General features: G+C 53.1%; 88 protein-coding genes and 1 riboswitch (2 of these 89 running past the window's edge). Of the genes, 40 read left to right on the top strand and 48 right to left on the bottom strand.

The window, feature by feature from the left end:
- The 11 genes from FHS30_RS02940 to FHS30_RS02890 all read right to left on the bottom strand — a co-directional run.
- Positions 1-110, bottom strand: the beginning of a protein-coding gene (locus FHS30_RS02940; protein WP_183908136.1) for a GNAT family N-acetyltransferase. The gene continues 427 nt to the left of window position 1, outside the view; only the first 110 of its 537 coding nucleotides appear in the window; the start codon lies at positions 108-110; its stop codon lies beyond the left edge, outside the window.
- Positions 111-187: 77 nt separating this feature from the next.
- Complete coding sequence (locus tag FHS30_RS02935; protein ID WP_183908134.1) at positions 188-907, bottom strand: heparan-alpha-glucosaminide N-acetyltransferase; 720 nt, start codon at positions 905-907, stop codon at positions 188-190.
- A gap of 56 nt (positions 908-963) precedes the next feature.
- Positions 964-1,437, bottom strand: coding sequence for a YybH family protein (locus tag FHS30_RS02930; RefSeq protein ID WP_183908132.1), 474 nt, complete (start codon positions 1,435-1,437; stop codon positions 964-966).
- A gap of 57 nt (positions 1,438-1,494) precedes the next feature.
- Positions 1,495-2,352, bottom strand: a complete 858-nt coding sequence (locus FHS30_RS02925) for a CopD family protein (protein ID WP_183908130.1) — start codon at positions 2,350-2,352, stop codon at positions 1,495-1,497.
- A complete protein-coding gene (locus FHS30_RS02920; protein WP_183908128.1) occupies positions 2,352-2,738 on the bottom strand; it encodes a copper resistance CopC family protein in 387 nt (128 codons plus the stop codon). The genes FHS30_RS02925 and FHS30_RS02920 overlap by 1 nt, the downstream gene beginning before the upstream one ends.
- 2 nt (positions 2,739-2,740) lie before the next feature.
- On the bottom strand, positions 2,741-5,866 hold the full coding sequence (locus FHS30_RS02915) for an efflux RND transporter permease subunit (protein ID WP_183908126.1): 3,126 nt from the start codon (positions 5,864-5,866) through the stop codon (positions 2,741-2,743).
- Positions 5,863-7,614: an efflux RND transporter periplasmic adaptor subunit gene (locus tag FHS30_RS02910; protein ID WP_183908125.1), complete on the bottom strand. Its 1,752-nt coding sequence runs from the start codon at positions 7,612-7,614 to the stop codon at positions 5,863-5,865. The genes FHS30_RS02915 and FHS30_RS02910 overlap by 4 nt, the downstream gene beginning before the upstream one ends.
- Positions 7,615-7,695: 81 nt before the next feature.
- Entirely contained in the window at positions 7,696-8,085 is a 390-nt protein-coding gene (locus tag FHS30_RS02905) for a hypothetical protein (protein ID WP_183908123.1), read from the bottom strand.
- Between the two features lie 68 nt (positions 8,086-8,153).
- The gene (locus FHS30_RS17350; RefSeq protein ID WP_183908121.1) at positions 8,154-9,044 is read right to left on the bottom strand and encodes a 2OG-Fe(II) oxygenase; all 891 of its coding nucleotides are present in this window, start codon (positions 9,042-9,044) and stop codon (positions 8,154-8,156) included.
- A gap of 56 nt (positions 9,045-9,100) precedes the next feature.
- Positions 9,101-10,204 carry a phosphoribosylaminoimidazolesuccinocarboxamide synthase gene (locus FHS30_RS02895; RefSeq protein WP_183908119.1) on the bottom strand — a complete coding sequence of 368 codons (1,104 nt, stop codon included), beginning with the start codon at positions 10,202-10,204 and terminating at the stop codon, positions 9,101-9,103.
- Between the two features lie 100 nt (positions 10,205-10,304).
- A complete protein-coding gene (locus FHS30_RS02890; RefSeq protein ID WP_183908117.1) occupies positions 10,305-10,778 on the bottom strand; it encodes a hypothetical protein in 474 nt (157 codons plus the stop codon).
- A gap of 213 nt (positions 10,779-10,991) precedes the next feature.
- Here FHS30_RS02890 and FHS30_RS02885 point away from each other — a divergent pair, with 213 nt between their 5' ends.
- Positions 10,992-11,282, top strand: coding sequence for a hypothetical protein (locus FHS30_RS02885; RefSeq protein WP_183908115.1), 291 nt, complete (start codon positions 10,992-10,994; stop codon positions 11,280-11,282).
- Positions 11,283-11,344: 62 nt separating this feature from the next.
- Here FHS30_RS02885 and FHS30_RS02880 read toward each other — a convergent pair whose 3' ends face one another.
- Positions 11,345-11,977, bottom strand: a complete 633-nt coding sequence (locus tag FHS30_RS02880) for an outer membrane beta-barrel protein (protein WP_183908113.1) — start codon at positions 11,975-11,977, stop codon at positions 11,345-11,347.
- 164 nt (positions 11,978-12,141) lie between these two features.
- On the opposite strand from FHS30_RS02880, the gene FHS30_RS02875 reads away from it, so the two are divergent.
- Positions 12,142-12,462, top strand: a complete 321-nt coding sequence (locus FHS30_RS02875) for a MazG-like family protein (protein ID WP_183908111.1) — start codon at positions 12,142-12,144, stop codon at positions 12,460-12,462.
- A 117-nt stretch (positions 12,463-12,579) separates the two neighbouring features.
- On the top strand, positions 12,580-14,271 hold the full coding sequence (locus FHS30_RS02870; RefSeq protein WP_183908109.1) for a dipeptidyl-peptidase 3 family protein: 1,692 nt from the start codon (positions 12,580-12,582) through the stop codon (positions 14,269-14,271).
- Between the two features lie 71 nt (positions 14,272-14,342).
- Here the strand turns inward: FHS30_RS02870 and FHS30_RS02865 are convergent, their stop codons facing one another.
- The 3 genes from FHS30_RS02865 to gndA all read right to left on the bottom strand — a co-directional run bounded on the left by FHS30_RS02865 (position 14,343) and on the right by gndA (position 18,747).
- Positions 14,343-16,223 (bottom strand): DUF4382 domain-containing protein, encoded by a 1,881-nt coding sequence (locus FHS30_RS02865; protein ID WP_183908107.1) that lies wholly within the window; start codon positions 16,221-16,223, stop codon positions 14,343-14,345.
- Positions 16,224-16,310: 87 nt separating this feature from the next.
- Complete coding sequence (locus FHS30_RS02860) at positions 16,311-16,997, bottom strand: substrate-binding periplasmic protein (RefSeq protein ID WP_183908105.1); 687 nt, start codon at positions 16,995-16,997, stop codon at positions 16,311-16,313.
- A gap of 220 nt (positions 16,998-17,217) precedes the next feature.
- On the bottom strand, positions 17,218-18,747 hold the full coding sequence (gndA, locus tag FHS30_RS02855) for an NADP-dependent phosphogluconate dehydrogenase (RefSeq protein WP_183908103.1): 1,530 nt from the start codon (positions 18,745-18,747) through the stop codon (positions 17,218-17,220).
- 412 nt (positions 18,748-19,159) lie between these two features.
- On the opposite strand from gndA, the gene FHS30_RS02850 reads away from it, so the two are divergent.
- From FHS30_RS02850 to FHS30_RS02840, 3 genes are read left to right on the top strand one after another with little or no spacing between them, the layout of a single operon-like run.
- The gene (locus FHS30_RS02850) at positions 19,160-20,338 is read left to right on the top strand and encodes a thiamine pyrophosphate-dependent dehydrogenase E1 component subunit alpha (RefSeq protein WP_183908101.1); all 1,179 of its coding nucleotides are present in this window, start codon (positions 19,160-19,162) and stop codon (positions 20,336-20,338) included.
- Positions 20,339-20,340: 2 nt separating this feature from the next.
- Entirely contained in the window at positions 20,341-21,318 is a 978-nt protein-coding gene (locus FHS30_RS02845; RefSeq protein ID WP_183908099.1) for an alpha-ketoacid dehydrogenase subunit beta, read from the top strand.
- Between the two features lie 23 nt (positions 21,319-21,341).
- The gene (locus FHS30_RS02840) at positions 21,342-22,595 is read left to right on the top strand and encodes a 2-oxo acid dehydrogenase subunit E2 (RefSeq protein ID WP_183908097.1); all 1,254 of its coding nucleotides are present in this window, start codon (positions 21,342-21,344) and stop codon (positions 22,593-22,595) included.
- Between the two features lie 815 nt (positions 22,596-23,410).
- On the opposite strand, the gene FHS30_RS02835 is transcribed toward FHS30_RS02840, so the two are convergent.
- On the bottom strand, positions 23,411-25,201 hold the full coding sequence (locus FHS30_RS02835) for a hypothetical protein (RefSeq protein WP_183908095.1): 1,791 nt from the start codon (positions 25,199-25,201) through the stop codon (positions 23,411-23,413).
- An 880-nt stretch (positions 25,202-26,081) separates the two neighbouring features.
- Between FHS30_RS02835 and FHS30_RS02830 the strand changes: the two genes are divergently transcribed.
- Positions 26,082-26,975 carry a TolB-like translocation protein gene (locus FHS30_RS02830; RefSeq protein WP_221197123.1) on the top strand — a complete coding sequence of 298 codons (894 nt, stop codon included), beginning with the start codon at positions 26,082-26,084 and terminating at the stop codon, positions 26,973-26,975.
- Between the two features lie 278 nt (positions 26,976-27,253).
- Here the strand turns inward: FHS30_RS02830 and FHS30_RS02825 are convergent, their stop codons facing one another.
- Entirely contained in the window at positions 27,254-29,152 is a 1,899-nt protein-coding gene (locus tag FHS30_RS02825; protein WP_183908093.1) for a tetratricopeptide repeat-containing diguanylate cyclase, read from the bottom strand.
- Between the two features lie 1,181 nt (positions 29,153-30,333).
- Between FHS30_RS02825 and FHS30_RS02820 the strand changes: the two genes are divergently transcribed.
- The 4 genes from FHS30_RS02820 (at position 30,334) to FHS30_RS02805 (ending at position 33,891) form a co-directional block, all read left to right on the top strand.
- Positions 30,334-30,999 (top strand): DUF4386 family protein, encoded by a 666-nt coding sequence (locus tag FHS30_RS02820; RefSeq protein ID WP_183908091.1) that lies wholly within the window; start codon positions 30,334-30,336, stop codon positions 30,997-30,999.
- 138 nt (positions 31,000-31,137) lie between these two features.
- The gene (locus tag FHS30_RS02815) at positions 31,138-32,091 is read left to right on the top strand and encodes an NAD(P)-dependent alcohol dehydrogenase (RefSeq protein WP_183908089.1); all 954 of its coding nucleotides are present in this window, start codon (positions 31,138-31,140) and stop codon (positions 32,089-32,091) included.
- Positions 32,092-32,347: 256 nt separating this feature from the next.
- On the top strand, positions 32,348-33,298 hold the full coding sequence (locus FHS30_RS02810) for a hypothetical protein (protein WP_183908087.1): 951 nt from the start codon (positions 32,348-32,350) through the stop codon (positions 33,296-33,298).
- Positions 33,295-33,891 (top strand): hypothetical protein, encoded by a 597-nt coding sequence (locus FHS30_RS02805; protein ID WP_183908085.1) that lies wholly within the window; start codon positions 33,295-33,297, stop codon positions 33,889-33,891. Before FHS30_RS02810 ends, FHS30_RS02805 begins: the two co-directional genes overlap by 4 nt.
- A 71-nt stretch (positions 33,892-33,962) precedes the next feature.
- On the opposite strand, the gene FHS30_RS02800 is transcribed toward FHS30_RS02805, so the two are convergent.
- On the bottom strand, positions 33,963-34,787 hold the full coding sequence (locus FHS30_RS02800) for a DUF2306 domain-containing protein (RefSeq protein WP_183908083.1): 825 nt from the start codon (positions 34,785-34,787) through the stop codon (positions 33,963-33,965).
- Between the two features lie 172 nt (positions 34,788-34,959).
- On the opposite strand from FHS30_RS02800, the gene FHS30_RS02795 reads away from it, so the two are divergent.
- The 6 genes from FHS30_RS02795 to FHS30_RS02770 all read left to right on the top strand — a co-directional run bounded on the left by FHS30_RS02795 (position 34,960) and on the right by FHS30_RS02770 (position 42,339).
- Positions 34,960-36,210: a sensor histidine kinase gene (locus FHS30_RS02795; protein WP_183908081.1), complete on the top strand. Its 1,251-nt coding sequence runs from the start codon at positions 34,960-34,962 to the stop codon at positions 36,208-36,210.
- Positions 36,203-36,877 carry a response regulator gene (locus tag FHS30_RS02790; RefSeq protein ID WP_183908079.1) on the top strand — a complete coding sequence of 225 codons (675 nt, stop codon included), beginning with the start codon at positions 36,203-36,205 and terminating at the stop codon, positions 36,875-36,877. The genes FHS30_RS02795 and FHS30_RS02790 overlap by 8 nt, the downstream gene beginning before the upstream one ends.
- Positions 36,864-37,286: a hypothetical protein gene (locus FHS30_RS02785; protein WP_183908077.1), complete on the top strand. Its 423-nt coding sequence runs from the start codon at positions 36,864-36,866 to the stop codon at positions 37,284-37,286. Before FHS30_RS02790 ends, FHS30_RS02785 begins: the two co-directional genes overlap by 14 nt.
- A gap of 436 nt (positions 37,287-37,722) precedes the next feature.
- Entirely contained in the window at positions 37,723-38,439 is a 717-nt protein-coding gene (locus FHS30_RS02780) for a class I SAM-dependent methyltransferase (RefSeq protein WP_183908075.1), read from the top strand.
- Between the two features lie 446 nt (positions 38,440-38,885).
- Positions 38,886-41,012: a TonB-dependent siderophore receptor gene (locus tag FHS30_RS02775; RefSeq protein ID WP_183908074.1), complete on the top strand. Its 2,127-nt coding sequence runs from the start codon at positions 38,886-38,888 to the stop codon at positions 41,010-41,012.
- A 91-nt stretch (positions 41,013-41,103) separates the two neighbouring features.
- Positions 41,104-42,339, top strand: coding sequence for a PepSY domain-containing protein (locus FHS30_RS02770; RefSeq protein ID WP_221197122.1), 1,236 nt, complete (start codon positions 41,104-41,106; stop codon positions 42,337-42,339).
- 187 nt (positions 42,340-42,526) lie between these two features.
- Here FHS30_RS02770 and FHS30_RS02765 read toward each other — a convergent pair whose 3' ends face one another.
- Both FHS30_RS02765 and FHS30_RS02760 read right to left on the bottom strand, forming a co-directional pair.
- Positions 42,527-43,000 carry a YybH family protein gene (locus FHS30_RS02765; RefSeq protein WP_221197121.1) on the bottom strand — a complete coding sequence of 158 codons (474 nt, stop codon included), beginning with the start codon at positions 42,998-43,000 and terminating at the stop codon, positions 42,527-42,529.
- A 16-nt stretch (positions 43,001-43,016) separates the two neighbouring features.
- On the bottom strand, positions 43,017-43,961 hold the full coding sequence (locus FHS30_RS02760) for an amidohydrolase family protein (protein ID WP_183908072.1): 945 nt from the start codon (positions 43,959-43,961) through the stop codon (positions 43,017-43,019).
- Positions 43,962-44,884: 923 nt separating this feature from the next.
- On the opposite strand from FHS30_RS02760, the gene FHS30_RS02755 reads away from it, so the two are divergent.
- From FHS30_RS02755 to FHS30_RS02740, 4 genes are all read left to right on the top strand, one after another.
- Complete coding sequence (locus FHS30_RS02755; protein WP_183908069.1) at positions 44,885-46,405, top strand: alpha/beta hydrolase-fold protein; 1,521 nt, start codon at positions 44,885-44,887, stop codon at positions 46,403-46,405.
- A gap of 201 nt (positions 46,406-46,606) precedes the next feature.
- Positions 46,607-47,518: a sugar phosphate isomerase/epimerase family protein gene (locus FHS30_RS02750; protein WP_183908067.1), complete on the top strand. Its 912-nt coding sequence runs from the start codon at positions 46,607-46,609 to the stop codon at positions 47,516-47,518.
- 159 nt (positions 47,519-47,677) lie between these two features.
- The gene (locus tag FHS30_RS02745) at positions 47,678-47,959 is read left to right on the top strand and encodes a hypothetical protein (protein WP_183908065.1); all 282 of its coding nucleotides are present in this window, start codon (positions 47,678-47,680) and stop codon (positions 47,957-47,959) included.
- Between the two features lie 100 nt (positions 47,960-48,059).
- Positions 48,060-48,401 carry a YajD family HNH nuclease gene (locus FHS30_RS02740; protein ID WP_183908063.1) on the top strand — a complete coding sequence of 114 codons (342 nt, stop codon included), beginning with the start codon at positions 48,060-48,062 and terminating at the stop codon, positions 48,399-48,401.
- 158 nt (positions 48,402-48,559) lie between these two features.
- Here the strand turns inward: FHS30_RS02740 and FHS30_RS02735 are convergent, their stop codons facing one another.
- Positions 48,560-50,209, bottom strand: a complete 1,650-nt coding sequence (locus tag FHS30_RS02735; RefSeq protein ID WP_183908061.1) for a GGDEF domain-containing protein — start codon at positions 50,207-50,209, stop codon at positions 48,560-48,562.
- Between the two features lie 204 nt (positions 50,210-50,413).
- Between FHS30_RS02735 and FHS30_RS02730 the strand changes: the two genes are divergently transcribed.
- The 3 genes from FHS30_RS02730 to FHS30_RS02720 are packed head-to-tail and all read left to right on the top strand — an operon-like array spanning position 50,414 to position 51,676.
- Positions 50,414-50,758, top strand: coding sequence for a Fis family transcriptional regulator (locus FHS30_RS02730; RefSeq protein WP_183908059.1), 345 nt, complete (start codon positions 50,414-50,416; stop codon positions 50,756-50,758).
- Between the two features lie 49 nt (positions 50,759-50,807).
- Positions 50,808-51,320, top strand: a complete 513-nt coding sequence (locus tag FHS30_RS02725; RefSeq protein WP_183908057.1) for a metal-dependent hydrolase — start codon at positions 50,808-50,810, stop codon at positions 51,318-51,320.
- Entirely contained in the window at positions 51,317-51,676 is a 360-nt protein-coding gene (locus FHS30_RS02720; RefSeq protein ID WP_183908055.1) for a cupin domain-containing protein, read from the top strand. Before FHS30_RS02725 ends, FHS30_RS02720 begins: the two co-directional genes overlap by 4 nt.
- A gap of 118 nt (positions 51,677-51,794) precedes the next feature.
- Here the strand turns inward: FHS30_RS02720 and FHS30_RS02715 are convergent, their stop codons facing one another.
- The 5 genes from FHS30_RS02715 to FHS30_RS02695 are packed head-to-tail and all read right to left on the bottom strand — an operon-like array spanning position 51,795 to position 58,601.
- A complete protein-coding gene (locus tag FHS30_RS02715) occupies positions 51,795-53,027 on the bottom strand; it encodes a Zn-dependent hydrolase (RefSeq protein WP_183908053.1) in 1,233 nt (410 codons plus the stop codon).
- A 4-nt stretch (positions 53,028-53,031) separates the two neighbouring features.
- Positions 53,032-54,471: a dihydropyrimidinase gene (gene hydA, locus FHS30_RS02710; protein ID WP_183908051.1), complete on the bottom strand. Its 1,440-nt coding sequence runs from the start codon at positions 54,469-54,471 to the stop codon at positions 53,032-53,034.
- A 19-nt stretch (positions 54,472-54,490) separates the two neighbouring features.
- Complete coding sequence (locus FHS30_RS02705) at positions 54,491-55,942, bottom strand: NCS1 family nucleobase:cation symporter-1 (RefSeq protein ID WP_183908049.1); 1,452 nt, start codon at positions 55,940-55,942, stop codon at positions 54,491-54,493.
- Positions 55,943-55,973: 31 nt separating this feature from the next.
- Positions 55,974-57,251, bottom strand: a complete 1,278-nt coding sequence (gene preA, locus FHS30_RS02700; RefSeq protein WP_183908047.1) for an NAD-dependent dihydropyrimidine dehydrogenase subunit PreA — start codon at positions 57,249-57,251, stop codon at positions 55,974-55,976.
- A 3-nt stretch (positions 57,252-57,254) separates the two neighbouring features.
- The gene (locus FHS30_RS02695; protein WP_183908045.1) at positions 57,255-58,601 is read right to left on the bottom strand and encodes an NAD(P)-dependent oxidoreductase; all 1,347 of its coding nucleotides are present in this window, start codon (positions 58,599-58,601) and stop codon (positions 57,255-57,257) included.
- 435 nt (positions 58,602-59,036) lie between these two features.
- Positions 59,037-59,139: riboswitch (TPP riboswitch) on the top strand.
- Between the two features lie 73 nt (positions 59,140-59,212).
- Between FHS30_RS02695 and FHS30_RS02690 the strand changes: the two genes are divergently transcribed.
- The 4 genes from FHS30_RS02690 (at position 59,213) to FHS30_RS02675 (ending at position 63,223) form a co-directional block, all read left to right on the top strand.
- Positions 59,213-61,369 (top strand): TonB-dependent receptor, encoded by a 2,157-nt coding sequence (locus tag FHS30_RS02690; RefSeq protein ID WP_183908043.1) that lies wholly within the window; start codon positions 59,213-59,215, stop codon positions 61,367-61,369.
- Between the two features lie 64 nt (positions 61,370-61,433).
- The gene (locus tag FHS30_RS02685; RefSeq protein ID WP_183908041.1) at positions 61,434-61,694 is read left to right on the top strand and encodes a hypothetical protein; all 261 of its coding nucleotides are present in this window, start codon (positions 61,434-61,436) and stop codon (positions 61,692-61,694) included.
- Positions 61,695-61,697: 3 nt separating this feature from the next.
- Entirely contained in the window at positions 61,698-62,324 is a 627-nt protein-coding gene (gene pnuC / locus FHS30_RS02680; protein ID WP_183908039.1) for a nicotinamide riboside transporter PnuC, read from the top strand.
- A 5-nt stretch (positions 62,325-62,329) separates the two neighbouring features.
- Positions 62,330-63,223 (top strand): phosphotransferase, encoded by an 894-nt coding sequence (locus tag FHS30_RS02675; RefSeq protein WP_183908037.1) that lies wholly within the window; start codon positions 62,330-62,332, stop codon positions 63,221-63,223.
- Here the strand turns inward: FHS30_RS02675 and FHS30_RS02670 are convergent.
- From FHS30_RS02670 to FHS30_RS02600, 15 genes are all read right to left on the bottom strand, one after another.
- On the bottom strand, positions 63,220-63,642 hold the full coding sequence (locus FHS30_RS02670) for a hypothetical protein (protein ID WP_183908035.1): 423 nt from the start codon (positions 63,640-63,642) through the stop codon (positions 63,220-63,222). The genes FHS30_RS02675 and FHS30_RS02670 overlap by 4 nt on opposite strands.
- Positions 63,643-63,839: 197 nt before the next feature.
- Positions 63,840-64,217, bottom strand: a complete 378-nt coding sequence (locus tag FHS30_RS02665; protein WP_183908033.1) for a SpoIIAA family protein — start codon at positions 64,215-64,217, stop codon at positions 63,840-63,842.
- Positions 64,214-64,672, bottom strand: a complete 459-nt coding sequence (locus FHS30_RS02660) for a YaiI/YqxD family protein (RefSeq protein ID WP_183908031.1) — start codon at positions 64,670-64,672, stop codon at positions 64,214-64,216. Before FHS30_RS02660 ends, FHS30_RS02665 begins: the two co-directional genes overlap by 4 nt.
- Positions 64,673-64,675: 3 nt before the next feature.
- A complete protein-coding gene (locus FHS30_RS02655) occupies positions 64,676-65,152 on the bottom strand; it encodes a hypothetical protein (protein ID WP_183908029.1) in 477 nt (158 codons plus the stop codon).
- Positions 65,153-65,181: 29 nt separating this feature from the next.
- Positions 65,182-66,126, bottom strand: coding sequence for a pyridoxal-phosphate dependent enzyme (locus FHS30_RS02650; RefSeq protein ID WP_183908027.1), 945 nt, complete (start codon positions 66,124-66,126; stop codon positions 65,182-65,184).
- 48 nt (positions 66,127-66,174) lie between these two features.
- The gene (locus FHS30_RS02645) at positions 66,175-66,528 is read right to left on the bottom strand and encodes a DUF1428 domain-containing protein (RefSeq protein ID WP_183908026.1); all 354 of its coding nucleotides are present in this window, start codon (positions 66,526-66,528) and stop codon (positions 66,175-66,177) included.
- Between the two features lie 47 nt (positions 66,529-66,575).
- Positions 66,576-67,226 (bottom strand): DUF6962 family protein, encoded by a 651-nt coding sequence (locus FHS30_RS02640; protein WP_183908024.1) that lies wholly within the window; start codon positions 67,224-67,226, stop codon positions 66,576-66,578.
- Positions 67,219-68,019: a transporter substrate-binding domain-containing protein gene (locus tag FHS30_RS02635; RefSeq protein WP_183908022.1), complete on the bottom strand. Its 801-nt coding sequence runs from the start codon at positions 68,017-68,019 to the stop codon at positions 67,219-67,221. Before FHS30_RS02635 ends, FHS30_RS02640 begins: the two co-directional genes overlap by 8 nt.
- 396 nt (positions 68,020-68,415) lie before the next feature.
- Positions 68,416-69,909, bottom strand: a complete 1,494-nt coding sequence (locus FHS30_RS02630; protein ID WP_183908020.1) for a tryptophan 7-halogenase — start codon at positions 69,907-69,909, stop codon at positions 68,416-68,418.
- Between the two features lie 29 nt (positions 69,910-69,938).
- A complete protein-coding gene (locus FHS30_RS02625; RefSeq protein ID WP_183908018.1) occupies positions 69,939-70,955 on the bottom strand; it encodes a cupin-like domain-containing protein in 1,017 nt (338 codons plus the stop codon).
- Positions 70,956-70,958: 3 nt separating this feature from the next.
- Entirely contained in the window at positions 70,959-71,690 is a 732-nt protein-coding gene (locus FHS30_RS02620; protein ID WP_183908016.1) for a SapC family protein, read from the bottom strand.
- An 18-nt stretch (positions 71,691-71,708) separates the two neighbouring features.
- The gene (locus tag FHS30_RS02615) at positions 71,709-73,274 is read right to left on the bottom strand and encodes a tryptophan halogenase family protein (RefSeq protein WP_183908014.1); all 1,566 of its coding nucleotides are present in this window, start codon (positions 73,272-73,274) and stop codon (positions 71,709-71,711) included.
- 113 nt (positions 73,275-73,387) lie between these two features.
- Positions 73,388-76,357: a TonB-dependent receptor gene (locus FHS30_RS02610; protein WP_183908012.1), complete on the bottom strand. Its 2,970-nt coding sequence runs from the start codon at positions 76,355-76,357 to the stop codon at positions 73,388-73,390.
- A 410-nt stretch (positions 76,358-76,767) separates the two neighbouring features.
- Positions 76,768-77,772: a LacI family DNA-binding transcriptional regulator gene (locus tag FHS30_RS02605; RefSeq protein WP_183908010.1), complete on the bottom strand. Its 1,005-nt coding sequence runs from the start codon at positions 77,770-77,772 to the stop codon at positions 76,768-76,770.
- Between the two features lie 41 nt (positions 77,773-77,813).
- Entirely contained in the window at positions 77,814-79,142 is a 1,329-nt protein-coding gene (locus tag FHS30_RS02600; RefSeq protein ID WP_183908008.1) for a glycoside-pentoside-hexuronide (GPH):cation symporter, read from the bottom strand.
- A gap of 193 nt (positions 79,143-79,335) precedes the next feature.
- Here FHS30_RS02600 and FHS30_RS02595 point away from each other — a divergent pair, with 193 nt between their 5' ends.
- The 6 genes from FHS30_RS02595 (at position 79,336) to FHS30_RS02570 (ending at position 91,079) form a co-directional block, all read left to right on the top strand.
- Positions 79,336-80,790, top strand: a complete 1,455-nt coding sequence (locus FHS30_RS02595) for a GH1 family beta-glucosidase (RefSeq protein ID WP_343048899.1) — start codon at positions 79,336-79,338, stop codon at positions 80,788-80,790.
- Between the two features lie 531 nt (positions 80,791-81,321).
- Positions 81,322-83,802 (top strand): glycoside hydrolase family 3 protein, encoded by a 2,481-nt coding sequence (locus tag FHS30_RS02590; RefSeq protein WP_183908006.1) that lies wholly within the window; start codon positions 81,322-81,324, stop codon positions 83,800-83,802.
- A gap of 323 nt (positions 83,803-84,125) precedes the next feature.
- Positions 84,126-86,039, top strand: coding sequence for a family 16 glycosylhydrolase (locus tag FHS30_RS02585; RefSeq protein ID WP_183908004.1), 1,914 nt, complete (start codon positions 84,126-84,128; stop codon positions 86,037-86,039).
- A 118-nt stretch (positions 86,040-86,157) separates the two neighbouring features.
- Positions 86,158-87,294 (top strand): FIST signal transduction protein, encoded by a 1,137-nt coding sequence (locus FHS30_RS02580; RefSeq protein ID WP_183908002.1) that lies wholly within the window; start codon positions 86,158-86,160, stop codon positions 87,292-87,294.
- Positions 87,287-89,179 carry a putative bifunctional diguanylate cyclase/phosphodiesterase gene (locus FHS30_RS02575; protein WP_183908000.1) on the top strand — a complete coding sequence of 631 codons (1,893 nt, stop codon included), beginning with the start codon at positions 87,287-87,289 and terminating at the stop codon, positions 89,177-89,179. The genes FHS30_RS02580 and FHS30_RS02575 overlap by 8 nt, the downstream gene beginning before the upstream one ends.
- 67 nt (positions 89,180-89,246) lie before the next feature.
- Positions 89,247-91,079 (top strand): serine/threonine protein kinase, encoded by a 1,833-nt coding sequence (locus tag FHS30_RS02570; protein WP_183907998.1) that lies wholly within the window; start codon positions 89,247-89,249, stop codon positions 91,077-91,079.
- Here FHS30_RS02570 and FHS30_RS02565 read toward each other — a convergent pair.
- Together FHS30_RS02565 and FHS30_RS02560 are read right to left on the bottom strand one after the other, a co-directional pair.
- Positions 91,076-92,014: a diguanylate cyclase domain-containing protein gene (locus tag FHS30_RS02565; RefSeq protein WP_221197120.1), complete on the bottom strand. Its 939-nt coding sequence runs from the start codon at positions 92,012-92,014 to the stop codon at positions 91,076-91,078. The genes FHS30_RS02570 and FHS30_RS02565 overlap by 4 nt on opposite strands.
- Positions 91,999-97,233, bottom strand: coding sequence for a PAS domain S-box protein (locus tag FHS30_RS02560; protein ID WP_183907996.1), 5,235 nt, complete (start codon positions 97,231-97,233; stop codon positions 91,999-92,001). Before FHS30_RS02560 ends, FHS30_RS02565 begins: the two co-directional genes overlap by 16 nt.
- A gap of 144 nt (positions 97,234-97,377) precedes the next feature.
- On the opposite strand from FHS30_RS02560, the gene FHS30_RS02555 reads away from it, so the two are divergent.
- The 3 genes from FHS30_RS02555 to FHS30_RS02545 all read left to right on the top strand — a co-directional run bounded on the left by FHS30_RS02555 (position 97,378) and on the right by FHS30_RS02545 (position 105,194).
- The gene (locus FHS30_RS02555) at positions 97,378-97,710 is read left to right on the top strand and encodes a DUF2956 domain-containing protein (RefSeq protein WP_183907994.1); all 333 of its coding nucleotides are present in this window, start codon (positions 97,378-97,380) and stop codon (positions 97,708-97,710) included.
- A 101-nt stretch (positions 97,711-97,811) separates the two neighbouring features.
- Entirely contained in the window at positions 97,812-99,563 is a 1,752-nt protein-coding gene (locus tag FHS30_RS02550) for a hybrid sensor histidine kinase/response regulator (RefSeq protein WP_183907992.1), read from the top strand.
- Positions 99,564-99,617: 54 nt separating this feature from the next.
- The gene (locus FHS30_RS02545) at positions 99,618-105,194 is read left to right on the top strand and encodes an alpha/beta fold hydrolase (protein ID WP_183907990.1); all 5,577 of its coding nucleotides are present in this window, start codon (positions 99,618-99,620) and stop codon (positions 105,192-105,194) included.
- Between the two features lie 35 nt (positions 105,195-105,229).
- Here the strand turns inward: FHS30_RS02545 and FHS30_RS02540 are convergent, their stop codons facing one another.
- Both FHS30_RS02540 and FHS30_RS02535 read right to left on the bottom strand, forming a co-directional pair.
- Positions 105,230-105,760, bottom strand: coding sequence for a hypothetical protein (locus FHS30_RS02540; protein WP_183907988.1), 531 nt, complete (start codon positions 105,758-105,760; stop codon positions 105,230-105,232).
- Positions 105,714-106,274: a lipid-binding SYLF domain-containing protein gene (locus FHS30_RS02535; RefSeq protein ID WP_183907986.1), complete on the bottom strand. Its 561-nt coding sequence runs from the start codon at positions 106,272-106,274 to the stop codon at positions 105,714-105,716. Before FHS30_RS02535 ends, FHS30_RS02540 begins: the two co-directional genes overlap by 47 nt.
- A 131-nt stretch (positions 106,275-106,405) precedes the next feature.
- Here FHS30_RS02535 and FHS30_RS02530 point away from each other — a divergent pair, with 131 nt between their 5' ends.
- The gene (locus FHS30_RS02530; protein ID WP_183907984.1) at positions 106,406-110,374 is read left to right on the top strand and encodes an EAL domain-containing protein; all 3,969 of its coding nucleotides are present in this window, start codon (positions 106,406-106,408) and stop codon (positions 110,372-110,374) included.
- Positions 110,375-110,382: 8 nt separating this feature from the next.
- On the opposite strand, the gene FHS30_RS02525 is transcribed toward FHS30_RS02530, so the two are convergent.
- The 3 genes from FHS30_RS02525 to FHS30_RS02515 all read right to left on the bottom strand — a co-directional run bounded on the left by FHS30_RS02525 (position 110,383) and on the right by FHS30_RS02515 (position 113,666).
- Positions 110,383-111,021, bottom strand: coding sequence for a hypothetical protein (locus FHS30_RS02525; protein WP_183907982.1), 639 nt, complete (start codon positions 111,019-111,021; stop codon positions 110,383-110,385).
- Between the two features lie 157 nt (positions 111,022-111,178).
- Entirely contained in the window at positions 111,179-112,372 is a 1,194-nt protein-coding gene (locus FHS30_RS02520; RefSeq protein ID WP_183907980.1) for a GAF domain-containing sensor histidine kinase, read from the bottom strand.
- Between the two features lie 106 nt (positions 112,373-112,478).
- Entirely contained in the window at positions 112,479-113,666 is a 1,188-nt protein-coding gene (locus tag FHS30_RS02515) for an MFS transporter (RefSeq protein ID WP_183907978.1), read from the bottom strand.
- A 202-nt stretch (positions 113,667-113,868) separates the two neighbouring features.
- Between FHS30_RS02515 and FHS30_RS02510 the strand changes: the two genes are divergently transcribed.
- Both FHS30_RS02510 and feoB read left to right on the top strand, forming a co-directional pair.
- Positions 113,869-114,093 carry a FeoA domain-containing protein gene (locus tag FHS30_RS02510; protein ID WP_183907976.1) on the top strand — a complete coding sequence of 75 codons (225 nt, stop codon included), beginning with the start codon at positions 113,869-113,871 and terminating at the stop codon, positions 114,091-114,093.
- Positions 114,094-114,110: 17 nt separating this feature from the next.
- Positions 114,111-115,343, top strand: the 5' portion of a protein-coding gene (gene feoB / locus FHS30_RS02505) for a ferrous iron transport protein B (RefSeq protein WP_183907974.1). It continues 852 nt past the right edge of the window; 1,233 of the gene's 2,085 nt are visible here — the first part of the coding sequence; the start codon lies at positions 114,111-114,113; the stop codon falls past the right edge of the window.

The raw sequence follows: 115,343 nt of genomic DNA, 5'->3' as shown, positions 1-115,343 counted from the left end.
CCATTGATATATTTCATGACTTCCGGGTCTTGATCCAACTCAAACAGCAGTTCGGCATCATGTACACCCATGAGTGAATAACTGAGACGAAGTGAGTTCGGAATCTGCACGCCAATGCCTTAATAGGTTAGTTAATTACACGGGATTATGGGTGGTTAGCTCAACAGCCCAATGGCATTCAATACTGTCACAAAGACCCTATCCAATAAATACTGCCCACCAAAATTGGCTGATGGATCAAATATATAACCAGGCTGTGCTTGCCCGGCCAAACACACCAGCGAGGAATGCCAACATAGGATAGAGGGTCTGAGGTCAACCAACGGCTATGCGCGATAAAGATTCCAATCCACACCACGCCCAGCCACGGAATGAGCGGCACCCAGTCATTTGAGTTGATTGGCATTACGTTTGGCCAGGCGTTATGGGCATAGTGAAACGGCCAATAACTGGGCCACCAATCCAACCCGTGCCCTAACAGCATAATGAGTCCGGCCAACAGCGCAATTCTGGGCATGCGCATTAAAGGCAGCGCGAGCAGACTGGCAACTAGGATAAAGTGCAAAACACCAAAGTAGATCCAATTATTGGGAAATAACAGCAGTGACATTGTGGTGACGAGCAGTGCACCCACAAAAACCTTTGCTTCACGGCGCCAAAACTTCTGCCAGCGAATAGCCCTTACATGAGCATATACCAGACCGATCCCTACGCAGATAAAAAATAGCGTGAGAATGAGGTAGCGGAATTCGCGCCAACCCGGCCCGTTAGGAATATCCCATGATAGATAGTCAAAATATTTCAGGTCGTAAATAAAATGAAATATCACCATCAACACAATCGCTAGGGTGCGAGCAATATCTACAGTGACATTGCGTGCGCTGACGTGTGCTCCATACGGATCCATTTTACCCACGTTTGTATCCTTAGCTTTATGCTTTGTTCAAACCACCCCCACTGGGGTTACTTTCGAGACCAGTGGATATGCGAAATCTTCCAGCCCGATGTTGTCTTCACCAAGTGAAGCGTCTCAAACCCCAATGAGTCAATCGCTTTTTCTTTATAGGTGCCAGTGGTATGTGTGCGCCTACTAGACACTGCAGTGTCACCGTAGATATCTACCTTGTGCTCCAATATTTTCTGCTTCATTTGCTTCAAGAATTTCATATCTGACAGCATATGATGGGAGGCATATTGGTCGGCGGAGCGCTCAACGCCACCCTCAAAGATTAAAACGTCATCGGCCAGCAGTGCCCGTGCCGTCGCAACATCGCCCGCTACCAAGGCAGCATGAAATCGCGTCACCGTTTTAGCGGGTGCGCTATCGACTCCCACAAACAATGCGGTATCGACCGTGGATTTGTCTCCGTGACCATACACTGGCAGGAGCCAAGTGGCTGTAATCAACGCCACAAAAATTACACACAATGCTTTCATAATTCTTCCTCAGTTATTAACTTATGTAGCTCAAATGCCAACTGCTAAGAATATTTTTTAACCGTGATGGGCCGGTCCCACCACAGTGGTCATTAACGCCAACACAGCCAACAAAATCCAGCCGGCCAATGTCTCTATAGCAACAGTTACCCGAATCGCCTTGAGATCAATGGCCATTGCTTCGCCGGCTAAACGCGGCACGGCAACAAACTTATGCCACGCCCCCAGCGCAAGGAGCACTAGCGTTAGCGTGAGCTTGGTTGAGAGCAGTTGACCATAGCCGGTGCTAATCATTGCCTCAGGCGTGGCGATAACCGCTAACACCAAAATGACACCGACAATTAGCAGAAGTACGAGCGGCACGGTGGCCAGCTCACCAAAGCGTTTCAGCAAGCGAGCTTGTTTGACCGACGGCTGTTCGCGCACCAATAAATAAAACGGAAATAGGCACCCCAGCCACGCCAAACCAATCGCCACATGAACTAGCAACAGTGTGCGCAACCAAATTGGCTGTTCAACTAAATGACCGCCGAGCGCAAATGCCGCCACCAGCAGCACACTGGCGATGGCTAACAACAGCGCTCGAGATGTTGTGAACCACACGGCGTAAACAGCCAATAGACTTCCCGCCAACCGCAAGGCCGTGCTATCGCCCCAATGGGTTTGCCAGACAATAGATAACATCAACCTATCAAACATGCCGGACCAACCCGCTTCCGCCAGCGCTCCGGCTTGAATAGGCAGGATCAATACACAGGCCAAAAGCAGTACACCGCTGCACACGCGAAGCCATAGCAATAGCGCGCGCGACCAATGGCCACGCAATTGATGCAGCAACCATGCGCCCAATACTGAGGCTGTGCCCAGCAACAACAAAAATTTATTGAGCGCTGCGGCAATTAACCAACTGTCCATTATTCGGCTGCCGATTCACACAGATAGAAAAATGGAATATTGCCGCTCATTTTATGGCCATCGGCGCCCATGGCGATCCAGCGTAGAGTCCAATCGCCGCAAGTCAATGAAGGCATCGGCAATTCATATCGCGCCTCAGCGGCTGATGCGGGCGTCACCGACATCGCTGCGCGATCGCCGTTGGCGTCACTCAATGTCAAGCCCACTAAACGCACAGGGCCACTAAAGTGCAACACAATGGCTTCAGGTAGCGTCGCGTGAGTAGACTTTGCCGCTGGCACACTCTCTTTCAAACCCGTATGCGCGCTTGCGCCGGTTGATGCCAACAGCAACACAGTGCCCACTATTAAAAACTGCTGAGCAGAATTACGTAAAAAATTAAACATCACTAATCTCCAGAGGATAGGAATTTAAGTTGCTGCGAACGCCACAACAAATACACCACGGGCAGCACAAATAACGTCAATAGCACCGAGCTGACCATACCGCCCACCATGGGCGCCGCCAGACGGCTCATAATTTCCGAGCCGGTGCCCGCGCCATACATAATCGGCACAAGACCCGCGATGGTGGCCACAGCGGTCATCAACTTTGGTCGCAAGCGCAACACCGCACCGGCGATCACCGCGTCTCGCAAATTGGCCAGATTGGGTTGCTTATGCTCTGCGCGCATTTGTAACCACGCGTGATCTAAATACACCAACATAATCACGCCGGTTTCCACCGCCACGCCCGCGAGCGCAATCATGCCCACCCCCACGGCCACCGAAAAGTGAAAGCCCAACACGTGCATGAACCATACACTGCCCACTAAGGCGAGTGGCAAGGTGCCCATGATCATCGCCACCTGCGCGGCGTTTTTGAAACACAGATACAACAGAATCACGATGATCAACAAGGTAAAGGGTACTAAGTACTGCAACCGGGCTTTGGCTCGCTCCAAGTATTGGAACTGGCCTGCCCAGCTCAGTGAATAACCCGGCGGCAATGACAGTTGTTGACCGATCAATTTTTTTGCATCAGCGACATAAGTGCCCACATCAACACCGGCGGTATCGATAAACACCCAGCCGTTTAAGCGCGCATTCTCACTTTTAATACCACCTGCGCCCTCTTCCACTAAGATTTCGGCAACGTCACCCAGCGCTATGTGCTGCCCGGCCGGCGTCACTATCGGCAGCAATGCCAGCTGCTCTGGCGAATCGCGGTAGTGTTGCGGGTAGCGAATATTTACGGGGTAGCGCTCTTGCCCCTCCACGGTCTCTGTTACGTTCCGGCCTCCTACGGCGGTACCGATCACCTGCTGCACATCGCCAATATTTAAACCAAAGCGCGCGGCCTTTTCGCGATCGATGTCAATTTTAATGTAGCGCCCATTGGCCACGCGCTCTGCGTACACCGACGCCGTGCCCGGCACCTCGGCCAACAACATTTCCAATTGCGTACCTATGCCTTGAATCACTGCAAGGTCGGGCCCCGCCACTTTAATGCCCACCGGCGTTTTGATGCCGGTGGCCAACATGTCGATGCGGGTTTTAATGGGCATCACCCAGGCGTTGGTGACGCCCGGAAAACTCACCAAGCTATTGAGTTCCTGCTTAAGACCGTCGAGCGTCAAGCCGGGCCGCCACTGATCGCGGGGTTTTAGCTGAATAAACGTTTCGATCATGGTGAGCGGCGCGGGATCAGTGGCGGTATCGGCGCGACCCACTTTGCCGAATACCGTTTCCACTTCGGGCAGGGTTTTAATGAGCTTATCGGTTTGCTGCAATAATTCGCGCGCCTTGCCGATAGAAATGCCTTCGTAGGTGGTGGGCATATACATTAAATCGCCCTCATCCAATTCCGGCATAAATTCACTGCCCATGTGTTGCAAGGGCCATAGACTCGACACCACCAACAACAAAGCGGCTATCAAGGTGAGTTTTGGGAATTTCAATACCGCCGTCAACGCTGGCAGATAGACGGCACTGAAGCCTCGGTTGATGGGGTTTTCCGATTCGGTGCGCACGCGCCCGCGAATGAAGTAACCCATTAACACTGGCACCAAAGTGATGGCGAGTGCGGCGCTGGCAGCCATGGCATAGGTCTTGGTGAAGGCCAAGGGCGCGAACATGCGCCCTTCTTGGGCCTCCAATGTAAATACCGGAATAAAACTGACGGTAATAATCAACAAACTAAAAAACAATGCGGGCCCCACTTCCACCGCACTTTGGGTCACCAGTTGCCAGCGATTGTCTTTGGTGATGGGCGTGCGTTCCATGTGTTTGTGCATGTTTTCAATCATCACGATGGCGCCGTCAATCATGGCGCCAATAGCAATGGCTATGCCGCCGAGCGACATGATATTGGCGTTCAAGCCCTGCCAGTGCATGATGATGAACGCCACCAGAATACCCACCGGCAAACTGATCACCGCCACCAATGATGAACGCACATGGAACAAAAACAACACGCACACCAGCGCCACCATGGCCAACTCTTCGGCTAACTTGTGCCAAAGGTTTTCCACCGCGCGCTCAATCAGCGCAGAGCGATCGTACACCGTCACGATTTCTACGCCGTCCGGCAAACTCGGCGTGAGCATCGCCAAGCGCGCCTTCACGGTATCGATGGTCGTTTGTGCGTTTTCGCCAAAGCGCATGGCGACGATGCCACCCACCACTTCGCCTTCACCATCGAGTTCCGCCACGCCGCGGCGCATGTCGGGCCCCAGTTGTATCTCGGCGACATCGCGCAGCAATACCGGCGTGCCCTTGCTGTTGACGGTAAGGGGGATGGTTTCTAGGTCGGCAATGTTTTTGATATAGCCCGTGGCGCGTAGCATGTACTCCGCTTCCGCCATTTCGACCACACTGGCGCCAATTTCTTGATTGCCGCGCTCTATGGCCGCTTGCACCATAGCCAATGGAATCCCAAAGGCGCGCAGCTTTTGTGGATCAACTTGCACCTGATATTGGCGCACCATGCCGCCGACACTCGCCACTTCCGACACGCCCGGCAGCGATTGCAATTCGAACTTTAAAAACCAATCTTGCAGGCTGCGCAGCTGACTTAAATCGTGCTGACCGGTGCGGTCAACCAACGCGTAAATAAAGACCCAGCCCACACCCGTGGCATCCGGTCCCAGTTGTGGCGTTGCACCTTCAGGCAAGCGCGGTGCCACCTGGCTTAAATATTCCAATACCCGCGAGCGCGCCCAGTAGAGATCGGTTTTTTCATTGAAGATGACATACACATAACTGTCGCCAAAGAATGAAAAACCGCGCACGGTTTCCGCACCCGGCACCGACAACAACGCCGTGGTCAACGGGTAAGTCACTTGATCTTGAACCACCTGTGGCGATTGACCGGGGTAGGACGTCTTTACAATGACCTGCACGTCCGACAAATCCGGGATTGCGTCTACCGGTGTGTGTTTGACCGCGTATAGCCCTGCACCCACCAGCATCACCGTGGCCAACAACACTAAAAATCGGTTGCCCACAGACCATCGAATAATGGCGGCAATCATAGGCTACCTCCATGCTGACTGTGATCCATGGGCGCGGCGTCTTGGCGAGTGGTCGACAAAATTTCCACTAGGGTGAACTCACCCTCGACCACGCGAAAACGAAACCGAATTTTTTGGCCCACTTTAAGCACAGATAAATCAACCTCCTGCGCCAACAAGAAATCTAAAGTAGCCGCTGGGCGATTCCATTTGGCCACGGGGCCACGACTGATATTGGCAGTGCGGTTTTTACGATCCAGTTGATTGATCACGCCGTCGACCTCGGCAATATGTTGATCTGCTGATCGGTGCGCGGTGTTTTCTTTCATCATGGCATTGGCACCGCCCATAATGTGCGTGCCGGTAATTTCGAAACCATCGCCAGACTTACTAATTTCCATGTGCAGGCGGGTACCCGCCTGTAGCGGTTTGATATCAACGGAATCTGCCACCGAAAAATCCATGGTCATGGCCGGCCAATCCCACTCCTTCACCGGATCGTGGCTCGCTGTCACCGTGCGACTTTGACTATCAACGGCAACTATTTCACCGCCCACCCACACAGAGGCAACACCCGCCACGGGGCTCATGCGCAAAAAGTCAGAGCTTTTCGACGATTCGGAGTCCAGTAAAAATTGCGCAGAGGTCACCACCCGATCGCCGGCCGCTAAACCGTCTTTGATTTCGATAAATTGCGTGTCGACGCGTCCCAACTGCACGGCAATGGATTTAAAGCGACCCTCGCCCAAATCCAGTACTACGCGATTTTGGTCGCCGGTGCGAATCACCGCTTCGCGTGGCACAGTTAACGCGGCCTTACCGGCATCGCCCTCAATAACCAACTCGGCAAACATATTTGGTTTTAACAAACCGGCCTTGTTGTTAAAGCGAATCCGTACCGGCAGCGTGCGGGTGTCGGCATTGAGCGTGGGGTAGATGTAGGCCAACTCGCCACTGAATTGTTTGCCGGGTAGATGCGGCACTGTGATATGAACTTTCTGACCGGCGCGCAAAAAATTGACTTGGCGAGCAAACACATCGGCGGCAATCCACACCGTATCTACCGCACCAATGCTAAACAGGGTACTGCCCGGCTGCACGAAGAAACCTTCGCGGATAGACAGCGCCTCCACCACTCCACTTTGCGGGGCAAAGTAGGTAATGGTGTGGGTCACCTTGCGGCGCGCCACCAAATCTTCAATGTGTGTTTCCGCCACCTTCAGTGCGCGCAAACGATTTTTGGCTCCGGTGATTAAGCGCTCCTCACCGCGCTGCAACGCCAACAACAAATCTTCTTGGGCGTTGACCAACTCTGGCGAATACAGATCGTACAGGGGTTGACCTTTTTGTACGGGATCGCCTTCGGCTTTGACATACAACTTTTCAATCCAGCCCTCCACCCGGGGGTGCATATGCACCAACTTGTCTTCGTCGTACCCCACATAGCCCACCGTGGTAATGCGAGCACTCAATACCCGCGCTTCGGCCGTCGCAGTACGCACGCCCAAATTATTTTCCACCTCAGGACTGATACGCACAGTGCCAGGCGCATCCTCTGTGGCAGCTTCGTCGTACACGGGTATCAAATCCATTCCCATGGGCGACTTGCCCGGGCCATCGCGGCGGTAATTTGCATCCATAGGCGCCACCCAGTAGAGCGGTTGCTTTTCTGCGTTTGCGGCGGAGGTGTCAACCTGCTGCGAAGACCACAAGCCGACGACGACAGCGCCCAGAGCAATGCCCAGCGCGAGGGTAAAAAACGTTTTCATGGTTTGCCTCTAATCGATTGCCATTGCAATCACACACATTATTCGGGCCAGTGGCCAAATTTCAGACGGACTTAGAGTGTGTTAGGTGAGGCGGGGTGGGTGGTAGAGGTTGTCACCCACGTGTGCGGGCAGCAGTTCGAGCCATGCAAAGTCAGCGTGAACCTGAGTAAGCGGAAAAGTGATTGGCACCTGTTGCACCAAGCCAAAGGGGATCCCACATTGACTCATATCGCACCCTAAACTGTTATCGCAACAGGTGCTGGTCGATGTTACATCCTCTTGGGCCGCGTCTGGCATCGCGTGGTGGGCATGTGCATCAGTCATGGCGGCAGCCGCCATTCCCTGCATTACAGGCTCACCACCGTGAGATTGACCCTCGCCCATGGCGCAGGGCTGCACAGCCGCCATAAGCTGCGAGCCATAGGCCAGCAACAGGGCAAACATTACAACTTGGCGCAACCAACGTGGCATAGGTTCAAGTATCAATCGTTAGACGAGCGGCCATCATAGCCGGACTTACTAGCATCAGGCAAACAGCGCTACCCCCTTCTATCACTAGCGGGGGGTACAAACATAGGACTGGGCCCGCGGTCGCGAAACCATTTCGTAACAATGAACTTGGTACCCGCCTCCACCGGCATGCCCTGGTGCTGAGTGACTGGGTTGGGCGAGCCATCAGCTTGCAAATTATTCCACACCAACGCCGTTCCCGGCCTGGGGAAAAAGGACCGATTCAGATGGGTAAAATGGGTGGCGCCACCGGCGTCGGTGGCGTTCAGGTAGATCATGAAGGTCCAGCTGCGCTGGCCCCGGGCGCCGGCAAATTGCGCGTATTCCGGCGTGTTGGGCTGAAAATAATCGGTATGCGCTTTAAATTCTTGGCCCACTTCGTACTTTTGGCCTTGGGTGGCCTCGGCCCACGCTAGATTCAACCCGAGGGCATGCCCTATTTCGGCATCCAACGCTGCGACTCGCGCATCCTGCAATTGACCGAGATCGCAGGTCTGGCTGGTGCGAAAACCATAGTGCAGGTTGCCCGTGGTCACCGTGGACGGACGCAGCCAGACATCCATGAGCTCTACAATATCGGCGCAAGTTTCGGCATCTAAGAAGTCGGGAATTTCATACAGTTGCAATCGATCGTCGGTCACTGCGCGCCCGCCCAGTGCGTCTAAGTTGCGCAGTAGCGGCGGGTTTGCCAGCGCCTGATAGTCGATGCCCGCCATGGTGGGGGCATTACCTGCACCCGCTAGAGCACAGGCGACCTGATCTAAGCTAAAACCGTGACCGGCCAAAATGCGAGCTAATTCGCTGGGATCGCAACCGCGCGCCAAGTTGTGCTGCGTCCATTTGAGCCACTGCGCATCCACCACACTCTCCTCAAAGCCTCGCCTCGGAAGGCCTTTGCCTCTGGGAGTATAGTCACTCACCTAGGCGTCGCTGAGTGGGCGCATTGGCAATAAACGCCGCAGTAGGACATCAGCCGTTAATCGATCAACCCAAACTGGTCCTGCAGCACTTGGACGATTTCCGCCTTAGGGTTATCTGACAGGGCCACCGGCTGACCGGTGATTTTTTCCGCAATACCGGTATAGGTGCGCGAAATATCCATCAAGGCGTCGAGCGGTAATGCATTGTCACGCGCCAAAGCCTCACGCTCAGGCATGCGATCTTTGTTGAGCAGTATGTCGGGGTCTGGGAAGTGATTGAGTAGAAACTGCCGAAAACCCTCTTTAGAATTTTCCACAATTTTGCCTTCACCGTAGGCTTTGGCATCCCAAATACGCGATGAGTCAGGCGTGCCCACCTCATCCATATAGATGAGCTTTTCCTGACCATTACTGTCTGTGACATAGCCAAATTCAAACTTGGTATCCACAAAAATCTGATCATTGCGCTTTAGTGCGTCGCTAATCACGCCAAACCCTTGTTTAAGCAGGGTTTCATAGGCCGCGATGTCGGACTTGGCAGAAAAGCCGAAGGCCTTAAAATTGTGCTCAAGATCCTGGCGAGTGATATTGACGTCATCAGCCTCTGGCACGCCCGGAATGCCTTTCAAAATGCCTTTAGTAGACGGGGTAATGAGCAATTCCGGCAAGGCTTGGTCTTTCGCTAGGCCTTCTGGCAATTGAATACCGCAAAAATTCCGTTCTCCCTTGCTGTAGGCGCGCCACATAGATCCGGTAATGTATTGGCGGCAAATGGCTTCCACCATTACTGGCCGGGCCTTTTGCACAATCCACACCAAAGGGTGAGGGATATCTAAGATATGGCTATCGGCCAGTCCCTTGGATTTGAACAGGCGGAACCAATAGTTAGAAATAGCATTCAGTGCCGCGCCTTTGCCGGGCACGCCCTGCATATCGCCCTCGGCATGCCAAATGCAGTCAAATGCTGAAATCCGATCGCTAATGACCATGATCGCCAAGGGTGCATCGGGGGCCACGTCATAACCCTTTTGCGCGATGAGCCGCTGACTGTCCTCCGGGGTCAACCAATAGACTGAGCGCACCTTGCCACTGTGAACTGGCGTGTTGGTGCGGATCGGGAGGTCGTCGTTAACGGCTAATACCTGACGGGCTAGACTCATTGGATCATCCTATGCTGGCTGCGGCCAGACGGCTTTGCGGGGCTGGCAGAAAGGCCGCGATTTTACCAGACAAGTGCGTGTTTACCACTCGCGTAAAAATCTATTTCACCCGTTCTACGCGCACCATACCGCGGCGGCCTTCCAGAAAAAGTTGATTGGAGCTCAGTGCACCTTTTTCAATGCGAACTTGGTCGCCCACCTTATAGCGAAAGCGCGAAGCCTCTTTCTCCCGCCAAATATGGCCATTGGCCAAGGTCAGATAGCGGTATTTTCTAGCGTCCTCAGCCACTTGGGTAATAGTAGAGCGCAGTACTGGAGATTGTGCTTCTGCCTGTTGAGCCTCCGGTGAAGGGAAGGCTTGTTCAATGGCTGCCTCTTGGGGGGCTGCTTGCGGGTTCGACAATACAGTGTCGTAACACACTAATCGGGCCATGGCCGCGGTCACTTTTGTGCACTCGAGGGCTTTATCGAAACAGGCTACCTTTTCACCCACTTGCTCTGTGCCTGCACAATCCGCCGCTGTCGAGGGATGAATCACCATAAAAATCAAACACGTCAATATTTGTCTATACATACCACCTCCCTGATTTACGCGAAGGATAGAGGAGCCGTTTGAACATCTCAATACAATAAAAATTCAAAAACTCCTAGATTTTCGCTATAGCACTAAGAAACCGAGCATAGAAATTCAAAAATACATGCGAAAACGGTATTGGCCGAAGTAACGAGCCATCGCTATAGTCCTCTCCGTCAGTTACGAATCGTTACACATTTTCGGAGAGTTACCTTGAACAAAGTACTTGCTGTTTTATTTGCTACCGCCTTGCTATCTACCGCTGCACAAGCTTGCGTTAAGCCGAACGCGCCCGAACTGCCAGACCCAGCCAGCGCCGTGACTGCTCAAATGATCAAAGCGAAAAATGACGTCAAAGCTTACCTAGATGCCGCCAACGGCTACATTGATTGCGTCAAGGGTAGCGCCAGCCGCCACAACGCCATGGTTGATGAAATGGAAAAGGTAGCCGACACCTTTAACGCCGCCGTGCGCACTTATAAAGAGCGCATGACTAAGGCGTAACTTTATACCGCCGAATACCAAAAAACCGCGCAATTGCGCGGTTTTTCAGTTACAGCCAAACCTTAAAAGGAAATGCGCAAGCCCGCTTCCACATAACCAAAATCCAAACTAAAGCTGTCAGCAGCGGTATCCAATTCAAAATCGCGGTATTTATACCCGCCACCTACTGCGATGGTGGGCGTAAAATACCAGTAGCCGTTAACACCGTACTCGTTAAACGTAAAGTCGCCCAAATCTGCCTGCTCATAGTGGGCCTCTAACGTAAACCTTTCGGCCACTGAAAGGTCGGCCGCGACGCCATACAGCGTACCGGAATCCTCAATTACCCCATCTTCGTCTGTTATTTCATCGCTGGCATAACCAACATAGGCCTTCAGCGCAAATAGGTCACCGAGCGGCAAGCGCCCGCCCGCATACACCTTGCCCATGGTGATTTCTGTTTTGTCATCAAATACAGTATCGGCGCTGTAATCATAACTGCCTTGCCAAAACGCATACGGGCCCATAGGTACGTAGAAGGCACCTTTTATGCCTTGCATCCGCAATTCAGAGTCATAGGACAAACCGACTTCCGAATAGTCCGATGATATACCGCCCAAATAACTCACATCCAAATTGACGCGGTGCTCGGCCTGAGCCTGCGACGCCATCGTGGTTGCCGCGATCACGCCCACGGCCAATAAAGATTTAAACATATTCAGGTCCCTAAATTAGTTGTCCCGCCTATGATGCCAGTATTTTCACGAATGTCTATGCAACAGCTCTACAGTGATGCACCAAGGTCACGCGATAGCCGTTACAGCGCAATGTAAAAGTGCTAGGCTAAAGCCACTTAAACGTTACTGTTAAGGCGCTGACAATGGACTTAAAGCACATCATCAAAGAATACAACACCCTCTGCGAAGACAACGACTGGCAGGTTTTTCACACCCCAAAAAACCTCGCCTCTGCCGTCGCTGTGAGCGCCAGTAAAATTTTGCAGCACTACCAATGGATCACGGAAGAGGAATCTATCACTTTGGGCCGAATTCCCCAGAGCCGCGAGCGCATTGAAGCTGAAATCAGCGAAACGTTTTTTTACCTGCTGGCGCTAGCCAATCGCACCGGTATTGACTTTGAACAAGCCATTGCTAACAAAGCGAGAAAAGACGCTAGAGACTACCAAGGCGCGCCCGACTGACGTCTAGACTGATCGCGACTGGATGGCGCAGGCCACCCAGCCGCGCTTCCGGATTCACGCTCCCCAACCGTCTTAAACCCACGATAATCCATAACAAACACCCAGAACGAGGCTTATATGCGTATCCAATCACTTGTGGGCGCACTTTGCGCAACACTTCTATTGGCCGGTTGCGGCCAAAAAACCGAAACACCTAAGCAAGCCAGCGCCACGCCACCGAGTGAAGCGCTCACCGCCAAACAGTCAGACCGATTTGACATCTACGCGGACTACACCCTCAGCGCAGACTTATCTCACCTGTCTGACAACCAACGCAAAATGATTAGCCTGTTAATCGACGCCAGCAAAATCATGGACGAGCTATTTTGGCTACAGGCCTATGGTGACAAGCAAGCACTGCTATCGCGCATTGCCGACCCGACTACGCGCCGCTTTGCCGACATCAACTACGGCCCCTGGGATCGCTTGGCAGAAGACTCCTCCTTTATCGCGCAGATTGGCGAAAAACCCAAAGGCGCGCAATTTTACCCAGCCGACATGACCAAGGCCGAATACGAAACCTGGCGCGCCGAGAACGACGTGATGCTCAGCACCACCCGCGACCTAGAACAGTATTCAGTCATGGAGCGCGCATCCAACGGTCAACTGATAGCGGTACCCTACAGCAAAAAATTCGCAAGCCAACTCAAGCGCGCCGCCGAACTGCTGCGTCAAGCGGCACAGCTGGCCGACAATGCGGAATTTAAAAACTACCTAAACATGCGTGCTTACGCGCTTGAAACCGACGACTATCAGCCGTCGGACATGGCGTGGATGGACATGAAAACCAATCCCGTCGAACTGGTTATCGGCGCCATCGAAACCTACGAAGATTTGCTCTTTGGCTACCGCACGGCCTATGAGTCTTACGTCCTGATCAAAGATCAAGCGTGGAGTGAGAAGCTGGCCCACTACGCCGCTTTCCTGCCCGAATTACAAGCCAACCTGCCAGTTGATAAAGCCTATAAAACTGAAATGCCCGGCACCGATGCCGACCTCAACGCCTACGACGTGGTCTATTACGCGGGTCACTCCAACGCCGGCTCAAAAACCATCGCCATCAACCTGCCCAACGACGAGCAAGTACAACTGGAGAAAGGCACCCGCCGCCTGCAGTTGAAAAATGCCATGCGCGCCAAGTTCGACAAGATTTTGAAGCCTATTGCGCAGCAGTTAATTGCCAAAGATCAACAACACTTCATCACCTTTGACGCCTTTTTTGCCAACACCATGTTCCACGAAGTAGCCCATGGCCTCGGCATTAAAAACACTGTCAACGGCAAAGGCTTGGTGCGCACCGCGTTAAAAGAAACGGCTTCGTCTATCGAAGAGGGCAAAGCCGACATCTTGGGACTTTACATGATCTCTGAATTGTACAAACGCGATCAGATTTCCGAAGGCCAGCTGATGGACAACTACGTGACCTTCTTGGCCGGCATTTTCCGCTCCGTGCGTTTTGGTGCCACCTCCGCGCACGGCAAAGCCAACATGGTTCGCTTTAATTTCTTCCGCGATGCCGGCGCCTTCAGCGTCGATAAAGACGGCCGCTTCCGCGTCGAATTCGATGCCATGACCAAAGCCGTTAACGACTTGTCGAATTTGCTGCTCACCCTACAGGGCAATGGCGACTACGATGGCGTGGTACAACTGATAGAAGAGAAGGGCCAGATGGGTGCAGACCTACAAGCCGAACTCGATAAGCTGACCGCCGCCGGCATTCCGGTAGATATCGTCTTTATCCAAGGCAAAGACGTGCTCGGTTTACAGTAAATAATCGGTGCAAAAACAAGGCCGCCCTCGGGCGGCCTTTTTGTTGCTAAATACAGCCACTGGGTCATGCACTAGAGCGCGACTTCCTCCACGACAATCACCAAGCGATGACTGTTAAAGGTCGCCGCATCCGCCTGCCAATGACCACCACCGCTCACGCCAACGATGGCGTACCCGGCGTCAAGCTGTTCGGTCAGTTCGGCCGCTAGGTTTGCAAAGTTGAAAAAGATGTGGATACCCGTCTCGCCTTTTACCGCTAACGTATAAACGGTTTTTCCGTCTGAGGTTGGCGCAATGGTAACCTGCTCGAATTCGCTGAGGTTGTCTCGAAAACCGGCCACGCTCAGCAGTGCGCGATCAACATCCACCAAATTCATCACAATTGATTGACTGTCCACACTCACAGGCACCGTTGGCGTTGCATCCCAGCGCAAGTGCAAGCCCGCTGCACGCACAGCCATATTCAAGTCGATCAATGTGGTCGCGGAAAAATCCCACGGATTAATGGCGGCGCCAACACTAAAGTCATAGGCGCTTACCCAGCCGCGCGCCTTGAGATAGTCACCGGCTTCAAGGGTGTGTGGCAACGCGTTGTCGAACACGCGATAGGCCATAGGGTCAGCGCCGGCTTGCGTCCATTCATAGGCAGCGGGACGACGCCCATTGAATAGGGAAAGTTCGCTGACAATGACGCCGGAGGCCACCGACACAACGCGAGACCGCAATTGGTTTTTCAACAGACTCACGTGATCTGCGTCGACATCGCCACCGGCTTCGGCATCATAAACGCGCACGCGCTGACCAATGCTCACTGACGTATCACTCAGCGCATTGGGTTGACCTGCGTAAGAAATGTGCGTGTCAGCCGACAGCGAAAATTGCAGTTGCGGGCTCACCTCAATACCTGCGTCCTCCGGCGTAAAACGCACGCCCTGCACAGTCACTTGATTGCCATCGCGGGCAGTAACCACGCCTTTAATAAATTCACCGCCGGCCCACGGCACACTCGAGCCCGCAAAGACCGTGTCCACCACAAAGCGCTCATCGGATTCGACAAAATGCCCACTCGTTACCACCGGTGTATCGACGTCCAGCGCGGCGAGTGCGGCAACGCCTTCAGTGGCGGTATAACTTTGCTGATCGATTTCGTAAACGGCATCTGCCGATAACCTCAGCGCAATTTCGCCAAAGGCACCCGCGCGCAAATGAAAGGGCCGAATGGCCAAAGTGACACTCGGCGCGTCGCTATCCACACTTTGCAACAATCCGCGAATGCGGTGTTCACGCTCCGTATCTAATAGCGGTTCAGCTACCCAAACCGCCGACACCTCTGTGGTGGCACTGTCATCGGAGATATCGCCGGGAGTGCCCGCATCGTCGATGGTCACGGTATTGGACGCATCCAAATCAAAATCCAAGGTAAAGCGCGCAGGCGTTCCGGGCCGTAGCCGGAAACCTTGGTCTTCGCCAAAGGTCGACAGACTGATCTCAACACTGACCTGCGTTAAGGGATCGCCTTGTGTATCGATTGCAACGGCGGGCAACACATTGCCTTCGGCATCTTGGGTCACAATATTGGCGGCGCTAAAATCTAAATTGGCGAGTGCGTGGGTGTACACCCCCACCGGCACACTGGCCACCGAAAGAATTTCAGTTACATCGGTATACTGCGCAAAATCAATGCGCGCGCTGGCGGGCAATACGCTAATTTGATCGCCAGCGGCGTTCACTAACTCTAAACTTTCAAGCGCCACTTCGTATTGTAAAAAATCGCCCTCTGCATCGGTAACCCCTATGGTCAGACTGGTGGTTTCAATGGCCGCAGCTGGTGGCGTTGGCGGTGGCGCCTCACTACTCGCCCCACCCGACCCTCCACACGCCATTAAACTGCTGCACAAAAGCGCACCCACCAACCGCGTCCAAACGGGCGCCGAGATAAATAGATTTTTCATTGTGAACTCCCAGATATTTAATTGAACACTGGGTACAACGGCGCAGCATAGATATGGTTGACAAACGAGGGAAAAAAAACGCGCAACTCAATTTGCGCGATGGTTGGGCCACTGGGTAAGATGCTGCAGCAAATAGTGGTGGAGTGCAGATTGCGTGCGAGGCACCAAAATACGACGCGCAAATGTATCGTGTGGGGTTTGCGCCACATGATAGCGCCCCTGCCACTGATGTTGCTCCTGAAAATAGCGCAACAACGATAAACTGATGATGCCAAAATCGCAGCGGCCCAAATCCAGCATTTCTAAAATAACGCTTTCTCTGGCCGTCGCCACCTTGCGCAAAACGCCGCGCTGAATAGATTCCGTGACACCCAAATAGTAATTGCCCAATACAAGGCAGGCCTGCTTGCCGTGCAGCGAATCGACACCGGCAAAATCAAAGGGCGCAACGGCGCGAGAGACAAAAACATCTTGATCAAAAAATACGGGAGAGGTCCACAAATAGACTTCTTCATTGGGATCGTTAAACCACAATGGATTGACCCCAAGCACAGGGCCATCTAATTGATTTTGCTCTAGCAATCGCTCAACGCGATTGCGCGGCAGGTAGCGCAATTCAAATTGGAATTCCTGCCCCACCTCGTTGAGATAGCGCACCAAATCATAGTACTCACCCTGTGCCTGCACCTTATCAATCATATAGGGCGGCTTATCGTGATAGGCATAGAAGGGAATGATTTTAGCCGCTTGAGATTCTTCAGTATCAGCGGCCATCAACGGCGCACTCAGTAAAACTGTTGCCAACACCAGTAAACGGGAAAGTGGCAACGGTATGACTTGTGCGAAAGAAATAGAGATAGGTCGCTCCTATGTTTGTTGCGTCTAGTGGCTTGTCGTATCTAGTGATTGCCGTGTCTGGTGATTGGCGTGTCTGGTAATTGGCGTGCTCAGCTGCGCGAACAACTGACTCACCCTCAGCGCTCGCGCACACTGCCTACTTCATTTTCACCACGGGACGGCTAGGGTCGCTCCACTCTACGTGGTACTTTTTACCGCGCGGTTTATCGGTGCGCTCAAAGGTGTGGGCACCAAAGTAGTCGCGCTGCCCTTGCAAGAGATTGGCCGGCAATACCGCCGTACGGTAGGCATCATAGTAGCTCAAAGCTGAGCTCAGTGCCGCCACGGGTATCCCCCACAAGCTGGCATTAGCCACCGCTTTGCGCCAATTGCGCTGGTAGGTGGAAATCTGTTCGGCGAAATACTCATCTAGCAACAGGTTTTCCAGCTCTTCATTGCGCTCGTAGGCATCGGCAATGGACTGCAAAAACACCGCACGGATAATACAACCGGCCCGCCATATTTTCGCAATTTCGCCGAAGTTAAGCGTCCAGCCCTGCTCATTCGCAGCGGTTTTCATCAAATCAAAGCCCTGCGCATAGGCGCAGATCTTGGCGCAGTAGAGTGCGTCGTGCAGCTGATCGATAATGGCGTCGCGCTCTGCCGCCGATGGAAGCGCCTGGTCGGGGCCGGCCAGCATGCCCGCGGCCTTTACGCGCTGGTCTTTTAGCGTTGAGATGGAGCGCGCAAATACCGCCTCGGAAATGGTGGGTGCGGGGCAACCCAACTGCAAACTGCTCACCGCCGTCCACAGGCCGGTGCCCTTTTGGCCCGCCTTGTCCAAAATCATGCTCACCAAAGGTGCGCCGGTGTCACTGTCTTGGGTATCCAGCACCTCGGCGGAGATTTCAATTAAGTAGCTGTTTAGGATGCCGTCATTCCAGCGACGGAACACCGCGGCGATGTCGGTATCGCTCATGCACAAGGCGTCGCGCATGACCTGATAAGCCTCACAAATGAGCTGCATGTCGGCGTATTCAATGCCGTTGTGCACCATTTTCACATAGTGCCCAGAGCCACTGGGGCCTATGTAGGCCGCACAGGGTTCACCCTTGGCCACTACTTCACCGGGCGCCTTGCGCTCGATGGGCTTGCCGGTTTGCGGGTCCACTTTAGCGGCAATGGCCTCCCACATGGGCTTGATGCGGGTCCACGCATAGGGGTCACCGCTGGGCATCAACGATGGTCCGAAGCGAGCACCCACTTCGCCGCCAGACACCGCCGTTGAGAACAGTATGAACTTACCTTCGTATTCTTTTTCGCGGCGCTGGGTATCGGTCCACAGGCTGTTACCGGTATCGACAACGATATCATCGGCCTGTAAACCGGCGTCAATTAACTTGTGACACACATCATCAACCGGCCCGCCGGCGGGCACAGACACCACGATCAAATGGGGCGCACTCAGGCTCGCCAATAGATCCGTGTAGGAGTTGCAGGTCAGCACGCGGGGCGGATTGTCGCCGCGCTCGGCGTCATCTTGAGCCCGCAGCGCGTCTAACTTGGACTGATCCAAATCAAAGGCAATCACGCGAAAGCCGTTATCCACCAAATTCATGATGAGGTTTTTCCCCATCACGCCGGCGCCGACGAATCCAATGTCACAAGGTTGGCCTGATACGGGCATGGTGGGAGTTCCTCTATGAGTAAATGGGTAGCTAGGCGCTTAAAGGTGGCATTTTACGCCATTCCGACCCCATAAAGGGAGCATTCCTAGGTAAACAGCATAGACGTAACAGTGGTAGAACGGGCCATATCAACTATCATTTCTTATATTCTTGGTATAAGTCACTAATTTTTAGCCTTTGAAAGCAACTAATATCCCAAGATATGGTCGGCGCACCTCAAGATAAGTAGGACTCACCAGAGCTTGCCATGCTAATTTTTCCGGCTATTGGCTGGGACTTGGGCGACTACACTCAGAGACCCTGGCTGGGCCGGAAAGAGCCACCGGCAAGAGCTGCATTTTGACCGTCTTCGGCAGGCAGATGCTTATAAAAAGTCTCAATCCACACCACCCCACGGGTAAGAGGTAATAGATGAGCGATAAAATCACCCACGAGCTGCGACTGATGTCCGGCTTTGAAATGCCCATTTCCACGCTGAGCCTACTCAAGGCCGACGGTAGCCTGCACAAGGGCGCAAAAGCCCCCAAGCTCAGCAAGGAAACGGCACTGCGCATTTACGACACCATGCTCTTCATTCGCGTACTGGATGAACGCATGGTCGGCGCCCAGCGCCAAGGCCGCCTGAGCTTTTACATGACCTGCACCGGCGAAGAGGCCGCAGTGATTGGCTCGGCCGCCGCCTTCGAAGACAAAGACATGATCATGGGCCAATACCGCGAACACGGCGCCCTGCGCTACCGCGGTTTCACCACCCAGCAGTTCATGCACCAGATGCTGTCAAACAGCAAAGATCTGGGCAAGGGTCGCCAAATGCCGATTCACTACGGCAGCAACGAACTCAACTACATGACCATCTCTTCACCGCTGGCCACCCAGATTCCCCAAGCCGCCGGTTACGCCTACGCGCAAAAACTGGAAGGCAACAACGCCTGCACCCTGGTGTATTTCGGCGAAGGCGCCGCCAGTGAGGGCGACTTCCACGCCGGCATGAACATGGCCGCCGTGCTAAAGTGCCCCACCGTGTTTTTCTGCCGCAACAACGGCTACGCCATCTCTACCCCCAGCGAAGAACAATACGCCGGTGACGGCATTGCCGCGCGCGGTGTCGGCTACGGCATGAAAACCATCCGCGTGGATGGCAACGATGTGCTGGCCGTGTACGCAGCCTGCGTGGAAGCGCGCAAGATCGCCGTTGAAAATCACGAGCCTGTATTAGTCGAAGCCATGAGCTACCGCTTGGGTGCCCACTCCACCTCTGACGATCCATCGGGCTACCGCTCGCGCGAAGAAGAAGACAAGTGGCGGGCCGTTGATCCAGTGCTGCGCATGAAAAACTGGATGATCGCCAAAAAGTGGTGGACCGAAGCCGAAGAAAAAACGGCCATGGAAAACTATCGCAAAGAAGTGCTGGATACCCTGAAGGCCACCGAAAAAGTACCAGCGCCCGCACTGGGTGAGCTGATCACCGACGTCTACGACAAACCCGATGCCAATCTGGAAAATCAACTGGCGAGCCTGCGCGAACACATCGCCAAGTACCCAGAAAAATACCCCAAGACTGCGGCAAGCGTTAACGGTGAGGAGCACTGATCATGGCGAAAATGAATTTATTGCAAGCCGTTAACAACGCACTCGACTTGGCCATGGCCAACGACAAGCGCGTAGTGTGTTTCGGCGAAGACATCGGCAAATTTGGCGGCGTATTCCGCGCCACCAGCAACCTGCAAGACAAGTATGGCCGCGCGCGCTGCTTCAACACGCCGCTCACCGAACAGGGCATTGCCGGCTTTGCCATCGGCATGGCGGCGCAGGGACACGTGCCCGTAGCTGAAATGCAGTTTGCCGATTACATCTTCCCCGCCTTCGACCAAATCGTGAACGAAGCGGCCAAGTTCCGCTACCGCTCGGGCAACCAATTTAATGTGGCCGGCCTCACCATTCGCACGCCCTACGGCGGCGGCATCGCCGGTGGCCTGTACCACTCGCAATCTCCCGAGGCCTATTTCACTCAAACACCCGGCTTGAAAGTGGTTGTACCTTCTACACCTTACCAAGCCAAAGGGTTGTTGCTAGCGGCCATTCGCGATCCCAACCCCGTTATCTTCTTCGAACCCAAGCGCCTTTATCGCGCCGCCGTGGGCGAAGTGCCAGAGGACGATTTCGAATTGCCACTGGGCGTCGCCGAAGTGGTCAAAGAAGGTTCAGATATCACGCTATTGGCGTGGGGAGCACAAATGGAACACCTGCAAGCGGCGGCCGGCATGGCCGAAGCCGAAGGCATCTCCTGTGAAGTGATCGACCTGCGCACCCTGCTGCCGTGGGACGTTGAAACTGTGGCAAAATCCGTGAAGAAAACTGGTCGCCTGCTGATCACCCACGAAGCACCCATCACGGGTGGCTTTGCCGGTGAAATTGCCGCCACCATTCAAGATCACTGTTTCTTGTACCTGGAATCGCCCATCGCGCGCGTGTGCGGTTTGGACACCCCCTTCCCCCTCGTACACGAGAAGGAATACATGCCCGACCAGTACAAAATTTTCGAAGCCATTAAAAACAGCATTCACTACTAAGCCATTACTTTTAGGATAGAACCATGATTAAAGATTTTATTCTGCCCGATATCGGCGAAGGTATTGTGGAGTGTGAACTGGTTGAATGGCTGGTAAAAGAAGGTGACACCATCACCGAAGACCAAGCCGTGGCCGATGTCTCCACCGACAAAGCGCTGGTGCAAATTCCGTCAATGTACGACGGCAAAGTGGTTAAGCTCTACTACAAAGAAGGCGAGATCGCCAAAGTACACGAGCCACTGTTCGCCATCGAAATTAACGAAGGCGGTGCCGATGCACCGGCGGAAAAAGCCGCAGACAAGCCTGCTGAAAAAGCCGTCGACAAGCCCGCCGCCGCAGCGCAAACAGCCGCGGTAGACGACAGCGCCGACGTGGCCTTCGAGCGCAACACCTCACGCGCGCTGACCACACCGGCAGTGCGCCGCATTGCGCGCGAAAACGATGTAGATTTAAGCACCGTGCCCGCCACTGGCAAGAAAGGCCGTATTCTTAAGGAAGACATGCTGAACTTTTTGGCCGGCAACAGCCAACCAAAATCCGACAGCACTGCCGCCACCAGCAGCGCTCACGCCGCACCAACTGATCGCACCGAGCCCATCAAAGGCGTCAAAGCGGTTATGGCGCGCGCCATGCAAGAATCGGTTTCGACCATTCCCCACTTCACCTACGTGGATGAAATCGACATCACCGATCTAGTGGCGTTGCGCTTGCAGTTAAAAGCCAAATACCCCGACATCAAAATCACCATGATGCCGCTGTTTATGAAGGCACTGTCACTGGCACTGACAGAATTCCCCGCACTCAACAGCCGCGTCAACGCCGACTGCACCGAGGTCACTTATCTCGGCGCGCACAACATCGGCATGGCGGTAGATTCAAAAGTGGGCTTGTTGGTGCCGAACATTAAAAATGTTCAGTCGCTCAGCATTTTGGAATTGGCCGGTGAAATTTCTGCCCTGACCGACAGCGCCCGCTCCGGCCGCGTCAGCCCAGAAACCTTGAAAGGTGGCACCATCACCATTTCAAACGTCGGCGCCATCGGCGGCACCGCGGCTACGCCCATCATCAACAAACCCGAAGTCGCCATCGTCGCTCTGGGCAAGATGCAAACCTTGCCGCGCTTTAACGACAAAGGCGAAGTCGAAGCCCGCAAGATCATGACCGTCAGCTGGTCCGGCGACCACCGCGTCATCGACGGCGGCACCATCGCGCGCTTCAACAACCGCTGGAAGGAATTCTTAGAAGATCCTTCAAGCATGTTAATGGCCATGCGCTAAGCGCACAGCCGTTAACAACAAAAGGCAGGTCGGGTAACCGACCTGCCTTTTTTGTGCACAATAGTTTTGTAAAACGACGCTACATTTCTGGCTGACAAGAGACTTCAACCCCGCGAGTTTTGTGCCGCTTCTAACTGGGCACGCCGCAGCCCAATCCCCCGCGCCTTCACCGCTCCAGCATTGCCGTCCTGCAATGAGTCGCTCGCGCCACGTCCTTGTGGCTTGTGAAGGGCTGGGGAATTGGGCTTTATAAGATTGTGCAGGGTTCCGCGGCAAAGATGCGCGAACAACCAAACTACGAAGCACCACAACGTGAGGCCCCATGCGCAGCGGCTTACGGAGGGTGGCCTTTCTATGACGCAATATACGCGTGGCCTTCGCTACGCTGCGGGTGGTTCGTATGCACGCGCTTAACGTCGCTTGCGCTAACGCTCATGGTCTACGCGTTGCTTCGGCTCTTTGGCCACACAAAGAAAATGAACAAGGTAGCTTAAAGTGACACCCTCCCAACTCAAGACATCCTCACCAGCAATACACCATAAGTCCGCGGGTATTGTGCCGCTCCTAACCGGGCACGCCGAATTCCAATCCCCCACCCCTTCACCGCTCCAGCATTGCCGTCCTGCAATGAGTCGCTCGCGCCACGTCCTTGTGGCTTGTGAAGGGTTGGGGATTGGTCTCTCGCAGATTGTGCAGAGTTCCGCGAAATTTCGACAACCGCTCTTCAAAACGACGAAGGATTATGGACTCTCGCTGCATCCATCGTCCCTACAATAACAATTCAACATAAGGCATCGATAAAGACGCACAATGCGCTAATTTTCGTCGCTCTTTAGCAATGATCGCTGACCGATATCGATCCATTCATTGATGGGCACCAATTCACCACCATTACTATATTTGTAGTAAAGGGTGTAGTCCCCCTCGATCAAAATAATGTCTTCGTTAAACTGATGTGTGCGCCCAAAAAAGAACGCTTCACTTTCCTGTGTCCCCCCCCAAATATGACCCGATTCATATGCCGACGCTGGAAATGGCTCGCCATTGTGCGTGACACTTAAATCCACCCGCACAGAGGTCAAGTCGTGGCTCAATGTTGTATTTCCAGCTATTGCGACATTGCTGGAGATATCGGTATGGCTATTCCAAGGGATACTGACACACTGTTCACATCGGTAACGGAAGTCATAATCGCCCAATATAACGAGCGTGGTGCTCTCGGCCTGTGAGTCGGTAGTCGCCACGACAACCGGCGCCTCAGTGAGCGAGCCCTCCAGTAGCAGACTGGCTATCTCAGCCCCATCAGACGGGAATGCGGCGCCATTAAGGGTCACGTCTGTAGCAACGATAGCGGCTTCAATATCTAACTCGAGAGTACCAGCCTCTAAGATCGAAACTGCACTGGCAACCACCGCCCGAGTATTTTGCGGTACCAAATTTCCTTGAACATGGGTATACGCCAACGAATAAGTACCTGCCAAGATCAGTGCGGGTTCCAATGCACTGTTAGATGCCCCAAGCAAGCTATAACTGCCGGTCTCCTCGTCCACCAAATGTATTTCGCCGCGATGGTAAACGCTAGCGGGAAAAGCATCACCATTGAGGCTTAAACTCACCTGCCAAGAATGGCTGGAAACGGGAAATCGATAGACTGCATCACTAAAATGCTCAATATTTTTCTGAACAATTTTTGCTGCGTTGATTGGATAAAAATCTCCGGCCACATGTCTATACTCTAGATGATAACTACCATTGATCACATTAAGCCCATCGGGACGATGGTAGCTTCGGCCAAGGTATGCCTCGTCTTGCGTTTCGGAATTAACCAAAAAGAAATTCGCATAAGCATAGGGTGAACTAACAAAATCAGCCCCATTATGGGTAAACGTCGCAGTAAGCAAACTCGATTGAACATCAACAATTAACTCGCCATCTTCTATAAGCGCAATATTGCTTGCTATTCTTGCATTGCTGTTAATCGGAACTAGATCCCCACCGTTATACAGCTGATAGACAACGTGATATTCACCAGGAACAACCCAAATTGAATCTGGCATATTGGAAGTCACACCAATGGATATCAACTCGCCAGAACTTACGGATTGCAAAAATATTTCTCCACTTTCGTAAACAGAATTAGGGAATCCGCCACCGTTAAGCGTGATTACCGGGCGGACATTAACGACCGGAATATCAATATCTACGTAAGTGTCAGCATTAAAATCTATGCCCTCATTTACCAAAGCATCTTCGTTTACAGGAATAAATTCACCTTGCACGTAGTCATATCGGGCATCGTATTCCCCGTGAACTAATCGAGCACTGTATTCCAAAGCTGACGTGCTACCAATGTACGTTGGCACTTCCCTTTCATTTGCATAAATAAAGACCTCACCCCGACGATAGGCCGATTGCCATGCAAGCTGGCCATTAAACATATACATACCGCTAAGCACGCTCGATTCAACATCTAGTTCGAACGATATGCGCGGCGGTTCCGCAGCAGTGATCGGTACTTCAATTGCCGGCGAACTATCACTCCCGCCGCACGCGAATAGAAAAAGTGGCATTGAAAATAGGAAAAGCAATAGGTTACGTGTAGACATGGGAATTTCTCCACTATGTGAAACTGCGACACATAACAGCGAAATACGGTCAGCGGGACGTAAATTTACTTTAGCGTAATGTGAAACGTAATATTGGCGAGCAAGGGGCTCAAGTATAAAGCCACACTGTCCGATCTACAATTCGAAGCTATTCAAACCAGATCAATGGCCACCTAAATCAAGACGTTTTGACCCAACAAGGTGAACCAGTCAACACGCCGGCCATCATCACTACTGGCTTATAAATTGAAACTTATTATTCCTTTTAATCATTAACGAATACACCATCGTAAAGTATGACTACCGCGATCATCGCGTTTGCAATACGGATTAAGAGCGGACGAATTAAGAGCGCATTAAGAGGATGCCTACCCTAACGTGCTTAAGATGGCTGTCACGTAATTCCTAGAAGATACCACCATCGACATCTAGAACAGCGTCATGAAAAATGAATTTTCGGGCGACGGCACCATTAACGGCGAAATTGGCAATCCGGATCTGGTTTCCGATTAACAGGGGCTTTTGAGGCAAATACCTAGGTATTTGCCTCAAAACCGGATCAAAGGATCTCCATTCGCTGGCAGGTGTTGACAAACAATAGGTGTAAACAAACAACAGAAACCTAAGAGCAAACCTAAGAGAACATCCACGCTATATGAAAATCTAACCCACAGCCAAGATGGATCTCCAAACAACATCGAATCGGCTTTCGCAACTCACTAACCTTAATTTTCACTCTGTCCAACGCAAATACGTATCGCCAGCTCGGCACCGGATTGACGCGACCTAGGCAAGTCACTAAAACAGTTGCGTGGCCAATCAATTGCGGCAGGACTGGCAGCTTAACTCGCTCAATTCCAATTAATGAAAGGAATCTAATTTGAAACACATTAGCCTAGTTTCAGTTCTACTCATCTCTACTATTGGAATGAGTAACCAAAGCATTAGCGAAGATGAATTTCCTCCACTAACAGGCCCCTATATGGGTCAGACGCCTCCTGGCATGGTGGCAGAGCCGTTTGCACCGGGGATTATATCCAAGCAAGGCTGGGAGCTTGAAGGCGTGTTTGCGCCAGGCATGAAGGAATTTTATTTCACGCTCAATCGCGGCAATCCGTCAGCGACAGGCGCTGAAAGTTTTCGCCCTACCGTTATTGGCTTCAGGCAAGAAAATAACAATTGGAAAAAATATATCGAATTCCCACGTGCGGGAGAAATTACATTCTCGCCCGACGGCAAACGCATGCACATGGCTGAAGGATACAAGGACCGGACCAAAACCGGTTGGTCAGATCGGCAAAGCTTGGGCCCACTATTTGATCGCGAAGACTTTGGCATTATGCGTCTTTCAGCATCCGCCAAGGGGACCTATGTTTTCGATGACTACAAAAGTAACGGTGTAATCCGTATGTCTTCTTTAAAAGGGGATAAACACCAAGCGCCCGTAATGATGGGGCCAGAAATCAACTCAGGTAAAGCCACAGCGCACCCATTCATTGCACCAGACGAAAGCTATCTAATTTGGGATAGCAAGCGTGACGGAGGCTATGGCAATTCCGATCTATATATTAGTTTCCGACAACAAGACGGCTCTTGGGGGCCAGCCATTAACATGGGAGACCGTGTTAATTCGTCGAGTTGGGATGCCTATGCCACCGTCACGCCAGATGGCAAGTACATACTTTTTAATAGAGCCATCGATGATAATTATGAAAATGTCGATATCTATTGGGTTGATGCAAAGATTATTGAGGAACTTAGGTCAAGCAATTAGCCCCCGAAACAAAGTCGACAGGCGTATCGCCCTACTGTAATCAAAGGGTTTGCGCGAACGTCCTGCTTCCTAAATTCTGGTTCAACGGGAAAACCGGCAAAGGGAGCTAAAAAGCTAAAGGGGACACCCACCTAATCGTTCTTCAGATGGGTGTCCACGCAATAGCTTACAAGAATACTCTGCTACTAAGAAAAACTATTTATGACTAACCATAAAAACAGCGAAATAATGCACTACGGTGAAAAACTTGGATTTACCAAAAAGTAATTCTATTCTTATTAGTCAACTGCCACCTCAAATCGATTCCGTCCATTTTCTTTCGCCTTGTATAGTGCTTCATCAGCACGCTTAACAACCTGCTCTACAGAACCATCTCCATCATTAAGATCCGTGCAACCCATGCTGATAGTGACGACTGGCGCACCGTCTATTTGTAGATCTAAGTGTTTAAGCTTTTTCTGTATGCGCGCGAAAACATTTTCAATTTGATGGCACTGGTTATTGGGCAACACCAACAGCCACTCTTCGCCGCCCCAGCGCCCAAGGGCATCGTCAGCCCGAAGCTCGCTGGCAATGGCTTTTGCTACTTTCTTTAACACTTCATCGCCAACGTCATGTCCAAAGCGATCGTTAAAAGACTTAAAATGATCAATATCAACTAAGGCAAAACAAACGGGTGCGCTGCTTGCTTTTGAAGCAGATATGATATTTTGAGCAAAAGTACTGATACTGCGACGGTTTCGCGTTTGCGTTAGATCATCCACCATCGCCAAGGTTTTAAACCGTTGCTTGGTTTTTATTTGAATCACTAAAAACGCGACCGCAGCAAACAAAATGATCAATAAGACTACAGAAAGCAGAATCAACAATAACTGTCTAAACTCTTTTGCGGCCAACTCCGTTTCAGCTAATTTCTTCTCCGTGTACAAAAGCTGGTTTTCAGCCTCAACCTCCTTTAGTTCAAACATGGATTGGTAGCGTCGCGTTGACTGCTCCTGAGATTCTTTAAGCTGCTCGTCATTGAGTGCCACCCACGCCTTATAATTGTCAAGTGCCAATGCATATTGACCCTGCAATTCGTAAATCATTGCCTTAGAACGCACTAGGGCAATACGCCGTTTTAGTGTGGTCATTTTTTCAACCAGCGGTTCAGCAATCGCCAAATCTTCATCCCAGCCTGGAAGATTCAGCTTGGCTCTAAGCCGCGCACGAAGCAGGTGTGAAAGGATTGTCATACCCGTAATACTGTTGTCTTCAAAGATGGGCAGTATGCTGTTGATTTTGGCGAGTGATGGCTCATAATTTCCCAGCTCTTCCTCTACCGACGCCAGCTCATAGATCGCATAGGCTGCACCTATTTTGTCTCCGGCCTTATTTGCACTTTCTAACGAAAGCTGGGCATAACTGGCAGCCTGTTCGTTTTTGCCCATGTGCCGATAGGTCAACGCAATATTGTAGTAAGTTATGGAGGCTTCAACTAAGTTTTCGGCGGGGTCAATGAGCTCTAGAGATCGTAGATGGTATTCAATGGCCTTATCCGGCTGGCCGAGCTCATCATAAATTAACGCAATACTGCCTAAAACCTCAGAACGGTTTTTTGCATCGCCTAAGTCAGAAAAAATCCCGCTGGCTTTAACCATCACTTTGAGTGCATTTTGCAACGCACCTGACTCGTAATAGACCTGCGCGGCAAGCATCAGCATATCGCCATGAAGCTCCGAGTTTGGCGCAATACCTTCTACAATAGCCAGAGATCGCGCCGTGTATTGGGTTGCAAGCGCTTCATTTTGATCATTCAATTCCGCGATCGCCAAAATACCCAAATAGCGCGCCTTAAATTGAGGCGCTGCATGCGCTTCAGCGAGCGCTAGCCCCGCTTGGGCAAGCGGCTTAATCTCGTTGCGCTGGGAAAGATAATAGTGGGTGCTCGCCATAAGGTACCGAGCATGCAGCTGCATTTCGACATTAGCTTCAGTTGATGGCTGCTCTATCAGAGCACCTAGCTCTGCAAGAAGCTGCTGAGGCTGACTCATACTGAGTTTTTTATAATGGGCGACGTCTAATTGTCCACTGGCATCGAGTACGGGCTTTACGTCATCGGCAAATGCCCACCCGCCCCAAGAAATAAGGAAGATTAAAGCGAGAAGGTGCCAGCTAGGTAATTTTAAAGTAATCATAGTGGGCTGAATTATAGTCGTAGGCCCACCGAACCCCAAATTGATCGCGGCACTTGCGGGTACAACCGAATAGAATACCCACCCTAGCGCTTGCGCCGCTGCTTTACGGGACAACCACCTTAACGCGCACCTTAACGCGCACTAATAAGTCCGCGGGTATTGTGCCGCTCCCAATTGGGCACGCGGCAGCCCAATCCCCCCACCCCTTCACCGCTCCAGCATTGCCGTCCTGCAATGAGTCGCTCACGCCACGTCCTTGTGGCTTGTGAAGGGTTGGGGGTTTGGGCTTTATAAGATCGTGCAGGGTTCCGCGGCAAAGATGCGCGAACAACCAAACTAACTACGAAGCTCCAAGCCTCGGGCCCCCTTGCGCCGCGGCTTACATAGGGTGGTCTTTCTATAACGCAAAATACGCGTTGTCTTCGCTACGCTACGGCTGGTTCGTATGAACGCTCCTAACGTAGCTTTCGCTAACGCTCATGGTCTACGCGTTGCTTCGACTCTTTGGCCACACAAAGAAAATGAACAAGGTAGCTTAAAGTGACACCCTCCCTACTCAAGACATTCTTCACCAGCAATTCACCAGACGTCCGCGGGTTTTGTGCCGCTCCTAACTGGGCACGCCGAAGCCCAATCCCCCACCCCTTCACCGCTCCAGCATTGCCGTCCTGCAATGAGTCGCTCGCGCCACGTCCTTGTGGCTTGTGAAGAGCTGGTGCATTGGGCTTTATAAGATTCTCCGAGGTTCCAAGGCAACAACAGGAAACTCACCAAATCTCCTACAAAGCACCACGCCTCGGGCCCCTTGCGCAGCGGTGAGCGGAGGGTAGCCTTTCTTTGACGCAAAATACGCATGGCCTTCGCAGCACTACGGCTGGTTCGTATGAACGCTCCTAACGTCGCTTTCGCTAACGCTCATGGTCTCCGCGTTGCTTCGACTCTTTGGCCACACAAAGAAAATGAACAACCCCACATAAAACCAACCCACCTGCAACCTCAGCTTAACGGGACACCCACCCTAACGCGCTTAAAATGAACGCCCCCGTAATACCTTCAAATAACATCACCCTACACTTCACCCCACGCCAAGCACTCTTGCTCGCAATCCAATCGCAATCCATCTGCCAGCCTGTAAACTGCCAACATCCGCAACTACAACTTCAGCGCAAATAGGGGTCGCAATGACATTACAACAATCCGGTGGTATCGCCGCCATCATAGAAGGCCTGACCTACATCTTCGGTATCGTGTTGTTTCTGATCGTACTCGACCCGTCGGATTATGAAGGCGCCATGGGCCGCCTGCAGTTCATGACGGAAAACAGCGACCGCTACATCTTGGGCCTGCTTGTATCCGGTTTTTTATTCAGTTTTGCGTTGGTGGTGTTAGTACAGGCCATGCATCAACGGCTGGTTTCGGTTGCCCCCAACCTCACCACCTTTGCTACGGCGACAGGTTACTTTTGGGCGGCCATTGTGCTGACCTCATCCATGATTGAAGTGGTGAGCATTAACGCGCTAACAGGGCTTTACGCGACCGACCCAGACGCAGCACTGGTTTTGCAGAGATCGGTGAGTGTTGTTTCTGGCGGTTTGGGTGGCGATATTGAATTGGTGGGAGCGGTGTGGACAGCGATCATCAGCGTCATTGGCATCAAGCATCACATATTCAGCCGTTGGTTGAACTACTTAGGCCTTGCCGTGGGCGTGGCGGGCACGCTGACGCTGTTGGCGTTTTTCTCGATATTCAAAGGCAACTCAGCATTTGAATTGATGACGCTCATTTTTGGCCTAGGCCAGATTCCTTGGTTTATTTGGCTGGGCACTTGCCTGTATCGGAATAAATGATTGACGATTAAGATAAAAGGACCAAACACCATAATCCCACTTATTTACTACTTTCCAGCTACCGAACCCCATGATCCACATGCTATAAGCGTAAGATACTTGTGTGCTCCACCACGGCTCAAACTGCGAAGGTGACTCATGAAAGCTGCAATATGGACAGCGTACGGCACCCCGGATGTCCTGCAAGTTCAGGAAGTTGATAAACCGATACCAAAAGATAATGAAGTCCTGATTAGAATTGCCGCATCGACAGTGACTGCGGGTGACAGTCGGATGAGAAGATGTGACGTCCCCAGTGGGTTTTGGCTTCCCTCTCGCCTAGCGTTTGGTTTGTTTAAGCCTAGGAAGACTATAACTGGAATGGATTTTTCTGGAGAAGTCGTTGCCGTGGGTAAAGGCGTCAGTTTATTTAAAACAGGCGATCGGGTATTTGGTAGCACGGGTATGGCGCTAGGCACCAACGCTGAGTATACGTGCATTGCCGAAAACAAATCGATTATAAATATACCAAACTCAATTTCTCATACAGATGCTGTCGCTTTGATTTTCGGCGGAATAACGGCACTGCATTTTTTAACGGGAAGAATTAAACAAGGCAGTAAGGTATTAATAAATGGTGCCTCTGGTTCTGTAGGCAGCGCAGCCGTTCAACTAGCAAAAAGTTTCGGGGCCGAAATAACAGGCATATGTTCTGGCGGAAATAGAGACCTAGTGTTATCACTTGGGGCAGACAAGGTGATTGATTACACCAAAAATGAATTTGCTAATGATGTTGTTGTTTATGATGTGATTCTAGACGCTGTCGGTAATTTGTCATATGCAGGTTGCAAAAAATCGCTATCAAAATCTGGAATACTCATTCTTATCAATGCCGGCCTCGGCACTATAATAAGCTCACTTTTTAATAGACAGGTTATTTGTGGAGTCGCAGTAGAAAGCAAGGAGCGACTACATGAAATTTTGCGCCTATACGAATCTAAACAATTAATGCCTGTCATCGATAAGACCTACCCACTGGAGAAAATAGCGGAGGCACATAGGCATGTGGATACTGGGCACAAGAAGGGCAATGTTGTTATAACCACTGAGTAAGAAACATCTAACAAATAAAATTTACAGAAACAATAACGCACTCATTCCGCCAACCACATAAAATATCCAAAGCCTATGAGCATGCGACCTCTAGATTACAGCGGGCAATGTGAATTTCATCACTATTGGTACGATAGTGTCGCAGTTTGTCGCCAGCATCCATTGTTTCCGCTCGGCTCTACTATTAACATGCCTTTTGCCTGCTAAGCTAGCGCACTGCTAGATATTTACCGATCTCAATGCAAAGGACTGTATTATGGCAAACCCCATCCCCTACACTCATATCGCGCCAAACGCCCTACAACAACGTCAACAGGAACAAGCTCTAGCCATGTCGTTGCGGAAGAATGACACGACGCTAGTGGCTATGACCTCTGACGAATTTCTAGACTATGCCCTAGCGATTAAAGAAAGTCAGGGCATGAGTCGCAATGATGCGTTGTCTTGGATTGACGGCATTGCGGGGTTACCCACAGCAAACCCAGCAGCAATCAAACACTCTTGGGATCAAAATAAAGGCACGGGTAAAGAGATTGGTTCATATCTACCTGTTTTCTCAGATGCACGGAAACTGACAAAGCTCGCCTCTGACTTACATAAAGGCGGCGGGGCGTACTCCAAATACCGAGTTAATTACCATGGAGGCAAAGCGTATGTTGTTATTGCCGGATACGCAGGGTTAAGGCAACACCTCACTGCAAGCCACTATTTAGCCAACAATCCAAAAGTGGTCAGCATGGGGATTGGTAAACTAGGAGCGGCCGACACCATAAGAAGTGGATTTTTGCTATCGGTAATTTTTTCTGTTGCCTTTCATTCTCTAGATCAGATGCTAAATGATAGCGCCACTTGGCACACTTTTTTGGCTGGCGTCACAGTTGATGTTGTATCTGCTGTAACTGGCGGGGCGATAGCATGGGGCGTTACATCCATGTTTATTGGCGGCGCAGCGATGGCGGCAGTTGGGCCTATTCTCTTAGTTGTGATTGCGGGAGCTGCTGCTACGTGGTATCTAAACGATCTAGCGAGTCAGTATCAGGTAGCAGAAAGAATGGCGGTAAGGCTTATTGTCGCCGAGAGCAGGCTTGCTAGTGAATTTAATAGATTAGATCGAGAAATTAAGCGTGGACTTAATCATGCTAACGAAGACCCAGTTGGATTTATGCATAAGTTATTCGGTGTTCCGTATTTTGGAAGGTTTCAATGACGTCTGAAAATGATTCGTTGCCAGAAGATAAAAACCTTTTCTATCGTGCTAAGTGTGTATTTTTTATTCTAATTAGTCTTGCTATCGCCTATAGAATTGTATTTATCGGCTTGCCGGAATTTATTAGAAATATAGGCTTGATAAATAGCAGAGCGTCTGTTGTCGCATTATCTCCCTGGGCGATCCCGCTAGTTCTAGCTGCATTCGTTTTCATTTTTATGGCTTGGGGATTGCTGCTTAGGTTACTGGACAAAGAAAAGGGCAAAAGCTTCCAGTTTACCGTAAATGGGGCTATTGCTATGTCAGTTGCGGCTCTAGTTATTCGCCTGCCAATGGGTTACCTGATCGACAACTATCTTGAATCTAGAAACTATTCCTATTGTTATTGGTACACACCTCCTGCTAATTTCAGCCCGCCGGTCTGGGTTCGAGAACCACAATTATGTATTGAGCAAACTGGCCATATTCGCAAGATGTTATTTAAGTGGATACAGTCTCAACCCCACGGCGGACGAGATTTGACAGTTGAAGAATTACAACAGAAGGTTGCAGAACTGGATATGGCGCACGCTGCTGGGGCGCCAGTCTATTAGTAACCTACATAGTCCAACTACCCTCTTATAGAGAGCAAGTGGGCGAATTTCATGCCCCTTCATCGAAATCCCTACATCCGAGGCAACCACAGCCCCATCGTTGCCGCAAAGATGCCAACCGCCATATAGATCGTGAGCAACCCAAGCGACACGACGAACGCTGATTTCACCCAAGGCGCAGCGCCTTGCTGGCAGTGAAAGTACCACTGCAGCATGCCCAGCGGCAGCAGGTAATTGGCAAAGCCAAGAAAGTACAAAAACGGTCCGGTAAAGGTTTTGAAATCAACGCCGACGCCGCCCGTAAGCATCACCCACCCCATCAAACCGACACGAGAAAACCACACGGCGCTGGCGACTAAAAACAAGCGCAGCGCCCAACGGCGATGCTCTACAAAACGACGGGCCATGGCGTGGCGAACGGCCATTAAAGCGCACACTAGAATGAGCACTGCATCGCCAGAGATACCAATGTGAGAAATGACATCGCCAATGGCACTGCGCGTCCACGTCATATACAGCCCAACCAAAGCCGAAGTTACGGCTGCCACTAAATAGCAGCGGCCGAGCACCCTGTGGAAACGCGGAAAGCGATTGCGCACAGCGGGAATTAACTGCAAGGGCCCGCCGCCAATAATTATTGATGCGAGCAAAACGTGGCTGATGGCTGCTATATTTCCGATAAAATCGCCCTCATTAAACCCCGAAGGTAAGTGCATGCCCTTCAATCCCTGCATGCCGTTTTCAGCGATGGGCGGGAAAAAAGCAGCCACTATGTAAACACAAAAAATCCAGTGACCAACGGCTGCAATTGAAAACCAGGTGGTTACCGCCATGGGAACTATTCGGTCTAGCTGTATGCGCGGCATGATTTGTTGTTGCAAAGCGATATCTGACATCTGCGGATTCCTGTCCAAGCTAGTTACTGATGACCTATGGTCGCCTAGCCGCGCATTGGGAACATCGCCCGTCAGCTGGATTTTAATCTCCGCCAAAAGGATGACGGCCTACCACCACCACTCCCCCAAGAGTTGCATGACACCCATGCGGCGTCTGGTTTAGCATGGGTGGATGAGTGAGCCTGCCAAACCTAATCCAACCACCGCATCTTCCGCGCCTCTAACCACGCCCGTGAATTTAGGTGCTGTGTGGCGACCCCTGCGTGGGCCATTTCAACGCTGGCCCCAACTCACCGACCTCACGCTGGCAGTACTGTCACTGCTGATGACACTCATCATGTGGTCTAGCCGGTCCGGGCGCGAATTGCTTAGGCTGGAGCACTTCACCGATGTGGCCGCCGTGTTATTGGTTTTTTCGGCGAGCGTTGCTTTGCTGTGGCGTCGCAGCCACCCGTGGCAAGTGCACGCGTTGGCGATGCTAGCCACGGTGACCATTTACTTCGCCACGCCAGTGCATGGGGTCGTGGCGTTAGCTGTTTCGCTCTACAGTTTGGGGCGCTATGAAGCTCGGCGAACGGCGAGCTTGTTGGGCGTGCTTGCGGCAGTGCTGTTCATTTTGCTCGATCGCGCGGTCATCAATCCGCTTACCGCGGGCGGCACCATGACCGCGGTGCTGGCCGCGTGCATCTGGTATGTTGGCCGGCGCCTACGATTTCGCGCGGAATATCTGCGCCTACTCGAAGAGCGAGCACACCATCTAGAGCGCGAACAGCATGCAGAAGCCGAGCGCGCTGTAGTGGCAGAACGCAGCCGTATTGCGCGTGAAATGCACGACGTGGTGGCCCATCAACTCAGTTTAATGACAGTACAGGCAGGAGCCGCCAGAACCATTGCCCGCACTGATCCACAAGCGGCCATGCAAGCCATGGCAGCGGTGGAAGAAGCTGGCCGTCGCGCCTTGACAGAAATGCGCCAACTATTGAGCGTGTTGCGACCGCAACACGCAAGCGTTGAACTTGTACCACAACCGGGCGTGCACGACCTACCGGCGTTGATTGAACAGGTGAATAATGTCGGCCCGCAGGTGACGTTTCGCTGTGACGATTCGCTTGCCGAGTTGCCCGCGCGGCTAGATCTCACCCTCTATCGACTGGTGCAAGAAGCGCTAACTAACGTGGTAAAACACGCGGGGCAAAACGTACAAGTGAGCGTTGCTATTGAAAGCCATAAAAACAGCCTGCGCGTGACCGTGCGCGATAACGGCCAAGGCCCCTCGCGCAGTAGTACATCCGGTCATGGATTAATCGGCATGCGCGAGCGCGTGGAATTATTGGGCGGTACGTTTGTTGCCACCGCAACTGAAACGGGTGGCTTTGAGGTGAGCGCCACATTGCCCAGAACGTCAGGAGACAACAATGCTTAAAGTCATGGTGGTGGATGATCAGGCACTGGTGCGCCGAGGCTTTGCCATGGTGCTGGGGCACGAACCCGACATCGACGTGGTGGCCGAAGCCGGTAACGGACTGGAGGCAATTGCGGCCGCCGGCACGTTTTCTCCGGACGTTATTCTCATGGATATTCGCATGCCCGAGATGGACGGCCTTGAAGCCACTGCAAAAATTCTTGCCGAAGAAGATTGCACTGCGCGCGTGATTATTCTCACCACCTTTGATCCAGACGAATACGTTTACCGCGCATTGCGGGCGGGCGCCAGTGGGTTTGTGCTGAAAGACATTCCGCCGGAGCAATTGGTTGAAGCCGTGCGCACGGTCGCCGACGGCGGCGCCATGTTATCGCCCGCTATTACACAGCGCTTAATCCAACAGTTCAGTGAACCCAGCAGCGTAAACACAACGCTCGCCACTCGGCTTGAACGTCTGACTGCGCGCGAGCAAGATGTGCTTACAGCACTGGCAGATGGTAAAAACAATGCCGAAATTGCAAACCAGTTACATATTGGCGCAGCCACCGTAAAGAGCCACGTCTCCAGCCTACTTTCCAAGTTAGGGTTGCGTGATCGCGCCCAAGCGGTGGTATTTGCCTACGAATGTGGACTGGTAAAAATTGGAGATCGCCATGTCGGCTACTGAACAAAACGCCATCGACAACGATCTGTACCGGCTTGCGGCCGTTACCGGCTTGTTGCTGGGCTCGTTTTTATTGGCCGGCGCATCGGGACACCTGATAGCGGTATGGCCAACACTGCCCCTGGAATCGGGCGAAATATCGGCACACGTTTGGTCGCTACTGTTTCCGGGGCTGGTTTTGGCGTGTGGTTGTATTGCCAATTTAACACTGACCATCGGCCTGTGGCGTGGTCGCTCACGGGCGATGTACGCGTCACTGAGCTTCAACGCTGCATGCGCCATCTACTTAGCATTTTTACTCGCCAAAGGCGTACCTGGGCACCCAATTGGAAAATTTCTAACACTGGTCTCCTGTCAGGTACTACTACTGTCTGCCATTGCCGCAGGGCTGGTGTGGTCGAGAGCGGAATAATGCTATTCGGAGGTCACGTTTAAGATACGAGTCCCGGAAAATAGTCTAAGAGCCAGCCCACACCATAAGCATTAGGCCATCTGGCGAAACCCGTTACCCTAAGAGAGCATCCACGCTAAAGAAATCCTAACCCGTCAGCCTATGGGGACATCCAAATTAGCGGGCTCAAGATGGGTATCCACGATGCATCTGACGAAGCGATGGTCAGTTTGAAACGAGTGCACACCTCAATTACTACTGACACACGCCAAGGACTACTACTCGATTGAATCAACGATATCCAGTATCCTGTACACCTTGTAATTTATATGAGCGCGAGAGAAGACATTCCGTAAACGACAACATAAAATCAATCAAGCTTAAAAATTTGGTAGCCAAGGCTGCATAATGATCTTTTATTCTTTGGCAGCAACATCGAACAATCTAGGAATAATAAATGTTTAGTAAAATATTTAAAAATAATCGTGAAGAAAATTTAGGGCTAAACTTGAAACCTGGTGACAACCATTATCGTGCATATGTTGGACCCCCGAAAGATTACGATCTTATATCAGCGATGGTTTTTAATCTTCTGACATGCATCGGACTTCGCCAAGACCATAGAGTATTAGATATTGGTTGTGGTTCCTTAAGAAATGGCAGACTCTTAATTCCCTACTTAAACAAGAACAATTATATTGGTATTGAGCCGAACAAATGGCTAGTTGAGGATGGGATCAAAAATGAAATTGGTAGAGACTTGGTAAAACTTAAAAAACCAACTTTTTCATATTGTGACTCAATGAAAGAATTTAACCTGCCACTAAATATCGATTACGCCTTTGCACAATCAATATTTAGTCATACTGGCTTAGACTTGCTGGACAAATGGCTTTCGGATGCATCATACCATCTAAAAGATGATGGAATTTTACTCGCCACATTTCTAATTGACGAAAAAGACAGTAGCGATCAAGGTTGGATATATCCAGGCTGTGTAAAATTTATACCAGAAACAGTGTCAAAGCTGGCTTTAAAGCACGGATTTAACTTTAAGTTACTAGACTGGTTTCATCCTCGGCAATCTTGGGCAGCATTTTATAAAAAGGATTACGATACCAAATTTATTAGTAATGATATTATCACTTGGAACGAATTTGGAAAGCACTCCTGAACCATCAAAAAGCACATCCGTGCTAGTGGCAGCGAGGCACGGATTGCGGATGTCAATTAAGCGCTAAATGACTCAGATAATATTAACAGCATAACGGGACACCCACCGTAACGCAAAAATGATACTCGCCGCATAAGAAATCGTGGGTATCCCAAGCAAAATCTAGAACGCTGAATGCAATCGGCCATACTGGGAAAGGTTAGCGCTGCAAATACACACAGCTAAAACCAAACTAATCAGCGTGTGCAGCCCCTACCAGCCCAACGCCTGTTTGGGCACCAGCCCCAACCCTACACACCTCGTATCAATCCACACCAACTGCCAACCCATCCACCCTTACCTCACTTGCCACCCTCACCACAAACACAAACGATAACCGTTCTCATTACGTTTATTAAATGCTAGTATGCCGCCCCTGACTCAATACCACTCCTTGGGGGAAACCTATGAAGAACGCCCTTACCCTAGCGGTTATCGCCGCGAATGCCCTGTTGGCAGGCATCACCACACCGGCGTCGGCCGAAACCTCAGCCGGCGCCAGCGCCGGCTTTAGCGAAGAAATTACCATCACTGCCATTCGTGCCGATCGCAAGAGCCGCGGCGCCACTGGGTTGGACATGGATGCCTTTGATACGCCGCAATCGCTGTCGATCATCGGCGCCGAGACCATTGAGGCCTTTGGCCTTAATGATGTGAATACCCTGCTCCACATGACGCCCGGGGTTAATGTGGATGCGGCCGAGACGGATCGCACCTACTACAACGCCCGCGGCTTCGACATAACCAGCATGCACACCGATGGCATTGGCCTGCCGTTTGGCACTTTGATAGTGGGCGATCTGGACACCTTTTTGTATGACAAGGTGGAAGTCATCAAGGGCTCAAATGGGCTAATCACCGGCCTTGGCAATCCCTCTGGCACCGTAAATTACGTGCGCAAGCGACCCACCAACACTTTGGCTGGCAGCGCCAATGTATCGGTCGGAAATTATGGCCAGCACCGCGCGGAACTGGATGTGTCGAAGCCGCTAACGGACTCCGGTAGCTGGGCCACCCGGGTGGTCGGCGTGTACAGCGAAGCTGACAGCTGGCTGGATCACTACCGCAACGACCGCCTTGTGGGCTCGATCATTGTGGATGGGCAACTCACATCCAACCTCACAGTCACGGCCGGCTACGCCCACCAAGATAACAAGAGTGACGGCGTGCTCTGGGGGGCGCTGCCGGTTATTTACAATGACGGACGCCAAGCGGACTACGCCATCGACACCAGCACCACCATGGACTGGACGCATTGGAACACCCTCAGAGAGGAAAGCTTTTTAGAATTGGGTTGGCAAATCAACGATGCTTGGCGCCTGACCGCCACGGGCACACACACCGACTACAGCGAAAACTCCGAGCTCTTTTACATCTACGCCAATACCGGGCTGAATTCGGAAACCGGCCTAGGCTTATTGAGCTACCCCGGTAAGTACGACGACCAGCGCACAAGCCGCGTACTGGATGCCAACCTACAAGGCAGTTTTGACGCTTGGGGCCAGGAACACGCCATCAATATGGGCGCCACTGCCGCCCGCAGCGATGCAAAATCTTTCTCCCATGCTGCGCTCACCGGCTTCCAGGCCATGCCCGCGTTCCCCGGTTGGACCGGCGACGAAGTGGCCCGCCCTACTTTTGCCGCGCCCGCCTTGGCGGCACATCAAGACATCGACCTCAACCGCGTGTATGGCTCGGTTCGACTCGCACTCACCCACAGTTTCAACTTGATCCTTGGCGTTAATGCGGTGGACTACACCAACGAAGGCGACAGCTATGGCGTTGCCACCGACAGCAATGAAGACGGTTCCAGCCCCTACGTGGGCGTTACGTGGGAATTATTAGACGGTGTTAATGCCTACGCCAGCTTCAGTGACATCTACCAACCGCAGTACGTGCTAGGTGAAGACCTTCAATCGCTGGGCTCCGCCGAGGGCCGGAGTTACGAAATCGGCGTGAAAAAATCATTTGCTACCAGCTTGCTGTCGTTGGCAGTGTTTCGCACCGAGCAATCCAATCTTCAAGAATTCAAAGCCTATGGTGACGGTGACGGCGTCGACGACACCGACTATAGCGACGACTTCAACTACGCGATCTATCGCGGTGTGGATGTGGAATCTGAAGGCATAGAGATTGAGTATACCGGCGCACTTACCGACACCTTAACCCTGCAGGCCGGTGCGACCCACTTAAGCCTGAAAGACCAGCAAGGTGAAGACGCGCGCAGCTTTATTCCTCGCAATACCGCAAAAATGCTGCTGAGCTGGCAACCCACCCAACTGGACAGTTTAACGGCCGGTGCGTCACTTCGCTGGCAGGACGACATTTATTTTGACTCGGGCTACGGCCGCATTAAACAAGGCAGCTACGCGGTGCTCGGACTCTATGGCGCCTATCAGGTGATAGAAGACCTCACTCTGGCACTGAACCTAGACAATCTCACCAATGAAAAATATTTCAACTCCGTGAAATACGAGCAGGCCTGGTATGCCGCGCCTCGCACTGTCGCGCTGAGCGCTCGCTGGCAGCTCTAACTCCAAATTAAACGCCACACACAAGGGAGCCCCGCTCCCTTTAACCGTTTAACTAGCACCACCAATAGACAATGAAAAATTGAGGTAGCAGGTGACACAAAGGTTGGGCAAAAAACTGAACAAATCTCTGTTCAAAATTCATAGCTGGGCGGCGCTGTTCACATTTATCCCGTTACTGGTCATCTGCGTGACCGGCAGCATTCTCGTTTTCAAACACGAAATAGACAGTGTGTTAATGCAAGACAAGGTTCGCGTGCCGGTGGGCGGCGCGCGCCTTCCCTTGGATTCGCTGCTCGCGAGCATCAACCGCGCGCACCCCAATTACGAGGCCGTTGGCTGGGTGCTCTATCAAGATGCGGGACGTGCGGATGTCACCTATGTGATCGAAAAAGGCACCAGCGAATGGTCCTATCTACACCTCAATCCCTACACCGGGCAACTGCTGACGCCCCCGAAACCCCATGATCATTACTTCACCGATTGGCTGCTGGAATTGCACTACACCTTGCTACTGGAAGATGCGGGTATGGCGGTAGCCAGCGTATTTGCCATTGCCCTGCTACTCCTGGGCAGCACAGGCATCTACCTGCACCGCAAGTTTTGGCGCAACTTCTTCACCCTTCGGTGGAACAGCCGCCTCGTGGTTTACTTTTCCGACTTACACAAAATGGTGGGCATCGTTAGCGCACCCTTGCTATTAATTCTCGCCTTCACCGGTGCCTGGTGGAATATTGCAAGCCTGTTACATGAATACGAAGAACACGCCGACGGGTTTGAACACCACACCATGCAATCGCGCTTGTACAGCAACCGTATTTCCTTGGATGCGCTGCGCACGCGTGCGGAAAGTCACATCGAAGGATTTACAACCACCTACCTCTCTCTGCCCTGGGAGCCCGGCGCTAATATCACATTCTGGGGGGACGTGCCGACGGGCAACATACTCACCAGCGAATACGCCAGCACCGTCACATTTTCTGCACAGACAGGCGAATACATCGCTAGCTACGATATTCGCACCGCAAGCCTCGGCGCACACATCGTTGACAGCTACCGACGACTGCACTTTGGCGATTTTGCCGGGATTTTTTCCAAAGTAATATGGGCGCTACTGGGAGCATCGCCGCTGATACTGGCGCTAACGGGCATCACCCTGTGGTGCAAACGACGAAAACAACGCGCCGCGCACAAACGAAAACAGTTAGCACAGCAGCAAGCAGGCGATACACTCATTGCTCAAGAGCCGCAACAGATGGCAAATCCCGGACACATGTCACGCAAGTCTACAGTGGCGGCTGCGCAACCACTGGGCAGGGCGCACCAATAATATCAAGGTGCGTCTAGCGTAATAAATTACTAGAAATTTATTACGCATATTCCGATCTGATGCGCCATCAGCATCAGATCGAGGAGTATGCGCTGCACTTTCAATAGTAAAAAAGTAGATAAGATACTTAATCGCCAATCAAGAAGAGTGCACCGCCAATGGGAGACCTACATTCTACTGCATCAACTTAAATCACGTTCCAAATATCGCGATAGATCAGCCAACTACCATCAATTTTCCTCCAGATTACGAGATATCTACTTGAATCCACTTGCCTAACAGTAGCGCTTGTCTCGCCATCTTTCACAAATGATTTAGCCACACCGATTTCGTAAGAAAATTCATTCATACACCTAATCTCGGTAGTATTCTGCTGGACATAGACACCTGCAGACACTGCGCCGGCTAGAAATTCCATGATAGCTAACCTACCATCAACGACATTTTGATTAGGAGGAAAAAGCTGTGCGCCACCGTCATATAAACTTCCCAGCACCTCAAGATCGCCAGATTTGAATGCGACGTTCCAATCCTCGATGCTTTGTATAACTCCGGCACACCCTTCCGGATCTTCAAGGTACGTACTTTCAGCACTAGCGTGGACGCTATCAATTGATAGCAGCATCCACGTAAAGACGAATATAAACCTTAAGCAATACATACCCTCTCCATTAAATTTAATTATTAACAACAGCGTGATGCCTGGCTATTTCTGCCTCGCCCAATCTGAAAAAACGTGCTGCGTTAAAATAGAATATATCGGCTTTTTGTTCTGGCGATAGAAAACTGGCAGTTTGTACATCTTCTATTGCCATATCTATGATTTCTGGCCAAACCATTTGATCTGAACCGAACATAATCCTCTTACCGAAACCGGCAACCACTAGTGATTTCAGAAAATTATGCACTTCTGAACGCGGTAAGGTGAATGACAGCACACCGATATCCACATAAACCTGAGGATGTGCGTACATCAAAGCTTTTATATCTTCTAAATAGGGCCAACCACCATGCATTATGTAGATTCGCATGGTTGGCCGTTTCAATAGAATTTCCTCCAACGCAAGGGGTTTTACGTGACTCGCTCGAGTCTTGGGAAACATACTATAGGCACCACCTTGAGGCCCACCAGGATACATATGAAAGGCAATAGGGACATCGAGTTCCTCAGCCAAATCAAAATATGGAAGAATTTGATCGTCATTTGGCATTAAACCGTGATAATTAGGCGCCATTTCACCTATAACTTCCAGCAACCCAAGCTTATGCTTTTCTCTCATCTCTTCAACGGTATAGCTGCCACCATAACCATGAATAAACAACTTAGGATTATCGACTTTCCACTGTTCGTTTGTTGACATCATCGCCTTGACAATATTGTATTTTTTTAACCGCTTAAAGGTCTCTTCTTTAAGCTCACGCTCATCCTTTGCACCTACAAACACCCGGCCCGTTGAGGGATCGGCATGAGTAGCACCCAAAATGGGATTGCCTTGGCTATAGGCATGAAGGTGGGCGTCAATAACGGGACCTTTGTAATAGGTCGATTGCTCGGATGAAATAGCAACGCCAGCACCGGCATAAAACACAACCATTACGATCATATATTTCAGATAAATCATTTAGGCTATCCTTCTAGGCCACCCTTCGGTTAAAAATATATTGATAAGCTATATCATTAAAATATAGCCCCCGAGATTATCGGTTATAGCCTGCCACCCCATTTAGTCATTCTGTGCCTGACTAACCTTGAACTATAAGTCGCGAAAACTAATGCTGAATCTAATATCAATTTGAAATAGTTGCACACGCTCAATATGAAGAAATGATTCAACTCGACAATTCAAAAAATCAACACAGTAATTAGCAAAATAGCGCGACCATAAAAACCCATTTAAAACATACTATTAGCCAGAATAGCGGCCTTAAACGTGCATTGACAATACTGCCACCTCGATAGCGATATCGACTGCCATCGAATTCTAAATAATCATCACAAGAGCATAAGCACTAAGAGTAGTAGTACACTTAACGGAAACATAACCATTTTAGGTTTGAACGCGTTCAGCGGAAAAACAATTTAATAACAATGGACATCATCATATTTAAATGAATTGTATTGATAATGTTAGCAGCTTCGACCCTAAGCTTTGCCCACGCAGAAACCAGCCATTATCGCTCTACAGGGAAAACTGCTCGTCATTGCAAGCAATACGCTGACTTATTCAACCAACAGATGCTCAATTTATCTAATGAAAAGATACACCTTGATAACAATCGACAATTTAGCCAATGTAAATTTACGCGCATAAACTTCCACATTCTGGAATACATGACAACCTAGAAAATAATGATTTATTGCTCATAAACAATCATTAAACGTACTGGCTGTTAATAATTGGTAAACAGTAACCAGTAGAACCTACTTTTGCATGTTAATAGGGTCGTAAAGCTGTTTAATTAACAACAACCCAGGTAGATACTGTTCTTTGTTGAAGCAGAGTGCGTTTTCTAGATAAAGCAGCAACCAAAGGATGATTTTGACATGACGCTAACACCCTTAACTTCAGATCTTCGCAGGATAAAAACGCAAATAGTGATAGCAATTCTACTCGCCTGCACTGCGCTAGAGGCAAGTTCCGGCGTTTCAATAAAAATCGAAGACGGCTTACTTGAAACCCCATTCTCAGGAAAAATCTATGTCGTCATATCGCCACAAACGAAAGACACCATGCCGCTGAAAACAAACTACTGGTTTAAACCCATAGAAATAATTTCAAAAGACGTTTACCAATGGGATGGCCAGTCCGAACTTATTATCGATCGCAATGATATTCGTTATAATAAGGCAGCAACTAAATTGCCTACGGCCTATGAACTTCAGGTTCTTGCAAGAGTCAACAGGCGGGACGCTGACCCATTTACAAGTATCGGTAATTTGTACAGTGACCCTATTCTGCTCGATTCCGATAGCCATGAAAATCTCAACTTATTCGTTCTAGTCAATAAATCGATTGACCAACATTCACCTTTATACCCTGAAAAACCTGCCGAAAGTTCTCAGCTTAAATTATTCAGTCATCACAGCTCGCTTTTAAGCAAATTCCACAAACAACCCTATTCAGTCGACGTCGCCGTTCATCTTCCAAAGGATTGGCAACACAGCACGAATAAGAAGTGGCCTGTGCTCTACTATATTTCCGGGATGGGCGGGAGCGAACTAGAAGTATTACGTATTATCAAACGGCATCAGGAGTACTTCGACAAATTTATTACAGTGTCAGTAAACGCCATGAACTACGGCGGACATAGCGTCTTTGCTGACTCAGCCAATACAGGCCCGTGGGGCACCATGTTGGTGGAAGAGATCGTCCCTAAGATAGACGGCCGGTTCAGAGGCGCGGGCGCTTCAAAACGCTACTTAACGGGCATCTCATCTGGTGGCTGGTCAAGCTTATGGCTTCAAGTGAAATATCCAGATGAGTTTGCGTCAACATGGAGTTTTGCACCTGACTCAATAGATTTCAGAGATTTTCATCGCATTAACCTCTATGCAAAAGACCAAAACTTTTACACTGATAATTTGGGTTACGATCGAGTGCTTGTACGTTCCCTAAGCGGCAAACCGTTAATCAAGTCAAGAGATTTCATACAAATGGAACAAGCCATAGGAGAAGGTGGGCAAATTCGATCTTTTGAATATGTATTTAGTCCGCGCGGCAAAGATGGCTTGCCAGTACCATTTTTCGATCGTGAAACGGGTAAAATTGACAGAACTGTAATTGAACATTGGAAGTCCTATGATATAAGGCTCTACCTAAATAAACACTGGGAAAATCTTAAAGATAAGCTCAACGGAAAGCTAAACGTGTATGGGGGAGAAAAAGACCAAATATTTCTTGAAAATCCTGTTCGCCTGCTAAAAGAGGAGCTGACATATCTTGATGCCAATGCAAATATTGAAGTACTTCCCGAAGTGGGTCATGCTTTTGACCGAGAAAAAGTAGTCAGCATGCTAAAGATTATAACTTCAGAGCCAGATAATAAACCGATCGACCAAGATTAAAGTTATGCTAGTTCCTTTGTACGATCCTATCGTACCCATGGAAAACTGATATCCCATGAGAAATAACCCACTAATTTACCAATATAGATTTTATCGGCGCTTAAAATTTGGCTTTATTAGATGGACACATAAGGTTTTGTAAATACATACGATTGAGACAGCTATAAAAAGCAGTTTAAATAGCCACCGAATGGAGCATCAATGAATAGAAGAGAATTTATTGCCACCTTAGGGGCGTTAACGTTCACTGCAAAATGCCAACACCTATTTGCGAGCAACTGGAAACCAAACATTGGACTTCAGCTTTTTACCGTTCGAGATCAGTTAAAGAGTGATAAAACTGGGCTTTTGCAAACAATTGCTGAAATTGGCTATTCAACGCTCCAAAGCAGTAGCGTTGACGAAGCGGTCGATCTCCACGACATGGCTAATCATGTCGGACTGACATTCACCTCTTCCCACACCGATCCAGCAACGATCTTCGACCCAAAAGGCAACTTGCTGAAAAGCTATCACGAACCGTTTAGCAAATTGGATCGTTTAGGCATCAAACAAGTCGTATTTTCATCGCCCTTTACGTATTTTGACGCCCCCAAAGACGAGTCTGCGGCGATAGAGCGGGCCGATTTCTACAAGAGACTCGCCCAATCTATCAATCAAATTCATACAAATAAGGATATCGGCGATATTGAAATTTTGTTTCATCCTCACAGTGTCGATTTCGGGAAGCTCCTGTTAACCACACCTTTTCAATTACTGACTGACAATACAGAGCCAACTTCACTGGGCTTTGAAGTGGATACATTCTGGACCAGCATGGCGGGTGTAGATCCCGCTAATCTCATTAAAGCGCTGGGTACAAGGTGTCGATCTCTACATTTATCCGATAGACGTCCTAATTTTAAAAACAGCTACAATTCACTTACAACATTTATGGCAAAGCCGAACCCCGCTGCGCCACTGGGTCGAGGGATATTAGATTTCGACAGCATCTGCAATGAAATTCGCGCAATACAATGTGACCATTTATACATCGAGCAAGCTTGGATTGGAGACAGCTATAAAGAAACGTTGGAAAATAGTATTCAATTATTAACCAATCACTTCAGCTGATCATCAAGAAAAACAGCGATATCCATTAGCTAAACGTCTACATGGGCCCCACTGTATTGGCTGTGATTGCGAACAGGTCGGGTCCATTATTTTGGCGCCGAACGCAAACAGGTATATAGTGGTTAACCACCAGACCATGAGCCCCAGCGCTGAATTACCATGAACAAGCAGTCAGACCCCAAAAAGCTCGTCGACAAGAACCAAAATCTCATTCACTCTGAACTTCTTAAAGTTGTTTCACATGTTCAGCGCGATGACGGCGATTGGGTCATGCACACAGTGATGACAGAGGGCTGTGAAGTGCCCTTTAAATTTAGGCGCAAAGGCAAGTACCAGAGTCTGAAGGGGGCTAGAGTGAATATCACCTACTACCCCACGCAGGAAACGGTGGCGGGCATGGACTTTGAGATCATGAAGGTGGTTCGTATCAAGCGAGGCTAGAACCATGGTTGCGGCCAAGCTTATACGCTTTGGCCTGCGCCTATCGGGCAGCTACAATAGATAAAATCGCACGATCACCAATCTGCATGAGCACCGCACTATGGCACAAGATAATAACCCGTCAACGAGCTACCTAAAACAAGAGAAAGGCTACCGAGATCGCGCACTAAAAATGTACCCTTGGGTGTGTGGCCGATGCACCCGAGAATTCACCTACTCCAATTTGCGCGAACTCACCGTTCACCACCGCGATCACAACCATGACAACAATCCTCCAGACGGCAGTAACTGGGAACTGCTGTGCATCTATTGCCACGACATGGAGCATGCGAAATTCCATGAGCATGTACTCTACGGCTCCACCAAACCAAAAGAGCTAGCGCCTGCCACACACAACCCCTTTGCCAATTTAAAGAAAATGATGGGAGATAAGGAGGCCTAGAGAAGCTGACACTTGAGACATAAGGCCTACTGCAGAAAAATTATGCGTGCAGATTGGCTTTACCTATCGCCCCCTTCAAACACCTCTCTGTATATCACCCCATTGATTTGAAACTAAGTGGAATGTCAATTCTGGACTGGCTGAGCGCAGCAGTACAATCATTCTGGCCGCTTTTCATCATACATATTTTTATCTGCACGTCGTAACACGTCATTGATGCCCTCATCGTTTTCATCCCACCAACCAACACCAACACTGATACTCAAATATACAGGGCCCAAATTCCCTTCGCATACTGGATGAGTTTTCAACCACTCATATAAACGCTGCTTGATTGTATCCGCCGCATTCTCGCAAGCGTCAGGCAGTAACAAGGTAAACTCGTCGCCACCCATTCGAGCAGCGAGGTCGCCTGAACGTATACTGTCATGGCAAGCGCGCGCCAAAGACTGTAAGCACACATCGCCAAAATGGTGGCCATAGCGATCATTGATTGATTTGAAACTATCCAGATCTATAACCACGACACCCAATGGCCGCTTATGACGCCTAGCCTGCACAAATTCCCGCTCGCTAACTTCTTGAAATCGTCGCCGATTTGCCAGCCCAGTCAGCGGATCGGTACTGGCTTGTTCAATGAGTTTTTCTTCCAAACGCTTTCGATGTTCTATCTCCGTCAGCCGCTGTTTATTCAGACGTTGAAAGCGCACGGCCACAACCATAGAAAGCAGACAGACGGCAATGAGCCCTCCAATGCTATTGAGCACCCACACAGGCGTCCGCTTGCTAGGCTGAAACAGCAACCCATTCAAATCAAGCTTGCCGGAAGTTAATCCTGCTTTAACAAATAGCGAGGATATTTTCTTCAGACGGCTTGTACTGACGTAGCCTATCTCAACCAACTCATCGTTTAACAACCCATTGATAGCATGGGCTTCGAAAGTGAGTGCCAGTCGGTCTTTGCGCGTCGGATAGTTGGCCAGGATGTCACTGACGACAACTTCGGGATGTTGACGAGCGTAACGCCAGCCATCGAGCAAGGCATCGCGCATCGCTTTTACAACATCGGGGTTTGCATCAGCGTAGGCGCGTGTCGTAAATAGTGAGTCACCGTAAAAATCTATGCCCGCGTCGCGAGGTGAAAAGATTTTGTAGGGAATACTGGCTTTTATAGCCTGAAATGGTTCCGTAGAAATGTAGGCTGTAGAGGCATGAATCGCCGGCAGGCGGCCCACTTTAAGGCTGCGCATGTCGCCCGTATGGGGGATGAGATTGACCTTTGACATATCTACCCCCGACGATATCAAATACACTAAAAGTTCGGCCGCATGGGTTTCACCCATAAGGGTTCTGCCCTCAAGATCCAACACGGAGTTTATGCCAGCCTCATCTCGTGCCAAGATGACAAAGGGCGAATGCTGAAATATAGCCGCCACAAAAACTACGGGCTTGCCCTCTTGATAGTCCAGTACCAATGAAGAGTTTCCCACACCAAAATCGGCAACGCCTGCCAAGACTTGCTCAACAGGATCGAGGCTAGGCCCCCCTTCTACCAGCTCCACAGCGAGGCCAGCCTGCTCAAAATATCCCTGAGACTGGGCGGCATAAAATCCCGCAAATTGAAACTGGTGGAACCACTTTAACTGTACTCGGACTGGTGTCAGATCCGAAGCTACCGATGAAGAAGAGCACACCAAAGACAGAAGCAAACCGAGTATTGGCAACAAGTTCACTCGGTAGCGAGTAGGTACAGATGCAAATTGAGCGGTAGATAGGTGTGGGTTATCTAATGAACTTTGAGCGTTCATGGTATATGTTTATCCAATGGACTTTTGTATCGGGTCATATTAGCAAATATTTCATACCATGGTGCTTCAGGCTATTTGACTCATCTGGGCCTATATAGCACCCAAGCGTAAATGCCGCACCCTTTAACTGGTTCACGCACGCACTGGTTACGAGGCGTTCAGGCGGTAGGCAACATTAGACTCATATAACACGTACAACAAAATATGCGTAAAACAGATAAAAAACTGGACAACCTTATCACTCACGTACTAACAGACGTGTGCGAAACGACGTTAAAGTCCTTCTCAGGGTTTCAATGGCTAACACATGTCGTCAACTATTCGAGTTTCCCTAAAAGCTTAAGCGTCATTTGTGTGTTTGATACCAACGCCAGTCTCAACGAGCTCATCGCTACCGATGGCCATCATGAGATCACTAAGGTAATTCAGACTCGTCTGTTTGAAGTCGGTATTGATATCGATCGGGCAAGGATTGCGTTTGATTCTGAGGAAGACTGCGCAAAGCATCATAATGGCAAGTGGACGAACAGGCTTGCCAAATATTCATAGCATATAAGTCAGACGTTCATCAGCGACTCAAATCATAGAGGATGCACTGATGCCCTTCACTCCGATTCACATGGGCCCGGGAATACTCATCAAGGGATTGTTACAAGGCGGCTTTAGCTTGATGGTATTTGGCTGGACGCAAATTGTAATGGATATCCAACCCTTGATCGTGATGTTAACGGGGGAAGGCCATTTGCATGGCGTTACGCACACCTACATTGGCGCAACCTTGCTGGCGGTCTTGTCGGCGCTTACAGGTAAGCCGCTTTCTCAATTGGGTTTGCTGTTACTGCGCATCACGCCGGCGGCGCAGGACATTCGCTGGAGGGTCGCGTATTTAAGCGCATTTATAGGCGCCTATAGTCATGTATTCTTCGACAGCATCATGCATTCAGATTTGCAGCCGTTCTACCCCGTCTCACTAAAGAATAGTGTGTTAGGCATGATTTCCATTGACCTGCTACACACACTTTGCCTCTTTGGGGGCGTTGTGGGCGCAGTGATTTACTACACTTTTCCGTACCTACAAAAACAATTAACCCGCAGGAACCACAACTCATGACTACCCCCAATAGCGATCAACCCACAGAATACTTTTTTGGTACCGAAGGGTGTTACATTACCGAGCTTTCGAACACAGCCGCCGATCCTGAGGTGTCTATTGCACAGGCACGTGTGGCGCCCGGTGTAACCACGGCGTGGCACAAGCTGAAAGACACCACTGAGCGCTACCTTATTACGTCTGGAGAAGGCCGTGTGGAAGTGGGAAATGACGCACCGCGTGCAGTGACGATTGGTGATGTGGTATTAATTGCGCCCATGGAGCGCCAGCGCATTACCAATACCGGAACGGTGGATTTGGTGTTCTTGGCGATCTGCTCGCCGCGATTTGACATGGATAATTACCTAAGCGCCTAAACACCTAAAAAAACCTAAGCAACTAAGCAACTAAGCAAGAGCGCTATTTTCTGTTGCTGCCATGCCAGTGAGCGTTGAATTTGACGCTAGGCAGCAGGTGCCGCCTAGCGCATCGCCGTTATTGCATCGATTCAGATGCTTCCAACATCGCATGCAACAATACATTGCACCCCGCTTCACACTGCTCAGAGGTGGTGCTTTCGATTTCGTTGTGGCTAATGCCGTCTTTACAGGGTGTGAACACCATGCCAGAGGGCACAAGATCTGCCATATAGCAGGCATCGTGGCCGGCGCCTGCGTAGATATCCATGTGGCTATAGCCCAGCTTCTCAGCGGCAATTTTTACATTATCAGAAGCGCTGAATTTGACCGGCGCGAAATACCAAAAGGGATCGACCTCCACAGTGACGCCGCGCGACTTTTCAATATTCGCACAAAATGCCTTCAAGCGCGCATCCATTTCTTCTAACACTTTTGGATCAGGATTGCGCAGGTCGCCACTGAATTTAACGGTGCCGGGAATTGTATTGCGGGAATTTGGATAGACATCCATGAAGCCCACTGTGCCCACGCCGTTGGCATAGGCCAAGGCAATCGTTTCAATTTCAGTGACAATAAGCGCTGCTGCGCTCATGGCATCGGCGCGCAAATGCATGGGCGTGGTACCTGCGTGAGATTCGCGCCCGGTAACAACGATGTTGTACCAGCGGATACCCTGCCCTAAGCGCACCACACCGATTTCTTTGTCTTCGTCTTCCAGTATAGGGCCCTGCTCAATGTGCGTTTCAAAAAACGCGCCGATATTGCGTGAGCCCGGTTCGGCATCGCCGAGGTAGCCAATTTTTTTCAGCTCGTCGCGCAGCACCAGCCCGTTGATATCGGTCTTATTCAGCTCCGCTTCCAGATCAAAACGGCCCACATAAACTCCCGAACCCTGCATGGCGGGAGAAAATCGCGAACCCTCTTCGTTTGTCCATACCGCGAATTCGAACGGCGCATTGGTTTCGATATTGTTTTCATGCAGCGTGCGCAAGACCTCAACGCCGGCTAACACGCCGAACACACCATCAAACTTTCCACCCGTTGGTTGAGTGTCCAGATGGCTGCCCGTTGCGACCGCCGGTAGATCGGGATTTTTACCTTCGCGGCGCGCAAAGATGTTACCCATTTTATCGACGGTAATAGAACAACCCGCAGCGCGACACCAAGACACAAATAAATCGCGGGCTTGGCCATCTAGCGCAGTAGCGGCTAGGCGGTTACAGCCGCCCTTTTCTGTGGCGCCAATTTTAGCCATCTCCATCAGGCTATCCCAAAGGCGTTGCTTGTTTATTCTTAAATCCGAGTACATTCGATCACCTCTTAACAGCGGTTGGCTTGGTGGCTTGGGTGTGTTTGCCCATGGCCTGCACATAGTTGGGGAAACAAGGGCGTTCAATGTAATTGCCGGCGCCCTTTACCGCGCGCAATTCGCCCTTGCTGTACACTAAATTTCCGTTACTGATAGTGGCAATGTTGATGCCGGTGACTTTCATGCCTTCAAAGATATTGAAATCAATATTTTGATGGTGGGTATCTTTGCTAATGGTGCGCGTTGCGGTTGGGTCCCACACCACTAAATCGGCATCGGCGCCCACTTGCACACAACCTTTGCGCGGATAGATATTAAAAATCTTGGCGGCGTTGGTGGATGTCACCGCAACAAATTCATTGGGTGTTAAGCGGCCGGTATTGACACCCTGATCCCACAGCACGTGCATGCGGTCTTCAACGCCTGCGGTACCGTTGGGAATTTTGGTGAAATCATCGCGGCCCATGGATTTTTGCGGCTCGCAAAAGCAGCAGTGATCGGTGGCCGTGGTTTGCAACATGCCCGACTGCAAGCCCTGCCACAATTTTTCTTGATGACCTTTCGGGCGAAAGGGAGGGCTCATAACATGTGCCGCCGCCGTGGCCCAGTCGGAATTGCGGTACACCGAATCGTCAATTACCAAGTGCCCTGCCAGCACCTCGCCAAATACGCGCTGGCCCGTTTGGCGCGCGCGGGTAATGGCACTGAGCGCTTCGTCGCACGAGGTGTGCACCAGATAGAGCGGTACATCCATGACGTTGGCAATTTGTATGGCGCGATTGGCCGCTTCGCCTTCTACGATGGGTGGTCGGGACATTGGATGCCCTTCAGGGCCGGTGATACCCTGTGCCAGCACTTCTTGTTGCAGCTGAAACACCAGCTCGCCGTTTTCCGCATGCACGGTGCAGATAGCACCCAATTCACGCGCGCGCCGAAACGAATTCACCAAAATTTCATCGTCGGCCATGATGGCGCCTTTGTACGCCATAAAATGTTTAAAACTGTTGATGCCATATTCTTCAGCGAGGGTTTTCATAGCCTCGCGCACGCTGTCGTCCCACCAGGTAATCGCCACGTGAAAACTGTAATCGGCGGCAGACTTTTCCGCCCACTCGCGCCATTGGTGAAAGGCTTCCAAAATATCTTGCTGGGGGCTGGGGATCACGAAATCGATAATCATGGTGGTGCCACCGGCCAAGCCCGCCGCCGTGCCGGTGTAGAAATCTTCAGATGCAACAGTGCCCATGAACGGCAGTTGCATGTGAGTGTGCGGGTCGATGCCGCCGGGCATTACCATGCAGCCACCGGCATCGACAATTTCAGCACCCGACGGTGCCGATAGATTTTCACCAATGGCCACAATTTTCCCGTTTTCGCACAGCACATCGCCGCGAAAGCTTTGATCGGCATTGACAATGGTGCCGCCCCGGATCAGTAATCTCATACTGTCACCCCTTAATACATTATTTTTTAGCGATAATTAGATAGATCACGGCGGCCACAAACAGCCCCACAAACCACGCGTAGTTATAGATACTTAAAAACAGATCGGGTACACCCGTGACAAAACCCGCCACCTGCAAAAAGCCCGGCAGATTCGGCAAGATGCCAATAATCAAGGCAATAATGCCGGCCCTATTCCAACCGCCATTGGCACTGTATTGGCCCTCATTGTTGAACAGGTCCGCCACGTCCAATTCGCACTTGCGCAAAATGAAATAGTCGGCAATCAAAATACCGGCGATGGGGCCGAGCAGCGCTGAGTAGCCGATCAACCAGGTAAAAATGTAGCCGCCGGTTGATTCCATCACCTTCCACGGAAACATCGCAATTCCGATGCCCGCGGTGATGTAGCCGCCCATGCGGAAGGAAATTTTGCGCGGGTTCAAGCTAGAAAAGCCGTAGGCAGGTGCCACCACATTGGCCGCTAAGTTGGTAGTTAATGTGGCCACGCTCAAGGCTGCCAACGCGAAGATCACGCCCCAACCGCCCATGCGACCCGCCAGCTTTACCGGGTCCCAAATGGCTTCGCCATAAATCACAACCGTCGCAGAAGTGACCGCCACACTGATAAATGCAAACAGTGCCATGGGCAGTGGCAAGCCCACCAGCTGGCCAATTGCCTGATCGCGCTGGCTGCGGGCAAAGCGGGTAAAGTCTGGAATGTTGAGCGCCATGGTGGCCCAAAAACCCACCATCGCCGTGAGGCCGCCAAAGAAGGTTGCAAAAAATTGCCCCTCTTTTTTCCCGCCCTCAATAAATTGCGAGGGTGTCGATAACATTTCACCAAAGCCACCGGCAGTCACATAGGCCCAAGCCAACAAAGCCAAACCGGTCAATAACAATAACGGTGCCGCCAGTGTTTCAAGCCAACGAATGGATTCAGTGCCGGCGCGAATAAAATATAAATGCAACGCCCAAAAGGCGAGGAAGCAAAGTGTTTGCGCAAGATCAATGCCCAGGAAGGGCAACGCTGCACCCTGAAAGGCGTTGTCTGAGATGGCATTGATGATGATGTAAATGGCCGAGCCACCCACCCAGGTATTGATGCCAAACCAACCGCAGGCCACCAATCCACGCGCCACCGCCGGTAACTTTGCGCCCTGCGTGCCGAAGGACGAGCGCAACAACACCGGAAAGGGAATGCCGTGCTTAGCGCCGGCATGGCCGATAAGCATCATCGGCACCACCACAATTAAATTACCTAAAAAGACGGTGAGCACCGCCTGCCACCAGTTAAATCCTTCGGCCACCAAACCGGCAGCCAGCATATAGGTGGGTACGCACACCACCATGGCCACCCACAGAGCGGCAAAGGACTTCCAATCCCAGGTGCGCTGGTCGCTGCGCGTTGGCGCTAGGTCCTCGTTCCAAAGTTCATTTTCGTGCTGGTTACTGCTTTGAAAATCGGTCATACGAGAACCCTTTTATTATTAGTGGTGCGCCCTATGAATTCTTGACGCCCATGGTATTGGCAGGATGCTCCGGCCAAGTTAACGGTGGCAATCCATTATCCACGGGGCGCATGTCAATACAGTCTGGTACAGGACAAACATGGGCGCAAAGATTACAGCCCACACAGTCGTCGTTCTTTACCGTAAATTCCCGTCGACCATTGCCCAACTCGGTAATGCTAATGGCCTGATGCGAGGTGTCTTCGCAGGCGATGTAACAGCGCCCGCACTCGATACAGTCGTCCTTTTTAATAAAGGCCTTGGTATCGAAATTCATGTTGAGCTGGTTCCAATCCACGGTGTTGGGCACGGCCAAGCCCCGAAAATCTTCGATGGAACGATAACCCTTTTGTTTCATAAATTGCAGCAGCCCCGCATTCATGTCTTCGACAATGCGAAAGCCGTACAACATGGCCGCGGTGCACACCTGCAATGCGGAGGCGCCGAGCGCAATGAATTCCGCCGCGTCGCGCCAAGTTTCAATGCCGCCGATGGCGGAAATCTCTAAACCCCGAGTTTCTTGCGCGCGCGCAATTTCCGCCACCATGTTCAACGCAATGGGTTTTACCGCCGCGCCACAATAGCCGCCATGGGTTCCCTTACCATCCACAATCGGCGTGGGCGCCATGGCGTCGAGATCGACGGAAATGACGGAGTTGACGGTGTTAATCAGCGATACCGCGTGGGCGCCGCCGCGCAATGCGGCTTCTGCCGGCACTAGAATATTGGTGATGTTGGGTGTGAGTTTCGTGAACACGGGAATGTCCACCACCTCGCGCACCCAGCGCGTGGTTTGCTCCACCAGATCGGGCACCTGACCAATGGCCGAGCCCATGCCGCGCTCGCACATGCCGTGTGGGCACCCCAAATTTAACTCGATGCCGTGCACGCCGGAGTTGGCTATTTTAATGGCAAGTTCTTTCCAGGCCCGCTCGTCGATGGGTGCCATCATGGAGCCGATAATGACGCGGTCTGGCCAATTTTTTCGGACCTGCTCGATTTCGCGCAAGTTCACTTCCAGCGGGCGGTCGGAAATTAACTCGATATTGTTGATGCCGATGATGCCGTTCTTGCGGTCTTTGTGAACGCCATAGCGGCTAGACACATTCACCACGGGCGGGTTTTCACCCAGCGTTTTCCACACCACACCGCCCCAACCGGCGGCAAAGGCGCGCTCTACGTTGGTTTGCTTATCGGTGGGAGGCGCCGAGGCCAGCCAAAACGGATTGATGCTATTAATACCCGCGATAGTGCAACGTAAATCAGTCATAAGTTAGCCCTTTTTATTACGCAGGAATTGATCAATGGCTATCGCCGCTTGCTTGCCATCTTCCACCGCTTGCACGGTTAAATCATCGCCGGATTTAACGCAGTCGCCGCCGGCGAATACACCCGGCATGGAGGTCATTCCCGTTGCATCGACGGCGATTTTTCCGCCGTCAATGGTGAGGTTTTCAAGCCCGCTTTTATTCATGCTTTGACCAATGGCCAGCAACACATGATCGGCTGGCAATGTAAATGACTCACCGGTGGGCTGATAGGTGCCGCCGGCATCGCTCATAGTGTTAAAGGTCATCTGCTCAGCGCGAGCACTGCCTTCGATGGCCACCGGGGCGGCCCACAGGCGAATGACCACACCGTTAGTGCGCGCCAATTCAATTTCCCAAGCAGTGGCCGACATATTGGCCTCGCCCCGGCGATAAACTAAAGTGACGCTGTTTCCGCCTAGGCGCTTAGCTTGAATGGCGGCGTCAATGGCCGTGTTGCCACCGCCAATGACCACAACATTATTGCCAACGGCAACGCTGGATTTTTTTTCGGCTTGACGCAGGCTCGCGATAAAATCAATGGCGTTTTCAACACCCTGTAAATCGCAGCCAGGTAAAGGCAATGGGTTGGCCTTGGTAAATCCTACGCCCAGAAATACAGCGTCAAAATTATCGGTGAGATCAGATAGCGCTAGATTGCCGCCCAACTGCTGACCATGGCGCACGCTAATGCCGCCAATGCCCATTAAGAACTCCACTTCGCGCTGGGCAAAATCATCCACCATTTTATAGGCCGCTAAGCCGTATTCATTTAAACCGCCCGATTTTGGTTTGGCCTCAAAGATGGTGACGTCGTGGCCCAACATGGACGCACGGTGGGCACAGGCCAAGCCGGCGGGGCCGGCGCCCAACACCGCAATTGTGCGACCGCTGCTTTGCGCGCGCTGAAAGGGGTGTGCGCCCTGCTGGTCCATTAAATGGTCTACGGCAAAGCGCTGCAACGAACCGATTTGCACCGGTGGTTCGTCATTTAAATTCCTGACGCAGGCCTGCTCGCACAAAATTTCTGTGGGGCAAGCGCGGGCGCAGGTGCCGCCCAAAATATTTTCCGACAAAATGGTTTCGGCCGCGCCGTTGACGTTGCCGGTTTTGATTTGGTGAATAAAGGTGGGGATATCAATGGACGTTGGGCAAGCTGTCACGCAGGGTGCGTTGTAGCAATAAATGCAGCTGTCGGCTGCGCCCATGGCTTGAGCAGCGCTCAGAGGCCTGTGCAGGTCTTCGAAATTGCAGTCAATTTCTGCTGCGCTCAGTGTCCGACCATTCTTGGGGTAGACGGGCTTTTCGACCATGGTGCCGTTTCCTTATGAGCTAAATGGAACGCGCTACGTTGTATTTTTTATTTGAATTATGAACACAGGGTTTACCTCTGACAGGCTTGATCGCGAGTCATCCGTTCGCGCACGCCCAAGGGTTTTACACTGTGTGATGCTCGAAACTATCAAATCCTGACCATTAGGACAACAAATTTTTATGCATCCATCTAGGCCTCTGTAGCGCCGAATTTAGCGATCATTTCTCACTCGGCCCAACTCCCACCTTGATCATCCACGGCCTCCTATTCAACAGCCCGCACCAAGCACCGCGCGCCCAACGCCCAAACTCGAAAGTGACATGCTGCCTTAAACCCTTGTTTTCTATGGAAATTGCGGGATCTTCGCGGACCTGTTTCCGCTCTGATAAGCCACTATTAGTCCACACCAATGTCCGCTAAAAGTGGTACAATCGCGCCCGCCAAGGGGTGTCTGGGTTACCAGACTGAGATGTCAGCGACGAACCCTGGAACCTGATCCGGCTAGTACCGGCGTAGGAATGGGCACAAAAGCGGTGGTCACCGCATAATAATTTTCCCGCACACCACGTCTTTGCCGGATCTCAATTTTACTGCTTGAATTGAGGTCCTATGAAACTGTATCCACACATCACTTCCCGCTGCGTTTTGGCTGCCTGTATCGCTTTGGCCGGCCTAAACGCCCATGCCAATACACTTGAGGAAGTGACTGTTACCGCCGATTTTCGCGATTTGGCCATCGACCAGTTGCCCAGCAGCATTACGGTGATTGATCAACAAACCCTGCAAGATGAAAGCGCGCGCCACTTTGAAGATGTGCTCAATAGCATTGCCAACTTTAATTGGTCGGGCGCCACTAGCCGGCCGCGCTATTTTCAAATTCGGGGCGTGGGCGAACAGGAAGATTACCAAGGCGCGCCCAACAGTTCTGTGGGCTTCATGGTAGACGACATCGATTTATCGGGCCTTGGCATGGCGGCGAGTACATTTGATGTGCAGCAAGTAGAAGTGTTGCGCGGTCCGCAGGGCACCCGCTTTGGCGCCAATGCCATGGCAGGCATGATCTACTTAAAAACCAATGACCCCAGCCAAGATTTTGAATTCAACGGCCAGGCGACACTGGGTGAAGATAATCAGCAGGGCATGGGCCTAGCCGTGTCTGGCCCCATGAGCGACACCCTTAGCTATCGCGTTGCCGTAGAAAGTCAGCAGCAAGACGGCTACCGCGACAATGGATTTTTAGGGCGCACCGACACCAACGGCCGCGATGAATTGACGACCCGTGCAAAATTGCGCTGGGCTCCCAGCGCACTCTGGCAAATCGATGTGAATTACCTCTATGCGAACCTCGACAACGGCTACGATGCGTGGACGCTAGACAACAACGGTTTTGATACGCTCACTGATCAACCCGGCGTGGACAATCAAGAAACGCAAGCGGGCAGCTTGAAAATTCAGTGGTTTGGCGAACAGGTCAGCGTGACCGCCATCACCGCAGGTACAGATACCGACCACCGCCACGCCTATGATGGCGACTGGGCCAATCCCAATTATTGGGCCAGTAAATCCTGCACCGACTACTATGACGAAAACAATAACGGTGACTTTGCCGATCAGATTCCCTGCGTATACGACTACACATGGGACAAGCAAGCCAGCCGCCAAACCCTGAGCCAAGAGTTTCGCTTCGCCTCTACCGAGCGCAGCCGACTATTTAACAACTCCACCAACTGGTTGTTGGGTATCTACCGCCATCAATTGGAAGAAGACAACGACCTCTACTCCGAATACAACACCTGGCCCGACGAAGTATTGCAATCGCACTACGAGGCCACCAATACCGCCGTATTTGCGCAAACCGATACTGAGCTTTCCGCCAGTTTATCCCTCTCAGTTGGCGTGCGGTCCGAATCGCGTGTAGCAGATTATCGCGATTCCAATGGCGATGCGTTTTCACCCTCTGAATCTATGTGGGGCGGCCATATCGCATTGACGCAATCATTTAACGACGATCACACGGGCTATGCTCGGCTGGCACGGGGCTACAAGGCCGGCGGTTTCAACATGACACTGCCCGCAGAACTTGCCACAAAAAAGGAATTTGAGACCGAAACCCTGTGGAACTATGAGTTGGGGCTGAAATCGCAGTGGCTCGCAGGCCGTGCCAGCACCAGTGCCACCGTGTTTTACATGACCCGCGAAGACCAACAAATCGCCGCCTCGCAACAAGATCCTGACGACCCGCAACGCTTTGTCTTGTTCACTGAAAATGCCGGCACATCGGACAACTACGGCGTTGAGCTGGAAGGCCAATGGGCCGCCAATGCCTGGCTGGAAGTGTACGGCAGCATCGGCTATTTACAGGCGCAATATGGCAGCTACAGCTATCAGGACAAATACGGTAGCACCGTCGATTTGTCGGGCCGCGACCTCGCTCACGCACCGCGCTATACCTACAGCGCAGGGGTTACCGTGCGCCCCGCCAACGGCTGGTTTGCCAACCTGAATGCCAATGGCAAAAGCGATTTCTACTATTCTGACAGCAACGCTTCGCAGTCCAGCACATTTACCCTGCTGAACGCTAAATTTGGCTACGAGGCCGACCAGTGGGCTCTGTACGCCTGGGGGCGCAACCTCACCGATGCGCATTATGGTGTGCGCGGGTTTTATTTTGGCAACGAGCCCGATCAAGATTGGGCGGAAAAACAGTACATTCGCTTTGGTGATCCACGCCAACTGGGTGTAACCTTCAACCTCAAGTTCCAATAGCCTCTGAACTGCCCATAATAACGAGACACATTGCCCCGCCAAGGCGGGGCCTGCCGGAGCCGCCATGAAACTCACCGCTGAAATTTCCATGTACCCCTTTCGCGAAGGCTACATTGAACCCATTAAATGGTTTATCGAGCGGCTCGATCACTACCCCAACATCGACCGCGTGACCAATGCCATGGCCACCCAAGTAACCGGTGACTTCCAAGAGGTGATGGCAATGCTTTCTCGAGAAATGCAGGCCAGCTTTGATAAATGGGGCAAGGCAGTATTTGTGTGCAAATTTATCGGCGGGTCACTCGACCTGTCACACCGCCAATAACTTATGGACGCTTTCATCGAGTTTTTAACGGCAGCATTTGAGCAATTGACCAGCCTTGGGCTGGCGGAATTTATTGCCGTGCTGTTGGCAATTGCCTATATCGTACTCGCGATACGTGAAAGCCTCTGGTGTTGGCCGTCAGCTTTTTTCAGCACCGCCATCTACACCTGGCTGTTTTGGGAAGTATCGCTACTGATGGAATCTGTACTGAACGCCTTTTATATGCTTATGGCGGTCTACGGTTTTTGGCACTGGAAATCAAACAGCGATGCTGAACACGATACTAAACCCGTGGTTAGTTGGCCGCTGAGAGCCCACCTTTGGATCATTGCGTTGTGCACGCTGGCGTCGCTAATGGTGGGCTACTTCATGGCCAATTACACCCCCGCTCACTTCCCGTGGCTCGACGCCGCCACCACCGTATTTGCCATTGTCACCACCTGGTTAGTTGCCCAGAAAGTACTTGAAAACTGGCTTTATTGGCTGGTGATTAATGCGGCGTCCATCTACTTGTATTTGCATAAAGGGCTGATGCTAACCTCAGCGCTATTTTTACTCTATATCATTTTGTCGGTGGTGGGCTATCTGCGCTGGCAGGATACGATGCCGCTTGAGAATCAACGCACCTAAATCCCATGCTTGCTAAATTACTGACAACCGACCAGACCGACTCACTTGCCAACGCTGGCTTCAAAAACATTGAAGTTGTAGAAAAGCTGTGTGCCGGCACCAGCAATCAAAATTTTCGCGTGCGCGCACGTGGCGAAGAATGGGTGTTGCGCATAAACAACCCGCTCACCGAAGCCCTCTGTCCACGAGCCAATGAAGTGGCCTGTTGGCGACAGGCCGCAGATGCAGGGTTAGCGCCGCCACTGGCGTTTGTGTCCGAAGACTATCAACTGTATGTGAGCCATTTCGTCGCGCAAGCGCACCCTTGGGATACAAGTTTTCACGTTCAAGGAACCGCTGTAACGCTACTGGATAGGCTGCTTAAGGCGCTGGCACAACTGCCGTTACCCAAACACCAGGTCACCACCGCGGACCAGTGGGCCCACTATCAGGTAGTCATTCGCAATCGCTACGCAAAACTCGATGCATCGCTGCGCGACGTGGCCGATGACATCTTGGCAGAAGACAGTTGGATGCAAGCCAGTATTGCGCGGTTAGCCCGCACGCAAACGCAGCGCTATTGCCATCGGGATCTCAACCCCACTAACCTGTTGTTGCGCGACGGAAAACTGCTTTGTATCGACTTTGAATATGCCTGCGCCAGTGACCCACGATTTGATCTGGCCGCGCTGCTCGCCTGCCACAAACTCACAAGCACCCAGACGCGACAACTTCAACGTTTGCATTTGACGGGCAGCCCCCAGCAACAAGCACTGGACTTCGCCGATGCCACCTATTGCTACTGGGTCTTTACCGCCGCATGGGGCGTGGTGATGTGCAGCGACGGGAAAGCGGCGGTCAGTTGGTTGCGCGAAGCACTGGGGCATTTACACCACCACAAAGCGCGACTCCCGCTCTAACTCGCGCGCAGCTCAGCGCGCGCGGGCAACGTCAAAAGCTGATCCTGATCGCGCAATAAATACAATGCAACGCACGCCGCCCACATGGGCCATGCCGCAAAAAACAACAAATGCGCCCCTTCAAAGGGATCAAGATATTGTCGAAACGACGAGAATGTCGACACTGAATGAAACAACAACACTAGGCCGTAACTGAAGCGCTTATAGAGCCCAAGTATAAACAGTGCCAATAACCCCATTTCGGCTACCGCCAGACCATAAATAATCGTGGACTCTACACCGGGAATAAAATAAAAGTGCTCGAAGATTCGGGTGGCGTGGCCCGGATTCACAAATTTATCCAAGGTCCACATAAACATGACCAGAAACACTGACCATCGCATCAAGAATAACGAAAGGGGAAGGGGTTTATCAGTCATCGCGTTGTCCACCGGCTAATGCATTTACGAAAAGGATCAGAGTCTTTGAGGCGGCATTTGTTACAACCAATGGCTCAGTGATACTGGTACTGATACTTAATGCCGTTACTTGATGCTGATACTATTGAAGATTATTTCAGTTTTGAGTAAGTCCACTAGGTTAGACACCCAGCGCCCCCACAGGAAGTTGGCTGTGGCTATTGAGCTTTTAACCAGATCAAAGCGGCGCTTCGCTCCGTAAAAAATGCCACCTCACCCGATACAAACCAACGCGCCACTGCCGCTGTGAGCGACTGCCAACCGTCAACCCCTAGGATTGCAATCTTTCGAAAATGGCGCCCGTGCGCGAGCGCTAACTGCACGTCATCCCATGCTGCGCGCAACTCCCAGCCTTCAAATTCCGTGATATCCATTAGCACGTCAACGGATTCTTCAGGCACGTTTGACAGCGCCGCATCCAACAGCGGGGTGATCACTTCATAGTCTTCGTGGGTGAGCTTGCCATATGCGCGCAATTTAATATGCAAGTTATCTGCGCCACGCTCCATGCCTACACTGAAACCATGGGTGCTCATTTTCGACTCCTTAACAATTTAGCAAGTAGACGATCTAGCTGGTCGGCAAAATTTTTGCGATCGCTGTGATTCAACGGTGGAGGGCCACCTGTGTGTACGCCACTGGAACGCAGCGTTTCCATAAAATCGCGCATATTCAAGCGCGCCTTAATATTGGCCTTAGTATAGAGCTCACCGCGCGGATTGATGGCGTGGGCACCCAAGGTCAACACCTCATCGGCCAAGGGAATGTCTTGCGTCACCACCAGATCACCCGGCTGCAAGCGCTGTACGATTTCATTGTCGGCCACATCAAAGCCCGCAGAGACCTGCACGCTATTAATATATTTTGAAGGCGGCACTTTAATAAATTGATTAGCCACTAAGGTAGTGGCAATTTGCTTTCGCTCTGCCGCGCGAAAAATGATCTCTTTAACGACCACTGGACACGCATCGGCGTCTACCCAAATGTGCATAAATCAACCCAAAGGCGATGACTGAAAACCGAAAACAACCACTGGATACCATGCCAGCAGTGCCCACACAGAAGATCCTGTCACTAGAAACAGTATGGCTGAATAGCACGCATTTACGCAGAAAATTTTTGGCTCACTGACGCTGTGGTTAGCAATAGCTTTCAGTGACTCCGAGCACAACCCTCGAAAATCTAACCAGCGCTGATAAACTGAAAAATAAAGCGACTTGGCATAATAAAACAAAAAACTCATTGCCAGCTCAATGCCAATGAGATCAGCTAGAAATACAATCTCGATTGCAAACGGTGCAATGCAAAGCAACAGCAACCAGAGCAGTAATATACGTCGCTTTTTGGGCTCCAAAATATAACTGCTCGCAACCGCAGAGGCGCGTTGAAATGTTTTCCCTATTGGCACTGTGAATTCCTTTGCATTTTGGCGCCCGATTGAAGCGCCTCTACCCAAAATATGGGTCTTCATCGCATATTTTCAAGGTGTGAGCACTGCGATCAAAACGGCAGCTGCGCCAAATCCACATTGCCGCCCGATAAAATAATTCCCACTCGCTTACCTGCAAAGCGGTCGGGATTGGCCATGACCGCAGCCAGCGGCACGGCAGATGAGGGCTCCACCACCAGCTTTAGGCGCGTCCACAATAGCGCCATGGCCGCCACGATATCCGCTTCAGATACGGTGAGCATGTTGTCAACGTGCGCGCGCATAATGGCAAAATTGAGTTCGCCTAATGTTGTGCGCAGTCCATCGGCGAGGGTATTGGGCGTTTGTTCTGTCACCCGTTGCCCCGAGCGAAATCCATCGGTGGCGTCACAGGCACCTAGAGGCTCTGCTCCGATTACCTGTACACCAGGCGCACAGCCCTTTACTGCGATGGCGGTACCCGCCAATAAACCACCGCCACCAACCGGCGTTAAAACGCAATCTAACGCAGGCGTAACTTGAGCCATCAACTCCAGTGCAGCGGTGCCCTGCCCCGCAATAATGTGCGGGTGGTCGTAGGGCGGAATAAAATGCGCGCCCGTTTCCGACACCAGCTGCGCCAGCGTCGCTTCGCGGGCAACCAATGTCGGCTCGCACTCAATAATGGTCGCGCCATAGGCCGCAACCGCAGCCTTTTTTACCGCCGGCGCCGTTGACGGCATAACCACATAGGCCTGGCGGCCATAAATGCGTGCCGCATAGGCCAAGGCGGCGCCGTGATTGCCCGAAGAATGGGTGGCCACTGCGCCACTACTGGACAGCTGGGCCACGGCGTTTAGCGCGCCGCGCGCTTTAAACGCGCCCACCTTTTGTAAATTTTCACATTTAAAAAACAGCTGGCAGCCCAGTGCCGAATTAATCAATTGACTGGTCTGCACTGGGGTTTGGTGAATATGCTCAGCTATGCGCGTTGCAGCCTGCTCAATGTCAAAAGCACTCGGCGAATGTTCATTCATGGCTATTCAGATACCGGACACATGGATTGTTAAAGCAAGCAAACACTATTAGCTCACTAGCACTTGCTGAAAGCCACCGAAGATCATGCGTTTGCCGTCGAAGGGCATTGGGTTGTCTTCAATATTCATGCGCGGGTCTGCCATAAGCTTGGGCATGGCTTCATCGCGAATTGCCTTTGATGGCCATTCAATCCATGAAAAAACCACGGTTTCATGGGGCTCGCACTTTACCGCCAAGGGAAAGGAAGTGAGCTTGCCCTCGGGCACATCATCGCCCCAGCACTCAACCAGTTTAATTGCACCATAGGCTTTAAACACCTCTACCATACTGCGCGCATGTGCCATGTACTCTGCTTGTTTATCGGTGGGCACGGCGACAACAAATGCATCAATGTAATTCATATGCTCGTCCTCTTTAAAATATTGTGTTACACAGCAAAGCCGCGCTATTAGCGCGCGTCGGAAAGTCTCAATCGTACGCCGCGCAGGAGCACCCAAAGCGCGCCCATTTGCACGAAGTGATAAACGCCATTGTGATCGAAAGGCCAAATGAAGGTAAATGACAGCGCTTGAGTGGCCTGAATTGCAGAGGCCGCTATGGTAATCGCTATCCCGGCCGCCAACCAATTGCAGCCTGGCGCGCCGCGCGCTGCACATAGCCAAAGATAGCCCAGTAGGGCCATTACCATCACGCACACTTGATAAATGATAAAGGGCAAAAATGAGCTGGGAAATAAAAGTGTGTAGGTGAAAAACCCACCGCCAAGCAACATCGCCAGCCCCTTTATTTGCCGCGCGCGATCGGGGCCAAACACGTCCCAAACACTGATCACTAAAAACGCGGTAATCAACAATGCCAGCGCCAAATAGATCACCGCCCACAAGGCTTGATATACCCGATCATCTAGCTGTAAACCGTGTACTAACGCGCCGAGCAGCGCCGCCAGACTCAGCAGGCCAAAAATCGACTGCCAGAGCCGCCAGTAAAACCTTTCACCCTGCTTGGGCACGGCGCGGCAGCACCAAAATGCGATTAACGACAGTATTAAATCAGTGGCGGCTGTGGTCAATTCAGTGGGGCTATCAACAAATTCAATCATGAGAATTACTAGATTTAGTTAGGGGTTGCATCCAATCAATCAGCTCGTACTTTGCCATGATCTCCGCTAGCTCGCCACGGGCGCGCAATGCGGCGACCCCGTTCGACAAGAGTTCTGCATAGCGCCGCCCCTGCGGGTCAGGGGTAAACGCAATGTACAGATTGGTAAGGGCGGTGGGCCCGGGAATATCACCCAGTAATTCAAAGTCGGTAAATTCTAGGCTAGACGCCGTGTAGCGAAACACCGAATGATCTTCAACGATGACGTCAATGCGGCGACTTTGTAACATCCGAATCAATCGCGTCAGCGGCCTATCCCCTGACACTGTGTGCACGGGCACATTAGGGATGGCCATGTAGTTATCTAGCGTCGGTCCATATTCGTAATCTTGGATGGCGCCTATACGAACAGTACGCAAGCTTGATAGCCCTTGATAACGCCAGTTCTCCCCTTTCCGACCCACGAAAACATTGTGCATTTGCCCTTGGGCGTGATCTGGAAAAACGAGATGGCGGGTGTCGGGATCATCGAGGGTCGCACCCACTAAACCCTGGGCGAGCCCTTCGCTGACGCTGGCCTTGGCACGTGACCAGGGCAAATTGACATACTGCACTTCAATGCCGTGTTCACTGAATACACGCTGGGCTAATTCAATCATATAGCCGGGTCGCTCTCGATGATTGGCCTGACAATTGTATGGGCACCAAACATCGGCAGCCAGCACCAGCCGCTCAGCGGCAAAACAGCTGACAGTGCACTGCAAGCAAAGCAATAATCCGAGAATCCAGCGCACCCCGTCCCCTTTAAAGGCTCTACTCAACACGATTGCCGGGCATCGTTGATCTACTCACGCCCAGACGTCGACCCAACGAGAATACACATCTACACAACAACACACACCCAAAACAGGCATATCGGTTGATACCGATGCGCAGCGACATTGCCATGGCGAGATTGAGTTTAGCGTATAGCCGTCGATAAGCGTGGGTGCGGTGTCACATTGCGTGATTCGGTCACTGCGTTGGGGCGCGATCTTGAGCGAACGGTAAGCAATGCTGAGCAAGGCAAACTGCCCCGCAATAGGGTGCCATTAATCCACTTTGCCAGCGTCGCTGAGCGCACATGGCGCTGCATAGGTTGCACGCGCTTTTAGTGCACCACTTTAAGTGCACTAAATGCCACGGGGGCGTTAATCGCGCGCCATGGTTGGCGCAAAATGTCGGATGAAATCTGCGTGACTTGGCAGCTGAGCCACGGTGCGATCCACCTGACTGCGGATACCAACCAAAAAGTCTTTCAGCTCTGCATCGCTCATCATATTGACGATGGGGTGATATTGCTCCGGCATAAGTCCCTGACCGAGCATCACTTGTATCCATGAATTTTCTCCAAACAATTCCGTGGGCACTTTGAATACCCGACCCGTTTGCTTGAACAACTCAATGCGGTGCGTGAGTGACTCTGGCACCTCCATGTTGCGGCAATGCCGCCAAAATTCGGTATCGGATCGGTCGGTCACATGGTAGTGCAGAATAATAAAATCGCGAATATTATCTGATTCAAATTTCATCTGCGCATTGAATTCTTCCACGTCGGGCTGGCGAATACCGTCGTAGGGGAACATTTGCATCAAGCGTACGATAGCGCGCTGAATCAAATGGATACTGGTGGATTCCAGCGGCTCGATAAAACCGCTGGAAAGTCCCATAGCCACACAGTTTTTATGCCAGTGCTTGCGACGTTGACCAGTTTTGAACTTAATGACGCGCGGATCATTTAGCGGTTTACCTTCAATATTTTTTGTCAGGCAATCGATGGCTTGATCATCACTCCAAAATTTGCTGGAGAATACGAGCCCGTTGCCCACGCGCTCTTGCAAGGGAATGCGCCATTGCCAGCCCGCACCATGGGCTATGGAACGGGTATAGGGGATGGGCTCGCCAAGCGATTCGGTTTGCACGGCAATAGCGCCATCGCAGGGCAGCCAGTGACTCCAATCGTCGTAACCCACATGCAGAGCTTGCTCGATGAGCAGCCCGCGAAAGCCGGTGCAATCAATAAACAGGTCGCCGTCAATCACTTGGCCGCTTTCTAGCAGTAGCGATTCGATGTAGCCGTCGTCCGCATTCAAATTGACCCGCTTGATTTTACCCTCTTGGCGTTGCGCGCCGTGCTCTTCCGCCATTTTTCGTAAAAACTTCGCGTATAGCCCCGCATCGATATGGTACGCATAGTTGAGGCCCTCGCGGCTGAGCACCGCAAATTTATTGGCCTTGGCCGCCGCCCATTCTGGGCAGTACTTGCCAAACTCTTCGCTAATGCCAAGGTCCAAACCTTTTTTCCAAAAGTGCTGAAAGCCCGCGGCCCAACAATCTTTGCCGGTCCAGCCGAAGGAGTGAATGTAGTCTTGATTCACGTCGCGCCAATTTTCGAAGGAAATCCCTAACTTAAACGTGCCTTGCACCGCCGCTAAAAATTCTTTCTCGTTAATTTTCAACAGCTGGTGCAAAGTAATTAATGTTGGGATAGTGGCTTCGCCCACACCGACCGTGGGGATGTCATCGGACTCAATCAACGTGATATCCAGCGTCTTGCCCAGCAACTTGGCCAACGATGCCGCCGCCATCCAGCCCGCGGTGCCGCCACCGGCAATAACGACCTTCTTGATTTTTCGATTATTCACTGCAACCTCCGAGCGCTAATCTCAGCTTATTATTTCAATTTATTGATTAAATCGCTGCGCATCCACGCCGCCATTTCTTTGGAAATGTTTGACAATACGCCCCGCCCTGCTTCAGGGATGTGATCGAGCGACTGCTGATCCGAATTAAACACATAGTGATCAAATAGCTGCGCCCAGATCGCCTTCTGATGCGCGGGCAAATCACGCAGCGCCAACATCGCATGCATCAATGCCGCCGATGGCGCACCCAAATAATCGGGACTGCTAGTCCACCAATAATTCACCAGAATATTAAAGTTCGACAACGACTCCACATGGTGCCACCACATACTGGGAATAAAAACCGCATCGCCCGGCTCTAGCTCGGCAGCCTGCGCGTGCTTCATAGCTTCCGCAAAGCGCGGAAAGTGCGTCAAATCGGGAGCGGAAAAATCCACTAAACTAATGGCCTGTCCTGCCGGGGTTCGATCGACCGGACCAATATAGAGATTGCTTAGCTGATCCGGAGGGAACAGCGTAAACCTGCGCCGCCCAGCTACCACACACGCAATATTGTCTGGAAAATCATAGTGCGCGGAAATTCGGCTCTTATTGCCAATCCACATACTCATCAACGGCTGCAAGTCACCAAGGGCAAGATCATTGTCGGCTCTAAATCCGGGTAGAAATTTATCCACCATCGTCGAACCCACGTAAATAACTGGGGGCTCAGCATCACTGCTATGCTCAGAAAGTTTTTGCAACACCTGATGTAGTGGTGCAGTGCCGCGGCGAAAGTTAAAGCCAGTGCAGTCTTCATTGTAAAATAGCCGGGTTTCAGAACCTGGCTCAGACACATAGGCCGTCACGGGTAGTTGCGTCCAGAATTTGGCCAAATAGGTTGCCGCACTGCTGATCGATTCGCTGCACAAGGCAGTGGCCGGCCAAGTCTTCACCAGGCCTTTCAGCACGAGGGGCTCGCGCGATTGCAACACGTGATCGGGAATGGCGCTTGCGCTGCAGCCTTCCACTGCGCGAATCGCCTTGGGCGCAGGCAATTCGGTCATAGCTTAAACCAGCCCTTCCAGTGCGTTCTTTTTACTCACCAGCGTCGCTATGTTGTTCATTGACGCCAACATCATAAAAATTGGCATTAGAAATCCTTGCTGACTAAAAGACTCCAGTACATTGCCGGGTAGCGCCTGCAATTTTTCTTCGTTAATGAAATAAAACCCCAGCAATTGATTTTTTGAGCCGTCGTTAAGTGTCACATCGATGGTTAGCGACTCAATAAGATCGTACTCCTCCAATGCTGCGATGAATTTTTTCCCATGCTCATGGCCATCGTGAATCGCCTCCAACAGATTAGCCGCGTTTTCCAGATAGGGGGTGTTCGCGCCAAACTCATCGAACAATGACTCGCCTTCGCTTCGGCTGATGCGGGGATTGTCCATGTCGATCGATACAACGCGCTGTCGCTCGCCACTGTCGGGTGCTTGCTCGCCTTGAAAGCCTATAAGGAATGGCTGGCGACGAATCATCATCGGCTTATAGGCGGCGTGCCACCCCTGCTCATCTAGAAATAAATTTTCATTATCTTGAAAGCCAAACAAGGCCACCGGATAGGTAAGGTTTTTGCTTAAGTCTTTGTGCAATAAAATGGGGTACTCGCCTTGTACCGAGCGAAACTCGAAGGGAAACGTCATGGCATACATGACGGCGTCACCGTAGGCCGGAGAGAAATCCGTTTTCACCTTGACGTCTTTGTGTTCAACGTTATTCAACAATGCAAAATTCGACATAGTAAAACCTTATTGTTTTTAGCGCGGCATGCCTGTCGCGATGATGTGATTGATTAATTCTCTGTTTGTTGGCAATGCGGTGAGCATACTCCCCACGCGCTGGCGATTATCTTGGACGATGCGGTTGGCGCGCGCTATGGATTGCGCAAAACGCCGCGTGCTGTAATTCATGTTAGCCGGCTGAAATCCCATGCCGTACAGCACGTACTGATAACTGGCTGAGGGAAACAACTCATCAATGCGTGGCGCATCGTCGTGCCATGGCGACTGCTGGTGCCATAGTGCAAGTCGCGCGCGCAGAGATTCTGAACAATATTCTATGCTGCGGCTATCGCGCCAATATTGACTGTCATCGCGCTCACTCAGCAGGTAGTGCAATTTTAAAAAATCCACAATGGCGCGCCAGTGATAAGCCATTTTTTCATTAAAGCGCTGGGCTACCACATCCATCACCGCGCGATTGGCCGGTAGCTGATCGGCCAAGAGTGCGGCGCCCTGCTCTACCATCGCCAGCGCCGAGGCTTCCAAGGGCTCGATGAATCCACCCGCCATTCCGATGGCCACACAGTTGTTCACCCACAGCTGCTGATAGTGCCCTGGCGAAAAGCGCAGCGCACGAAAATCCGACTCAGACAAGCCCGCTTCAGGTGCCGCGTTGCGCAAGTAATTCGCCAAGCTCGAGCGCGCTTTGTCTTCATCGGCATGAGCGCTGGAATACACGTAGCCGACACCTCGCCGACTCTGCAATGCGATGTCCCACACCCAGCCATCTGGCAGCGCGGTTGACACAGTGGTAGAGGCAATTGGCGCATCCTGCGACGGATAGGGCACCTGCACGGCCAAGGCGCGATCGTTAAACAGTGTATTTTTCAGAGACGTAAATGGCGTTTCAAAGTGCTTGCCGATCAGCAGCGACTGGGCGCCACTGCAATCGATAAATAAATCCCCCGCGAGATGCTGATCATTGTCTAATCGGAGCGCGGCAACATCGCCGTTCGACGCGGATTCGATGTCTACAACATGCGCCTGGATGTGTTTAACCCCCAAAGTTTCGACCACGTGTTTGCGCAACAGGTCGGCAAAGCGGGTGGCATCTAAGTGATAGCCGTAGTTGAGGTTAAACGCATATTCGGGCGTTGCCGCTTGTTTCGGCGCCAATCCTTGGGCCGCTACGGCGGCCTGGGGTGTGACGAATTCAGCGAAGCTGGGCGCAGCGTCACTGGCTTGCGCCTTGTGCCGCAACCAATGGCTCGCAAGATTCAGCGATGCGTACTCCAGTGGCAAACTAAAGGGATGGGTATACTGCTGCGGCCCATTGCCGCCCTGCCAATCCACAAAGCGCGTGCCTTGCTTAAAAGAAGCATCACATTCGCGAATAAATGTTGTTTCGGATATTCCAATGCGCTGCAAGGTCATGCGCATGGAGGGCCACGTGCCCTCGCCCACGCCAATGGCGGGAATGTCGGGCGACTCCACCAGTGCAATGGTGACCGCGCTGCCCTGTTCCGATGCGATTAGGCCAGCGGTCAGCCAACCGGCCGAACCCCCACCCACAATCACGATATTCTTAATTTGGCCTGACATTATCTTTATCAACCACTGCCAATCTGAACCAACAATGTACCCTATATAAACACAAAAGGGAGAACCACCCAGCGGTGATTCTCCCTATCACTAGCTACTGCGTTTTAACGCGATTAAAACTTGTAGCGAGCACCAATGGCGAAACGTGGACCAATCTGAGCCGCAAACAGTGTTTGCATCTTGTCGCGACCATAGACATGAGTCGTCTCGTCGGTGACATTCAGTGCCTCAACGAACACCGTGGCGTTCTCGTTGATTTCATAGCTGGCGTTCATGTCCCATTGACCATAAGCAGCGACATACGTTGGACCTACACCGACATTAGCCTGTCCAGTTCCCGCTAGGAAATCATCGCGCCAGTTGTAGGCAATACGCACCTGAATGCCATCTTTGTCGTAGTAACCGATCAGGTTAGCGGAGTCGCTTAGGCCAGTAACAACAAATTGAGATTCCAAGCTGAAGTCATCGTAACCTACATCGGCATCCACCAAGGTGGCATTGGCAATAACACCAAATCCAGATTCACCAAACGCGTGCTGAACGTTGAGCTCCCAACCATCGACAACGGCTTTTTCCAAGTTAGCGGGTACCGACAGGGTGAAATCGGTGAAGCCGTCACGGCCGGCCACACCAACGATATTACCGCCAGCCACATCGACACCTTCAGCGTTGGGGTAGTTATCTACGATGTACTGGAAAATTTCACCGGGCTGCGTGTTACCTGCGGCGATCGCTTCTGCGTACATTGGGCTGTTGGCGGGGCTGGGTAAACTAAACACCTGTTCAGTCACCGAGTCAGTACCAATAAAGTTCTTCACATTTTTGTGGAAATAGCCCACCGAGGCATAGCTGCCCTCTGCGTAATACCACTCGACCGACAAATCGGTATTTTCGGACTCTAGTGGATCCAATGCTGGATTGCCACGTGAACCCGTGCCGCCATCTGAACGCAGTGGGTTATTGATCGTCACGCCACCTTGAATGTCTGCATAGTTTGGACGACCAATGGTCTTGCTCCAAGAGGCGCGAGTTACGATGTCCTCTGTGACAGACAGGCTGAAATCGATATTGGGCAACAACATGCCGTAGTCACCAGTTAGCGTAGTGAACTCCGACTCCGCACCCGCAACTGCGGTAAGTTCGTTGCCGCCACCCCACGTTACGTAGCTGTAAGATGGCACCAGTGCAGATGACGTAACGTCGGTTTGCTCATGACGCAAGCCCACATTAATACGCGCTGGCATATCGGCAATTTCAGTAGCCATATTCAGCTGAACGTAAGCCGCCTGAGATTCTTCTGTGGTGCGACGATCAGAGGTAAATGTTGTAGATGCGCACAGTGGCGTACCGCAATCACCCAAACCGTTCATTGGCCCATAGCTGCCATCGCCGGCCGCAACCAACTCATTGAAGCGATTGATGACCTGCACCATATCAAAGCCGTAAAAATCGGTTTGCGCCAGATTGCCGCCACCGCTTACTGAGTCGAACTCACCGGCAATTGACAAGGGTTGCATTAAGTCAGCAATAGCGCCAACTGCCGTGTTGGTATTGCTCCATGCATCGCGCTGAACAACGGCGCCAGCAGAACGATTATTCACTTCGGTAAATTCGATACCAAAATCAATACTCTCCAACAGACTGTTATCGACAAACTCAAAGTTGCCAGAAAACTTTGACTGTTGAATATCCATTTTTGAGACGTTGTGGGTAAACACACTGCCTGTTATCTGCATGTCATCGGGCGACAATGGATTAGCGAGACCCAATTCCAAAATAGGCAAGTCAGAATCGAAGTAGCCTGTGGTTTTATCGCGCGTGAAAGCGGCAATGGAAAGTAGCGCGCTGTCGCCATAGGGGCTGTTAGGTGACGATTCTGCCGTCGAATCATGGTGATCGAAGGCCAGCGTCAAGCTCTCGGTGGCATTCCATTCGACGTTAAAGCCCACAGAGTTGTTCTCGGTACGGGTGGCGTCTTTACCGGCGCCCATTGAGAAGTCACTGCCGCCTAGATTTTCGGTATACACCAAGGGCGACGCGATAGGACCGTCGGTCCACACGGTTTCCTGCGCGCCAAAGTTAAACCACGCAGACATGTTGTTGTAGGTGCGTTCAACTTCCACTTCGCTGTAGGTGTAATCCAAAGTGGCGCGCACGGAATCAACGGGCTGCCACTGCACGGTCAATTGGCCGTTGGTGCGCACGCGGTTGTATTCTGCCAGCTCGTAGCCAATAGTTTGCGGCACGGAATAAATGTCACCGGCACCAGGGCGGTTAACTTGGTTTGGATCGCCTTCGGGTGGAATACCACCCCATTCAGAGGGGTTGGCGGTACACCAGCAGTTGTCCACTTCACCGGGGAAAGTACGCCAGCCACCAACGCTGGCCGTGGCTGCGCCACTGTCGCGCTCCTGGCGGCTCGCACTCAACGCAATACCCACGGTATCGTCTGCAAACGTATTAGAAAATAAGCCGGAAATTTCTGGGGTCAGCGCATCGCCGTCGCGCGTAGAGGTATCATGAACACCTTTAACGCCCACAGTGGCAACCATGCCAGGCGATTCCAGCGGACGGGTAGTTTTAATATTGATAGTTGAACCGATGCCACCGGTGGGCATATTGGCTTTGCCACTCTTGAAAACTTCAACACCGGCAACGCCCTCGGCGGCCAAGTTGGCGAAGTCAAAAGAACGACTGGTGCCACTGGCCGTTGGCAGTTGGCGACCGTTTAAGGTCACCAAGTTGTAATCGGGGCCAAAGCCACGCACAGTCACTTTGCTACCTTCACCGCGCGAGCGATCAATGGACACACCGGTGATGCGCTGGAGCGATTCAGCCAAGTTGGTATCGGGCATTTTGCCGATATCTTCCGCGGAAATGGCATCCACCACACCCTGCGCATCGCGCTTGATATCCATGGAGCGCTGCAAGCTGCCGCGAATACCGGTAACGACGATTTCTTCTAGTTGATCCAGCCCTTCCTGATCATTGCTCTGACCGTGCGCTGGGGTCATGGCTACCGCGCCCAACACCATGGAGATGGTGGCCGCCAGTTGTGTCTTTTTAAAGCTCTTGTATTCCATATCTCTGACCCGAGTTATTTGATTATTGTCCAGCGAGTTATTTTCTTATTTGTTCACTTAGTCTAACCCATATGTAAGCGCTTACAATATTTTTCAAAAAAAACCTTCTGGGGTTTTAGAGAAATGTAAGCGCTTACAAAATTAAATGATTGGCGCCAGCCTGTCAAGCACTCAGCGCCGAAGCACAGCTCGGCGTTACCTTAATTCCCAAGCAGGTCTAAACCTTTGAATTAAAAGGCTTTTTATAGACAACCAATAGACAGCGAAATCACCGCGCGCCGCCATCGATAGACGGCCACTACAAGGCCTTCAGCCCAACAGCTATATGGAAATACAGAGTAATAACAAAATAATTTAAATACGCAGGAAGCCCAACGGCAGGGCGGTGGCCAGATTGAGGGCCAAGCGCACTATTTCTGCACCCGTAGCACAGAGTTGCGCTCCACCATCACTGGCGTAAAGGTGTTTTCTATCTCGAAACGTGTGTGGTCGTACACCTGCCGCAGCACCCAGTGGGTGGCCATTTCCGCCATCTCCCGCACGGGATAATTCACGGTACACAACTTCGGGTAGACAAAGCGTGAGTAGGCCACGTTATCGAAACCCACAATTGAAAGGTCATCGGGCAGGGTCATGCCGGCATCGCGCGCTGCGGCCATTGCACCGGCGGCCATTTCGTCGTTACCGCAAGCCACTGCGGTAAAGGGCCGACCACTGCTCAACAGTTTATTGAGCCCATCGACGCCCCCCTCTTCCTGAAAGTCGCCCTCAATTAAAAGGGACTCATCAAAGGTCAATTGGTGCTCAGCCAGTGCGCGCCTGTGGCCCGCAAGGCGATCTTGAGTATCCACTTTCCACAGCGGGCCGGATATATACGCGATGTCACGATGACCGGCGTCCAGTAGATATTTCGCGGCCAAGTAGCCGCCCTGTTCATTGTCTAAATTAATGCACTGCGGTTGTAAATTTTTAATATCCCGTCCCAATACCACGATGGGCGTGCCGCGCTTATTGAGCTCAACCAAAAACTCATCGCTGACCGCTTCAACATACAAGATCAGGGCATCACAGCGACGGCTGAGTAGAAAATTAACGGCGTCTTCTTCTTTGGCCGCATCACTGTGGCCGGCGGCAAAAATAGAATGGATATCGTGCTTGCGCAATTCGGTTTCAATGGCGCTCATCATCATGCCGTAGAACGGACCATGCAGCTCGGAGATCAACACGCCCACGCTGTTGGATCGACTGGAAGCCAAGCCCTTGGCGATGGCGTTGGGCCGATAGCCCAAATCCGCCATGGCCTGCAACACCTTTGCCTTGGTTTTGTCGCTGACCCGGGCGTTGTTATTCATTACCCGCGAGACGGTCGCCAGCGACACGCCCGCGCGCTCAGAAACATCGTAAATTGTGACCATGGGGCTCTAGATTCCTTATTTACACCAATGCCATCGCCGATTTACGCCGGCTGTTGCGGCAATTGCGCCTGCACGTCCAGCACCCGCTGGGTATCGAGGGTGTACCAACGCATGACCCAAGCCACCATGATGGATGTCAAGGCCGGCACCAGGGTAAAGGACAACAAAATCCCTTGCAGTGTGCGCTCAGACAGCTCGGCATTCGCCTCGTAGTCGTAAAAGGCTAACAGCCAGCCCGCCAAGGCCCCGCCAACCGCCAGCCCCAGCTTGATAAAAAAGACGACGGAGGAATATACCATGCCGGTAATGCGAATACCGGTCTTCCAATGGCCGTAATCCACCACATCAGCCATTTTTGCCCACAGCAGCGGCGTCGCCATTTGCAGGAACAAACACCACAAAAAATAGATGGCGAAGGCCAGATACAACTGATCGGGCGCCACAAAAAAACCAGCCACACAAAACACGGCGGCCATCAATTGCAGCGCGATATACGCCTTCACTTTACACACGCGCTTGGCCAAAGGCTGGGCGCAGGCGCAGCCGATAATATTGCCAATCATCCCGAGCGTGACGAAGGCGGTGACCAAATCTGCCCGCCCCAAAAAGTATTTGACGTAATAAATGGCCAAGGTACTGCGCAGCACCATGCCCGTTAACAAAATAATCGCCGCCACACACAGCACGCGCCATTGATCGTTTTGCCAAAGTGACTTGAGATCTGCCCGAATCGTGGTGCGCTGCTCAACCGGCGGAGCAACCCGCTCGCGAGTACCGGCAAAGCACAACAAAAATAACACCACGCCCAAAATACTCATGGCGCCGATGGTGAGCTGATAACCTAACGCTTGATCACCGTCACCAAAATAGGCCACCAATGGCAGGGTACAGGCGGTGACCAACAAACCACCGAGCATGCCGAACACAAAGCGATAGGATTGTACTGACACCCGCTCATGGGGCTTATCCGTCAATACGCCACCGAGTGCGGAATAGGGAATATTGATGGCGGTATAGGCGAGCATGAGCAGGCCATAGGTGACATAGGCATAAATCACCTTGCCCTGGGGCGACAGGTCGGGCGTGGTAAATGCCAGCACACTGATCACCCCAAAGGGCAGCGCCAGCCACAGCAAGTAGGGCCGAAACTTACCCCAGCGCGTCACGGTGCGATCGGCGAGTCCGCCCATCAAAGGGTCAGTCACCGCATCAAAAATGCGCACCACTAAAAACATGGTGCCCACCACGGCGGGGGAAATGCCGAAGATATCGGTATAGAAGAAGGTCAAAAACAACATGACCGTCTGAAAGATAATATTGCTCGCCGTATCGCCCAACCCGTAGGCGACTTTTTCACGGATCGTCAGCATAACTGCCCTGCCCTTTGACCGGTTCATTATTATATGGGGGCCTATCCTAAGTCAGATTCTGCCCAGTGTCTTGTGCGCCGCGAGACTCTACTTTTGGCTCAGAAATCTGCGGATATGCCTTTCGGGGTTGACCTTTTACAGGCAAAGCCCTAACCTAAATGTAAGCGCTTTCACCAGAAAGATCAATAATAGGGTGTACGACGCTGACAGGCCTTTCAGTGGCCGCAAGAGCGATAACACTAACAATACCGATGTATGGCAAGCCATCGCCACAACCGCCAATGAGTTGATTTTTGTGACCATGAAAATTTCCCTGCCGGCCAGCTCTCCACTTACCGATGACAGCTTCATCTATGGCGCTGCCACGGCGGCATTCCAGATCGAGGGCGCCGCAGACACTCGCCTGCCGTGTATTTGGGATACCTTTTGTGCCAAACCCGGCACTATCAGCGACGGCTCCGACGGTCAGGTGGCCTGTGACCACATCAACCGCTGGCAGGAAGACCTCGACCTCATAGAACACCTGAACGTAGACGCCTACCGTTTTTCCGTGTCTTGGCCGCGCGTGATGCACGCCGACGGCAGCCCCAACCCAGAGGGTTTAGCGTTTTATGTGGCGCTGCTGGATCGATTAGCAGAGAAAAACATCAAGGCCTTCGTGACCCTTTATCACTGGGATTTGCCCCAGCATTTGGAAGACGCCGGCGGCTGGCAAAATCGTGCAACGGCCTATCAATTTCAACAGTATGCCGATTTAGTCAGCCGAACCTTTGGCGATCGCGTTTACTCCTACGCCACCCTTAACGAACCTTTTTGCAGCGCCTACCTAGGCTATGAAGTGGGCATACACGCGCCCGGCATCGCCGATCAAAAGGCGGGCCGCGCCGCTGCGCACCACTTGCTACTGGCGCACGGTTTGGCCATGGACGTGCTGCGCAAAAACAGCCCCAACAGTCTCAACGGCATCGTACTCAACATGAGCCCTGGCTATGGGCGCACCGACAGTAGGGCAGATCAAGAAGCGGCCGCTTTAGCGGAAGATTTTTTGTTTCACTGGTATGCCGAGCCACTGTTTAACGGTCGCTATCCGGCGCGCGCGCTGGCCCACATTCCTGATTCTGCACACCCGCCCGTGCAACCGGGCGACATGGAAATTATCGCGCAGCCAATAGACTTTTTAGGTCTCAATTACTACACCCGCGGCATCTACCACGCAGACCCAGATACGGGCTTTGGCGAAACGGTGCCCGAGGGCGCGCCCATCACCGAGATGGGCTGGGAAGTCTACCCGCAGGGGCTAACGGATTTATTGGTGGGCCTGAATTCGCGCTATCAGCTACCTCCCGTTTTCATCACCGAAAATGGCGCCGCCATGGCGGATACCTTGACGGACGGACAGGTGCACGATGACAGCCGCGTCGACTATTTTCAAACCCACCTGCAAGCCGTACACAACGCCGTCGAGCAGGGCGTCGATGTACAGGGGTATTTTGCCTGGAGCTTAATGGACAACTTTGAGTGGGCACTGGGTTACGAAAAGCGCTTTGGCATTGTACACGTGGACTACGACACCCAAGTGCGCACGATCAAAGACAGCGGCAAAGCGCTGGCGGATTTCTTTGGCAATCGCACGCAGAAAACAACCTGAAATCTGTGCTACAAGTGCCTTTAATTTTACTTAGCTATTAGCGCCTTTAATTTTGCTATTAGTGCCTTTAACTTAAAGTCACCGCACCACGTATCGAACCCATAGGTTTAGCCGCAATTGCCAGATCTGCACGGCATTATTGATGGGCTTCAATCTACTGCACCGGGCCCGATATTGAGCCTATTTGCACACAGCTAAGCTGGGCCACTGGCAAAATTCAGAACCAAACAACACCTGTTTTATTGACTTATCTGATCATTTTCTATACCTTATGTAAGCGCTTACATTTTCTCTCAAACGCTTGCTGACGCAGCCAAAGGCCGCCGCCACTGAGATTCTGGTGAGGTCAGAGCGAGCAAGCCGAAGCGGGGAAATGCCGGCAATAAACGGCAGGACTAAATCGCTGCCCAGAATAAATTTTGCCATTTCAATGACTTGGCTGTTCAGTGCGTCAACCCGAACGGCGAAGTGGCGCGGCCAACACAGAGCTGGCCGCCTCCATTAACATCGACAACGAATTGAGACAGCCCTATGAAGACTCCTCTCGTGGCCCTGTTGTGCGGTATTGCCCTGTCGGGCTGCAGCGCCGACAACGATCAACGTAACCCTGCATCCAGCGCTGCCGATTCACCTTGGCCGACCCTTGAGCGCCCGGTACAGGATGCGGCACTGGAACAGCAGATCGATGGCCTGTTGGCAGCCATGACCCCTGAGCAAAAAGTGGGGCAAATCATTCAGCCAGAAATTCGTCACGTGACGCCCGACGATGTGCGCGATTACTTTCTAGGTTCAGTACTCAACGGTGGCGGCTCCTTTCCGCAGCAAAACAAATACGCGTCCCTCAACGATTGGCTGAGCCTCGCCGATGGCTTTTACGAAGGCTCCATGGCCGTTGACGCCGAGGTTAAAATTCCCGCGCTCTGGGGCACTGATGCCGTACACGGTCACAACAATGTGATTGGCGCAACTTTATTCCCGCACAACATCGCCCTTGGCGCCACGCACAACCCTGCGCTCATGCGCGACATCGGCGCGGTCACCGCGCGCGAAATGGCGGCCACCGGTATCACCTGGAGCTTTGCGCCCACCCTCGCCGTGGCGCGCGACGACCGCTGGGGACGCACCTACGAATCCTACAGCGAGACACCGGAATTGGTGGCGCAATACGCCACTGCCATGGTGGAAGGTTTGCAGGGTGAACAAACCTCCGACGCGTTTTTGGGCGACGGTAAAGTGATCTCTACGGCCAAGCACTTTATTGCCGATGGCGGCACCGCCGGCGGTATCGATCGCGGTGATACCCAACTGACGGAAGCTGAACTGGTGGCGTTGCACGCGCCCGGTTATTTTTCCGCCATCAAAGCTGGCGTGCAGGTGATCATGGCCTCGTTCAGCAGCTGGAACGGCGAAAAACTTCACGGCCACAAATATTTGTTAACGGATGTTTTGAAGGAAAAACTGGGCTTTGACGGTTTTGTCGTGGGTGACTGGGCCGGCCATGCATTTGTGCCCGGTTGCACCGACACCCACTGCCCCGCCGCCATCAATGCAGGCCTCGACATGTTCATGGCGCCCGATGGCAATTGGCGCGAACTCTACGCCAACACGCTGGCCGACGTGCAGGAAGGCCGCATCAGCCAAGCGCGTATAGACGACGCAGTGCGCCGCATTTTGCGCGTCAAATTGCGCGCCGGATTGTTCGACAAGGGCAAACCCTCAAGCTACCCCTTGGCGGCAAAATCGGAACTGATCGGCGCCGCCGAACACCGCGCCGTGGCCCGCCGCGCCGTGCGTGAATCAGTCGTACTACTAAAAAACCAGCAACAACTTCTGCCGCTGGCCGCCAACAGTCGCGTGTTAGTTGCGGGCGACGGCGGTCATAATCTCGGCAAGCAAACCGGTGGCTGGACCATCAGCTGGCAGGGCACCGGCAACATGAATGAAGACTTCCCCGGCGCCACCACGGTTTTTGATGGCATAGCCCAAGCCGTTCAAGTCGGTGGGGGTCAGGCCACTTACAGCGAAGACGGCAACTACACCGAAACGCCCGACGTAGCCGTGGTGGTGTTCGGTGAAAACCCCTACGCCGAAATGCAGGGCGACGTACAAGATATCGCCTACCGTTCAGCCAAAGACCTCGCGTTGCTGCAAAAATTTCGCGACGCGAAAATTCCAGTGGTGGCACTGTTTATTACCGGCCGTCCACTGGCAGTGAACCCCTTCTTAAACGCCAGCGATGCCTTTGCCGTGATTTGGCAACCGGGCACAGAGGGTGCCGGTGTTGCCGATGTACTGATCAAAAAAGCCGACGGCTCAATCAATTTTCCATTCACCGGCAAATTGAGCTTTTCGTGGCCAACACACGGGCAGCAGACGCCCTTGAACGCAGGTGACAAGGCCTATGCGCCGCTGTTTGCACAAGGTTTTGGTTTAACCAATGGCGAATCTGCACCGCACAAGTATCCGCTGGCCGTCAACCCCGCCGATGTAGCAGTGGCCGATACGCGCATCAAGTCTATCTTCCAGCGCCGCACCTTTTCACCCTGGACGCTGCAGCTCACTGGCACCGATGCCAGCCCCACCGATGTCAACGGCGCCAGTTTGAAAGTGCCCGGCATGCAGTTGCAAATGCGCGATCGCTTCATGCAGGAAGACACTCTGCAATTGAACTGGAATCAAGCTGGGCGCGCGGGCTTCTACGCCAAAACGCCACAAAACTTGCAAGGCTTTGCCGGCGGCACCTTGATTTTTGATCTGCAAGTGGCCCAGGCAGGCGACCTTTCATTACAACTGCAATGCCACGAGCAGAGCCAATGTTCGGCGCGCAAACTCGGTGATTTTGCCCGACTCGATCGCACGCAATGGCAGCAGGTGCGGGTGCCGCTCAAATGTTTAGGCGACGACCTCGGCCAAGTCAACGGCGCATTCGAAATCATAAGTGAAAACGCCGCCGAAATTCGCCTGTACAACATTCACTGGGAAAAAGGTGAACACGGTTGTCCAGCACCGTAATTGTTGCCGTTAAATTCAATGGCGCGAGCAAACTACCGGCGTCATTCAATACCAAATACGTAAAAATTCGCTCGCCATTGGCTGGGCAAACTGCACGCGATTAGCGTTCTCTCGTTAGGGCAATGGAACTGCCCACTTTTTTTACGAGGAGAGCGATAAAAGCCGGCAAGACGCTATTTTTGCAGTGGCTATAGAACGTAAAAAAACAACAAAGAATCTAAAAAACACAACAAAAAACCACAATTACAAAAGGAGTCTCACCAGAAAAAACCTACCAACTTCGCGCTGTACCTCAAATAAAAACGTAAACAAAGGTATCCGAAATGAAAGCAATGAAACTCGTCAACCACGCGCTGCTAGGGCTCGCCCTTTCCGCCGGCGCAGGCTTAGCACAAGCCCAACAGTGCCAATCAACAACGCCCGTCTGGGCCGATGAATTCAATGGTGCAGGATTAGACACCACCAAATGGGAAGCCATGGTTGGCGACGGATGCAGTTACGGCATCTGCGGATGGGGCAACAACGAACTGCAATACTACAAAGCAGACAATGCCACAGTGGCCAACGGCGTACTGACCATCACCGCGAAAAAAGAGCGCGTGCAAGCCAAAAAATACACCTCTGCACGGCTGCGCACCGCCAACATGCCCAACGGCGGCCAGTGGACCAATGGACGCTTCGAAGCGCGTATGAAATTGCCCAACGGCACTGGCATGTGGCCAGCCTTTTGGATGCTGCCCACCGATCCCGCTGTGGGTTGGCCCGAAAGCGGCGAGATCGACATCATGGAAGCCACCGGCCAAGCCGACATGTTCGTGTTCGGCACCTTGCACTATGGCCAGCCCTACCCCAACAACGAGTGGACCAGCAATCGCCTACTCAAGCAGCCCGATGCGTGGTCCGACGGCTTTCACACCTACGCCGTGGAGTGGGACACCAACGAAATGCGTTGGTACGTAGATGACCTGCTCTACTCCGTTAAGCGCCCAGAAGATTTAGGCAATCCCGCCTACTGGACCTTCGAGAATTTCCAATACCACTTCCTATTGAACTTGGCCGTCGGTGGCAACATTGGCGGTACGGTTGACGACAGCATGCTGCCGCAAACCCTGCAGGTGGACTATGTGCGCGTGTATGACTTCGGCCAGCCGTCGCTCACCGGTGAGCACATCGTAGAGCCCGGCAGCACCCACAGCTACAGCGTCATCGACGAAGCCGGTACGGGCAGCAGCTACAACTGGACCCTGCCCGCTGGCGCAACCTTGGTGTCGGGCGGCAACGGCGCCACCGTCACCGTTCAATGGGGCAGCAACGGCGGCGACTTGTCCGTGGCGGTCAGCAACAGCTGCGGCAGTCGCGATCTCGCGCTCAATGTGCATGTGGCGCCAGCGCTAAGCCAAAGTCTGGTGCACGACAATTTCGACACCCAGCGCAACCTGGCCTACACCAGCTGGACCGGCACCTTTAATCAATCGGTATCCAACCCCGCGCCAAACGCTGTGAACGGCTCTGCTACAGTGGCGCAGTACACCCGTGACAGCGGCTCGCTGTACGACGTTATCGCCGCCAGCACCGGTGATCTCGCAAATGTGGCGGATTACCTCACGGGGCAAAAAGCCTTCTATCTGGATGTGTACACCAGCGCCCCGGTGGGCACCGAGCTGTTGCTGCAGCTGGAAAACTCGGCCACCGCCACCGCCTCGAACTACCCCACCGGTCGCCACTCCAAATACATCGCGCACACCACGTCAACCAACGCGTGGCAGCGATTGAAATTTGTCTTGGAAGACCGCATCGACGGCGCCACAGGTGACACCCAAGTGGACACCCTGGTCGTGTTGATCGATCCCAACAGCAACACCGGTGACACCTACTTCCTCGACAATCTGGACACCTACGCCGCCGGCAGCCAGCCACCGGCGCAGGGCACCAGCGTTCAGGTACAGTCGGTAACTACCGGCACCGCAGGCGCGGGCAAGGGCAAGAAGTACGGCACGGCCACCGTCACGCTGGTGGACGAGCTCGGCAACCCCGTGAGCGGCGCTACGGTAACCGGTGATTTTTCCGGCACCCTGAGTGAGACCAATGCCTCTGCCGTGTCAGATGCAACCGGTAGCGCCCAGCTGCAAACCAGTCAAAGTGCGTCGGGCGGCGTGAGCGTGAATTTTTGCGTGCGCTCTGTCAGCCACCCAAGTTTGAGCTTCGACAGCGCCAACAGTGTGCAGCTCTGTCCGTAAACGCTGTCACCGTCTAGGCCGATAGGCGCGCGCCATCGGCCATATAAAATTCCGGCCCGCCCTCTGGCGGGCTTTTCCTTTGCTAGACTCAACATCAGTCCTTAGATTGAGCCCGTTCATGGAAACCTATCAGAACCTCTACCGCGACAGCCATTGGCGCGCGCCTCTGCCGGCCCAGTCCGACGCCCAGCTCATCCTCTTGTTTGGCGATCGCGCCTTGGCCCAAGACCCCGCCATCAATGCCGACCTCAAAACCCGCTTTCCCAAAGCCGACATCATTGGCTGCAGCACTTCCGGTGAGATCCTGGGCACCGAGCTGCACGATCAAAGCCTGTGCCTCACCGCCATCCACTTCGCCACCACCGAAACCCGCGTGTGCCTCGCGAGCCTAGCCGACCAAACGCTAGAAACTGCGGTGGCTACGCTGGCCGAAAATCTGGCGCAACCGGGCCTGAAATACGTGCTGGTGCTGTCCGATGGCCACCAGGTTAACGGCACTGCGCTGGTGGACAAACTCACCGCCAGCCTGCCCACCGACGTGTTGGTCACCGGCGGCTTGGCGGGCGATGGCACCCGTTTTCAGAGCACCGAGGTGTGGCACAACGGTCAGGGTGGCGAAGGCAATATTTTATTGTGTGGTTTTTACGGTCCGGACATTGTCATCGGTCACGGCAGCATGGGCGGCTGGGACCCCTTTGGCCCCGAGCGACTGATCACCCGCGCTGACAGCAATGTGCTGTACACCTTGGACGATCAACCCGCGCTGGCACTTTACAAGCGCTATCTCGGTGACCACGCCGAAGCGCTGCCGGCCTCGGCGCTGCTGTTTCCGCTATTGATCAAACGCGATGGCGAAGACGATGCGGTGATTCGCACCATCCTCGACGTCAACAGCGCCGATGAATCCATGACCTTTGCCGGCGACATGCCCGAAGGCGCCAAGGCCCAATTGATGCGGGCCAATTTTGATCGACTCATCGATGGCGCAGAATCGGCTGCGAGCGCCGCGCTCAGTCGCATAGCGTCTCAGAAAAATAGCGGTTTGGCACTGCTCATTAGCTGCGTGGGCCGGCGGCTGGTACTCAACCAGCGCATCGAAGAAGAACTGGAGGCCGTGGAAGATGTCTTGGGCGACGGCTGGCAATTCACGGGTTTCTACTCCTACGGCGAAATATCGCCCATGGTAGGCAGCGGCAGCTGTGCGTTGCACAACCAAACCATGACCATCACCACCTTGCAAGAACGCCATGCATAAACTGCTGCGCCGCCTGCTCCGCAAACACCCGCAAGACCTGCCTGAAGATACTCCCCTGCTGGCGGCCCTGTCGGAGGTATTGGCCCAACAAGACTCAGACCGCGTAATGTTAGAGCGCTCGCTCATGCTCACCTCTGAAGAGTTGAATGAGCAAAACAAAAAACTGCGGGCCCAGCTAGAGGAAAATGATCAAGTACTGCGCCAACATCGCGAGTCCTTGTCTCAGCAACGGGCGCTGCTGGATGCCAGCCCCGAAGCCATTTTTAGTTTTTCACCGGGCGGCCGCCTCACACAAATCAATCGCGCGGGCTGCCAATTTATTAACAAGGAATGGGATGAACTTAAAAACAACAGTGGCGAAGACAATCTTAACGCCATACTCAACATCATCCGCAATACCGAAGCCTTCCTTGGCGATATCGAACGCATTCGCGCCAACCCCTCACAAGTGCTCCACAACGCCATGGACACCAACGACGGCCGCCACTACGAATACCACAGCGTCGCCATCTTAAATGGCAGCGAGTACTTGGGCCGCGTCTGGTGCTTTCGCGACATTACCGAAATTCAAAAACAACAAGCCCAACTTGAGCGCCACGCCTTCTACGACACCCTGACGGGCCTGCCGAATCGCCTGCTGTTGCTCGAAAAACTTCAGCATGCGCTCTACAAGAATGAGCGCCAGCAATGTAAAACCGCCGTTATTTTTATCGACCTCGACGACTTTAAGAAAATTAACGACACCGCCGGCCACGGTCAGGGCGACAACTTTTTGGTCTCGACCAGCGCTCGCTTAGCCGGCTGTTTGCGCAGCTGCGACACCTTGGGCAGGCTGGGCGGCGATGAATTTATATTGATCATGGAAAACGTGCAGCACCAACAGGAAATTATCGCCCTATTGGATCGTATACTGCACTTATTTACCACGCCCTTTAATATTCACGAGACCAGCTATGTGGTGACCGCCAGTATTGGTATAAGCCTTGCGCCACAAGACGGCCAGCGCCCCGAAGAACTGATTCGCAAAGCCGATTTGGCAATGTATCAGGCCAAGCAGAGCGGCAAGAATAAATTCCATTTCTTTGACCCCCACCTAGAGCGCATCGCACTGCACCGCGTTGCAACGGAACAAAAACTGCGCAATGCGATCGAGAACAACGAGCTAGTGCTGCACTATCAACCCAAAGTGAATCTGGCCACGGGCGAAATCGTAGGGCTAGAAGCGCTGTTGCGCTGGCAAGCAGCAGATGGCAAATTAATCTACCCCGATCAATTTATTCCCGTCGCCGAGAGCACTGGTTTGATTCATGCCATCACCCGCTGGGTATTTAACGCCGCGCTGCAAAAGCTACACAGTTGGGCTGACACACCCATGGCGAATTTACATTTATCCATCAACGTATCGGCCCAGGACTTCGCCGACCCGGTGTTTTTGCCCACCGTGATCAGCGCGCTTCGCGCAACACCGCTGCCGCACGGTAAGTTAGAGTTTGAGCTGACAGAATCCACACTGCTGGACAATCACGAGCAAGCAAACAAAGCCATCAGCCAGCTGTTACTCTACGGCGTAGAAGTGGCCATCGACGATTTTGGCACCGGCTATTCTTCGTTTAACTATTTACAGGAAATGCGAATCCACAGCCTAAAAATTGATCGCAGCTTCATAACCGAACTGCACAATAATCCGCGTAAGCAAGCCATCGTAAAAAGTATCATCAGCGTTGGAAAAAATTTAGGATTACAGATAGTGGCCGAGGGCGTAGAAACCAAAGACGAGCACCAATGTTTAAAGCAGTTGGATTGCCACCTTGGCCAAGGCTATCTGTTCAGTCGGCCTGTTGACGAAGCCAGTCTGCTGGCATTTTTAAAGCAGCGCCAAGGGTAATCCACCTTTTACCCAACCCGCTCAAACCTGTTAGGCTGCACCACTACCGAATTGGCATCTAGCGACCATGGAACAACGTACGCTTCAGCACTTCTACATCAACGAAGAGCAATCCATTTATCTATTGAGCCACCGCGACGCCAAGAAATTAAAATCTTGGTTGAGCCTGTGCGAAGCGCAGCTAAAACGATTGGGCTACACCGGCGTTCAAATGATCGGCAAGGGCGCTTACGGCTTTGTGTTTTCCGCGAAAGACACCAGCAACCACGACTACGTATTTAAATTTTCTCGCATCACCCTGCCCCAACACGTGCAAGACCGGCTGGAAGATGAGGGTTATATGTTGTCGCAGGTGCAACTCCCCGGCGTGCCGCCGTTTGTGGAATTTCAGCGGGTACACGGGCAGTCTATTCTGGTTATGGAGCGCGCGCCGGGGGTCAACCTAGATGAATACGCCCGCCGCGTGGGGCGCCTAGCACCGCGCCTGATTTTAAAAATTGCCGCACAATTGGCCGACATTCTGCTCGGCCTGCGCAGCCAGGCCGATGCGCAACACCGGGCACCCATCGTGCATGGCGATATTAAACCCTCCAATCTCATGTGGGATGAACACACCGAACAATTGCGCCTGATCGATTGGGGGGCTGCGGTTTTTGCACAACTCGATAGCCGTGGTCAATACGCCACCAACAGCGGCTTGAGCGCACTCACGGTGGACGCCGCGCAAACCAATGCCAAGTTGGGAGATATCTATTTTATTGGCGAAGAGCAACTCAATGGCGGCCTGTCATCTCCGCGCTTTGACGAGCAGGGGGCGGCGGGTACGCTTTACGCGCTGGCCTCGGGCCAATCGAGCCGCTTTGGGCGAAATGTCATCACGCCCAACTCACTGGGGTTACCTAAAGAATTCGCACAAACGCTGACCCACCTGATGAGTAGCGAGAAGCAACAGCGCGACACTGCCGGCGATTATTGGCTCAACAATATGCGCTACATGAAGCGCATCGTCACTACCCCGCCAGAACAGCTCGACAATAACGACGCAAAAGCACTGCTGCCCATTACCAGCTACCCAAAAACCCGCGAGGTGGACACCGTGGTTTACAGCTCGCGCAAATCTTTTTTACAGCGCGAAATGGACGACGTCACCTTTGCCGCTATCGACCCAACGGAACTGGACAAATACTACAAAAACTTCCTGAGCGGCATGGGCGATACCGAGAAGGCATTTGTTACGGCCGTCAGTCATTTGGGGCGCTATCCGCTCGTGGGTGGCCTCGCCATTCACTGGGACGACGCCGGCATTCACATCGACTCCAGTCTTAATCTATACGACGAATCCCTACTGCCCGCCTTTACCACGGCGGTCAACAACATGGTGTACTTGGGGCGCGCCATCAACAAGCAAGGGGTATTTAAGAGTTGTATTTTTGATGCCCGAAAAACCCTGCACGTGGCGCGCAACAGCAGCAATGAACCGTTTCGGATTCAACCGCAGCAGCGTATTGAATTCGACATCCTGACCCCGCACAGCGGCCAAGATCAGTCGTCGCGCTCGCACTCCTATTTCGAAGATGGCGATGACCCCGACGAAATGCTGGAGCTGCCACCAGAGATTATGGCGCCCATTCGACAGATGAACAAAATTCATCACTCGGGTTGTATTATTTTTGAAAGTTTGGAAAAAGATTTAAAAATTCACAATTACTTGCGCCTGCGCGACCCCAGCCGCGAGGCTGAATTCCGCCAATGCTTAACCACTATTTTGGCCAACATCCATCACATTCAAGGGCTCGGCGTTTCGGGCTTCATGAAACTGCCCTACCGAGACACAAAAGTGTTTCCACTGCTCACCGAGCAACCCGCGCGATTTCTCGAACCTGGCCCACGCAAGCGCTAACTGCACACTTGATTGCGGCCCCGCTCTTTCGCTTGGTAGAGGCGCTTATCGGCTGCGCTAATCAATAGTTGCCGACCTTCCTCATCAGTATCTGAGCTAGGCACGATGCTGGCAATGCCCACACTCAAGGTGACGTATTTCGCCACCGTAGAATCCAGATGAGGCAACCCCAAGCTCTCAACGGCCTGCCTAAAGAGCTCACCTATGTGGCAGGCGCCCTGTAGATCGGTATTCGACAGCACACACGCAAATTCTTCACCGCCGTAGCGCGCCAGCACATCACCGGGGCGCTGCAGCACTTGCGCCATCGCTTTGGCAACCAACCGCAAGCAGTCGTCGCCACCCTGATGGCCATAGCGATCGTTATAGCGCTTGAAAAAATCGATATCGATCAGCACCATTCCGATGCTCCAATTTTCCCGCGCACACTGGCGCCATGCCTGTTCATATTCCTGCTCAAAGGCACGGCGATTGGCTAGCCCTGTGAGGGCGTCGGTCAGGGCGACGCGCTCTAGGGCTTGCGCCTGTTTTTTCAACAGTAAATGGGTGCGTACACGGGCGCGAGTGATCACTGGATTGATCGGTTTTCGAATAAAATCCACCGCGCCCATATTAAATCCGGTGGCCTCATCCTCCTCAGTAACATTTGCCGTGATAAAAATAATGGGGACGTGCTCGGTGGCGGGATCGCGTTTTAATATTTCGCAAATTTCGTAACCATTGATATCGGGCAACATGACATCGAGCAAAATGAGGTCCGGAATAATGGCGCGCGCCTGTTCGAGCGCCTTGGCCCCATCGCGCGCCATAAAAAGATCGCAATCATCTTTAAACAAATCGTAGATCAACCGAATATTGACGGCCTGATCGTCCACCACCAACATTTTTGGCTGCCCGCCCTGGCGCGGCAGCCAATCCGTTACGCTTGTTTCCACGCGGCCTCCTGCTGCAAGGATTTCAATTGCTGCACCGCCACCTCAAAGTCCATATCTTCCACCAAGGCCACCAACTCTGTCGCCGCTGCCTGAATATTGTCTGGCGCATGCTTGGCGACATCTACCGCCAATGGGATCGCCTTGAGATCGTTGTTATTGAGAAACTCCAGCAGCATGTCGCACCGCGTTTGCCATTCAGAGGCTTGCCATTGCTCGCCCTCTGGGTTCACGTTTGCGCTACAGGTGTGCTTATTGAGCAATACCACCAGGTGCGCATGGGTGGCATTGACCTCCCGACTCACGTTTTCCACCAAGCCGTTATTCAGGGCGTCGGCCAAGGATAATTGGCCAGACTCCAGCGCCGCTTCGCAATCTCCACAAAGTTGCGCAACACTGTCGGCACCCAAGGTCCCACTGATCCCCTTCAGCGAATGGATGGCGCGCACGGCCCCACTCATATCATCGGTTTTCGCCGCCGTGGTAAATAGATCCAGTTGTTTAGCGGCTTCCTCTGAGTAGCGGCCCAACATTCGACCATAGAGCGACGCGTCGCCGTTAAAGCGCTCCAACACTGCTGCAAGCGCATCTTTGGTTGAAGCCCCACTGTCATCCGGTTTGGCTTTTTTACCGAGCAACGCCAGAATGCGCGCCACCAACGCATTGCGGTCGATGGGTTTGGCGATGTGATCCGTCATGCCCGAGTCCAAACACTTTTGTCTGTCTTGCGCTGAGGCATTGGCGGTCATGGCCAGAATGGGCAGTGACGCAAAACGGCTGTCGGCCCGAATGGCACGGGTGGCCGCGTAACCATCCATGCGCGGCATCTGCACATCCATCAACACCAAATCAAATTGATTGCCGATGCGTAAAATCATATTGACGGCCTCTTGGCCGTCGGTGGCGATATTGATTTGCGCACCCGCCTGCTGCAGCATTTCCTGCGCCACTTGCCGATTGAGTGCGTTGTCTTCCACCAGCAGCAATCGCACACCGGCCAAACGTAGCTCTTTGGATTTCACCAGCTGAGGCACCACCGGCTCGTCGGACAGCGCGCGAATCACACTGTCGATCACCTGCCGTGGGGTCACGGGCTTTAATAGAAAGTTGTTAAACAATTCCACCTCTTCGCCATGGGCGGTGCTTTCTTGTCCGAAGGCCGTCACCATAACCACCATGGGTGGGGCGTGGTGCATTTCTCGAATGGCTTTTGCGGCCTCGGTGCCGCTCATTTGCGGCATGCGCCAATCCATGAGTACCACGTCGTAGTTAATACCCTCCTGCATCATGCGGTACACCTGATTAACTGCCGCTTGACCGTCGTAGACTTGATCGATGGTCCAACCGGTGGTCGCCAAACTGTGCGCCAAAATATCGGAGGTCAACTTATTGTCTTCGACAATCAACACGCGTTTATTTTTGAATTCCGGTGAAACCGCTTCGATCAACGGGGTTTCTTTTTCCACCGCTAGCTTCAAGTCAAACCAAAAGTGGCTGCCCTTGCCCTCTTCACTCTCGAGGTGTATTTCACCGTCCATCAGTGTCACCAATTCGCGACAGATAAACAGGCCCAAGCCGGTACCGCCATACCGCCGTGAGGTGGATGACTCAGCCTGCTCAAAACTCGAGAATATTTTGCTTTTCTGTTCGCTGCTGATGCCTATACCCGTATCTTCCACCGCAAAGCGGAGCGTGGCCGGCCCGTTGCCATCGCCATCGCCTTCACCTAGGTCCAAACGCTGCACCCGCACTATCACCTGCCCGTGCGGGGTGAACTTCAAGGCATTGCCCGCGAGATTAACGAGTATTTGTTGCAACCGCATGCTGTCGCCAATGAGCACACTGGGCAACCGGTGGTCGATATCGAAAATTAATTCCACATCGTATTTTGCTGTGGAGCCGGTGAGTACGCCCGCCAAATCACGCAGAAAACCTTCCAGCTCAAAGGGGTGAAGATCCAGTGACATTTTCTTTGCGTCGAGTTTGGAGAAATCGAGCACATCGTTGAGCAAATGCAGTAGAGATTTCGCCGCCCGCTGGGCCTTAACCACATAGTCTTGCTGTCGCTCATTCAGCGCCGTTTGCTGCATGAGCTGCAACATACCCAGCACTGCGTTCATGGGCGTTCGAATTTCGTGGCTCATATTGGAAATGAACGCTGACTTCGCCTCGTTGGCCGCCTCCGCCTGCGCCATTGCCGTGTGTAAGGATTCTTCAAAATCATGCCGCTGGGTGATATCAAAGTTGATCCCGGTTACCTTCACGGCGTCGCCTGATTGTGTGCGCTCCACATGGGCTGCCGCTTGAATAAACCTGATTTCTCCGCTGGGCAACACAATGCGAAAGATGGGGTTGAACTCCGCCTCACCGGCCACCGCCTGCTGAAGCAATGCGTTCGCCGCCTCTACGTCCTCTGGGTGCACGCGGTTGTACCAATGCTCGTATTGCAGATCCGTTAAATCCGCAGGGTAACCATACATCTGCAACATGCGGTCGTTCCAGTGCAGGGCATTGTCTGCCAAGGTCCAGGTCCAAACACCCAAGTCCGCCACCTTGGCAGCGGTGTTCAACTGATCGCGCGCGCTGGTAATGGCGCGCTCGTGCTCGCGCCGACTGGTTATATCGGTGGCCAAACCTAGATAGCCCGTTACGCTGCCCTTGTCGTCTTTAATCGCAGACAGTATTAAATGGGCATCGAAGGCAGCACCGGCCTTATTAACCAACCGAACCTCTCGCTCCTCCAGCCCATTTGCTTTAGCGTTGTACACCAAGGCATCAAAACCAGTGAGCGTTTGCCCCGAGGCCTCTGAGCTAATGCGCTCACACGCCACCATATCGAGCGGATCGAGAATCGACTCCGACAGCGGCTGGCCCACCACCTCGTCGGAATCATAGCCCAACAAATTTTCGGCGCCACGGTTAAACAGACTGACTTTGCCGTTCACATCGGTGGCGATAATGGCCATGCTTTTCGCCGCTTCCAACACGTTGCGCAACAAGGTGTTGACCCGCCGCAGCTCCATGTCCGCCAGCATGCGATCGGTGATATCGCTGCGCAAAGAAATGAAGCGATCGACGGAGCCCGAGGTGCCTACGAACGGGCTGATCACTGTGTCTACCCAATACAAGCTGCCATCTTTTTTGCGATTGCACATCTCGCCGCGCCACGGCTTGCCGGCGTTGATGGTTTGCCACATCTCCGCAAAAAAATCTGCATTGTGCACGCCACTGTTTAATTTTTTATGGTCTTGCCCGATGAGCTCATTTTCTTGATAACCCGTCGCCCTACAGAAATTGTCGTTGGCTTCCAAAATAGTGCCATCGAGATCGGTAATAGACAGCTGCAGTTGCGCATCGATGGTGCTAAGCAACACTTCGTTTTCGTGCAGTGCTTCGGCAAGCTGGAGTCGGTTTTCAGTTATTTCTGTAATGTCGTGATCCATGATGAACAAACCCGCGGCGTGCTCATCATTGGAATCTGGTACTAAGTGAGTCAAAAAGAACCGCCGACTGCCATCGGGCATTTGAACCTGTCGTTCAAATTGCTGGGTAATGCCGTCCATCGCGGCCTTAAATTTGGCCCGGTGTGTTTGCAACAGGTTGCTGCTGTCTACTTCGCCCAACAATCGCCCATGCAGAGATTCGCGCGAAACATGGGTAACATCCAGAAACGCCTTGTTGGCCACTTGATTGCGCAACTGCGTATCCCAAAAGCTCACTTGCGCTGGCACGGCATCTAACACGGTTTGCAATTGCCGCTGAGTTACATTGAGGTCCGCCGTGCGCGCCTGTACCTGCCCCTCTAACTTTGCATTGAGCCGTTCGATTTGTTCCATGGCGCGCTTTTCAGCGCCGATGTCGCGCAGGGTTTCGGAAATGCCCACCACCCGTCGCTGGTCATCGTAGACCGGGGCCATCGCCACTTGAACGTCTAACCAGTTGCCATCGCTGCGCCGGCGCCGGGCTTCGAAACTGGCAATGGCTTCGCCTTTGGCCAATGCTTCCAATTTCGCGTATTCACTTCCGCGCTCTGCCTCTGGCACCAGCAGGTCGATCAATCGTCGCCCCAAAATTTCTTCGGTGCGATAGCCAAACATTTGCTGTGCGCGGGTATTCCACGATGATACCCGCCCCGTGGGGTCTAACCCCACAATGGCATCGGGCGCATCGTTCATTAGCGCGGCCATTGATTTTTGTTGATCAAGTAGGTGGCGTTTGCGAGCCAGATTGGCGAGCTGCAAATAAGTAACCAAGGCAGCCAAGGCGGATAACACGAGGCCCAGCCCATAGACGTACACAGCGGACAGGCCCCGCTGTGCGAGGAAGTAGTCGTTTTCGAACTGAAGTGTCAGCTGCCACTGACGGCCGTAAACCGCGCGCGTGAGTTCATGGGAGAGCTGCGTTTTATCGAGATCAGCAGGTACTTTTTTACCGTACAGCGGCGATTCAGAGTGAACGTCCCTGAGTAGTAATTGCGTGCCCACCGTATTGAGTTCGAGCGATGCCAGCACATCGGGCAACACCAGCGGCGCGTAACTCCAACCGATACACTCCGCTAAGCGCTGGGCCTCGGTGTCGGGCGTTGCCCCCGATTTATAGACGGGCATTAACAACAGCCCGGCTTGCACCACAGCGCCGGTTTTCTGGACCAGCGTGATAGGCGCTGTAAATTGCACCTCGCCACTGCGCATAGCCTCATAAGCTGCAGCGCGGCGGTTGCCTTCGCTCGCAATATCGAGCCCGATTGCGGCGCGATTACGCGCCTCGGGAAAGATGGCTTCGATGACAAAGCGCTCGCCCGTATGGGGCGTTAATTCTTTAATGGCAAAATCGGGTCGCCCCGCTGCCCTTACGCGCGCTAAAAAGTCATCCACCTGCGGCACCGCCAGTCGACGGATGAATCCAAACCCCAACGCCCCGGGAAATTCCTCTACTACATCGCGACTATTGCTGTATAAGGCTAAACGCGGGTAAAAGTCATCATGGCCATCGGCCACCAATATCGATCCGCGCATGCCACGCAGGCCGTACTCGTATAATCGCAGCCGCTCCTCAATACGCGCCATGGTTGCCGCGGCGTCCATAGCCAATTGCTCGGCAATCGAACTGCGACGTTCGGCCAACAAATTTGCCGCAAGCGTGATAGATACCCCAACGCCCACCACAAATACCGCGATCACCCATTTTATTGCCGGCTGATAGACCTTGTCGGTTGTGCCCACCCAAACCTCCCTTTACTGCCTAGGTATAGTTATTGCTGTCTTGTTATCGCTTTAGTGTAGACGGCTCTCGGCAATGCGCCGCCCGGACGCTGGGCGCAGGACTGCCACCGGCGTTATACTAGCCACCTTTTAGGTAGCCCCAGCATGCGCAAGACCAAGCCCTCTGCGGAAACGCAGCAAGACGCCCAAGCCATGGCCAAGGCCCTGCAGCGGCCCAACCAAACCAAAGAACAAACCAAACTCATCGCCCAAGGCATCCAAAAGGGCATTGAGCAATATAAAAAGCAGCAAAAAGCCAAAGCGCGCGAACGCGATAAGGCCTTAAAAAAGGCCAAGCCCTCGCACTCGTCCACGCCCGCGCAAGCCACCCCCGCCGCGCAGGGAGCTTCCAATGCACTGCCGTGGTGGCTATTGGCGGGGTCTTGGGTGCTGTTTGGGGTCTACGGTGTGTACACCTTGATAGCGAGCGCGAACTAGCTAACCCCGTGACTTTAAAGGCTTGGTACTTTCGGTTAAGCTCGAAAAATTGACCGGTCATCGCCGGTTGCGGTCATGGACACAGAGGCCCACAGACACGCATGGATTCTGCAGCGCGACAAAATAATGAGAATATCACCGCGGAATTAATCCGCATGTTGGCGCAACAAAGCCGCATCACACCGGCGCCCATGCTTGCGGCCCTTGCGGTCATCGCGTTTTTTGCCGCCGATTCCCTGCCCCGCTGGCTGTGGGCTGGCTGGTTTTCCATCGCGGCCATGCTGCTGATCTTTCGCGCCCAGTTTTTGGCGCGCCTGCCTGAGATGACGCAATTCACGCAGCGCCAACAGCTCACGCTCACCCTAGTGATCACATTTTTCAACGGCGTTATGCACGGCGTCCCACTGCTGTATTTCAGCGCTTTTACCGAGCTGGAGCGCGCGGTGATCACCATGATTTTAATGGGCACCAGCTCCATCAATGTATCGACCACCGCAGGCTACCGCCCCATTGCCGTGGCCTACACTCTGCCCACGCTCGGGATGGCGGCAGTCATTTGGGGCCTGCACGGCTGGGCTGCACGACCCGATTGGACCTCCCTATCGGTGGCGGTCTTGATCGTGCTGTATCTGCCGCTACTGATTAGTTTAGCGGGCAATGGTTTTCGCATTTTCGAAAGCTCCTACCGCGAGCGCTTGGTGCAATCGGCGGTGAATACCCAGCTGCAAAATATTCTAGAACAAGCGGAATCGGCATCGTCGGCAAAGACCCGATTTTTGGCCTCGGCCTCACACGATTTGCGCCAGCCTATTCACGCCTTGTCGCTGTTTGGTTCGGCGCTCAGCAAGCGGCCGCTGGACGACGAGTCGCGCGATATTGTCATGCACATGGAAACCGCGCTCAAGGCGCTGGCCTCTCAATTGGATTCACTGTTGGATATTTCCAAGCTCGATGCCGGGGTAGTGAACATCAATCGCCAGACCTTTAACCTGCTTGATATGGCCGAGCGCCTGCAGGTGGAGTTTGGGCCCGCCGCCGAAGAAAAGGGCTTGTCCATTTGGCTCGACTGCTACGTGGACGTGTTTGTCGATACCGATGAACTGTTGTTCGAGCGCATTTTGCGCAATCTGTTGTCGAACGCCATCAAGTACACCGATAGCGGCAAGATTATGTTGTCGATCAACGCCGAAGAAGATTTGGTGACTGTGTCGGTGGTGGACTCCGGGCGCGGCATTCCCAAGGCCGAACAACAACGGGTTTTTGAAGAGTTCTACCAACTTGAAAATCCCGAGCGCGACCGCCGCAAGGGGCTCGGTTTAGGGCTCGCCATCGTCAAGCGATTGGTGAAATTATTAGATCTTAAATTTTCGCTCTATTCGGTGCCGAGCGACGGCACGCGCATCTCACTGACCCTGCCCATTAGCCACGAATGCCCCCAAACTGCCCCGGATCAGCCGAAGGCCATGGCGTCGTGGGAAACCTTGCGGCTGTTAGTGGTAGACGACGAAATGGAAGTGGGCTTGGGCATGCAGGCGCTGCTGGAAACCTTCGGCGCCACCGTCGATGTGGCGGATTCAACAGCGTCGGCGCTGGAATTGGGCCTCGCCAATCGACCCGATATTTTATTGGCCGACTTTCGCCTGCGCGGTGAAGACAACGGCTTGGAAACCATTCGCAATCTGCGCGCGGTCTACCCTAAGTTGCCGGCCATTTTGATCAGCGGCGACACGGCCCCCGACCGCTTGCGCGAGGCCAACGAAGCCGGCATTAAATTGCTTCACAAGCCCGTAGCAGCCCCGATTTTAGAAGATGCCATCGCCGAAGCGTGCAACCTGCAAGTGATGGAAAACTAAGCCAACACCGCGCCGGACGAGGTATGACCCGGCCCACACACAAGGACCGCGCACATGGAACGCGCCAGCCAATGGCTCTCTGAACGCTTCGAAAATTTAGTTCACCAAGCGACCACCAATCAACAACAAATCGAATTTGATCTGGTCATCGTGGGCAGCGGCTATGGCGGTGCAGTGGCCGCCGCGACACTGGCCGGCAGCACGCAAGACGGCAAACCCCTGCGCGTGGCGGTGCTGGAGCGCGGCGATGAATTTCTCGCCGGCATGTTTCCAAAAAATCTCGACGAATTACCCAAGCAGGTGCGCGGCTCAGTGAACAGCAGTGCGCTCGGCGAGCGCCAGGGCCTGTTTGATATTCGCGCCAATGGCGACATGGCCGTGCTCACGGCAAACGGCTTGGGTGGCGGTTCACTGATCAACGCGGGGGTCATGGCCCAACCGCTGCCAGAGGTGTTTGACGGCCGCTGGCCCAGTGAATTGAAACAGGGCGCCGGCTTGGACTTCGAGCGCACCGGTCAATTGTTAGGCGCACTCGACGCCCAGGGCGACCCCAATATCATCGCCCGCTCCGGCAGCTTACCCAAAAAATATACCCAACTTCAGGCCTTAAAACCCGATGCCACTCAGCAGGCCGCCATCACGGTCGCCATGACCGACGGCGACAACCAAGCCGGGGTGGCAATGTCGGCCTGCAAGCAGTGCGGGGACTGCGCCACTGGCTGCAATCACGGCGCGAAAAACTCCTTGGACGTCAATCTACTGGTGCAGGCCAAGCGCCAAGGCGCAGAAATTTATGCCGGTGTCAGCGTGTCGCGGCTGCGCAAGCAATCGGATGGCAGCTGGTGCTTGGCCTGTTACTACACCCACGACAAGTTGCGCGCGGGGCAGCAGGCGCCCATCGAAATTCACGCCCAGCGCGTCATCATCGCCGCCGGCAGTTTGGGGTCCACTGAAATTTTAATGCGCTCGACCAGCGAAGAATTGCAATTTTCGCGCGCGCTGGGCCAACATTTTTCCGGCAACGGCGACGCCATTGCGGTGGGCTTTCAGCAAGATAACGCGGTCAATGCCATCGCCTGGGGCGACACGCGCCCGAGTGATCGCACCGTGGGGCCCACCATCACCGGCATTGTCGACCTGCGCAAATCCGTGGGGTTAATTATCGAAGAAATGGCGGTACCCGCGCCCTTGGCGCGCATTTTTGCCGAGCTCTACACCACCACAAACAGCCTGCACAATTTGAGCGAACCGGATCTCACACCGCACCCGCGCGGCCAACCCACCGACGACCCGCTCTCCCTCAACCGCCGCCAGCTCGGCCACACCGCGCTCTACGCGATCATGGGTAACGACGACGCCGACGGGCAATTGGAATGGCCCGCGGAGCCGAGCGCAAGACAAGATGCCAAAGCGCTGCCGGAGGGCGGCTTGCAGGTGCGCTGGCCGGGCGCACGCAACAAAGACCTGTTTGACACACAAATAGACCAACTGCGCAATCTCACGGGTGGCAGCGTCGGCGGCCGGATTCTCAGCAATCCCGCCTGGAGCCCACTGCCCGACAAATTGGCCGATCTCTTCGATAGCGAGAAGGGCCCACTGTTGACCGTGCATCCCCTGGGCGGTTGCGCCATGGCAGACGAGTGCAAACACGGCGTTGTGGATCACCTCGGCCGGGTCTTTAACGCCGCCCCCGAAGGCGGCTTGCACGAAGGGCTGGTGGTATTGGACGGCGCGATTATGCCCTCCGCTCTGGGCATTAACCCGGCCCTGACCATCGCCGCCGTGGCACTGCGCGCCGCCGAGCAGCTGCGCGACCTATGGCACTGGCAAGCGCACGCCGCCGGTACTGAAGGCTGGCGTCAGCGACCCGTTTGGCGAGATACCGATCACCCGGACACCAGCTGCGACACTCAAATTGAGGTCAATGAACGCTTAAACGGCGCGGTGCAAATAGACACGGCAAACGGTCGGCGCACGCTGATGGCCGAATTGACGCTGTGCTTTGCCCCTAAAGCCGCCGCCGACTATTTTTGGACCACTGGCGAGCAGGATCGTCAGCGCCGCACCGCACAAATCCTCAAATCAAGAGACGGCGAAAATTGCAGCGAGCTGCGCTTGTTCGAACCCGAAGACTGGGACGCGCTCACCAAGAGCAAGGCGAGCGAAGCGGAGATGGCGGCAAAAGCACTGCTCATTGCGCCGATCAGCGGTTCGCTGGAGATCATGCACCGCGCTCAAAGCAGCGCGCGGCAGCGCATATGGCGCGCGGCCTGGGCCTATATCCTCAACCGTGGATTGCGCGATTTTGCCGATGCCATGGCGCTGCGGGTACGCTCCTGGTTTGGCCTGGCGCAGGCGCCAAGGGTCAAACTGCTGCGCAAATTGCGCGATTTGCGCAACCTTGCCAGCCACTCGGGTCAGGTGCGGCTGTTTGAATACGAACTCGCCATTCACCGACCCCTCGACGGTTGGCCCGCGGCGCTATCGCATTTGCACTCGGCCCAAGAGCACCGCATATACGGCGAGAAGCACATCACCTATGCCCGTGCCGCCAATCCCATTCAACAATTGACAGAGTTAGCGCTCACACACTTTCCTGGGCTTGCCAAGCCTACGGTACTGGCCTTTGACAACCGCTACCTGGCCCGGCGCGATAAGCCGCTCCTGCGCATTGTTCAACAGGCCAATTTGGTACGAGGGTTTGCTGACCTCATCTCCTTTCACTGCTTTTTCGTGCGCCTGTTGATCCACACCCACGTGTGGACCTTTCGCAAGCCCGACGCACCCGAGCCGCGTCAACCCAAGCGCTTGGCGGGTCCACTGGCGGGCCTGCCGGAACCCGAAATTCGCGAGCTAGAGGTGGACCGGCTGGACAACGGTTTACCCATTTCAATCCGGCTAACCCGCTATGGCCGGCCCGAAAACTGCGAGACACCGCTGGTGATGTTGCACGGCTACACAGCCTCCAGCACCACCTTTGCTCACCCCGCCATCGACACCAGCGCCGCCGAGTACTTTTACCGCGCGGGCCGCGACGTGTGGCTGGTGGATTTGCGCACCTCCTGTGGTTTGCTGTCGGCCATGTTGCCGTGGCACTTTGAAGACGTGGCCTTCAAGGACATACCGCTCGCCTTCGCCACCGTGCTGGAGGCCACGGGCGCCGAGCAGTGCGACGTTATTGCCCACTGCATGGGCGCCGCCATGCTCAGCATGGCGATACTCCAAGCCCCACCGGCCGGCGCACCCTACTACCAGATGCGCGATCGACTGCCGGCCCGACTCCGGCACGTGGTGCTCAGCCAAGTGGGCCCCAAGGTGTCCTTTTGCCCCGACAACATGACCCGCGGCTACCTGTTAAAAAATGTGCGCCACCTGTTGGGCAACCTGCCCTATCAATTCCGGCCCAGCGAAGCGCCCAAGATGGCCGAATCGGTGCTGGATCGGCTGCTGCAAGCGCTGCCTTATCCGCGCGCAGAATTCTGTCGCGAAAATCCCATACTGCCGGGCCGGCGCGTGCGCTGGTCGTCCACGCGGCGGCGCATCGACGCGCTGTTTGGCCGGGCGTTTGCCCTGCACAACATGTCCGATCGCTTGCTCACCCATATCGATGACATATTTGGCCCCCTGTCTTTGGGCACGCTGGCGCAAACTATTCACTTCGCGCTGCAGGAACAGATCACCAATTTTCAAGGCGAAAACTGCTACGCCACGCGCGAGAACCTGGCCCAACGCTGGCGCTTTAACACCCTTACGCTGCACGCTGAAGACAGCGGCTTGGCCGACGTGGGCACCGCCACGCTCATGGCCAGTGCCATGGCCGATATCGCGGCCGAACTCAACGAAGGCGAATACACTGCGCGGCACCACATCTTTAAGGGGTTTGGCCATCAAGATTTACTGATTGGGCGCGGCAGCCATAAAGTATTCCGCGCAATCGAAGCGTTTTTCAACGACCCGGAGCGCTATAAACAGCCGCTAGAGACCAAGGCCGCGGTGCGCAACACCCCCAAACAGCGGGCCGAATTACCCGCACTTGGACCCGTTATTGGGCCGGCGGCCGAGGGCCGTTTACCCGTGATGCTGGGCGTCGACCCCGCCGGACGGGCGCCGGAATACGTGTTGTTTGTGCGCCTCAATGCGCAGGGTGAGCCCTGCGCGCCATTGGATATGCAAAACCCTTCGCTATCACACAATTACCAACTGCATTTCGCCCATCCCGCCAAACACCAATGGCTTAAATTTTTACTGGTCGAGCACGAGGCTGAACACTGCGCCCAGCGCTGGCTGCCCCTGCTCATTCACGACGACAGCAAGCCCCTGTCGCAACTGACACTGCACGCAAGGCTGCCCGACAACTTACTGGATTTGCTGCACGCGCCGCCGCCCACTGGCTGCGATCCCGTGCTAGTGGCCGAGTGCCTTAAAATACTGCGTGGCTTGCTACCCGCCTGCGTTGAACCGATAGCCGAACAGCTAGCACACCCCCTGCGCCCGCAGCGGGAACTGCACTGGACACTGCCCAAGGACAACCGCATTCGGCTCGCAGTGGCGGCCTGCCAATATCCGGCCATGTTGTTTGATCACGCCTGCGCCTATCGCTCTTACGCCCGTTTAGCCGCGCGCTTGGATCAACCCACAGCGCCCAATCTGTTACTGCTCATTGGCGACCAAGTGTATGTGGACCCCACCGCCGGCATGGCCGATGCCCAAACCTATTTCGAGCGCTATGTGGAGCCCTACCACGAATGGCTCAAACAACCGCCGGTGCAATCGGTGCTGCGTCGATTGCCGAGCTACATGATGCCGGACGACCACGAGATCGCGAACGATTGGGACAACCAGCAGGGGCGCAGCCAACACTACGGGCAATTTACGCCAGCGCGCAGCAGCTACCTGCTGTTTCAGCGCCAATTGAACGTGATGCCAGCCGAGCCGGCGCGCTGCCACCCACTGCCATCGCCCCAAACCGAAGCGCGTAAGTTGCCACTCTGGCAGCAGCGCGAATTTCAGCAACTGGCCCTGTTTCTGGCCGACAGTCGCACCGAGCGCGATGGCCGCACCCCCACCGATGCCCACCGGCCCATGATGTGCGCCGCGCAGTTCAAGGAGCTCAAAGACTGGCTCGCCAAAACGCCGGCGAGCCAGCCCAAGCTGGTGGCCAGCGCCGCGATGTTGCTGCCGCGGCGATTGCGCTCGGCAACGGGGGTGGGCGCCGCCTGTCAGTCCGACGCCTGGGATGGCTATCCGGGTCAATTGATCGAATTGCTGACCTACATTGCCGAACAGCGCATTCAGAATCTGGTGTTTGTGTCGGGCGATGAGCATTTATCCAGTTGCGTAACCCTGACCTTCCGACACCCAGACGCCGTGCAGCGCTGCTTCTCCATTCACAGCTCGGGCCTCAATGCACCGCTGCCCTTTGTGAACACGCGGCCGGAAGAGTTGGCGGGCGATGAGGTCATTCAGCTCCACACGCAAAGCGGACTTGTGCCCTGCGAAATACACACCGACTATTTTCCCGGCGACGGCTTCGCGCTGCTGTCGCTGCAGCAGCAGGGGCAAGGTTGGGAATTAGCCTGTGAATTTGACCGAGAGGGCGCGACCACCGAACCCCTGACGCTCGCTTGGTAGCGTCATAACGGTGGCGTGCACTGGGCAGGCAATCGCTACTCGGCAGCAGGTGTGACGCGCTCATAGAAGCCGTCAAACAGCGACTGCCATTGCTCGCCCTTGCGCACTTGCCAGTGCTGGCGCACCCGCCCATCCGGCTCTTGCGACCAGGTGATGCGATTATCTTGCTCGCCCTCGGGCGCCAAGGTGGTGCCGCTGAGCACCATCTGCCCATCGCTGAAGCCGCCCGACAACAACAGCAAAGTGCCTTGGTTGTCGACCCAGGTTTGGTGCCACTGCTGGCGACTGGCGTCATACAGGGTATAGCTCTGGCCCGTGTAGCCTTTTGGTGTTCGGTATTGCTCGCGCAGTACACAGCCCTGTTCGACCAGCTGAATATTATTGTGGCCCGCCAAATTGCCGTCGGCGGTGCGCACCTCCCACTGTCCCAACCAAAAGTCGAACTGGCGGTGCGCCTCCGATTGACAGGGTGCCCCTAATACGGCGCTCGGCGCCAACAAGCCCCAGAACCAGCCGAGCTTAAATAGGCGAGAAATCGTATTTTTGACCGGCAATTGACGCTTCATACATGAGCCCTCCCTTGGCCACGGTGAGTACGAGTATGCCCTTACTGTAGCTGGCATCCACCTGACGCGTGCGCTCGGCGTTGGAGCCGGTGCTCGCTGTGACGCCCGTGGTACTGGCCGACGCCTGCGCGCTGGCAGTGATAGCCACGGCACTGGCGCCGGCGGCGAATTCAAAGTTGCCCGAGGTAAAGTCGTCGTAGGCGCGTCGATCTTTCAAAAACACCACTTGGCTATAGGCCTGACCGCCCAGCTGCACACCAATGGAGAGCTGCGTCATGCGGGTCGTGCCCACCAGCTGACCCGCGCGATAAACCCGACCTGTGCCATGGGCCGCACCGACGCCAAGACCGCCCTTGGCGATGGTGGGAAACACGGCATAGGCATAGGCACTGGCAAAAAACTTTTGCGCCACGGGCGACTTTTTAAAGGTGGCCACCGTATCTGCAAATTCATCGGCCAAACCCGAGACGGGGCAAAGCATTAGCGTCAACAAACACAAGGATGCAAATCGCATGGAATACTCCCAACGTTAACCATTAATCCGGAGCCCGAGCCTAGAACAATTGCCCGATAAATGCTGTGAACTCGCGGGCAAGCCGGCAATCCTGAGCTAGGCTGTAAGCACTCTATGTTATATACGCGCCCATGAAGATTCGCACGCCCTTGACCCTTGGCATACTCGCTTCGCTGTTGATAGGCGTACTGGCTGGCACCTATACCAGTATCTTCAACCAGCAGCAGGCACAGCGTGAGCTGCAGCAGCTGACCCAACAGGCCGTCAATGAGCTCAACAAGCAAATAATTCAGGTTGATCTAAGGCTGCAGGGGCTGCAAGGTCTGGTGGTTGGCGCCGGACACAACTTCGATCACGCACTCCTGCGCAGCTATCTAACGCGCCACTCGCCGCTGCAAGACTTCCCCACACTGCGTGGCTTTTGCCTTATCCAACCGGTGGCCCCCGAAGACACTGCTGCCTTCGAAGCCAATGCGCAGCGGGATGACCCCAACTTCAAATTTAGGCAGTATGCCCCCTATGAAGGCACTCGTTACCTGCTGACCTTCCTTGAGCCGGCTGAGCGCCTCGGCAATGTGAACGGCTTAGATATGGCATCGGAACCCATGCGCCGGCGCACACTTGAACGAGCGCAGCGCTTGGGCATCGCCCAGCTGACGCCGCCCTTGCACCGCGCCGGCACAAACCTGCCCGCCAGTCCAGACTACCTCCTTGTCCTGCCGGTGTTACTGCCCCCAAATGACGAATTATTTGGTTGGGTCGCCGCGCCGGTGTTCATCAACGACCTATGGGCACAACTTCCAGGGACAGATTTAGTCAACTTTTACCTGCAAGACGGCGACACCTATTTCAGCAGTGCCTCTGCGCACACCCACGCATCGGGCCAGCCCATTGCGCCCGAGGCCAGCAGTAGCCAAGCTAAAAGCCTGTGGCAATCCGCCCCCCTCAAGGCCCGCCATAATGTCGCAATCCTTGGGCGCGCATGGCAACTTCAAGCCGCACCCAAGCCGGCGTTTTTTAGCCAACTCAATCAACGGTCATCGCTCTACGCGGGCTTGATGTCAGCGCTGCTTGGCGCCAGTCTTACGGTGCTATTGGCGTCACTCTATGCGCGTCGGCGCGAGCGCACCGAGCGCATACAAAATCAACAGGAACTCTTGGCGAAACTGATTGATGCCGCCCCGTGCGGCATGATGTTTATCGATCAGGACTACCGCTTTGTTGCCCTCAACCACCAACTCTGTTTGCTCACAGGATTTACCCGTGAAGCCCTAGAGGGGCAATCATTTAATGTGATCATGGGCAAGGACGACAGCGGCCAAAACCTGCTCGACCACAGCCGCCCCAACCCCAGCCTGGCCGCCAAGGGCGTCAATTTCGAAATGATGGCAAAGCGTGCAGACGGCAGCCAATTTCCCGCGGCGGTGGGCTTTTCAACCCTCGCACTGGCCGACCAACGCTATATCGTCGCCACCCTCGACGATATCAGCCACCGCAAAGCCATAGAGGAAAAAATACTCGCCAGCGAAGCCATGTTTCGCAGTCTTGCCAACGCCATGCCACAACACGTTTGGATCGCTGACCAAAAGCACGGGCTCACATTTGTGAGCTCGCGCATGGCTCGCTACTTCGGGCGCGAACTGGAATTACTGCAAATGGAACACTGGCCGGATATTGTTCATCCGGAAGATCTCCCTAGCGTGCAAATAGCTTGGCTCGAGAGCATAAAAAACGGCACCCACTTCGAAGCCGAATGTCGATTGCGACGCGCCGACGGCCAGTATTTCTGGCACATAACACGCGCTTCATCCATTGCCGACCCGAAGGGCAATGGCATGATTTGGTACGGCACCAACACCGACATCAGTGATCACAAACAGGTGCAACTGGAAAGCCAAGCCAACGCCCACAACACGCAGGCTATCATCGACAGTGTGGTGGACGCCCTGATCACCATCGATGGGCGCGGCACTATAACCAGCGTCAACGCCTCAGCCAAGGCGTTGTTCGGTTACAGCGAATCAGAAATGTTGGGTCAAAACGTCAACATCCTCATGCCCGAGCCACACCGCAGCGAACATGATAATTACCTGGCGCGCTACCAGGAAACGGGCAAGAAAAATGTTATCGGTACCGCCCGTCAACTCGAAGGCCGCCACAAAGACGGCAGCCTGTTTAAAATTGAATTGCGCGTGGCCGAAAACATTCACGCCGGGAAACGCTATTTTCTCGGCATGATTCGGGATATTACCGAACGCTTTCACAATGAAAAACTACTCGAATCTCAAGATCATATACTGCGACTAATCGCCCGCAACACAGAGATGCCAATTACGCTGGAAGCGCTCGCCAAAGACATCGAAGCGCTGGCACCCGACATTCGCGCATCCATTTTAGTGGCCGACAAAGCCGGCACGCGCCTGCTGCATGGCGCAGCACCATCACTGCCCGTGGAATATAACGCGGCGATTAATGGCATCGAAATTGGTCCAAAGGTGGGTTCTTGCGGCACCGCAGCTTTTTTCCGCAAGCAAATTATTGTAGAAGACATTGCCAACGATCCACTGTGGAAAGACTATAGAGATTTGGCGCTGGCCCACAACTTGCGCGCCTGTTGGTCCACACCCATTTTCGCCAAAAACGAATTGCTCGGCACCTTTGCCATGTACTTCGATACCGTGCGTCGACCCACCCGATTACATCAACGCATCATCAACATGGCCACCCACGTGGCGTCGCTGGTATTCAGCCACGATCGACGCGAAACGCAAATTCGTCAGCTGGCATTTTTTGATTCACTCACTAGCCTACCCAATCGTGCACTCGGCTTGGACCGATTGTCACGCGCTATCGCCGACGCCCATCGCCGCTCCGAACGACTGGCGGTTATTTTTATCGACCTCGACGGCTTTAAAAATATTAACGACAGCCTGGGCCACCACGTGGGCGACAAGTTACTTCAACAGGCCGGCCTGCGGCTCAACGATTGCGTGCGCGAAAACGATACCGTCGCGCGACTGGGCGGCGATGAATTCTTTGTCATCATCAACGGCACATCGGAAAAAATAGCCGAAGTGGTGACTGACAAAGTTTTGCAAGCCATGAGCGATCAATTTCAAATTGACAACCAAACACTGCACCTATCCTGCTCTATGGGCGTCGCGCTGTTTCCAGCCGACGGTCAAGATGCCAGCACCTTGCTGCGCAATGCCGATGCCGCCATGTACAAAGCCAAAGAGGCCGGTCGCAACACGGTTAAATACTATACCGAGGACATGAATCGGTCAGCCGTTGAACGCATTACGCTAGAACAAGAGATTCGATTAGGCATCGATAACAATGAATTCGAACTCTATTATCAGCCGCGCATCAACAACGCCACCAATACACTCATCGGCCTAGAAGCCTTAGTGCGCTGGCAGCATCCATCGCGCGGTTTCCTGCCGCCCAATGTTTTTATTCCGGTGGCGGAACAATCCGGGTTGATCGTGGCGCTGGGCGATTGGGTTTTGCAGCAAGCCTGTCGGCAATTGAGCGAATGGTTAGCGCAGGGCTGCAACCCCATTTCCGTTTCGGTCAACCTATCGCCCCGACAGTTTCACGACGCGGAGTTGATCGGTAAGGTTAAGCACGCGCTCAGTGCGGCTAACCTACCCCCCAGCCACTTGGAATTGGAAATCACCGAGAGCATGGTGATGGATGAAGGGCCCAACATCATCGCCATTTTGCACGAGCTAAAAAGCGTGGGGGTCAACTTGGCCATCGACGATTTTGGCACCGGCTATTCGAACCTCAGCCGCCTCAAGCACCTGCCCGTGGATGTGTTAAAAATCGACAAGTCTTTCGTGGATGGCATACCCGATGATGTTGATGACGTCGCCATTGCCACCACGATTATTGCCATGGCCCATCACCTGCGATTAAAGATTGTGGCTGAAGGGGTAGAAACTTTTGAACAGCGACGCTTTTTAAGCGACAAGTACTGCGATGAAATGCAAGGCTACTTGTTTGGAAAACCGGAATCCGTGGCGAAAACGGCCGAGTTATTAAAGCTGCCCAAGACTGCCACCGGCTCACCGAGCAAGATAAATACCCGCTAGCTAAACCCTTAGGTTTTCTTGCGCGCTAAATATTTTAGCGCGATTTGCTCACTGCGCGATGCCTTCAACCAGTGGCGCGACGCCTCCACATGGCGCGCCATTTTATCGGCTAGCAAGCCGCGCAACTGTTCCGCCAATAACGCATCCCGATCAAATAGCCGGTCAAAATTCAGTTCGAACAACTGCAAACAGGCGATGTCTTTAATGTAGTGTAAACCGCGTAAGCTGCGCAGCTTTGCCAGCGGTAAAACCTGCTGATTGTGAAGCTTATTGAGGTCCACCAAATCTTCCCAGCTAGCCTGAACAAATTGATTACTACTGGCGTCAAAGGTAGCCAGCTGCGGAAAGTCGGTGTCATCGCTGGGGTCGTAGAAAAGAAAATGGTCGCTGGGGATCAACCAGGATTCGGGCAATTGAAAATGTGTGCCACTCTGCGGATGAATGCGCGGCAATTGGCGCCCGCTATCGGTATCTTCTAGTTTGTATTCCACCACCAATCGGTTGCTGGAACCGGTATGGATAGCAAAGCCGCGCTCCATCACTAGGCAAAACAGCTCGAAATGTTCGTCCAAGGTTTTTTGAGTGAGGTGCGCTGGGCGGCGCGCTTGCGCCAGCAGCGCACTGACACTGGCAGTGAGATCATCCATGCAGGCCACCGTGGCAGCATCCACGAGAACGCACAGGTGTAAGTAAGAGGCTTCGCGCCCCGTATCGCAACAGTCCTTGGTCCCGCATTGCCTTGCCTTTGGGGTTAGTCATCCTGCGGCGCATCATAGCCGTGGCGGCCCAACAAGACAACGATCGTCAATTGGCTCGCGGCAACGAAAAAGTGATTTTGGAGCCACTAGAGCCCACCCGATCCAACCAAATTTCACCGCCCTGCATTTTTACAAAGTCGTAACACAAGCCTAAGCCAATGCCGTGGCCGTATTCGCCATAGGTGCCTAAGTGGCTCTCTACCGGCCCTTTGAAAAGCTGCTCTGCTAACACCGGAGAAATCCCGGGGCCGCGATCGAGCACGCTAATCTCGACCATGGTGCCCACCTCCGCCGCCTGCACTTCGATGGCGCTACCGGGCGGCGAAAATTTTATGGCGTTTGATATGAGGTTTCGGAGCACCACACTCGCCAGCGTGGCGTCTGCGCGCACCTCTAACGCATCCGAGAAATTTTTTCGAAGGGTTTGGTTTTTCACATCCAGGGAGTCTTGCAACAGCTTTTGATCGGCATCCACCATGTGGGATAGCAGTTGCCGGCGCATATTCAGATTGTAGGCGCCCATGCGCTGCAAGGACCACTGCAACAGCTCGTCCAGCAGTTGGTACACGGTCATCGAGGCATTCAAAATTGAATCGGCCATTTCCGTAATGCGCTCTGGCCGCATGACATCAGACTTGCCCGTTAAGCGGCGAGAAAATCCTAAAATACTGTTAAACGGGCCGCGCAAATCGTGGGCGATTACCGAGAAAACCTTTTCGCGATTCTCGTTCATTTTCTGCAAGCTGCGGTTTTTAATGCGCAACTCCAATTGCGACACCACTTGCTTCGCCAAAATTTTTAACGCGCGCGTTTGCTCACCAGTCAAGGATTTGGCGGTCTGGTCAATGACACACAGGGTGCCGAGGGGCAACCCATCGTGCGAGACCAGCGGCGCGCCGGCGTAAAAGCGGATATCGGGCGCGCCGGTCACCAGTGGATTATCCGCAAAGCGATCATCTTTGAGGGCATTATTGACGGTAAACACCTCATCTTGCAGGATCGCATGGGAGCAAAAGGCAATGGACTTGGGTGTTTCTGAGGCCGTCAGCCCCACCCGCGATTTAAACCACTGGCGCTCGTGATCCACCAAACTGATTAACGAAATGGGCGTGCCGCAGATGGTGCTTGCCAGCTCCGTCAATTCATCAAAAGTTTGCTCTGCCTCTGTATCCATAATTTGGAATTGATCCAGCAGGGCCAAGCGTTCACTTTCTCTGGGGTGTTCCGGTGCACTCTTCATGGGGCGGTGGTCCTTAACTGTCCGTACTTATTTAGCACCAGTATAGGCAATAGATAGGATATGCGCGGGCGGACAACCACTTACCTCAGGCTGCGCAGACTTTGGGTCATGGCTGCCATGCTCGGCGGGTGACGTAGGTGAGCATGATACTCACCAAAATACTGATGAGCATGATCAGTGCCATGGCGAGCGGCAATTTCATCGGCAACACCGTCGCCACGCTGCCCAGCAACCCACCCAGACTAAAGCGCACGGTGGTTTCAAAGGCAGTGGCGCTGCCAAAGTAGCGGTCTAAGACGTTGAGAAACATGGCCGAGCCTGAGGGGCCGATCGCTGCACCCGTGCCAATGGCCACCATGATGGTCGCCAACATCAACCACAGCGGCGGTTGCCACGCCAGCGCGGCGGCCACCAACACACTGACCGCCGCTAGCTGCACCCAAACCCCCGTGCGGAATATGCGGGCCGGGGCATGGCGCACCACCAACCATTTACCGAGCCGGTTGCCCAACAATATCGACACCGCAAAGGCACCAAAGGCGTAGGGGAATTCGGCGCCCGACAGACCATAGCTCTCCATGAGCAGCGGGCTAGATACGGTCACAAACACCAAGCCCAACAAGCCACTAAAGCTCAAGCTTAGCGCTTGCCAGCGCGCCAGATACATATCCGACTTGCGAAACTGCCACACATAGCGATATTGGGCCAAGCCGGCGGACAGGGATAGCTGACCGGTTTTGTGCAGGTTGGTTTCGGGCACCGCCATCGCCACCACCAACAGCATCACCACCGCCGCCCCAAACGACAATAAGAAAATACTCTGCCAACCGAGGGGCAGCATGGCCGAGCCCACGATAGGTGCGAGGATAGGCGTCAGCATCACCACGAAAACGATTTGGGCAATCTGAGCGGCCAGCTTCTCGGGCGGGGTCACATCTTTCACGATGGCGGAGGCAGCCACCATGATCAGCCCACCGCCAAAGCCCTGCAGTAATCGCCAACCATTGGCCCACCAGAGATTGCTCGACCACACCAGCAGCAGTGAACTCGCGGTAAACACCAGCAAGCCAATCAACGCCACCGGCCGGCGCCCCTTTTGGTCGGAGATGGCGCCGCCAAGCAGCTGCCCCGCCGCCAGCCCCAGCAAAAAATTACTCACCGTCCAACTCACGGCGGCGGTGGTGACACCCAAGTGTTCGGCAAGCAAGGGCATGGCCGGCAAATAGCTGTCCATCGCCAGTGGCGACAAGGCCACCATAGCGGCGATCACAATCATAAAACGGGTGGAACTCAACGCGCTTACTCCTAAATAGCGTGCCCCAACAATAGCTGGCTGGCCGCTGATAATTGGGCACGGCCAGCCCCAAGCGATAACTAGACCTTGATGTTAGACAAAGAGAAGAACATAATTACGAAAGATAATGGTTCTCATCTTTGTTACCGTGCCACGGCACTGACGAGATGACAATATCACCCAGCCAGTACAGGACGGATTTGTGACATTAGATCAGCTCAATCTTCGCCAATCAGCCCGCGTTGTCGCCGTCAACAGCGACAGCAACGTGCTGCGTAGCCACTGTGCTCAGCTGGGTATCGCCCCCGGCGCCCCCATCGAGGTGCTGCATCGCGCTGTGGGCCGCGGCCCTATGCAAGCCAAGATACAGGGTGCCCTGTATGCAATTCGCCAGGAAGACGCAGCGGCCATTGAAGTCACCGTTTAACCCTTGAAGGCCTCTCTGTGAAACAAATTGCCCTGGTGGGCAGCCCCAATTGTGGCAAAACCACCCTATTTAACGTACTCACAAAATCCAATCAGCGCACGGGCAACTGGGCCGGCGTTACGGTGGAGCAAAAAATTGGCGAATTCAAGCTCGACGGCCAAGCTGTAGAGCTGATCGACCTGCCCGGTGTGCACATGCTCACCGATTGCCCGCTGTCCATCGACGCCAAAATCACCAATGACTACCTGAAGTCCTCCGAACCGGATGCCATTTTATTGGTGCTAGACGCCACCCAACTGCGTCGACAGGCGGAGCTGATTCCCCAAATTATGGCCACTGGCCAGCCCGTGGTCATCGCCCTGAACATGATGGACGCCCTGGCTGACCACGGCTTAGAGCTCAACACCACCGAGCTCAAAGCGTTGCTGGGCGACCGCTTGATTGAAATTTCGGCGGCCAAGGGCACCGGCATTGCGGCCCTCAATAAAGCCCTTGGCAACGCGCTGGCGAGCCAGCCGCTGCCACAAGATGATGCCGGCGCGGTGGATTGCAGCTGCAACCCCCTGCCCCACGAACCGCTATCTCACAGTGGCTTATTGGCGGCCATCGACCGCGCCACCACCTTTACCGGCGAACCCACACTGACCGAACGGATTGACCGCTGGTTGCTGCACCCGGCACTGGCCATCCCCAGCTTTTTGTTGGTGATGTACCTGCTGTTTATGATTTCGGTGCAATTTGGCGCCATTTTCATCGACTTTTTTGACATTTGGCTCGGTAGCTGGGTTGTGGAGGGTCTGCGCTGGGTGCTCTCCTCCCTGCAGGCCCCAGCTTGGCTTATCGCCTTTGTGGCCGACGGCATTGGCGCGGGCGTTCAACTCATCGCCACCTTCATCCCCGTCATTGGCGCACTCTATCTATGTATGAGTTGGCTAGAAGATTCGGGCTATCTGGCCCGCGCCGCCTTTGTTATCGACGGCGTTATGAGTCGCATCGGGCTGCCAGGGCAAGCGTTCATCCCACTCATTGTGGGCTTTGGCTGCAATGTGCCCTCTGTCATGGCGGCGCGTTCGCTCAACTCCATCTCCGCGCGCCTGACCACCATTTTTATCGCACCGTTTATGTCCTGCAGCGCGCGTCTGTCGGTGTATGTGTTTGTGGGCAGTGCGTTTTTCCCCGAGCACGCCGGCCTTGCCATCTTCAGCCTCTACCTGCTCGGCATTATCGTGGCGGTGGGCTCTGCCTGGTTG

Source organism: Simiduia aestuariiviva (assembly GCF_014192475.1).
In the GTDB taxonomy this organism is placed as follows: domain Bacteria; phylum Pseudomonadota; class Gammaproteobacteria; order Pseudomonadales; family Cellvibrionaceae; genus Simiduia; species Simiduia aestuariiviva.
The sequence above is the reverse complement of the archived record's forward strand: the minus strand, read 5'-3'. Positions and strand labels throughout refer to the sequence as shown.

What these genes read in the sequence shown, in the direction of transcription:
- FHS30_RS02935 (WP_183908134.1), bottom strand. Translation starts at nt 907, where the DNA reads ATGGATCCGTATGGAGCACACGTCAGCGCACGCAATGTCACTGTAGAT.
- FHS30_RS02930 (WP_183908132.1), bottom strand. Translation starts at nt 1,437, where the DNA reads ATGAAAGCATTGTGTGTAATTTTTGTGGCGTTGATTACAGCCACTTGG.
- FHS30_RS02925 (WP_183908130.1), bottom strand. Translation starts at nt 2,352, where the DNA reads ATGGACAGTTGGTTAATTGCCGCAGCGCTCAATAAATTTTTGTTGTTG.
- FHS30_RS02920 (WP_183908128.1), bottom strand. Translation starts at nt 2,738, where the DNA reads ATGTTTAATTTTTTACGTAATTCTGCTCAGCAGTTTTTAATAGTGGGC.
- FHS30_RS02915 (WP_183908126.1), bottom strand. Translation starts at nt 5,866, where the DNA reads ATGATTGCCGCCATTATTCGATGGTCTGTGGGCAACCGATTTTTAGTG.
- FHS30_RS02910 (WP_183908125.1), bottom strand. Translation starts at nt 7,614, where the DNA reads ATGAAAACGTTTTTTACCCTCGCGCTGGGCATTGCTCTGGGCGCTGTC.
- FHS30_RS02905 (WP_183908123.1), bottom strand. Translation starts at nt 8,085, where the DNA reads ATGCCACGTTGGTTGCGCCAAGTTGTAATGTTTGCCCTGTTGCTGGCC.
- FHS30_RS02895 (WP_183908119.1), bottom strand. Translation starts at nt 10,204, where the DNA reads ATGAGTCTAGCCCGTCAGGTATTAGCCGTTAACGACGACCTCCCGATC.
- FHS30_RS02890 (WP_183908117.1), bottom strand. Translation starts at nt 10,778, where the DNA reads ATGTATAGACAAATATTGACGTGTTTGATTTTTATGGTGATTCATCCC.
- FHS30_RS02880 (WP_183908113.1), bottom strand. Translation starts at nt 11,977, where the DNA reads ATGTTTAAATCTTTATTGGCCGTGGGCGTGATCGCGGCAACCACGATG.
- FHS30_RS02875 (WP_183908111.1), top strand. Translation starts at nt 12,142, where the DNA reads ATGGACTTAAAGCACATCATCAAAGAATACAACACCCTCTGCGAAGAC.
- FHS30_RS02870 (WP_183908109.1), top strand. Translation starts at nt 12,580, where the DNA reads ATGCGTATCCAATCACTTGTGGGCGCACTTTGCGCAACACTTCTATTG.
- FHS30_RS02865 (WP_183908107.1), bottom strand. Translation starts at nt 16,223, where the DNA reads ATGAAAAATCTATTTATCTCGGCGCCCGTTTGGACGCGGTTGGTGGGT.
- FHS30_RS02860 (WP_183908105.1), bottom strand. Translation starts at nt 16,997, where the DNA reads ATGGCCGCTGATACTGAAGAATCTCAAGCGGCTAAAATCATTCCCTTC.
- gndA (WP_183908103.1), bottom strand. Translation starts at nt 18,747, where the DNA reads ATGCCCGTATCAGGCCAACCTTGTGACATTGGATTCGTCGGCGCCGGC.
- FHS30_RS02850 (WP_183908101.1), top strand. Translation starts at nt 19,160, where the DNA reads ATGAGCGATAAAATCACCCACGAGCTGCGACTGATGTCCGGCTTTGAA.
- FHS30_RS02845 (WP_183908099.1), top strand. Translation starts at nt 20,341, where the DNA reads ATGGCGAAAATGAATTTATTGCAAGCCGTTAACAACGCACTCGACTTG.
- FHS30_RS02840 (WP_183908097.1), top strand. Translation starts at nt 21,342, where the DNA reads ATGATTAAAGATTTTATTCTGCCCGATATCGGCGAAGGTATTGTGGAG.
- FHS30_RS02835 (WP_183908095.1), bottom strand. Translation starts at nt 25,201, where the DNA reads ATGTCTACACGTAACCTATTGCTTTTCCTATTTTCAATGCCACTTTTT.
- FHS30_RS02825 (WP_183908093.1), bottom strand. Translation starts at nt 29,152, where the DNA reads ATGATTACTTTAAAATTACCTAGCTGGCACCTTCTCGCTTTAATCTTC.
- FHS30_RS02820 (WP_183908091.1), top strand. Translation starts at nt 30,334, where the DNA reads ATGACATTACAACAATCCGGTGGTATCGCCGCCATCATAGAAGGCCTG.
- FHS30_RS02815 (WP_183908089.1), top strand. Translation starts at nt 31,138, where the DNA reads ATGAAAGCTGCAATATGGACAGCGTACGGCACCCCGGATGTCCTGCAA.
- FHS30_RS02810 (WP_183908087.1), top strand. Translation starts at nt 32,348, where the DNA reads ATGGCAAACCCCATCCCCTACACTCATATCGCGCCAAACGCCCTACAA.
- FHS30_RS02805 (WP_183908085.1), top strand. Translation starts at nt 33,295, where the DNA reads ATGACGTCTGAAAATGATTCGTTGCCAGAAGATAAAAACCTTTTCTAT.
- FHS30_RS02800 (WP_183908083.1), bottom strand. Translation starts at nt 34,787, where the DNA reads ATGTCAGATATCGCTTTGCAACAACAAATCATGCCGCGCATACAGCTA.
- FHS30_RS02795 (WP_183908081.1), top strand. Translation starts at nt 34,960, where the DNA reads ATGAGTGAGCCTGCCAAACCTAATCCAACCACCGCATCTTCCGCGCCT.
- FHS30_RS02790 (WP_183908079.1), top strand. Translation starts at nt 36,203, where the DNA reads ATGCTTAAAGTCATGGTGGTGGATGATCAGGCACTGGTGCGCCGAGGC.
- FHS30_RS02785 (WP_183908077.1), top strand. Translation starts at nt 36,864, where the DNA reads ATGTCGGCTACTGAACAAAACGCCATCGACAACGATCTGTACCGGCTT.
- FHS30_RS02780 (WP_183908075.1), top strand. Translation starts at nt 37,723, where the DNA reads ATGTTTAGTAAAATATTTAAAAATAATCGTGAAGAAAATTTAGGGCTA.
- FHS30_RS02775 (WP_183908074.1), top strand. Translation starts at nt 38,886, where the DNA reads ATGAAGAACGCCCTTACCCTAGCGGTTATCGCCGCGAATGCCCTGTTG.
- FHS30_RS02765 (WP_221197121.1), bottom strand. Translation starts at nt 43,000, where the DNA reads ATGTATTGCTTAAGGTTTATATTCGTCTTTACGTGGATGCTGCTATCA.
- FHS30_RS02760 (WP_183908072.1), bottom strand. Translation starts at nt 43,961, where the DNA reads ATGATTTATCTGAAATATATGATCGTAATGGTTGTGTTTTATGCCGGT.
- FHS30_RS02755 (WP_183908069.1), top strand. Translation starts at nt 44,885, where the DNA reads ATGACGCTAACACCCTTAACTTCAGATCTTCGCAGGATAAAAACGCAA.
- FHS30_RS02750 (WP_183908067.1), top strand. Translation starts at nt 46,607, where the DNA reads ATGAATAGAAGAGAATTTATTGCCACCTTAGGGGCGTTAACGTTCACT.
- FHS30_RS02745 (WP_183908065.1), top strand. Translation starts at nt 47,678, where the DNA reads ATGAACAAGCAGTCAGACCCCAAAAAGCTCGTCGACAAGAACCAAAAT.
- FHS30_RS02740 (WP_183908063.1), top strand. Translation starts at nt 48,060, where the DNA reads ATGGCACAAGATAATAACCCGTCAACGAGCTACCTAAAACAAGAGAAA.
- FHS30_RS02735 (WP_183908061.1), bottom strand. Translation starts at nt 50,209, where the DNA reads ATGAACGCTCAAAGTTCATTAGATAACCCACACCTATCTACCGCTCAA.
- FHS30_RS02730 (WP_183908059.1), top strand. Translation starts at nt 50,414, where the DNA reads ATGCGTAAAACAGATAAAAAACTGGACAACCTTATCACTCACGTACTA.
- FHS30_RS02725 (WP_183908057.1), top strand. Translation starts at nt 50,808, where the DNA reads ATGCCCTTCACTCCGATTCACATGGGCCCGGGAATACTCATCAAGGGA.
- FHS30_RS02720 (WP_183908055.1), top strand. Translation starts at nt 51,317, where the DNA reads ATGACTACCCCCAATAGCGATCAACCCACAGAATACTTTTTTGGTACC.
- FHS30_RS02715 (WP_183908053.1), bottom strand. Translation starts at nt 53,027, where the DNA reads ATGTACTCGGATTTAAGAATAAACAAGCAACGCCTTTGGGATAGCCTG.
- hydA (WP_183908051.1), bottom strand. Translation starts at nt 54,471, where the DNA reads ATGAGATTACTGATCCGGGGCGGCACCATTGTCAATGCCGATCAAAGC.
- FHS30_RS02705 (WP_183908049.1), bottom strand. Translation starts at nt 55,942, where the DNA reads ATGACCGATTTTCAAAGCAGTAACCAGCACGAAAATGAACTTTGGAAC.
- preA (WP_183908047.1), bottom strand. Translation starts at nt 57,251, where the DNA reads ATGACTGATTTACGTTGCACTATCGCGGGTATTAATAGCATCAATCCG.
- FHS30_RS02695 (WP_183908045.1), bottom strand. Translation starts at nt 58,601, where the DNA reads ATGGTCGAAAAGCCCGTCTACCCCAAGAATGGTCGGACACTGAGCGCA.
- FHS30_RS02690 (WP_183908043.1), top strand. Translation starts at nt 59,213, where the DNA reads ATGAAACTGTATCCACACATCACTTCCCGCTGCGTTTTGGCTGCCTGT.
- FHS30_RS02685 (WP_183908041.1), top strand. Translation starts at nt 61,434, where the DNA reads ATGAAACTCACCGCTGAAATTTCCATGTACCCCTTTCGCGAAGGCTAC.
- pnuC (WP_183908039.1), top strand. Translation starts at nt 61,698, where the DNA reads ATGGACGCTTTCATCGAGTTTTTAACGGCAGCATTTGAGCAATTGACC.
- FHS30_RS02675 (WP_183908037.1), top strand. Translation starts at nt 62,330, where the DNA reads ATGCTTGCTAAATTACTGACAACCGACCAGACCGACTCACTTGCCAAC.
- FHS30_RS02670 (WP_183908035.1), bottom strand. Translation starts at nt 63,642, where the DNA reads ATGACTGATAAACCCCTTCCCCTTTCGTTATTCTTGATGCGATGGTCA.
- FHS30_RS02665 (WP_183908033.1), bottom strand. Translation starts at nt 64,217, where the DNA reads ATGAGCACCCATGGTTTCAGTGTAGGCATGGAGCGTGGCGCAGATAAC.
- FHS30_RS02660 (WP_183908031.1), bottom strand. Translation starts at nt 64,672, where the DNA reads ATGCACATTTGGGTAGACGCCGATGCGTGTCCAGTGGTCGTTAAAGAG.
- FHS30_RS02655 (WP_183908029.1), bottom strand. Translation starts at nt 65,152, where the DNA reads ATGAAGACCCATATTTTGGGTAGAGGCGCTTCAATCGGGCGCCAAAAT.
- FHS30_RS02650 (WP_183908027.1), bottom strand. Translation starts at nt 66,126, where the DNA reads ATGAATGAACATTCGCCGAGTGCTTTTGACATTGAGCAGGCTGCAACG.
- FHS30_RS02645 (WP_183908026.1), bottom strand. Translation starts at nt 66,528, where the DNA reads ATGAATTACATTGATGCATTTGTTGTCGCCGTGCCCACCGATAAACAA.
- FHS30_RS02640 (WP_183908024.1), bottom strand. Translation starts at nt 67,226, where the DNA reads ATGATTGAATTTGTTGATAGCCCCACTGAATTGACCACAGCCGCCACT.
- FHS30_RS02625 (WP_183908018.1), bottom strand. Translation starts at nt 70,955, where the DNA reads ATGACCGAATTGCCTGCGCCCAAGGCGATTCGCGCAGTGGAAGGCTGC.
- FHS30_RS02620 (WP_183908016.1), bottom strand. Translation starts at nt 71,690, where the DNA reads ATGTCGAATTTTGCATTGTTGAATAACGTTGAACACAAAGACGTCAAG.
- FHS30_RS02615 (WP_183908014.1), bottom strand. Translation starts at nt 73,274, where the DNA reads ATGTCAGGCCAAATTAAGAATATCGTGATTGTGGGTGGGGGTTCGGCC.
- FHS30_RS02610 (WP_183908012.1), bottom strand. Translation starts at nt 76,357, where the DNA reads ATGGAATACAAGAGCTTTAAAAAGACACAACTGGCGGCCACCATCTCC.
- FHS30_RS02605 (WP_183908010.1), bottom strand. Translation starts at nt 77,772, where the DNA reads ATGGTCACAATTTACGATGTTTCTGAGCGCGCGGGCGTGTCGCTGGCG.
- FHS30_RS02600 (WP_183908008.1), bottom strand. Translation starts at nt 79,142, where the DNA reads ATGCTGACGATCCGTGAAAAAGTCGCCTACGGGTTGGGCGATACGGCG.
- FHS30_RS02590 (WP_183908006.1), top strand. Translation starts at nt 81,322, where the DNA reads ATGAAGACTCCTCTCGTGGCCCTGTTGTGCGGTATTGCCCTGTCGGGC.
- FHS30_RS02585 (WP_183908004.1), top strand. Translation starts at nt 84,126, where the DNA reads ATGAAAGCAATGAAACTCGTCAACCACGCGCTGCTAGGGCTCGCCCTT.
- FHS30_RS02580 (WP_183908002.1), top strand. Translation starts at nt 86,158, where the DNA reads ATGGAAACCTATCAGAACCTCTACCGCGACAGCCATTGGCGCGCGCCT.
- FHS30_RS02575 (WP_183908000.1), top strand. Translation starts at nt 87,287, where the DNA reads ATGCATAAACTGCTGCGCCGCCTGCTCCGCAAACACCCGCAAGACCTG.
- FHS30_RS02570 (WP_183907998.1), top strand. Translation starts at nt 89,247, where the DNA reads ATGGAACAACGTACGCTTCAGCACTTCTACATCAACGAAGAGCAATCC.
- FHS30_RS02555 (WP_183907994.1), top strand. Translation starts at nt 97,378, where the DNA reads ATGCGCAAGACCAAGCCCTCTGCGGAAACGCAGCAAGACGCCCAAGCC.
- FHS30_RS02550 (WP_183907992.1), top strand. Translation starts at nt 97,812, where the DNA reads ATGGATTCTGCAGCGCGACAAAATAATGAGAATATCACCGCGGAATTA.
- FHS30_RS02545 (WP_183907990.1), top strand. Translation starts at nt 99,618, where the DNA reads ATGGAACGCGCCAGCCAATGGCTCTCTGAACGCTTCGAAAATTTAGTT.
- FHS30_RS02540 (WP_183907988.1), bottom strand. Translation starts at nt 105,760, where the DNA reads ATGAAGCGTCAATTGCCGGTCAAAAATACGATTTCTCGCCTATTTAAG.
- FHS30_RS02535 (WP_183907986.1), bottom strand. Translation starts at nt 106,274, where the DNA reads ATGCGATTTGCATCCTTGTGTTTGTTGACGCTAATGCTTTGCCCCGTC.
- FHS30_RS02530 (WP_183907984.1), top strand. Translation starts at nt 106,406, where the DNA reads ATGAAGATTCGCACGCCCTTGACCCTTGGCATACTCGCTTCGCTGTTG.
- FHS30_RS02525 (WP_183907982.1), bottom strand. Translation starts at nt 111,021, where the DNA reads ATGGATGATCTCACTGCCAGTGTCAGTGCGCTGCTGGCGCAAGCGCGC.
- FHS30_RS02520 (WP_183907980.1), bottom strand. Translation starts at nt 112,372, where the DNA reads ATGAAGAGTGCACCGGAACACCCCAGAGAAAGTGAACGCTTGGCCCTG.